The organism is Allorhizobium paknamense (assembly GCF_030815125.1).
In the GTDB taxonomy this organism is placed as follows: domain Bacteria; phylum Pseudomonadota; class Alphaproteobacteria; order Rhizobiales; family Rhizobiaceae; genus Allorhizobium; species Allorhizobium paknamense.
Window position 1 is genome coordinate 57,672 of the sequence record NZ_JAUSWH010000011.1, and the last position, 111,109, is coordinate 168,780.

The 111,109-nt window shown below is 58.9% G+C and carries 107 protein-coding genes and 2 tRNA genes (1 of these 109 running past the window's edge); 78 read left to right on the forward strand and 31 right to left on the reverse strand.

Annotated features, from left to right (window positions below):
• Window positions 1-132, reverse strand: partial view of a transporter substrate-binding domain-containing protein gene (locus QO005_RS16210; RefSeq protein ID WP_307159105.1) — the start only. 564 nt of this gene lie to the left of the window's left edge; only the first 132 of its 696 coding nucleotides appear in the window; it begins with the start codon at window positions 130-132; its stop codon lies off the left edge, out of view.
• A 349-nt stretch (window positions 133-481) separates the two neighbouring features.
• Here QO005_RS16210 and QO005_RS16215 point away from each other — a divergent pair, with 349 nt between their 5' ends.
• Window positions 482-2,383, forward strand: a complete 1,902-nt coding sequence (locus QO005_RS16215) for a diguanylate cyclase (RefSeq protein WP_307159106.1) — start codon at window positions 482-484, stop codon at window positions 2,381-2,383.
• Window positions 2,384-2,586: 203 nt separating this feature from the next.
• Window positions 2,587-4,281 carry a GH32 C-terminal domain-containing protein gene (locus QO005_RS16220; protein WP_307159209.1) on the forward strand — a complete coding sequence of 565 codons (1,695 nt, stop codon included), beginning with the start codon at window positions 2,587-2,589 and terminating at the stop codon, window positions 4,279-4,281.
• Between the two features lie 48 nt (window positions 4,282-4,329).
• On the opposite strand, the gene QO005_RS16225 is transcribed toward QO005_RS16220, so the two are convergent.
• The 8 genes from QO005_RS16225 to QO005_RS16260 all read right to left on the reverse strand — a co-directional run bounded on the left by QO005_RS16225 (window position 4,330) and on the right by QO005_RS16260 (window position 15,417).
• The gene (locus tag QO005_RS16225; protein WP_307159107.1) at window positions 4,330-5,733 is read right to left on the reverse strand and encodes a serine/threonine protein kinase; all 1,404 of its coding nucleotides are present in this window, start codon (window positions 5,731-5,733) and stop codon (window positions 4,330-4,332) included.
• Window positions 5,734-5,735: 2 nt separating this feature from the next.
• The gene (locus QO005_RS16230) at window positions 5,736-6,500 is read right to left on the reverse strand and encodes a metallophosphoesterase family protein (protein WP_307159108.1); all 765 of its coding nucleotides are present in this window, start codon (window positions 6,498-6,500) and stop codon (window positions 5,736-5,738) included.
• Between the two features lie 245 nt (window positions 6,501-6,745).
• Entirely contained in the window at window positions 6,746-7,183 is a 438-nt protein-coding gene (locus QO005_RS16235; protein ID WP_307159109.1) for an FKBP-type peptidyl-prolyl cis-trans isomerase, read from the reverse strand.
• 273 nt (window positions 7,184-7,456) lie between these two features.
• On the reverse strand, window positions 7,457-8,299 hold the full coding sequence (locus QO005_RS16240) for an ABC transporter permease (RefSeq protein ID WP_307159110.1): 843 nt from the start codon (window positions 8,297-8,299) through the stop codon (window positions 7,457-7,459).
• Window positions 8,300-8,302: 3 nt separating this feature from the next.
• Entirely contained in the window at window positions 8,303-9,181 is an 879-nt protein-coding gene (locus QO005_RS16245) for an ABC transporter permease (protein ID WP_307159112.1), read from the reverse strand.
• Window positions 9,178-10,287, reverse strand: coding sequence for an ABC transporter ATP-binding protein (locus tag QO005_RS16250; RefSeq protein ID WP_307159113.1), 1,110 nt, complete (start codon window positions 10,285-10,287; stop codon window positions 9,178-9,180). Before QO005_RS16250 ends, QO005_RS16245 begins: the two co-directional genes overlap by 4 nt.
• Window positions 10,288-10,523: 236 nt before the next feature.
• Complete coding sequence (locus QO005_RS16255; protein WP_307159114.1) at window positions 10,524-11,699, reverse strand: extracellular solute-binding protein; 1,176 nt, start codon at window positions 11,697-11,699, stop codon at window positions 10,524-10,526.
• 208 nt (window positions 11,700-11,907) lie between these two features.
• A complete protein-coding gene (locus QO005_RS16260; protein WP_307159115.1) occupies window positions 11,908-15,417 on the reverse strand; it encodes a PAS domain-containing hybrid sensor histidine kinase/response regulator in 3,510 nt (1,169 codons plus the stop codon).
• A 211-nt stretch (window positions 15,418-15,628) separates the two neighbouring features.
• On the opposite strand from QO005_RS16260, the gene mscL reads away from it, so the two are divergent.
• The 8 genes from mscL (at window position 15,629) to QO005_RS16300 (ending at window position 24,465) form a co-directional block, all read left to right on the forward strand.
• Window positions 15,629-16,069 carry a large conductance mechanosensitive channel protein MscL gene (gene mscL, locus QO005_RS16265; RefSeq protein ID WP_307159116.1) on the forward strand — a complete coding sequence of 147 codons (441 nt, stop codon included), beginning with the start codon at window positions 15,629-15,631 and terminating at the stop codon, window positions 16,067-16,069.
• Between the two features lie 100 nt (window positions 16,070-16,169).
• Window positions 16,170-17,339: a pyridoxal phosphate-dependent aminotransferase gene (locus QO005_RS16270; RefSeq protein ID WP_307159117.1), complete on the forward strand. Its 1,170-nt coding sequence runs from the start codon at window positions 16,170-16,172 to the stop codon at window positions 17,337-17,339.
• Window positions 17,340-17,630: 291 nt separating this feature from the next.
• Window positions 17,631-18,668: a UDP-glucose 4-epimerase GalE gene (galE, locus tag QO005_RS16275; protein ID WP_307159118.1), complete on the forward strand. Its 1,038-nt coding sequence runs from the start codon at window positions 17,631-17,633 to the stop codon at window positions 18,666-18,668.
• Window positions 18,669-19,230: 562 nt separating this feature from the next.
• On the forward strand, window positions 19,231-20,001 hold the full coding sequence (gene rfbF / locus QO005_RS16280; RefSeq protein ID WP_307159119.1) for a glucose-1-phosphate cytidylyltransferase: 771 nt from the start codon (window positions 19,231-19,233) through the stop codon (window positions 19,999-20,001).
• Window positions 20,001-21,083 carry a CDP-glucose 4,6-dehydratase gene (gene rfbG, locus QO005_RS16285; RefSeq protein WP_307159120.1) on the forward strand — a complete coding sequence of 361 codons (1,083 nt, stop codon included), beginning with the start codon at window positions 20,001-20,003 and terminating at the stop codon, window positions 21,081-21,083. Before rfbF ends, rfbG begins: the two co-directional genes overlap by 1 nt.
• A complete protein-coding gene (locus tag QO005_RS16290) occupies window positions 21,080-21,643 on the forward strand; it encodes a dTDP-4-dehydrorhamnose 3,5-epimerase family protein (protein ID WP_307159121.1) in 564 nt (187 codons plus the stop codon). Before rfbG ends, QO005_RS16290 begins: the two co-directional genes overlap by 4 nt.
• A complete protein-coding gene (locus QO005_RS16295) occupies window positions 21,640-22,872 on the forward strand; it encodes a class I SAM-dependent methyltransferase (protein ID WP_307159122.1) in 1,233 nt (410 codons plus the stop codon). The genes QO005_RS16290 and QO005_RS16295 overlap by 4 nt, the downstream gene beginning before the upstream one ends.
• Window positions 22,873-23,133: 261 nt before the next feature.
• Window positions 23,134-24,465, forward strand: coding sequence for a glycosyltransferase family 2 protein (locus tag QO005_RS16300; protein ID WP_307159123.1), 1,332 nt, complete (start codon window positions 23,134-23,136; stop codon window positions 24,463-24,465).
• A 280-nt stretch (window positions 24,466-24,745) separates the two neighbouring features.
• Here QO005_RS16300 and QO005_RS16305 read toward each other — a convergent pair whose 3' ends face one another.
• The gene (locus QO005_RS16305; protein WP_307159124.1) at window positions 24,746-25,558 is read right to left on the reverse strand and encodes a cephalosporin hydroxylase family protein; all 813 of its coding nucleotides are present in this window, start codon (window positions 25,556-25,558) and stop codon (window positions 24,746-24,748) included.
• Between the two features lie 250 nt (window positions 25,559-25,808).
• Between QO005_RS16305 and QO005_RS16310 the strand changes: the two genes are divergently transcribed.
• Complete coding sequence (locus tag QO005_RS16310; RefSeq protein ID WP_307159125.1) at window positions 25,809-26,651, forward strand: NAD-dependent epimerase/dehydratase family protein; 843 nt, start codon at window positions 25,809-25,811, stop codon at window positions 26,649-26,651.
• A gap of 8 nt (window positions 26,652-26,659) precedes the next feature.
• On the opposite strand, the gene QO005_RS16315 is transcribed toward QO005_RS16310, so the two are convergent.
• Window positions 26,660-27,787 carry a glycosyltransferase family protein gene (locus tag QO005_RS16315; protein ID WP_307159126.1) on the reverse strand — a complete coding sequence of 376 codons (1,128 nt, stop codon included), beginning with the start codon at window positions 27,785-27,787 and terminating at the stop codon, window positions 26,660-26,662.
• Between the two features lie 181 nt (window positions 27,788-27,968).
• Here QO005_RS16315 and rfbC point away from each other — a divergent pair, with 181 nt between their 5' ends.
• The 4 genes from rfbC (at window position 27,969) to rfbA (ending at window position 31,462) form a co-directional block, all read left to right on the forward strand.
• Window positions 27,969-28,532: a dTDP-4-dehydrorhamnose 3,5-epimerase gene (gene rfbC, locus QO005_RS16320; RefSeq protein ID WP_307159127.1), complete on the forward strand. Its 564-nt coding sequence runs from the start codon at window positions 27,969-27,971 to the stop codon at window positions 28,530-28,532.
• Between the two features lie 26 nt (window positions 28,533-28,558).
• Window positions 28,559-29,620: a dTDP-glucose 4,6-dehydratase gene (rfbB, locus tag QO005_RS16325; RefSeq protein WP_307159128.1), complete on the forward strand. Its 1,062-nt coding sequence runs from the start codon at window positions 28,559-28,561 to the stop codon at window positions 29,618-29,620.
• The gene (rfbD, locus tag QO005_RS16330) at window positions 29,617-30,510 is read left to right on the forward strand and encodes a dTDP-4-dehydrorhamnose reductase (protein ID WP_307159129.1); all 894 of its coding nucleotides are present in this window, start codon (window positions 29,617-29,619) and stop codon (window positions 30,508-30,510) included. The genes rfbB and rfbD overlap by 4 nt, the downstream gene beginning before the upstream one ends.
• Before the next feature lie 82 nt (window positions 30,511-30,592).
• Entirely contained in the window at window positions 30,593-31,462 is an 870-nt protein-coding gene (rfbA, locus tag QO005_RS16335; protein WP_307159130.1) for a glucose-1-phosphate thymidylyltransferase RfbA, read from the forward strand.
• Between the two features lie 173 nt (window positions 31,463-31,635).
• On the opposite strand, the gene QO005_RS16340 is transcribed toward rfbA, so the two are convergent.
• Window positions 31,636-31,710: transfer RNA gene (locus QO005_RS16340), tRNA-Thr, on the reverse strand.
• Between the two features lie 139 nt (window positions 31,711-31,849).
• Between QO005_RS16340 and QO005_RS16345 the strand changes: the two genes are divergently transcribed.
• The 15 genes from QO005_RS16345 to QO005_RS16415 all read left to right on the forward strand — a co-directional run bounded on the left by QO005_RS16345 (window position 31,850) and on the right by QO005_RS16415 (window position 42,868).
• Entirely contained in the window at window positions 31,850-32,053 is a 204-nt protein-coding gene (locus tag QO005_RS16345; protein WP_307159131.1) for a hypothetical protein, read from the forward strand.
• 119 nt (window positions 32,054-32,172) lie between these two features.
• Window positions 32,173-33,465 (forward strand): UDP-N-acetylglucosamine 1-carboxyvinyltransferase, encoded by a 1,293-nt coding sequence (gene murA / locus QO005_RS16350; protein ID WP_307159132.1) that lies wholly within the window; start codon window positions 32,173-32,175, stop codon window positions 33,463-33,465.
• 83 nt (window positions 33,466-33,548) lie between these two features.
• A complete protein-coding gene (locus QO005_RS16355) occupies window positions 33,549-33,986 on the forward strand; it encodes a DUF2948 family protein (protein WP_307159133.1) in 438 nt (145 codons plus the stop codon).
• A 78-nt stretch (window positions 33,987-34,064) separates the two neighbouring features.
• On the forward strand, window positions 34,065-35,363 hold the full coding sequence (gene hisD / locus QO005_RS16360) for a histidinol dehydrogenase (protein WP_307159134.1): 1,299 nt from the start codon (window positions 34,065-34,067) through the stop codon (window positions 35,361-35,363).
• Window positions 35,364-35,366: 3 nt separating this feature from the next.
• Window positions 35,367-35,840, forward strand: coding sequence for a UPF0262 family protein (locus QO005_RS16365; RefSeq protein ID WP_307159135.1), 474 nt, complete (start codon window positions 35,367-35,369; stop codon window positions 35,838-35,840).
• A 10-nt stretch (window positions 35,841-35,850) separates the two neighbouring features.
• On the forward strand, window positions 35,851-36,336 hold the full coding sequence (locus QO005_RS16370) for an arsenate-mycothiol transferase ArsC (protein ID WP_307159136.1): 486 nt from the start codon (window positions 35,851-35,853) through the stop codon (window positions 36,334-36,336).
• A gap of 120 nt (window positions 36,337-36,456) precedes the next feature.
• The gene (infA, locus tag QO005_RS16375) at window positions 36,457-36,675 is read left to right on the forward strand and encodes a translation initiation factor IF-1 (RefSeq protein WP_007759621.1); all 219 of its coding nucleotides are present in this window, start codon (window positions 36,457-36,459) and stop codon (window positions 36,673-36,675) included.
• Between the two features lie 16 nt (window positions 36,676-36,691).
• Complete coding sequence (locus QO005_RS16380) at window positions 36,692-37,312, forward strand: Maf-like protein (protein ID WP_307159137.1); 621 nt, start codon at window positions 36,692-36,694, stop codon at window positions 37,310-37,312.
• A 2-nt stretch (window positions 37,313-37,314) separates the two neighbouring features.
• Window positions 37,315-37,539, forward strand: a complete 225-nt coding sequence (gene yacG / locus QO005_RS16385) for a DNA gyrase inhibitor YacG (protein ID WP_307159138.1) — start codon at window positions 37,315-37,317, stop codon at window positions 37,537-37,539.
• A 237-nt stretch (window positions 37,540-37,776) separates the two neighbouring features.
• Window positions 37,777-37,852, forward strand: a tRNA-Phe gene (locus QO005_RS16390).
• Between the two features lie 191 nt (window positions 37,853-38,043).
• Window positions 38,044-39,360, forward strand: a complete 1,317-nt coding sequence (locus QO005_RS16395; protein WP_307159139.1) for a tyrosine-type recombinase/integrase — start codon at window positions 38,044-38,046, stop codon at window positions 39,358-39,360.
• 165 nt (window positions 39,361-39,525) lie between these two features.
• Window positions 39,526-40,167 carry a hypothetical protein gene (locus QO005_RS16400; RefSeq protein WP_307159140.1) on the forward strand — a complete coding sequence of 214 codons (642 nt, stop codon included), beginning with the start codon at window positions 39,526-39,528 and terminating at the stop codon, window positions 40,165-40,167.
• Window positions 40,168-40,171: 4 nt separating this feature from the next.
• Window positions 40,172-41,227, forward strand: coding sequence for a helix-turn-helix domain-containing protein (locus tag QO005_RS16405; RefSeq protein ID WP_234633305.1), 1,056 nt, complete (start codon window positions 40,172-40,174; stop codon window positions 41,225-41,227).
• Between the two features lie 91 nt (window positions 41,228-41,318).
• Window positions 41,319-41,765 carry a hypothetical protein gene (locus QO005_RS16410; protein WP_307159141.1) on the forward strand — a complete coding sequence of 149 codons (447 nt, stop codon included), beginning with the start codon at window positions 41,319-41,321 and terminating at the stop codon, window positions 41,763-41,765.
• Window positions 41,766-42,106: 341 nt separating this feature from the next.
• The gene (locus QO005_RS16415; RefSeq protein ID WP_307159142.1) at window positions 42,107-42,868 is read left to right on the forward strand and encodes a DUF2958 domain-containing protein; all 762 of its coding nucleotides are present in this window, start codon (window positions 42,107-42,109) and stop codon (window positions 42,866-42,868) included.
• Between the two features lie 3 nt (window positions 42,869-42,871).
• Here the strand turns inward: QO005_RS16415 and QO005_RS16420 are convergent, their stop codons facing one another.
• From QO005_RS16420 to QO005_RS16435, 4 genes are all read right to left on the reverse strand, one after another.
• Window positions 42,872-43,537, reverse strand: a complete 666-nt coding sequence (locus QO005_RS16420) for an AAA family ATPase (RefSeq protein ID WP_307159143.1) — start codon at window positions 43,535-43,537, stop codon at window positions 42,872-42,874.
• 65 nt (window positions 43,538-43,602) lie between these two features.
• Window positions 43,603-44,358: a hypothetical protein gene (locus tag QO005_RS16425; RefSeq protein ID WP_307159144.1), complete on the reverse strand. Its 756-nt coding sequence runs from the start codon at window positions 44,356-44,358 to the stop codon at window positions 43,603-43,605.
• 79 nt (window positions 44,359-44,437) lie between these two features.
• The gene (locus QO005_RS16430; RefSeq protein ID WP_307159145.1) at window positions 44,438-45,421 is read right to left on the reverse strand and encodes a hypothetical protein; all 984 of its coding nucleotides are present in this window, start codon (window positions 45,419-45,421) and stop codon (window positions 44,438-44,440) included.
• A gap of 357 nt (window positions 45,422-45,778) precedes the next feature.
• The gene (locus tag QO005_RS16435) at window positions 45,779-46,246 is read right to left on the reverse strand and encodes a hypothetical protein (RefSeq protein ID WP_307159146.1); all 468 of its coding nucleotides are present in this window, start codon (window positions 46,244-46,246) and stop codon (window positions 45,779-45,781) included.
• Window positions 46,247-46,364: 118 nt separating this feature from the next.
• Here QO005_RS16435 and QO005_RS16440 point away from each other — a divergent pair, with 118 nt between their 5' ends.
• The gene (locus tag QO005_RS16440) at window positions 46,365-46,796 is read left to right on the forward strand and encodes a DUF6626 family protein (RefSeq protein ID WP_307159148.1); all 432 of its coding nucleotides are present in this window, start codon (window positions 46,365-46,367) and stop codon (window positions 46,794-46,796) included.
• Here the strand turns inward: QO005_RS16440 and QO005_RS16445 are convergent.
• The 8 genes from QO005_RS16445 to QO005_RS16480 all read right to left on the reverse strand — a co-directional run bounded on the left by QO005_RS16445 (window position 46,734) and on the right by QO005_RS16480 (window position 58,296).
• On the reverse strand, window positions 46,734-47,570 hold the full coding sequence (locus QO005_RS16445; RefSeq protein ID WP_307159149.1) for a hypothetical protein: 837 nt from the start codon (window positions 47,568-47,570) through the stop codon (window positions 46,734-46,736). The two genes, QO005_RS16440 and QO005_RS16445, sit on opposite strands and share 63 nt — an antisense overlap.
• A gap of 8 nt (window positions 47,571-47,578) precedes the next feature.
• Window positions 47,579-48,148 (reverse strand): tyrosine-type recombinase/integrase, encoded by a 570-nt coding sequence (locus QO005_RS16450; protein ID WP_307159150.1) that lies wholly within the window; start codon window positions 48,146-48,148, stop codon window positions 47,579-47,581.
• 205 nt (window positions 48,149-48,353) lie between these two features.
• Window positions 48,354-48,953 (reverse strand): hypothetical protein, encoded by a 600-nt coding sequence (locus QO005_RS16455; protein ID WP_307159151.1) that lies wholly within the window; start codon window positions 48,951-48,953, stop codon window positions 48,354-48,356.
• Window positions 48,954-49,059: 106 nt separating this feature from the next.
• Window positions 49,060-50,646 (reverse strand): DUF6119 family protein, encoded by a 1,587-nt coding sequence (locus QO005_RS16460; protein ID WP_307159152.1) that lies wholly within the window; start codon window positions 50,644-50,646, stop codon window positions 49,060-49,062.
• 377 nt (window positions 50,647-51,023) lie between these two features.
• Window positions 51,024-52,760, reverse strand: coding sequence for an ADP-ribosylglycohydrolase family protein (locus QO005_RS16465; RefSeq protein ID WP_307159153.1), 1,737 nt, complete (start codon window positions 52,758-52,760; stop codon window positions 51,024-51,026).
• The gene (locus QO005_RS16470; protein ID WP_307159154.1) at window positions 52,761-53,465 is read right to left on the reverse strand and encodes a DarT ssDNA thymidine ADP-ribosyltransferase family protein; all 705 of its coding nucleotides are present in this window, start codon (window positions 53,463-53,465) and stop codon (window positions 52,761-52,763) included.
• Window positions 53,462-54,853: a 3'-5' exonuclease gene (locus QO005_RS16475; RefSeq protein ID WP_307159155.1), complete on the reverse strand. Its 1,392-nt coding sequence runs from the start codon at window positions 54,851-54,853 to the stop codon at window positions 53,462-53,464. The genes QO005_RS16470 and QO005_RS16475 overlap by 4 nt, the downstream gene beginning before the upstream one ends.
• 1,463 nt (window positions 54,854-56,316) lie before the next feature.
• Window positions 56,317-58,296: a methyl-accepting chemotaxis protein gene (locus QO005_RS16480; protein ID WP_307159156.1), complete on the reverse strand. Its 1,980-nt coding sequence runs from the start codon at window positions 58,294-58,296 to the stop codon at window positions 56,317-56,319.
• Between the two features lie 242 nt (window positions 58,297-58,538).
• On the opposite strand from QO005_RS16480, the gene QO005_RS16485 reads away from it, so the two are divergent.
• The gene (locus QO005_RS16485; RefSeq protein ID WP_307159157.1) at window positions 58,539-59,384 is read left to right on the forward strand and encodes a DUF6030 family protein; all 846 of its coding nucleotides are present in this window, start codon (window positions 58,539-58,541) and stop codon (window positions 59,382-59,384) included.
• 192 nt (window positions 59,385-59,576) lie between these two features.
• Here QO005_RS16485 and QO005_RS16490 read toward each other — a convergent pair whose 3' ends face one another.
• From QO005_RS16490 to motA, 6 genes are all read right to left on the reverse strand, one after another.
• Window positions 59,577-60,020, reverse strand: coding sequence for a BspJ family T4SS effector nucleomodulin (locus tag QO005_RS16490; protein ID WP_307159158.1), 444 nt, complete (start codon window positions 60,018-60,020; stop codon window positions 59,577-59,579).
• A gap of 5 nt (window positions 60,021-60,025) precedes the next feature.
• Window positions 60,026-61,117 carry a flagellar biosynthesis protein FlhB gene (gene flhB / locus QO005_RS16495; RefSeq protein ID WP_307159159.1) on the reverse strand — a complete coding sequence of 364 codons (1,092 nt, stop codon included), beginning with the start codon at window positions 61,115-61,117 and terminating at the stop codon, window positions 60,026-60,028.
• A gap of 217 nt (window positions 61,118-61,334) precedes the next feature.
• Window positions 61,335-62,393: a flagellar motor switch protein FliG gene (fliG, locus tag QO005_RS16500; RefSeq protein WP_307159160.1), complete on the reverse strand. Its 1,059-nt coding sequence runs from the start codon at window positions 62,391-62,393 to the stop codon at window positions 61,335-61,337.
• A gap of 28 nt (window positions 62,394-62,421) precedes the next feature.
• A complete protein-coding gene (gene fliN, locus QO005_RS16505) occupies window positions 62,422-63,072 on the reverse strand; it encodes a flagellar motor switch protein FliN (RefSeq protein WP_307159210.1) in 651 nt (216 codons plus the stop codon).
• Between the two features lie 63 nt (window positions 63,073-63,135).
• Window positions 63,136-64,083 (reverse strand): FliM/FliN family flagellar motor switch protein, encoded by a 948-nt coding sequence (locus tag QO005_RS16510; protein WP_307159161.1) that lies wholly within the window; start codon window positions 64,081-64,083, stop codon window positions 63,136-63,138.
• 2 nt (window positions 64,084-64,085) lie between these two features.
• Window positions 64,086-64,961 (reverse strand): flagellar motor stator protein MotA, encoded by an 876-nt coding sequence (gene motA, locus QO005_RS16515; protein ID WP_307159162.1) that lies wholly within the window; start codon window positions 64,959-64,961, stop codon window positions 64,086-64,088.
• A gap of 293 nt (window positions 64,962-65,254) precedes the next feature.
• On the opposite strand from motA, the gene flgF reads away from it, so the two are divergent.
• The 38 genes from flgF to QO005_RS16705 all read left to right on the forward strand — a co-directional run bounded on the left by flgF (window position 65,255) and on the right by QO005_RS16705 (window position 99,898).
• The gene (flgF, locus tag QO005_RS16520) at window positions 65,255-65,989 is read left to right on the forward strand and encodes a flagellar basal-body rod protein FlgF (protein ID WP_307159163.1); all 735 of its coding nucleotides are present in this window, start codon (window positions 65,255-65,257) and stop codon (window positions 65,987-65,989) included.
• 60 nt (window positions 65,990-66,049) lie between these two features.
• A complete protein-coding gene (gene fliI / locus QO005_RS16525; RefSeq protein ID WP_307159164.1) occupies window positions 66,050-67,444 on the forward strand; it encodes a flagellar protein export ATPase FliI in 1,395 nt (464 codons plus the stop codon).
• Window positions 67,425-67,997 carry a flagellar protein gene (locus QO005_RS16530; protein ID WP_307159165.1) on the forward strand — a complete coding sequence of 191 codons (573 nt, stop codon included), beginning with the start codon at window positions 67,425-67,427 and terminating at the stop codon, window positions 67,995-67,997. The genes fliI and QO005_RS16530 overlap by 20 nt, the downstream gene beginning before the upstream one ends.
• A 216-nt stretch (window positions 67,998-68,213) precedes the next feature.
• Window positions 68,214-68,606: a flagellar basal body rod protein FlgB gene (flgB, locus tag QO005_RS16535; protein WP_307159166.1), complete on the forward strand. Its 393-nt coding sequence runs from the start codon at window positions 68,214-68,216 to the stop codon at window positions 68,604-68,606.
• Between the two features lie 4 nt (window positions 68,607-68,610).
• Window positions 68,611-69,048: a flagellar basal body rod protein FlgC gene (flgC, locus tag QO005_RS16540; RefSeq protein WP_307159167.1), complete on the forward strand. Its 438-nt coding sequence runs from the start codon at window positions 68,611-68,613 to the stop codon at window positions 69,046-69,048.
• Window positions 69,045-69,404 carry a flagellar hook-basal body complex protein FliE gene (gene fliE, locus QO005_RS16545; protein ID WP_307159168.1) on the forward strand — a complete coding sequence of 120 codons (360 nt, stop codon included), beginning with the start codon at window positions 69,045-69,047 and terminating at the stop codon, window positions 69,402-69,404. The genes flgC and fliE overlap by 4 nt, the downstream gene beginning before the upstream one ends.
• Window positions 69,405-69,518: 114 nt before the next feature.
• A complete protein-coding gene (gene flgG / locus QO005_RS16550; RefSeq protein ID WP_307159169.1) occupies window positions 69,519-70,310 on the forward strand; it encodes a flagellar basal-body rod protein FlgG in 792 nt (263 codons plus the stop codon).
• Window positions 70,311-70,326: 16 nt separating this feature from the next.
• Window positions 70,327-70,806 (forward strand): flagellar basal body P-ring formation chaperone FlgA, encoded by a 480-nt coding sequence (flgA, locus tag QO005_RS16555; protein WP_307159170.1) that lies wholly within the window; start codon window positions 70,327-70,329, stop codon window positions 70,804-70,806.
• A complete protein-coding gene (locus QO005_RS16560) occupies window positions 70,803-71,918 on the forward strand; it encodes a flagellar basal body P-ring protein FlgI (RefSeq protein ID WP_307159171.1) in 1,116 nt (371 codons plus the stop codon). Before flgA ends, QO005_RS16560 begins: the two co-directional genes overlap by 4 nt.
• A gap of 62 nt (window positions 71,919-71,980) precedes the next feature.
• On the forward strand, window positions 71,981-72,442 hold the full coding sequence (locus QO005_RS16565) for a MotE family protein (protein ID WP_370878091.1): 462 nt from the start codon (window positions 71,981-71,983) through the stop codon (window positions 72,440-72,442).
• Window positions 72,439-73,152: a flagellar basal body L-ring protein FlgH gene (flgH, locus tag QO005_RS16570; protein WP_307159173.1), complete on the forward strand. Its 714-nt coding sequence runs from the start codon at window positions 72,439-72,441 to the stop codon at window positions 73,150-73,152. The genes QO005_RS16565 and flgH overlap by 4 nt, the downstream gene beginning before the upstream one ends.
• Window positions 73,153-73,370: 218 nt before the next feature.
• The gene (locus QO005_RS16575) at window positions 73,371-73,892 is read left to right on the forward strand and encodes a flagellar basal body-associated FliL family protein (RefSeq protein WP_307159174.1); all 522 of its coding nucleotides are present in this window, start codon (window positions 73,371-73,373) and stop codon (window positions 73,890-73,892) included.
• Window positions 73,889-74,626 carry a flagellar type III secretion system pore protein FliP gene (gene fliP, locus QO005_RS16580; RefSeq protein WP_307159175.1) on the forward strand — a complete coding sequence of 246 codons (738 nt, stop codon included), beginning with the start codon at window positions 73,889-73,891 and terminating at the stop codon, window positions 74,624-74,626. Before QO005_RS16575 ends, fliP begins: the two co-directional genes overlap by 4 nt.
• 264 nt (window positions 74,627-74,890) lie before the next feature.
• Window positions 74,891-75,850: a flagellin N-terminal helical domain-containing protein gene (locus tag QO005_RS16585; protein WP_307159176.1), complete on the forward strand. Its 960-nt coding sequence runs from the start codon at window positions 74,891-74,893 to the stop codon at window positions 75,848-75,850.
• Between the two features lie 369 nt (window positions 75,851-76,219).
• Window positions 76,220-77,182 carry a flagellin N-terminal helical domain-containing protein gene (locus QO005_RS16590; RefSeq protein WP_307159177.1) on the forward strand — a complete coding sequence of 321 codons (963 nt, stop codon included), beginning with the start codon at window positions 76,220-76,222 and terminating at the stop codon, window positions 77,180-77,182.
• 368 nt (window positions 77,183-77,550) lie between these two features.
• A complete protein-coding gene (locus tag QO005_RS16595) occupies window positions 77,551-78,516 on the forward strand; it encodes a flagellin N-terminal helical domain-containing protein (protein ID WP_307159178.1) in 966 nt (321 codons plus the stop codon).
• Between the two features lie 286 nt (window positions 78,517-78,802).
• Window positions 78,803-79,765, forward strand: coding sequence for a flagellin N-terminal helical domain-containing protein (locus QO005_RS16600; protein WP_307159179.1), 963 nt, complete (start codon window positions 78,803-78,805; stop codon window positions 79,763-79,765).
• A gap of 595 nt (window positions 79,766-80,360) precedes the next feature.
• Window positions 80,361-81,008, forward strand: a complete 648-nt coding sequence (locus QO005_RS16605) for a hypothetical protein (RefSeq protein WP_307159180.1) — start codon at window positions 80,361-80,363, stop codon at window positions 81,006-81,008.
• Window positions 81,005-82,366, forward strand: coding sequence for a MotB family protein (locus tag QO005_RS16610; protein WP_307159181.1), 1,362 nt, complete (start codon window positions 81,005-81,007; stop codon window positions 82,364-82,366). Before QO005_RS16605 ends, QO005_RS16610 begins: the two co-directional genes overlap by 4 nt.
• Before the next feature lie 3 nt (window positions 82,367-82,369).
• On the forward strand, window positions 82,370-83,674 hold the full coding sequence (motC, locus tag QO005_RS16615; RefSeq protein ID WP_307159182.1) for a chemotaxis protein MotC: 1,305 nt from the start codon (window positions 82,370-82,372) through the stop codon (window positions 83,672-83,674).
• On the forward strand, window positions 83,674-85,362 hold the full coding sequence (gene fliK, locus QO005_RS16620; RefSeq protein WP_307159183.1) for a flagellar hook-length control protein FliK: 1,689 nt from the start codon (window positions 83,674-83,676) through the stop codon (window positions 85,360-85,362). Before motC ends, fliK begins: the two co-directional genes overlap by 1 nt.
• Window positions 85,289-85,873 (forward strand): transglycosylase SLT domain-containing protein, encoded by a 585-nt coding sequence (locus QO005_RS16625; RefSeq protein WP_307159184.1) that lies wholly within the window; start codon window positions 85,289-85,291, stop codon window positions 85,871-85,873. The genes fliK and QO005_RS16625 overlap by 74 nt, the downstream gene beginning before the upstream one ends.
• Before the next feature lie 283 nt (window positions 85,874-86,156).
• Window positions 86,157-86,828, forward strand: coding sequence for a transcriptional activator Rem (gene rem / locus QO005_RS16630; RefSeq protein WP_307159185.1), 672 nt, complete (start codon window positions 86,157-86,159; stop codon window positions 86,826-86,828).
• 262 nt (window positions 86,829-87,090) lie between these two features.
• A complete protein-coding gene (locus QO005_RS16635; protein ID WP_307159186.1) occupies window positions 87,091-88,338 on the forward strand; it encodes a flagellar hook protein FlgE in 1,248 nt (415 codons plus the stop codon).
• Window positions 88,339-88,362: 24 nt separating this feature from the next.
• On the forward strand, window positions 88,363-89,817 hold the full coding sequence (gene flgK, locus QO005_RS16640; protein ID WP_307159187.1) for a flagellar hook-associated protein FlgK: 1,455 nt from the start codon (window positions 88,363-88,365) through the stop codon (window positions 89,815-89,817).
• Between the two features lie 4 nt (window positions 89,818-89,821).
• A complete protein-coding gene (locus QO005_RS16645) occupies window positions 89,822-90,889 on the forward strand; it encodes a flagellar hook-associated family protein (RefSeq protein WP_307159188.1) in 1,068 nt (355 codons plus the stop codon).
• A gap of 34 nt (window positions 90,890-90,923) precedes the next feature.
• The gene (gene flaF / locus QO005_RS16650; RefSeq protein ID WP_307159189.1) at window positions 90,924-91,271 is read left to right on the forward strand and encodes a flagellar biosynthesis regulator FlaF; all 348 of its coding nucleotides are present in this window, start codon (window positions 90,924-90,926) and stop codon (window positions 91,269-91,271) included.
• Window positions 91,268-91,717, forward strand: coding sequence for a flagellar biosynthesis repressor FlbT (gene flbT, locus QO005_RS16655; protein ID WP_307159190.1), 450 nt, complete (start codon window positions 91,268-91,270; stop codon window positions 91,715-91,717). Before flaF ends, flbT begins: the two co-directional genes overlap by 4 nt.
• Window positions 91,708-92,136 carry a flagellar hook assembly protein FlgD gene (gene flgD / locus QO005_RS16660; RefSeq protein WP_307159191.1) on the forward strand — a complete coding sequence of 143 codons (429 nt, stop codon included), beginning with the start codon at window positions 91,708-91,710 and terminating at the stop codon, window positions 92,134-92,136. Before flbT ends, flgD begins: the two co-directional genes overlap by 10 nt.
• A gap of 209 nt (window positions 92,137-92,345) precedes the next feature.
• On the forward strand, window positions 92,346-92,612 hold the full coding sequence (fliQ, locus tag QO005_RS16665) for a flagellar biosynthesis protein FliQ (protein ID WP_307159192.1): 267 nt from the start codon (window positions 92,346-92,348) through the stop codon (window positions 92,610-92,612).
• A gap of 112 nt (window positions 92,613-92,724) precedes the next feature.
• On the forward strand, window positions 92,725-94,812 hold the full coding sequence (gene flhA / locus QO005_RS16670) for a flagellar biosynthesis protein FlhA (protein WP_307159193.1): 2,088 nt from the start codon (window positions 92,725-92,727) through the stop codon (window positions 94,810-94,812).
• Window positions 94,809-95,561 carry a flagellar biosynthetic protein FliR gene (locus QO005_RS16675; RefSeq protein ID WP_307159194.1) on the forward strand — a complete coding sequence of 251 codons (753 nt, stop codon included), beginning with the start codon at window positions 94,809-94,811 and terminating at the stop codon, window positions 95,559-95,561. Before flhA ends, QO005_RS16675 begins: the two co-directional genes overlap by 4 nt.
• 3 nt (window positions 95,562-95,564) lie before the next feature.
• Window positions 95,565-95,978 carry a hypothetical protein gene (locus QO005_RS16680; protein WP_307159195.1) on the forward strand — a complete coding sequence of 138 codons (414 nt, stop codon included), beginning with the start codon at window positions 95,565-95,567 and terminating at the stop codon, window positions 95,976-95,978.
• A 28-nt stretch (window positions 95,979-96,006) separates the two neighbouring features.
• Window positions 96,007-96,582, forward strand: coding sequence for a rod-binding protein (locus QO005_RS16685; protein ID WP_307159211.1), 576 nt, complete (start codon window positions 96,007-96,009; stop codon window positions 96,580-96,582).
• 129 nt (window positions 96,583-96,711) lie between these two features.
• Complete coding sequence (locus QO005_RS16690; RefSeq protein ID WP_307159212.1) at window positions 96,712-97,077, forward strand: hypothetical protein; 366 nt, start codon at window positions 96,712-96,714, stop codon at window positions 97,075-97,077.
• The gene (locus QO005_RS16695) at window positions 97,077-97,610 is read left to right on the forward strand and encodes a hypothetical protein (RefSeq protein ID WP_307159196.1); all 534 of its coding nucleotides are present in this window, start codon (window positions 97,077-97,079) and stop codon (window positions 97,608-97,610) included. The genes QO005_RS16690 and QO005_RS16695 overlap by 1 nt, the downstream gene beginning before the upstream one ends.
• A gap of 190 nt (window positions 97,611-97,800) precedes the next feature.
• Window positions 97,801-98,724 carry a WecB/TagA/CpsF family glycosyltransferase gene (locus QO005_RS16700; protein WP_307159197.1) on the forward strand — a complete coding sequence of 308 codons (924 nt, stop codon included), beginning with the start codon at window positions 97,801-97,803 and terminating at the stop codon, window positions 98,722-98,724.
• Window positions 98,725-98,998: 274 nt separating this feature from the next.
• Window positions 98,999-99,898, forward strand: a complete 900-nt coding sequence (locus tag QO005_RS16705; RefSeq protein ID WP_307159213.1) for a bifunctional methylenetetrahydrofolate dehydrogenase/methenyltetrahydrofolate cyclohydrolase — start codon at window positions 98,999-99,001, stop codon at window positions 99,896-99,898.
• A 412-nt stretch (window positions 99,899-100,310) separates the two neighbouring features.
• Here QO005_RS16705 and QO005_RS16710 read toward each other — a convergent pair whose 3' ends face one another.
• Window positions 100,311-101,336, reverse strand: a complete 1,026-nt coding sequence (locus QO005_RS16710; protein ID WP_307159198.1) for a LacI family DNA-binding transcriptional regulator — start codon at window positions 101,334-101,336, stop codon at window positions 100,311-100,313.
• Window positions 101,337-101,959: 623 nt separating this feature from the next.
• Here QO005_RS16710 and QO005_RS16715 point away from each other — a divergent pair.
• The 8 genes from QO005_RS16715 (at window position 101,960) to QO005_RS16750 (ending at window position 111,000) form a co-directional block, all read left to right on the forward strand.
• The gene (locus QO005_RS16715) at window positions 101,960-103,318 is read left to right on the forward strand and encodes an ABC transporter substrate-binding protein (protein WP_307159199.1); all 1,359 of its coding nucleotides are present in this window, start codon (window positions 101,960-101,962) and stop codon (window positions 103,316-103,318) included.
• A gap of 67 nt (window positions 103,319-103,385) precedes the next feature.
• Window positions 103,386-104,396, forward strand: a complete 1,011-nt coding sequence (locus tag QO005_RS16720; protein ID WP_307159200.1) for a carbohydrate ABC transporter permease — start codon at window positions 103,386-103,388, stop codon at window positions 104,394-104,396.
• Window positions 104,396-105,541, forward strand: coding sequence for a carbohydrate ABC transporter permease (locus QO005_RS16725; protein WP_307159201.1), 1,146 nt, complete (start codon window positions 104,396-104,398; stop codon window positions 105,539-105,541). Before QO005_RS16720 ends, QO005_RS16725 begins: the two co-directional genes overlap by 1 nt.
• 90 nt (window positions 105,542-105,631) lie before the next feature.
• On the forward strand, window positions 105,632-107,287 hold the full coding sequence (bglA, locus tag QO005_RS16730) for a beta-galactosidase BglA (protein WP_307159202.1): 1,656 nt from the start codon (window positions 105,632-105,634) through the stop codon (window positions 107,285-107,287).
• 213 nt (window positions 107,288-107,500) lie between these two features.
• Window positions 107,501-108,601 (forward strand): ABC transporter ATP-binding protein, encoded by a 1,101-nt coding sequence (locus QO005_RS16735; RefSeq protein WP_307159203.1) that lies wholly within the window; start codon window positions 107,501-107,503, stop codon window positions 108,599-108,601.
• A 266-nt stretch (window positions 108,602-108,867) separates the two neighbouring features.
• Window positions 108,868-109,275 (forward strand): hypothetical protein, encoded by a 408-nt coding sequence (locus QO005_RS16740; protein ID WP_307159204.1) that lies wholly within the window; start codon window positions 108,868-108,870, stop codon window positions 109,273-109,275.
• A 107-nt stretch (window positions 109,276-109,382) separates the two neighbouring features.
• Window positions 109,383-109,553: a hypothetical protein gene (locus QO005_RS16745; RefSeq protein WP_307159205.1), complete on the forward strand. Its 171-nt coding sequence runs from the start codon at window positions 109,383-109,385 to the stop codon at window positions 109,551-109,553.
• Window positions 109,554-109,680: 127 nt separating this feature from the next.
• A complete protein-coding gene (locus QO005_RS16750) occupies window positions 109,681-111,000 on the forward strand; it encodes a DUF2778 domain-containing protein (protein WP_307159206.1) in 1,320 nt (439 codons plus the stop codon).
• Window positions 111,001-111,109: the final 109 nt, after the last annotated feature.

Sequence of the window (111,109 nt, forward strand, 5' to 3'; positions counted from 1 at the left end):
TTTTTCCGCCAGCGCCTTGGTCATGGCAATGTCGGCCCCGGTCAGCTCGCCATCCGCGCCCTTGTAGCTGAAGGGTTTGTAATCGCCGGTCGTGCCGATCCTGAGCACGCCTGCCTGCTTGATGTCACTCAAAGTGTCCGCGGCGGCGATGGTGGTTGAACAGGCAAGCCCGGCGAGGAGGCTGAGTGCAAAGCATTTCCAGGAAAAGTGGGAACCGGTTTTCCGTTCGGGAATGCGTGAAAATGAAGAGCCAGAACGTTGGGAGGTCGATGCCGTCATGGAAAATCCGCCGGTTGGAGTGAGAAGACGGCAGGACTGTCTTCGAGAATGGCGGAGGATGCAAGGTCCACCGGTTTCATCTGTTTTTACGCGTTTAAGATGCAAATTTTTTTATTGACCGATATGGATGAGTGCGGCGTTTCGAATATTTAACCGGTATCCATTAGGCTTCTGACAGACAGGTCGCAAAAGAGAGGCATTCATGTCCCATATCTCAGCGTCGCTTCTCTCCAATGCGGCTCTGATCGTGCTGTTTGCCGTGCTGTGGAGCCGGGCGGAGCAGTGGCTGGAGCGGCATGCGCTGCCTTTCAAGCCCTATGGGCTGGGCCTTTTGGCTGGTTTTACCTCCATTGCGGCCATGCTGTTTCCCTTGCAGGTGGCGCCGGGCGTCTTCATCGATATGCGCACGCTGGTGCTGGCGCTGTCGGCCATGGTTGGCGGGCCGCTGGCGGGGCTGACGGCGGGGTTTTGCGCGGCGCTGTTTCGCCTGTGGGTCGGCGGGGCTGGCACGGGGGCAGGCCTTTTCAGCATTACACTGGCGGCGGCGCTGGGCAGTTTTGTCGGCTTGCGCCACGAGCAGGCCTTGTTTCGCAATTCTTGCCTTGGCATTCTGGCCATCGGCGCGGCGCTGGCGCCGCTTTGCGGGGTGTTTCTGCTGCCGAATGACCTATGGCCCATGGCGCTGGAGAAAATGATCTGGCTGGCGCCCGCGCAGTGTCTGGCCACGCTCATGGTCGGCCTGCTGATCCGCTCGGAAGCGCGCCGCCGGGCGGAAATCGATCTCGCTTTTTTCTATAAAGTCGTGGCTGAAACCCTGCCGGAGGCGCTGAACGCCAAGGACCGTCAGGGCCGCTTCATCGTCGCCAATCCCGCCACGGCGCGCGCCATGCGGGTGGCCCATCCCGATCAGGTGATCGGCAAGACGGACGCGGATTTTCATCCCCCCGAAATCGCGGCCCGCTATCGTGCGGATGAGGAGCAGGTCTATGAAAAGGGCGAGGCCCTGCATATCGAGCAGCCATTCCAGTCGAGCGATGGGCGAAAGGGCTGGTTCTCGACGCTGAAAAACCCGATTCGCGACCCGAAGAGCGGGGAGATTGTCGGTCTCGTCACCCATAACCGTGACATTACCGAGCAGAAGGAGTTGGAGCGCCAACTTCAGGAAAGCCGCCAGCAGCTTTCCGATGCGCTTTCCAACATGGCGGATGGGCTGGCCATGTTCGACCGCGAAGGCCGGCTGGTCTTCTGCAACGGGCGCTATCAGGGGCTGTTTTCCAAAACGGCGGATCTGCGTCATCCAGGTGCGCTGCTCAGCGATATCATCGCCGCTTCCAAGGCGGCAGGCGAGGAAATCACAGCCGAGGGTGAGCCGGGGTTGGAGGAAGCCTATCTGCCGCTGCCGAGGCCCGGCACACGGGAGCTTCGCCTGTGGGATGGACGCGTTCTGGAGGCCAAGACCCGCAGTGTCGGCGGCGGCGGCGTCATCACCGTCTTCAGCGATGTGACGCGCATGCGTCAGGCGGAGGAATTGCTGCGCGATGTCAACCGCACCCTCGAAAAGGCCGCCTTCACCGATGCCCTGACCGGCCTTTTCAACCGCCGCGCCTTCGATGACCGGCTGACGGTGGAATTTGCCCGCGCGCGCCGGGCCCGCGAGCCGCTCAGCCTGCTGATGGTCGATATCGATCATTTCAAGCAGTTCAACGACCATTATGGCCATCAGCGCGGCGATGACTGCCTGCGCGCCGTGGCAGGGGCGCTCGGCGTTGCCGCGCGTCGCGGCACCGATATCGCCGCCCGCTATGGCGGTGAGGAAATGGCGCTGGTGCTGCCGGGCACCGATGCCGCTGGCGCAAACGAAGTGGCTGAACGCTATTGCCGGGCGGTCAGGGCGCTCGGTCTCGACCATGCGGCCAGCCCCAGGGGCATGGTGACTGTCAGCGTCGGCGTGGCGGTCATCCTTCCTGAGGCGGGCGACCGTCCCGATGACCTGATTGCCGCAGCCGACAGCGCTCTTTACCGTGCCAAGCATGCGGGCCGCGATTGCGTGCGCTGTGCCGACACCGAGCGGAAAGGCAGGGTTCCGAGGGGACGCCGGGCCTGACGGTTGGAAGCCTCTGGAATAATCGTTAAGCGGGGCTATGTTTTTCAGGGAGTTGCGGACCGGGTGGACCGGCGCTGACATGTCGTGCCCTTCCGGGACGGCCTTCGGGATCGCCTGTCAGCCTCAGACCATGCGGGCCGTCGTGATGCTGAAACTGCTCCAGGACGATGATGACAGAACCCGTTCAAGACCATTCCGCCCCCATGTCCGTGGCAACGGATCACAAGGTGATCGTGGCTGAGCTTCCGGTCAATGTCACCTTTCACATCTGGCTGAAGGCGCGCCGCGTCGGCGAGCCGGGGGCGATTTCGCTGATCAGCCCGAATGGCAAGTTTGGCGAAGTGCTCTCCCACAATCTCGATGAATATGATTTCCGCATTTATCATGTCTTTGGCGGCGGGCCGATCGAGCTGCATTACGATGCCGAGCGCACCGTCATCTCGGTGATCTACTGGTTTACCGCCGTGGATGTGCTGGAGGCGGGCATAACCGTGCTGCACACCAACGGGCTGAATGCGCCGCCCGACCTGCCGGACAGCTATCATTTCCGCCCGCCTTTCGGCTGGATGAACGATCCGAACGGCTTTGGCCGCTTCGACGGTCGTCCGCATCTCTTCTATCAGCATTACTCGCACGGCCTTTCCTGGAACACCATGCATTGGGGCCATGCGGTCTCTTCGGATTATCTGCGCTGGCGGCATCTGCCGATCTTCCTCTTTCCTTCGGAAGAGCTGTCGGCCTGGCCCGACAAGCGCGGCGGGGCTTTTTCCGGCTCGGCCATTGCCCTGCCCAATGCGCCGGGCATCCGGGTCTTCTATACCGACCAGTTGAAGGATCGTCAGCCGGAGGAGCAGATCCAGATGACCGCCACCTCGGCGGACCTGTTCAGCGCCGGCAAGGCCGAGGTGATCCTGCCGCATCGGCCTGACGGCGAGGGGCTGACGCTGGATTTCCGCGATCCCTACGTCTTCAAGGGACCGGACGGGCTTTGGAAGATGCTGCTGGGCAGCCAGAGTGCCGAGGGCGGCGTGATCCTGCTTTATGACACCGAGGACAGGGCGGCAGCGGAGGGTTGGACCTACCGGGGCAAGCTGCTGGTGGAACACCGCCATCGCACCACAGCCATCGAATGCCCGTGCCTTTTGCCGCTGGATGGGCCTGCCACCCATCCCGCCACCCATTGGGTGCTGATTTACGGGCTGATGAATTCCGAGGATGCCGAAAGCCGGCGCAAAAACCTGACCATGGCCGAAATCGGCTGGTTCGATGGCCAGCGCTTCGTCAAGGATTTCGAGCAGGAGCTGGATTTCGGCACCGACAATTATGCCTTCCAGGCCTTTCTCGATGGCGATATGCCGGTGGGTATCGGCTGGCTTGCCAATTGGGCGGATGCCAATGCCGCCACGATTTTTCCAACCGCCATGACGCTGCCGCGCACGCTGAAGCTTCAGGACGGTCATCTGCTGACCCCGCCGATCGGGGCCGCCGAGAGCCTGCGCCACCGCGTGCTGGACCGGGTGAGGCTGGCGTCTGGCGGCGAAGTGGTTTTTCCCAATGGTGCGGTGGAAATCCTGTTCGAAATGGCCGAACCCGGCCTGCCCTTCACCTTGAATTTGGACCATCCCGCCTTGCGGCTTGCCATCTCTTCCGACGAGGAGGGGTTGGAACTCATTCATGGCAAGCCGGGCGAGGACAATGCGCCACGCTATTTGAGGCCCGGCGCGCGCATCAAGCGGCTGAGGGTGTTTCTCGATTACGGCTCCATCGAGATCTTTGCCGACCACGGCCGCCATGTCGCGACCAAGCGCCTGGACGGATTCGACCCCATCCAGAGTGCCCGGCTGGTGGCAGAACCGGGAAGCGTGGCCTGGGCAACCGTGTGGAGCCTGCGATTGTAAGCGTTGGATTGTCCGGAAATGCTCTGGAAATGCTTCAGCCTTCAGCCTTCAGCCTTCAGCCTCCCGCCGCACCCGCACCACTGTCACCGTACAGGGGGCTTTTGAGGCAACCTCGCCTGCGACACTGCCGAGAAGCGCGCGCCGCTGCGCACCGGTTCTTGCGCCCATGACGATATGGTCCACGTCATTGTCACGGGCATAATCCAGAATGGCGCTGGCGGGAGAGGTGCTTTCCAGAACGTGGCAGGTGGTCTGGCCTTCATATTGCAGCGGGGCTGCCCAGCTTTTGAGGGCGCCCAGCCGCACTGCATGCTTGTTATGGCCCTGTTCGTCCAGATCGCTGTCCAGTCCGATGCGGGCGATTTTCAGGATATTCAGGCAGGCGAGCCGCGCGCCCGGTGAACGGGCCATGATCCGGCCCACCGTCAGCCGCATGGCATCGGCCACCTCCCCGGATGTGGCCTCAAGGTCGAGCGCCACGAGAATGATCGGGGCGTTGGCAAGCGCGGCGGTGGCGGCGCCCGGCTTGAGAAGCTCGATCGGGTCGGGGTTGAGGCGGCGCTTCGTCACCTCCGCCCAGCCATCCTGCCTGCGTTTTTCGGCCCGCGCTGTGAGCTGGACGGCGGAGAGATCGGAGAGATCCAGCGCCAGTTGCGCGGCGGCCGGGTAGCGCCGCGCCGGATTGACTTCCAGACAGCGCAGGATCACCTCCTGAAGCGGTGGCGGCAGATCGGGCCGCAGGGCGCAAGGCGGCGGCGGGTCGCGCCAGAGCCGCTTCTTCAGCCCCTTCATCCGTTGCGGATCGCCAAAGGGGCGCTTGCCGGTCGAGAAAAAATAGAGCAGCACGCCGAGCGCAAAAATATCGGAGCGGAAATCGCTGCGCACGCCCAGGATCTGCTCCGGCGCCATATAGGGCGCGGTGCCATAGGGCAGGCGAAACTCCTCCTGCATCAGATCCGGCAGGTCGAGATGGCGGGCAAGGCCAAAGTCGATCAGCACCGCCTCGCCGCTGTCGCGCAGCAGGATGTTCGAGGGCTTGATGTCGAGATGCACCACATGCTGGCGATGCAGATCGGCAAGTGCTGTGGCGATGCGCTGGCCAAGCGAGATCACCTCCTCGGCAGGCAGCGGCAGTTTTTCCAGCAGCGGATAGAGCGAGCGGCTCGGCAGCCGCTCGAAGACGATATAGGGCTGGCGGGAAAAATCGCCATTTGCCACGAAGCGCGGCACATGCCGCCCGGAAATGCGCGGCAGGATCATCTGCTCCATCTCGAAGCCCACGATCATTGCCGGGTCGGTCCCGGCGCTCATATCCGGCACTTTCATCAGCAGCGGAAAATAATAATCGGGATGGGTGACGGAATAGAGCCGCGCCATGCCGCCCTTATGCGCCTCTTCGATCACGGTGAAACCGTCTATGAGGCTGCCGGGCTTGAGTTTGCTGAGCGGCATGGTCATTTCCCCCGGTAAAGACGGGTGGCGAGGGTTTCCGGCAGGCCTGCAGCGCGGATCGCCTGAGCGGCGGCATCGACATCATAGGGCGCGCGCAGAAAGGAGAGCGCGCCGCTTGCGGTATCGTAGAGGCCGAAGGCAGCGGCAGGATCGCCATCGCGCGGCTGGCCGACCGAGCCCATGACGCTCAGCCAGCGCCGCTGCGGCAAAAGCGGAATGGCGGTGGCGGAATGGGGGGTGAAGGAAATGATCCGCCCACCGGGACCCAGCGCATAAAGGGCGGGCCGGTGCACATGCCCGCAAAAGCTCAAGCGGCTGTCGCAGGCGGAAAAATGCTGGTCCGCCGCGTCCACATCGGTCACGTAATGAAAGCGTTCCGGCGCGGCGGCATCGCCATGCACATAGAGCCGCTCCTCGTCGCGGGCGCGGATCGGCAGGCCGGTCAAAAAGGAAATCTGCTCCGAGGTGAGCGCGGAACGGGTCCAGTGCAGGGCGGCACGGGCCTGTTCGTTCAGCGAGATATGCGGATCGGTGAGCGCCTGATCGTGATTGCCGCGCACGGCAAGGGCGCCTTTTTCAACCAGTTGCCGGGTCTTTTCCAGACACCAGGCCGGATCTCCGCCATAACCGACAACATCGCCGAGAATGACGATACGTTCGGCACCCGCATGATCTGCGGCCTGCAGAACAGCCTCATAGGCCTGACGATTGCCGTGAATATCCGAAAACAGCGCAATCCGCATCAGCCCTCCCGGCGCTTGCATCATGCTGTTGTTCTAACGCTTCGGAAGGGAGACCGCTATTGGCGAATAGTTTCGAGTCATAATCGAGTTCCGAGGAAGCATCCGGTGACAGAACTGTCACCGGATGTTGAATGTTTCCGCCCTATACCAAGGCATCGAAGATGCATACGCATCCTCGCCTTGAAAGAATTTCGAATATCTCAAATGCATCAGGGGCTTGAGATATTCGAAAAGGGAATACGAACGGTCATTTTCAATGACCGTTCGTATTAGGCCGCCTGAACGATATCGACCAGTTCGACATCGAAGATCAGATCCTGGCCCGCCAGCGGGTGATTGGCATCGATGGTCACGACATCCGGGGCGACATCGGTGACGGTCACGACCAGTGGCGCGCCATTGCCGCTCTGGGCCTGCAACCGTGTGCCGGGCACGAGATTGATATTGGCCGGGATCAGCGAGCGGGCGACCTGCTGAACCTTTTCCGGATCATGCGGGCCATAGGCCTGCTCGGCGGGCACGGTCACGCGCTGGCTTTCGCCGACATTCATGCCGTCCACCTGCTGTTCCAGCCCCGGAATGATCTGGCCTGCGCCGATTTCGAACTGCAGCGGCTCGCGTTCACGCGAGGTATCGAACTGGCTGCCATCCGTCAGAAGGCCTGTATAGTGGATGCGGACGGTATCGCCGTTTTTTGCCTGGGTCATGGAGAAGTCCTTTCCTGATCGGGCATGGCCTTTGCTATGGCCCGCCTCTCTGGGTTCGGCGGTCAGGCTGACTGCCGCCATCGGAGCGCATGACAAGTGGGGGCATGCGATCAGCATGCCGTGCGCGTCATGGTAACTATCGGCGAAAACGGTCGGTTCCACGGCTAGAACAAGAAAATTTCGTGACCCGGCGAAGAAACGGACAGGATCATGTCCTGGCTGATACGAACGGTCATTGAAGAAAATGACCGTTCGTATTCGATTTCGAATATCTCAAGCCGCCGGTTGCTGTTTGGCGCGGGCGACGATTTGCGTCGGGCTGACGAATTGCAGCGCGATGACCAGCCAGAACAGGGTCGTGACCATATAGACCACGGCCATGGCGTCGATGGACTGGGCGGCGCGCACGCCGGAGGCGAAGACGGCGTAATAGAGCGAGACGACGAGTGTCTGCGTCGTCGGCCCTGCAATCAGGAAGGTCAGCTCGAACATGGCGATGGTGCGCACCAGCACCAGCAGCAGGGCCGCCAGCATGCCGGGCAGCAGCAGCGGAAACAGGATGCGGATGAACAGGCTCCAGGTGCCGGCGCCGAACACCCGGGCGGCGGCTTCGATCCGCGGATCGATCTGCTCGATGAAAGGGATCATCACCAGAATGACGAAGGGCAGCGACGGGACAAGATTGATCAGCACCACGCCCCAGAAGGTGCCGCCCAGACCGAGCTTGTAGAGAAGCGTGGCCAGCGGAATGCCATAGGTGAGCGGCGGCACCAGAAGCGGCAGCAGGAAGGTGAGGATGACCAGCCGCTTGCCCGGAAAATCCCGCCGCGCCAGCGCATAGGCGGTGACGACGCCCAGCAGGCCGGAGACCAGCACCACGGCAAAAGTGATCTGGAAGGTGACGGTGATGACATCGGCCAGCTGGAATTCCGACCAGGCATCGGAATACCAGCGCGTCGTCCAGCCGGCGGGCAGCCATGTGCCCAGCCAGCGCCGGGCAAAGGAGTTGATCACCACCGAAGCGATGACGGCGGCGAGATTGAGAATGAAGAGGCCCGTCAGCGCCCAGACGGCGAAGCGCCAGAGTTTCGAGGCAAGTCCCTGATCGCGGATCATGGCTTATCCTTTCGTGCCGGCCACGGGGCCGCGATAGAAGAAGGCGCGCAGTGCCAGCACGGCAAGCACGATGACGAGTTCCACCACGCCCATGATGATGGCGATGGCCGAGCCCAGCGAGTGGTCATATTGCTCGAAGGCGGCCTGGTAGGCGGCAATGGAGATGACGCGCGTCGGCCCCGCCGGTGCGCCGAGCAGCACGGCAGAGGGAAAGACCGCGAAAGCCTGCACGAAGGACAGGCAGAAGGTCACCACCAGCCCCGGCACCAGAAGCGGCAGGAAGACGCGCAGGAAGCGCTTGCGGGCATTGGCGCCCAATGTTGCCGCCGCCTGCTCGATGGCCGGATCGATGCCGGTCACGTAGGAGAGCGTCAGCAGAAAGGCGAAGGGAAAGCCCGAGATCAGCAGCGAAGCGAAGACGCCCCAGTAATTGTTGGTGAGCTTGACCGGATGGTCGAGCAGGCCAATCAGGATGAGGCTGCGGTTGAACCAGCCCTGCGGCCCGAGAAAGGTCAAAAGACCATCGGCAATGAAGACGGTACCGAGCGTGACCGGCAGCACGAGAATGGTGGTGAGCAGCCTTTGCCGCCGCATCAGCCGCACGCGAAAGGCAATGGGCAGCGCCAGACCGAGATTGATGATGGTCACCGGCAGCGCCAGCCAGAGCGTGGCGGCGATGGTGCCATACTGGAAAGGATCGCTGAAGAAGGTCTTGTAATTCTGATACCAGGGGCCGGCCATCGGCATCAGAGAATCGATGATGCCGTAGACGAAGGGGTAGATGAACAGCGCCAGGATCACCAGAAAGCCCGGCAGCACCAGGAGCGTGGTGCCGTCAATGCCCCTGGCGGCAAGGCTGAGACGGAGGGAAGGCGTGTTCATGCCGCGCTCCCTGTCCGGGCTGCCTTGAAGATCAGGGCACGGCCTTCCGCAGGGCGAACGCTGGTTCTGGCGCCGCGCGGCAGCGCCTGATCGGCGCGGAAATAGAGGTCGCTGCCATCCGCCGTCTTGCCGGAGCCGAAAAAGGCGCGTCCGCGATATTCCATGGTGGTCACGGTCACCGGAATGCCGCTGCCGTCTTCCACCGCCACCAGATCTTCGGGCCGGACGCTGAGAATGGCGCTATCGCCGGGGTTGAGCGTATCGCGGGTCATCCCCGTCACCCTTGCTCCTGCGGCCTCGATTTCGGCGCTGCCGCCGGAGGTGGCGGTAATGCGGCCCGGAATGCGCGTGCGAAAACCCATGAAATCGGCCACGTCCACATGGTTGGGGCGCTGGTAGAGATCTTCCGGCGTGCCGATCTGCATGATGTGGCCCTGGCTCATCACCACGATGCGGTCGGCCATGGACAGCGCCTCGTCCTGGTCATGGGTGACATAGATGGTGGTGGAGCCGATCTGGTCGTGAATGGCGCGGATATCGGCGCGCATTTCCAGGCGCAGCTTGGCATCGAGGTTGGAGAGCGGTTCATCCATCAGCACCACCGGCGGACGGATGACGATGGCGCGGGCAATGGCCACGCGCTGCTGCTGGCCGCCGGAAAGCTGTCCGGGCAGTTTGTTGGCTTGTGCGCCGAGCCGCACCAGATCGAGCGCCGCATCGATCCGCTTTTCCGCTTCCGGTCCCTTGATACCGCGCATGCTGAGCCCGAAGCCGACATTGCGGCGCACATTCATGTGCGGAAACAGCGCATAGCTTTGGAAAACCATGCCGAAGCCGCGTTTTTCCGGCTCCAGCTGATCGATACGCTCGCCCCCAACCCGGATTTCACCGCCCGTCAGCGGCAAGAGACCGGCAATGCAGTTGAGTGCGGTGGATTTGCCGCAGCCGGAAGGCCCAAGCAGGGCAATGAACTCGCCCGGCTCGATGGAGAGATCGATACCGTCCAGCGCCGTATAAGCGCCAAAGGCACGGCGAAGGCCGACAAGCTCCAGCCGCGCGCCCTGCTTGGGAGACGGCTGCCGGGAAGCGGGAAGGGGGGACGACATCACGGCAAACTCCTGTTTGCGATGTTAAAAATACAAAAAACCGGTCCAGCCGGTGAAACCGGCTGGCTTATCCTGTCGATGTGGGGCGCTGACCTTCGTGTGAACGTAGTCCGGCGGCCGTTGTTTGAGAGCATTGTCCCGAGAAAAGTGTAGTCGCGGTTTTCCGTCCGGAAATGCGTAAAACAATAGCTTAGAGCACGTCCGGTGGACCCGTGTTCACCGGACGTGCTCTAGGGTCAGCCCTTGGCCGCGCCGATCTTCTCGTCCCAGATGCGGAAGGCATCGACGATTTTTGCCGGATCAAGCGGCACTTCCAGCGGATTGTTGGCAATCCAGTCGTCATAGTCCTTGCGGCCGAATTCGGCGATGGCGTCCTGGCTCTTCTTCGGCGCCATGTCGATGGTGACATCCTTTACCGCCGGGCCGGGATAGAAATAGCCGTCATCGAAGGCGATCGCCTGCTGCTTGGGCTGCAGGATGAAGTTGATGACATCGAGAAGAACCGTCAGCTTTTCCTCGGAAACGCCCTTGGGGATCGCGGCGTAATGGGCATCCGTCACCCAGTGGAAGCCCTTGAGCGTCGCGACCTTCGCCTCTTCCGGCACGATGCCCAGCACGCGCGGATTGATGTCCCAGCCGGTGGTGGTCACCACGATGTCGCGGGTGCCTTCGCCCAGCTCCTTCATCACCTGCGTGGTGCCGGTGCCGTAATATTCGATATTTTCGCCCAGCGCCTTCAGATAGTCCCAGGTCTTGGCCCAGCCATTGACCGGGTCCTTCGGATCCTTGTCGCCGAGCAGATAGGGCAGGCCCATCAGGAAGGTGCGGCCCGGGCCGGAATTGGCGGGGCGGGCGTACATGAAGCGCTTCGGGTTGGCCTTGGTCCAGGCCAGCAGTTCCTCCGCCGTGGACGGCACCTGCTTGACGCGGTCCGGCATGTATTCGATCAGCGGGCCGGAGGGGTAATAGGTGACGACCACGCCCTGGTCCTTGGCAAGGCCCTGCATCTTGTAGGCCTGTGGCAGCAGGATGTTCTGAAGATCCGGCAGGTCGGTCTTATGGGCGGAGAGATCGGTCCAGAGGTTCTGCGCCAGACCGGCGGCCAGTGCATCGGTGCCGGTCAGGACGAGATCGATATCGATCTTGCCGGCGGCCTGCTGTGCCTTGATCTTGGCGGGCAGTTCCGGGGCCGGGGCCTTGGTGAAGGCGAAGCGGGATACCCATTGCGGCTTGGCGGCCGCATAGGCTTCGAACATGCCCTGCGTCAGCGCCAGATTGCCGGCCACATCGGCAATCGTGATGGTCACCGGGCTCGCCGGCGCCTTCAGGGCCGCCAGGCTGAAACGCGGTATCATGGCCATGCCCGCCACACCGGCGGCTGTGCCCATCAGGCCTCTTCTGCTGATTTTCATTGCTCAATCCTCCCAATTTACCGGGGTGTCCCGGCACTCCCGCGAAAGTAATATGCTAGTATGCGAAGGTCTGTCAATCATATCCTAAAAAGCCGGGTCTGCGTCTTTGGAAGCATGCGTGGAGGTGTTCCCTTGATATACGGGGGGGCACGCATGGCCGCCGCCCGCGGAGGCGGGCGCCTGCCGGAGCATCGGTTGGGAAAGAGGATTATTCTGCCGCGACGCGGCGTGGGGCGGCTGTCTGGGTCAGATAAGCGCGCAACGCCGCCGGTTTGACGGGCTTGTGCTGCAACGCGATTGCCTGCCGCTCGGCTTCCGTGCGCACTTCGGCACTTCGGTCGGCGGTGATCAGCAGGCCGGGCACGGCCTCGCCGTAGAGCGCCCTGAGCCGCAGGATTGCCCCGATGCCGCTGCCGTCATCGAGATGATAATCGGCCACCACCGCATGCGGCGGCTCCGGATGGGCGGCGATCGCGGCATCGAGTTCGGCCACGGATGCCACGGCCATGACCTCGCAGCCCCAGCCGGAAAGCAGGAGCCGCATGCCCTCGAGAATATCCGGCTCATTATCGATGCACAGCACCCTGACCCCGAGCAGCGCGCCTGCCGAAGGTCCCGGTTGCGGGCCGGGGGCGGTCCTGGCCTGCACCGGCAGGCGGCGCTCCAGCGGCACGGTCACCCGGAAACTCGTGCCCCGGTCCGGCTGCGACCTGAGATCGACGGGATGTTTCAGCACGCGGGCGATGCGATCGACGATGGAAAGGCCAAGGCCAAGCCCGGAGGCCGTGCGCATGCCCGCCTCCAGCCGCGCGAATTCCTTGAAGACCGTGCGGAATTTCGACGGCGGAATGCCGATGCCGGTATCCATCACCTGAATGACCACCTGATCGCCATGGCGGCGCGCGCCCACCAGCACCCGGCCCGAGGGCGTGTATTTGATGGCGTTGGAAACGAGGTTCTGGACCAGCCGGCGCAGCAGGTTCGGATCGCTGCGCACCGCAAGCGAGGTGGGCATGACGGTCAGCTCCAGATGTTTCTCCCGCGCCATTGGCTCGAAATCTGTACGGATGCGGGTCAGCAGGTCCTGAAGCGGCACGGTGGCAAGGCGGGGCTTCATTGCCCCGGTGTCGAGACGGGACAGATCCAGCACCGCCCCCAATATGCTTTCCACGGATTCAAGTGCTGAATCGATATTGTGCACCAGCAGCGCATCGGGGGATTGGCCAAGCCGCTCCACCAGCGTCGAGGTATAGAGCCGGGCGGCATTCAGCGGCTGCAGGATATCGTGACCGGCGGCGGCGAAGAAGCGCGTCTTGCCGATATTGGCCTCGTCGGCAGCGGCGCGGGCCTCGGCCAGTGCCTGATTGACGCGGGTCAGTTCCGCTGTCCGTTCGCTCACCCGCTGTTCCAGTGTTTCATTGGCCTGTTTCAGCGCCCGGTCGGCGGCAACCTTTTGCGAAATATCGGTGAAGGTTGCCACCAGCCCCTTGTCGGGCAGGGCATTGCAGCGCACTTCGATGATGCGCTCGCCCTCCTGCAACATCAGTTGGAAGGGTTCGTCCAGATGGTGAAAATCGGCCATCACCTCGGCCTCGCGCTCGGCTTCGATATCGCCGCGCTCGGTGAGCTGGCGGACGATGTCCGATAGCGGCACACCCACCTGTCCCATCTGTTCCGGCAGGTCGAGCAGGGTGCGGAAGCGGCGGTTCCAGATGGTCAGCCGCCCGCTGCTGTCGAAGACGGCAATGCCCTGATCCATCTGCGACAGCGCGGTTTGCAGCATGTCCTGGTTATATTGCAGGGCCTCGCTGGCCTGATCCAGCAGCCAGGCGGTGTCGGCGGAGGTATCCTCGGCCTTTTGCAGGATCAGCGACAGCACCAGCCGCGCCGAGGCCGAACCGATGGCGCTGCCCAGCAATTGCTCGGTAAAATGAATGAAGGCCATGTCGGCGGGGCTCTCATCCTCCAGCCTCCTGCCGATGCCGCGCTCATAGCTCATCAGCGAGCGCTCCATGCGCTCCTGCCCGAGATAACGGGCGATGGCGGCTTTCAGGTCGCCGATGCTGACCCGGGTTTTCCAGCCACGCGTTGCAAACTGTGCGCGGGCATGGCGGCGCACGAAAATGCCGGACTGAATGCGCTCCACCGGGCGCGGATTGCGGCTGAGGCTGCCCAGAACGAAGGCCAGCGTGTTGATGAGCAGGCTCAGCACCGTCGCCGTCAGCAGCGGATCGGCATTGACTGCCGTAAACGCGCTGACGCCGGGAAAGAGAAAGGCCAGCACGTCGCGCGCCAGTTCCTTGTGGGCATCCAGCCCGAAGCTCGGCAAAAGCAGCGTGTAGATCCAGGTGAGAAAGCCAAGGCTGAGGCCAAGGATCGCGCCCCGTGCATTGGCGCGGCGCCAGATCAGCCCGCCAAACAGCGAAGGCGCGATCTGGGCGATGGCGGCAAAGGCGAGTAGACCGATGGAGGACAGGCCCCGGCTGTCATCGGCCAGCCGGAAATAGGCATAGGCCAGGAGCAGAACCAGGAAGATCGCGACGCGGCGAATGATCAGCACGGTCTTGGCGGCGCTTGCGGTGGGGGACCGGCGCTGGGTGAGATTGCGCCGCAGCAGGACGGGCAGCACGATATCATTGGAAATCATGATGGCGAGCGCCACCGTTTCGACGATCACCATGGCGGTTGCGGCGGAAAAGCCGCCGATGAAGGTGACGAGCGTGACCCAGGGCAGATCGTGCACCAGCGGCAGGGTGAGCACGTAAAGATCGGCATTGCCGTCGCCGCCGAAGGTGATGATGCCGCCGATGGCTGCGGGCAGCACGAAGAGGTTGATGGCGATCAGATAGGCCGGCAGCAGAATGCCTGCCCATTTCAACTCCCGGCGGGTGCGGTTTTCCACCACCGTCACATGAAATTGCCGGGGCAGCATCAGGATGGCGAAGGCCGAGAGCGCCGTCAGAAGCAGCCAGCGGCTGATCGGAGTTTCATAGGTCAGCGCCTGCATGACGCGTTCATTATTGGCGGCTGCCTTCGCAATGTCGCCCGGACCGTCGAACAGCACGTAAACCACGGTCAGTCCGAGGGTACAGAAGGCCAGCAGCTTGACCAGGGATTCCATGGAAACGGCGAGAATCAGTCCGTCCTGATGTTCGGTGGCGTCGGTATGGCGCGTGCCGAAGATCGCCGAGAAGCAGGCGAGTGTCAGCGTGACGATCAGCGCGAGATCGAGAAAATAAAGATTTCCGGTGCCGATGCCGAAGGAGCCGGGATTGACCAGGCTGGCGACCGAATTGGAAACTGCCTTCAATTGCAGCGCGATATAGGGAATGGCACCCGCCAGCGAAATCACCGTGACGAGCAGTCCGACCAGCGGGTTCTTGCCGTAGCGGGCGGCGACGAAATCGGCGCTGGAGGTGAGCCGTTCGGCCTTGGCGATGTCCACCATGCGGCGGATGACGGGCATGCCGAGCGTCAGCATCAGGATGGGACCGATATAGATGCCGAAGAATTCCAGCCCCCGGTCCGCCGCAAGCCCGACGCCGCCGAAATAGGTCCAGGAGGTGCAGTAGACGGCAAGCGAGAGGCCATAAACCAGCGGTCTGCCGCCTGCGGGCACGCCGCGCGCGCGGCTCTGCCGGTCGCCATAGCTTGCCACCGCGAACAGCAGCAGCAGATAGGCGATGGCCGCAGCCATGATCAACCAGGCCGGAAGCATGCGTCACCCTCCCATTTGCGCCTATCTTACGCCAGGCAAGCACGTTTTGAAATCGCCACGCTCTTGTCCAAAAGTCGAAACTCTTTGGCTTTTCGCGCATTTGCGCTTACGGAACCTTGCAAGACCGGGCCAGCCCTCGAAGGTCACATCTTGTAACGCTCCTCAAGCTGCGGCTAAATCTATTATGGTCAAGGGGAAACAGGAGAGACGCATGTTGAACGAATTCAAGTCATTCATCGCGCGCGGCAATGTCATGGATCTTGCCGTCGGCGTGATCATCGGCGGCGCCTTCGGGCTGATCGTCAGTTCGCTGGTCAACGATATCGTGATGCCGCTGGTGGGCGTGGTGTTCGGCGGTTTTGATTTCTCCAATTATTTCTTGCCGTTAAGCTCCGCCGTCACCGCCGACACGCTGGCGGAGGCGCGCAAGCAGGGGGCGGTGTTTGCCTATGGCAACTTCCTCACCGTCGTCATCAATTTCCTGATTCTCGCCTGGATCATCTTCCTGATGGTCAAGGGCGTGAACACGCTGCGCAAGCAAATGGAGCATCAGGAAAAGGCCGGCAAGCCTGCCGCTGCGCCGCCTGCGGATGTGCAACTGCTGACCGAGATCCGTGATCTTCTGAAGGCGCGCCACCAGGAAGGCCCCTGATCGCGCGTCATCACGGGAATCGATCGGTGCCTCAAGCATTGTCATGGGATTTTTGCGGCGGCTTGCGGTAAAACCGCCGCACGATCCACGGGAGCCCTCCATGCCCTTGCTTGAAAGCTTAAGCCGCCGCGCCCTTTCCGCTCCGGAAAGCGGCATTGTCGAAATCGTCAACTATGCGCGCGGGCGCGACAATCTCCTGCCGCTCTGGGCAGGAGAGGGCGATCTGCCGACGCCGGATTTCATCAGCAGGGCAGCCTCCGATGCGCTTCTGGCCGGGGAGACTTTCTATACCTGGCAGCGCGGCGTGCCCGAGTTGCGCCAGGCGCTTTCCAGCTATTACCAGCGGCATTTTGCGGTCAACCTTACGCCTGAGCACTTCTACGTCACCGGGTCCGGCATGCAGGCGATTGCGCTTGCCGTTCAGGCCCTGACGGAGCCCGGTGACGAGATGATCTATCTCTCCCCCTGCTGGCCAAATATCGTCTCGGCCATCGAGCTTGGCGGGGCGCGCTCGGTAGGGGTGGAGATCGATTACCGCGAGGGCGGCTGGTCCCTCGATCTCGGCAAGCTGGAAAAGGCGATCACGCCAAAGACGCGGGCGCTCTTCATCAACACCCCCTCCAATCCCACGGGCTGGACTGCCAGCCTGGACGATCTGAAGGCGGTGCTGGCACTGGCGCGCAAACATGGTCTGTGGATTCTCGCCGACGAGATTTATGCGCTCTATTATTTCGCCGCCCCCGGCCGTGCCCCCTCCTTCCTCGATGTGATGGAGCCGGAGGACCGGGTGATCTTCGCCAATTCCTTCTCGAAAAACTGGTCCATGACCGGCTGGCGCGTCGGTTGGCTGGTGGCGCCGCCGGAAATCGGTCAGGTGCTGGAAAACCTCATTCAATATTCCACCTCCGGCGTTGCCCAGTTCATGCAGCGCGGCGCGGTGGTGGCGCTGAACGAGGGGGAAGATTTTCTGGCGGCAAACATCGCCCGGGCGCGCGCCGGGCGCGATATCCTGCTCGATGCGCTGATCGCCACCAATCGTGTCCGCTCGGTCAAGCCGGATGGGGCGCTCTATGCCTTCCTGCAGATCGACGGGATTACCGATAGCCGGGCTGCTGCCCTCGACATCGTGGACAAGACGGGCGTGGGGCTGGCGCCGGGTTCGGCCTTCAGCGCGGGCGGCGAACATTTCCTGCGCGCCTGCTTCCTTCGGGATCCCGGGCAGATGCAGGAGGCTGCCGAGCGGCTGAGCGGTTACATCAAGAGTCTGTAACCGAATTCGATAAAATGCGAGCAATCTCGTTAAGTCGAATTTAGCTCTCTGCGATGAAACAGGCCGCCCTGTTCCCCTCTGGCGGCCTCTGTTAACCGGATGGAAAAAGCCTTGGCGCCTACCATCGCCGCAAAGACCCCGGCCTTTCCGCCGAGGTCGGGAAGATGATCTTCCCGGGTGGCACGGCTCTGGCGTTTTATCGGAACAAGCGGAACTGCTGTTTCGAAGAGCAAGCATAATAGGGAACTCCAGAGCCCGATATGTCACCGCTTCAGAATAAAGGGGTGAGGTATGGCAATCTTGGTCACGGGCGGTGCCGGTTATATCGGCAGCCATATGGTATGGGCGCTGCTCGATGCCGGCCATGAGGTCGTGGTCATCGATCGGCTCTCCACCGGGTTCCGCAGCGCCGTGGCGCCCGCTGCCCGCTTTTATCTCGGCGATATTGCCGAGCGGGCCGTGCTTCAGCAGATTTTTCTGGAAAACCGGGTGGAGGCGGTGCTGCATTTCGCCGGTTCGGCGGTGGTGCCGGATTCCATCCGCGATCCGCTCGGCTATTATCGCAACAATACGCTTGCCTCGCAGGTGCTGATCGAGGAAACGGTGAGGGCAGGCATTGGCCGCTTCATCTTCTCCTCCACCGCTGCCGTTTACGGCACGCCGCAAACCGATCAGCCTGTGAAGGAAACGGCGGAGGCGCGGCCTGAAAATCCCTATGGCCGCTCCAAGCTGATGACGGAAGCCATTCTGGCCGACACGGCGCGGGCGCAATCCGGTTTTCGTTTTGTGGCCCTGCGTTATTTCAACGTGGCCGGTGCCGAGCGGTTGGGCCGGGTGGGACAATCCACCCGCAGCGCCACCCACCTTATCAAGGTGGCCTGCGAGGCCGCCCTTGGCAAACGCTCCGAAATTTCCGTCTTCGGCCAGGATTTCCCCACGCCAGATGGCACGGGCGTGCGCGATTACATCCATGTCGACGATCTCGTCCAGGCCCATCTCAAGGCCTTGCACTATCTGGTGGCGGGTGGCGAAAGTCTGACCGTCAATTGCGGCTATGGCCGCGGCGCCAGCGTGCTGGAGGTGTTGCAGGCGGTGGAGCGGGTGGCGCAGGTGCGTTTGCCGGTCACCTTTGCGCCGCGCCGTCCCGGCGATGCCGCCTCGGTGGTGGCGGATACGGCGCTGGCCCGCGCCGTTCTCGGCTGGTCGCCTCCCCATCCGGGGCTCGAGGCGATCATTCTGAGCGCTTTCGATTGGGAACGCCGCTTCCTGCGTGACCGCGACAGCGACATCGATGCGCTGCAGCAGAGGCTGGCGGCCAGCGGGTTCTAGGGTCAAAACTCAATCAGGATGGGTGTTCTGCAAGGCGTATTTTGTGTCTGAGTAGGAGGAAAGGTGAAGGAAATGCCGAACATTTTCAAACCTTTCCGACGCCCGCAGGCGCAAAATACGCCTTGCCCGAAGGGTTGAACGGGATGGGCCGCCTGATTGCGAACAATGCTCGACAAGGCCTCAGGGCCTTGCCTTGCGCTTGTTCGCGGCCATTCAATCCCATCCCGTTCAACAGAACACCCATCCTGATTGAGTTTTGACCCTAGAGCATTTCCAGGAAAAGTGGGAACCGGTTTTCCGTCCGGAAATGCTCTATCCAGTTTGACGACAGCTTGACTTTCTATTCTGCGCCTGTCGCGTGTATCGGGCGCTCTCATGCTGCCTGCCTCGCGGCTATGCTTATACGAGGTGGGGCAGATATGATGTCGGGTGTTGTGAGCCTTGTGGCTGGAGCGTTTCCGTGTTTCACGGACGGGTTGATACGCTCTACCTCTTTCATTTTACGCATGTCCGGACGAAAAACCGCTGCGCACTTTTTGACCGGAATGGGGAGGCGCGGACGATGAAGGCCGTCATTCTGGCCGGGGGCATGGGCACCCGTATTTCCGAGGAAACCCATCTGAAGCCGAAGCCGATGATCGAGGTCGGCGGACGTCCGATCCTCTGGCACATCATGAAGCTCTATCATGGGCACGGCATTTCCGATTTCATCGTCTGCTGCGGCTTCAAAGGCTATGTGATCAAGGAATATTTCGCCAATTACGGCCTGCACATGTCGGATATCACCTTCGACCTTGCGGAAAACCGGCTGCAGTTTCACAGGAAAAGCGCCGAAAACTGGCGGGTGACGCTGGTGGATACCGGCGAAAATTCGATGACCGGCGGACGCCTGCGGCGGGTGGCCCCCTATCTCCAGGGAGAAGACGCCTTCTGCTTCACCTATGGCGATGGCCTGTCCGATGTCGATATCGCCGACACGATCCGTTTTCATCGCGAGCATGGAAAGCTCGCCACCGTCACCGCCGTGCAGCCGCCTGCCCGCTATGGAGCGCTCAGCATGGATGGCACCATGGTGCGCGGTTTCGTGGAGAAGCCGGTGGGTGAAGCAGGGCACATCAATGGTGGCTTCTTCGTGCTGTCGCCAAAGGTCATCGACCGCATTGAGGGTGACGACATGCCCTGGGAATCCGACCCTTTGATGGGGCTTGCCGCCGATGGCGAGCTTTGCGCCTATGTCCATAACGGCTTCTGGCAGCCCATGGATACGCTGCGCGACAAGAACCACCTGGAAAGCCTCTGGGCCAGCGGCAGCCCTCCCTGGAAAAACTGGTGATGATGATCGATCCCACGTTCTGGCGCGGCAGACGCGTACTGCTCACGGGGCATACCGGCTTCAAGGGAAGCTGGCTGTCGCTCTGGCTGCGCGACATGGGCGCGGTCGTCACCGGCCTTGCCCTGCCGCCGGAGAGCAGGCCCAACCTGCATGGCCTGCTGGGTGAATCCCTTCCTGATACCGAGATCTGCGATCTGCGTGACCGGCTGGCGGTCACTGCAGCGGTGCTGCGTGCCGAGCCGGAGATCGTGCTGCATCTGGCCGCCCAGCCGCTGGTGCGGGCGGGATACCGCGATCCCGTCGGCACCTTCGAAACCAATGTGCAGGGCACGGTGCATGTGCTCGATGTGCTGCGGGCCGTAGAGACGGTGAAGGCCATCGTCGTCGTCACCACCGACAAGGTCTATGAAAACCCCGAAACGGCGCGGCCCTTCGTGGAAAGCGATCCGCTCGGCGGCCATGATCCCTACAGCGCCAGCAAGGCGGCGGCGGAAATCGTCGCGGCCAGCTATCGCGCCTCCTTCTTCGCGCCGCGCGGTGTGGGGCTCGCAACAGCGCGGGCTGGAAATGTCATCGGTGGCGGTGATTGGGCGCAAGACCGGATCGTGCCAGATGCCGTGCGCGCCTGGTCTCTCCAGCGTGCCATCGAGGTACGGCGCCCGGCGGCGGTGCGACCCTGGCAGCATGTGCTGGAACCGCTGGCAGGCTATCTGGCGCTGGCCGAGCGGCTTTATGCCGGCGGGCTTGCCCATGCCGCCTTCAACTTTGGGCCAGATCCGGACAATGCCGCGACGGTGGCCGATCTTCTCGCCGTTGCCTCCCGGGCTTTCGGCGGCGGCGAGGTGAGCCTCGGCACGGAGGCGGGGCCGCATGAGGCCGGCTATCTGCTGCTGGACAGCAGCCGGGCGAGGGACCATCTCGGTTACCGGCCGCTCTGGAATTTCGAGGAGACGGTGGTTCGCACCATGGGCTGGTACCGCCGTCTGGCAGCAGGCGAGGCGGCAATCGATCTCTGCCGCGCCGATATTGCCGATTATCTGACGCAGATGGCGGAAACTCCGAGCCAAAGGGGTGCGGCATGAGCGGCCGGTTCATCGCGGAAAAACTGGCCATCGATGGTCCTGTGCTTTTGACCCGCCGTCGTCTTGGCGATGAGCGCGGCCATCTCAGCCGGCTGTTTTGCGGCGAAGAGCTTCTGGATCATGGTTGGCCGGGGCCGGTGATGCAGGTCAATGAAACAGGCACTGGGCAGGCGGGTACGGTGCGCGGCCTGCATTTCCAGCACGCACCCTTTGGAGAATGGAAGCTGGTCACCTCCCTGCAAGGGGCGATCTTCGATGTCGCGGTCGATCTGCGCTCCGGCTCGCCCACTTTCCTGCAGCATGTCGGCGTCGAGCTTTCCGCGGAGAACGCCCGCTCGCTGCTCATTCCCGCAGGCTTTGCCCATGGCTTTCAGGCGCTGACCGATGCCGTGCGCATGGTCTATGTCCATTCCGCCCCCTATCGCGCCGAGGCTGAAGGCGGGCTTTCGCCGCTGGATGCCGCCCTTGGCATCGCCTGGCCGCAGCCTGTCAGCCTGATGTCGGATCGGGACCGCTCGCATCCACCGATCACGCCGGAATTTGAAGGACTGACACCATGAAATGCCGCCATTGTGGCTCCCGCAACCTGCGTCCCTTTCTGGATCTCGGCACGGCGCCCCCCTCCAATTCCTATGTGGCGGAGGCCGGTCTGGCGCGGCCCGAACTGTGGTATCCGCTGGTGATCCGGGTCTGCGGCGAATGCTTTCTGGTCCAGACAGAGGATTTTGCCGAGCGCGAGACCTTTTTTTCCGAAAACTATGCCTATTTCTCGTCCTTCTCCTCCTCCTGGCTCACGCATGCCAAGGCCTATGTGAAGGCGATGACTGAGCGCTTTGGCCTCGGTCCCTCGGCGCGGGTCGTGGAGGTGGCCGCCAATGACGGTTATCTCCTGCAATATGTGAAGGAGAAGGGCCTTGCCTGCCTCGGTGTCGAACCCACCGCCAGCACGGCCCAGGCGGCGCGCGACAAGGGCATCGATATCTGCCAGGAATTTTTCGGCGAAGAACTGGCTGGCCGGCTTGTGGCGGAAGGCTGGCAGGCCGACCTGACGGCGGCCAACAATGTGCTGGCGCATGTGCCCGACATCAATGATTTCCTGCGCGGTTTTGCGCGGCTGTTGAAGCCTGAGGGCGTGGCGACCTTCGAGTTTCCGCATGTGATGAACATGATGGCGGAGAGCCAGTTCGACACGGCCTATCACGAACATTATTCCTATCTGTCGCTTTTGGCGGTGCAACGGATCTTCGATCAGAACGGTCTGACGGTGTTCGATGTGGAGACAACCCCCTGGCATGGCGGCAGCCTGCGCATTTTCGCCTGCCGCAGTGACCACGCCGCCCATGCCGTGACGGAACGGGTGGCGGCCATGCGGATAAGGGAGGAAGAAGCCGGTCTTGCCGATGTTGCGACCTATGCCGCCTTCCAGGCCAGGGCAGAGCGTGTGCGTGACGATTTTCTGGAATTCCTGATTGCCTGCCACCGGCAGGGTCTGAAAGTCGCGGCTTACGGAGCCGCCGCCAAGGGCAATACGCTGTTGAATTTCGCCGGCATCAAGGCCGGGCAGATCGCCTTCGTTGTCGACAAGAATCCGGCAAAGCAAGGCATGTTTCTTCCGGGCAGCCGCATTCCCGTTGTGCCGGAGGAGGTTCTGAAACGCGAAAAACCGGACAGGGTGGTCATATTTCCATGGAATCTGACAGACGAGATCAAACAACAGCTTTCGTATATTACCGACTGGGGTGGGAAATTCGTGACGGCGGTGCCGAGCCTGATCGTTCACCCGGAATGACAGAGGCGCAGGTGATGCCAGCGGATACGCCGCGACACCCGCCGGCGCTTGCCCGGACATCGCCCTTGCCCGTGAAGTGATATCAAGGTCATTGAAAATGACCTGATATGTCTTTTTCGAATCTCTCATGCCCTGCCACAGGTGAGATGTTCGAAACCCGTTCAAGGCGAGGATGCGTAAGCATTTTCGCGCCTTGGCATAACGAGGCTTGCTGCCATCGGCAGCAAGCAGTGTTGAGAGCCCGCCGATAGGAGAGATCGGATGACCCACCAGCCTGGCCTGACCATTTGCGTTCCGTCGCGAAATCGTCAGTTCTATTTCCAGAAGACGATCGAAGGCCTTCTGAAAAATGAAAGGCCGGATGTGCAATTCGTCTTTGCCGACAATTCGGACGATCCGGCCATCATGAATGATTTCATGGCGGCGCTCCTGCCGAAGGATCCACGGATCGTCTATCTGCCGTCCACAGGCACCGTCCTTTCCATGCTCGACAACTGGGAGCGGACCATCAAGGCGGCAACGGGCGAGTGGGTGAGCTTTATCGGCGACGATGACTTCATCGATCCCGATGTGATGGGATTGATCGACCGTGTGGCAGCGGTCAATCCCGATATCGAGGCTTTCTCCTGGGGCACACTCAGCTATTCCTGGCCGGTGGAGGGAGAGCCGGTGGGCACGGTCAGGATACCTTTTGACCGCGCGGTGATCCGGCTGCCGAAAAGCGAGCCCTTCCGGCGCATGTTCGGCTGGTATGAGCCGAACGCGGTGCCGACATCCGGCTATTCGATCTACCATTCCGCCATCAGGCGGCGGCTGTTGCAACGGATCCATGATAAATACGGCCAATGCTATTTCGGGCATGCGGTGGTCGATTACGACATGGCGATGAAGGTCATCTGCGAGGCCCAGGGCTTTGCATTTACCCAGCGGCCTTTTTCGATCTTCGGCGCCTGCCCGGCAAGCAACTCCTTCTCCATCGGACGTCTGGAGGATACCAAGAAAAAGGCCGAGATCTTCCTGGCGGAGTTCGGCAGCAATTTCGAGGCGGATCCTGCCCTGCGCGATTTTCCCTTCAGCTCCCTGCTGGGGGTGACGGCCACCATCGGCCTGACGCAGCACGTTTTCCGCAAGCAATACGGTATCGAGGTCGAGGGTTGGGAAAAGGGCTTCGCCAAGGCTTGCGCCCTGAACACCGAAGCCTATCGAGACAAGCAGGCCTTCGAGACGATCAAGGCGGGCTATGACATGGCGTTCCGCAACTGGAAGGGCGGGCGTTTTCTGAAACATTATAATCCGGTCTGGCTGGGCGATATTCCTCTGCTCACGGTCACCGGCTTTACGGAGAGCGCTTTGATCATCCGGTCCGATATTGGCGGCGCCGACACACCTGCAGCGCTATGGGAGGTGATAAAGGGCATGATCGTACCGGCAGACGATATCGTCGTTCATCCAGACGGGCTGCGGTCTCTGGTGGAGGAAGGCGTTGCCTCCGAACAGGTTCTGCGCCTCGCCGGAAAGACGGTTGTCAAACCCACGGCTCAAAGCAAGGCGTCGGAAAATCTGCGGCGGTTGAGGGGCGCTAAAAGACGGTAAAAAGAGCCCGACGGTTCCGGATAAACCGGGCCTCTGCTGTCACGGGGGATGTTTTCGCCGGGGTTGACGTGATCAGCAGGACAAGAAAGAGCCGATCTGATGAGAATCAGATCGGCTCTTCTTTTTCGCGTGGTTTTGAAAGCTGGCTGAAAGAAGCGCTCTAAATCTTAGTTTTACGCATTTCCGGACGGAAAACCGGAGTCCACTTTTCCTGGAAATGCTCCAGTTTTACGCATTTCCGGACGGAAAACCGCGACGGCAATTCTCTCGGGACAATGCTCTACGAGCGCTTCAGGAAGCCGCCCCTGGACACTGTAAGAGCGATCTTGTGTTCGAGCGTCTTGTCATAATCGAGGTTCAATGCCGCGCCATCGGCAGCGGCCCGGCCTTCGTCCTGCAGGCGTCGCAAATATTCCCTGACCGCAGTGCGTGGATTGTCACCGGGGCCCCAGGGGCGATCCGGATACATATCCGCCGGCATGTCTTCGATCAGCGTGTCCCAGACGACGCAATAGGAGCCCTTGGAGACGAGGGGCGCGTAGAGTTCCAGCTCGTCCAGCACATGCTGATGGGTGTGATTGGAATCGAGGAACACCATCACGGTCTCGTGCCGGGCGGCATGGGCCCGGACCTGTTCGATAATCTCGGCTCCGACCGAAGACCCCTCGATCATGTCGATCTTGTGGCTCATCGGATGCGCCTCGATGGCGGCCCGGTTATGGGCGCGGATATCGATATCGATGCCGAGCACCCGGCGATTGCTGGCCTTCGGGTCCAGCGATCTGCCTGCTTCGACGGCCTCGCAATAATCGATCATCGCCAGCATGGAGGCGCTGAGAATAAGCGAACCGCCATGGGCAATACCGGTCTCGATGACGAGGTCCGGCTTGACCCTCCAGATCATTTCCTGGATCGCATAGCTATCCTGCGGGATCTGGATGATGGGACGGCCCAACCAGCTGAAATTGTACATGTAGTGGAGATTGACGCATTTCTGCATCATCAGATTGGCCAGATCGAGAAATTCGCCGTTCTTGCCAATGGCTTCGATATTGCGGCTTACGGAAGCCTCGAACTCTTCAATTGCGCTCATTGCCCACCTGATCACGGCTCCGGTCACTCAAGGCAGGCTCGAAAGCGCCGTCCCGTGAACGGAAGCAAGAAAAGAACACATGTCCTTTTTGAAAGTGGACATGGTTCGGGTTCTCACCAGCGATAGCGAAATTGGCCTGTGTGAAACTGACCTTTGCCGAGTGCCCTCCATTGCACAGGTCTTTCGGTGCTTTACCATTGCGATGTCATCAAAGCCCTTTCGGCGGGGCACTGCAAGGGATTGTCTTTCCGTGGCCAAACGCATCCTGCTCACCGGCGCGACGGGTTTCGTCGGACGTCAGATACACCTTTCGCTCATTGAAGCCGGTCACGAGGTCGTGGCGCCCTTGCGGCTGGGCGGCATCGATCGGCTGAAGGAGGCGGGCACCCCGGCACATATTATTGCAACGGATGATCTTTTCGACCTGTCGCCGCAGATCTGGGCCGAGCACTGCCAGGGCATCGATGCCGTCATTCACGCAGCCTGGTATGTCAATCCGGTCGATTATCTCGATTCGCCGGAAAATTTCCGTTGCGTGGCCGGCACCATGGCGCTGGCGGAAGGGGCTGCCCGGGCCGGGGTCGCGCATTTCATCGGGGTTGGGACCTGTGCGGAATATCGCTGGCCATCGGAGCGTCTGACCGTCGATGATCCGCTGGAGCCGCGCACCCTCTATGCTGCCGCCAAGATTGGCTGCTTCCACATGCTGCAGCAGTTTTTCAAGGCAAAGGCCCTGCCCTTTTCCTGGTGCCGCATCTTTTATCTGTTTGGCGAGGGCGAGCACCCCCGGCGTCTCGTGCCTTATGTGCGGCAGAAACTGCAGGCAGGCGAGGTCGCCAAATTATCGAAAGGAACGCAGTTGCGGGACTTTCTGGATGTGCGTGAGGCCGGATCGATGATTGCCGGGGTGGTGGACACCGGACAGGAGGGCGCCATCAATATCTGCTCGGGTCAAGCCATCACCATCCGGGCCTTCGTGGAGAAGATCGCCGACGAATATGGACGGCGCGATCTTCTCGAATTCGGAACCGCCGATATTCACCCCTCCGACCCGCTTGCTGTGGTTGGCGTGTGCAATGTGGCAAGAGCGTAGCGCAAAGCCTACCGAACGAGTTTCACATCCGCTTTCGTCATGAGGCTGACGGGTGTGAGAACGGCGCGCATGACGCTGAAGAAATCCTGCGCCGTCACGGCTCTGCCAATGAAGCGGTCCACCAGAAGCACGGTGCCGTGCAGTCCGCGCCGTTTGTCTTCCGGCGGATGCGGATTGTAAGGCGGCTGGAAGGCGGCGATGAAGGCATGCCCTCCTGGAAGGGCCGCCAAGGCCTGACGATAGGCTTCGAACTTGATGGTAAAGCGGGCCTTGTCGTGCTCCAGGGCGCAATCATACATGCAGGCGCGCACGAAGTCTTCGCCGAAACCATTCCACTGGCTGCCCAATTCCGCGAGAACCCGGGCCTGCACCTCGGCAATGGCCGCTGTCAGGCCGATGCCGGAATGCAGCGGAAAGCCTTTGAGTGCCGACGGCACGGCCTGGGGCTTGAAGGGCCGGACGCTGACGGCTGATAGCGGGCGGTTGGAAAAGGCCAGCGCGTTGGCGAAAATCAGCACCCTTGCCGCCCACTCATAGTGCGGCGTCAGCGTCAGCCAGCTGATGTCACCGCAATTGGAAAGGATCGTCTCCAGCAGGCTGCGCTTGATGGCGCCGTGAAACAGGCCGAAGGGCATTTTTGGCACCTGCTGGGCACCCTTCCAGTGGAAGAAGGCTTCCAGCATCGCCTCCTTTTCGAAGGGCGTCACATTGTGCAACACAGGAACGGCCACGGTTGTCTTGATGTTGCGTGGTGCGTCCGGGGCGATCTGGAAGGGAGACCAGCCCAGCGCGTCGGCGGTCGGGATCGTGCTTTCCACATGCGCCAGAAGTGCCGGCAGATCGGGCTCGATCATGTCCTCCGCACAGACCAGCGATACCCAGTCCCCCCGGGCCGCAGCCACGGTGCCGATCCACAATTGTGCTGTCGAGAGATGGTCCGGCGCCGGCGGCAAGAGCTTGATGCGGCCATCGCGCTCCGCCAGGGTCCTGATTTCATCACTTTCCGCCAGCCTGTTTCCAAAGGACGAGAGGATGATTTCGAGATCGGCCGCCTCGTTGTTCAGCAGGCTGTCGATCAGTGGCAGCGGCAAGGCATGGCCCGGTTCGACGGGAATGCAGAGAGACAGCTTCGGCATCGATATCTCCAATGACGGCTTCGGCGTTTGGGTAAGGACAGGACAACTCCAGCCTGCGCTTTTCCTCGCATTTCAAGCTGGCGCGAGGCTTGGATGACCGGTGAGGAGTGAAATTCAGCCTTGCTGCCGGGGTAAGCTTATGCTTGAAGCATTCGAAAGCTGGTATTTTACAGGAATGATCATGCAATTTGAGCGAATGGCGATCCCAGAGGTCGTGCTGATCACCCCGAAGCGCTTTGGCGATTCGCGCGGCTATTTCATGGAAACCTTCAAGGCCTCGCTGTTTCAGTCCGAGATCGGCGATTTTACCTTTGTGCAGGACAATCGTTCCTTTTCCGCAGAGACCGGTACGGTGCGCGGCCTGCATTTCCAGCTCAACCCGCGTGCCCAGGGCAAGCTCGTCTCGTGTACGGCGGGCGCCCTTCTGGATGTTGCGGTGGATATCCGCAGCGGTTCGCCCACCTATGGGCAGGCCGTCTCTGCGGAATTGACGGCGGAAAATGGCCGTCAGCTCTGGGTGCCGCCGGGCTTTGCCCATGGCTTCTGCACGCTCGCCCCCGATACGGTGATCAGCTACAAGGTGACGGATTATTACAGCCCCGACCATGACAGGGGCCTGTTGTGGAACGATCCTGCGCTTGGCATCATCTGGCCGGTTGAAGAGGGCAAGGCCGTTTTGTCCGACAAGGATCAAAAGCAGCCGCGTCTTGCCGAATTGCAGGCTCATTTTACCTATACGGCGTAAGCCTAATCGATTGAGGGCGAAAGACTATGCGCGTACTCGTTACCGGTGGAGCAGGCTTTATCGGGTCTGCCGTGGTTCGGCATCTGGTGTTGGACAAGAAATACGACGTGCTGAACGTCGACAAACTGACCTATGCAGGCACGCTGACCTCGCTGAAGGCTGTCGAAGGCAATCCGCTCTATCGTTTCCTGAAGGCCGATATCTGCGACGGTGCCGCCATGGCCGAGGCCATGCGCAGTTTCAGGCCGGACCGCATCATGCATCTGGCAGCGGAAAGCCATGTGGACCGCTCCATCACCGGTGCGCGGGATTTCGTGGAAACCAATGTGCTGGGCTCCTTCACCATGCTGGAGGCAGCGCGCGGCTATTGGCAGGGACTGACGGGCGAGGAAAAGGAACGCTTCCGCTTCCTGCATGTCTCGACGGACGAGGTCTATGGGTCGCTGGGCGAAGACGGTCTTTTCATGGAAACGACGCCTTATGATCCGAGCTCGCCCTATTCGGCTTCGAAGGCTGCCTCCGATCATCTCGCCAAGGCCTGGGCGCGCACCTATGGCATGCCGGTGGTGGTTTCCAATTGCTCGAACAATTACGGGCCGTTCCATTTCCCGGAAAAGCTCATTCCGCTGATGATCCTCAATGCCATGGAAGGCAAGCCGCTGCCGGTCTACGGCAATGGCGCCAATATTCGCGACTGGCTCTATGTCGAGGATCATGCCCGGGCGCTGGACATCATTGCCGAACGCGGACGGATCGGCGAGACCTATAATGTCGGTGGGCGCAATGAACGGCGCAATATCGATGTGGTCAAGCGCGTCTGCGCGCTGATGGATGACTTGAATCCGGCGGGCGGGCCGCATGAACGGCTGATCCAGTATGTGACGGACCGTCCCGGCCATGATGCGCGCTATGCCATCGACGCCACCAAGCTGGAAACGGAACTGGGCTGGAAGGCCCAGGAAAATTTTGAGAGCGGCATTGAGAAAACCGTGCGTTGGTATCTTGCCAATGAGTGGTGGTGGGCGCCGCTGCGACAGGGCTATGACGGCAGCCGGCTCGGCCTTTTGAAAACGGGAACGGCGGGATGAGCATGCGCCGCCGCTATCTTGTCACCGGCCTCCAGGGTCAGGTGGTGCAATCGCTTGTGGAACGGGCCGCAGCGCGCCAGGATGTCGAAATCCTGGCCGTCGGGCGTCCGCAGATCGATCTCGCCGCGCCGGACGGCATCGTGGACGCCGTCCTGGCGCTCAAGCCGGATATCGTCATTTCCGCCGCCGCCTATACGGCCGTCGATCAGGCGGAAAGCGATGAGGCTGCTGCCTTGACGGTGAACGGGCAGGGGCCTGCAGCGCTGGCGAAGGCGGCTGCCATGCTCGATATTCCGGTGCTGCAGATTTCGACGGATTATGTTTTCGACGGGTCGAAGCCTGCGCCTTATCTGGAAAGCGATCCGGTCGCGCCGCTCGGAGTCTATGGCCGCAGCAAGCTGGAAGGTGAGCGTGCCGTGGCGGCGGCCACCGATAATCATGCCATTCTGCGCACGGCCTGGGTTTACAGCCCCTTCGGCAAGAATTTCCTCAAAACCATGCTGAAGCTTGCCGAAACGCGGGACGAGCTGAATGTGGTTGACGATCAGCGCGGCAATCCCACCTCGGCCCTGGACATTGCCGATGCGGTTCTGGCGGTGGCGAGCAATCTGATTGCATCCCGCGATGCCGCTTTGCGCGGCGTGTTTCACATGACGGGTTCGGGAGAGGCAAGCTGGGCCGAATTTGCCGCGGAGATTTTCCGCATCTCCGCCGAAAGGGGCGGGCCGTCCGCAAAGGTCAATCCCATTCCCTCCAGCGCCTATCCAACACCTGCCAAGCGCCCGGCCAATTCGCGGCTGGACTGCGGCAAGCTCACCGCCGTGCATGGCGTGACCCTGCCATCGTGGCAGGCCTCGACGGCCGAGGTGGTGGCGCGGATGCTGTCCTGAGTTACCTGATGACAGACGGTGGCCGGACTGTTTTGCTCCGCCGCCGTTTTCCAATCCAGCTTTTGAAGGCAAGGAGCTTTTCATGAAAGGCATCATTCTCGCTGGCGGCAGCGGCACGAGGCTTCACCCGATGACGCTGGTGACCTCGAAGCAGCTCATGCCGGTCTATGACAAGCCGATGATCTACTATCCGCTGTCGACGCTGATGCTGGCGGGCATTCGGGAGATCCTGATCATTTCGACACCGAAGGATCTGCCGAATTTCCAGGCGCTGCTGGGCGATGGCTCGAAATGGGGTATTTCGCTGAGCTATGCCGAGCAGCCTTCGCCAGACGGTCTGGCGCAGGCCTATATCATCGGCGCAGATTTCGTCGGTTCCGATCCGTCCTGCCTGATCCTCGGCGACAATATCTTCTACGGTCATGGCATCAACGATCTCTTCCGCAATGCGGTGCGCCGGGAAGAGGGGGCAACCGTCTTCGCCTATCACGTCAACGACCCGCACCGCTATGGCGTGGTGGAATTCGACCGCGAGATGAAGGCCGTTTCCATTGAGGAAAAGCCGCTGGAGCCCCGGTCCAACTGGGCCGTGACCGGGCTTTATTTCTACGACAAGGATGTGGTGGATATTGCCGCCAATCTGAAGCCTTCGCCGCGCGGCGAGCTGGAAATCACCGATGTGAACCGCGTCTATCTGGAGCGCGGCAAGCTCAGCGTTGAGAAAATGGGCCGTGGTTATGCCTGGCTCGATACCGGCACGCCCGACAGCCTGCTGGAGGCCTCCGAATTCGTGGCGACGCTGGAACGGCGCCAGGGCTTCAAGATCAACTGCCCGGAAGAAATCGCCTTCCGCCTGGGTTTCATTGATGCCAATCAGTTGAACGTGCTTGCACAGCAATATGGCAAAAGCACCTATGGCCAATATCTGCAAAGGCTGTTGAAGGGGCTTTGAGAAAAGCCCCATCCTCGCCTGACGGCAATTTAAGCTTTCCTTGAAAATGCTTTAAAGCCCGTAGCCGACCTGAAAAGCGGCATACGGGCTTTTGTCTTTTATGGTTCATGCCAAACAACGGCGCAAAAAATGGCACGTCTCTAGACGATGAATCTATTGAAAATTTTGGAAAATGGTGCTGCGAAAGAGGATTGAACTCTCGACCTCTCCCTTACCAAGGGAGTGCTCTACCACTGAGCTACCGCAGCATCTTGACCGGCTTCGCAACCGTGTCGGAACGAGGGGCCTATTGCCACAGCTTGAATCGGAGCGCAAGCGCCAAAACGACTTTCCTGTCATAAAATGTGGAACTTCCGCTTTTTCCCCAGTTGCGCTATCACCCTTTGCATGAGTGACGAGACCGACCCTTCAAAGCCCTCCGGCCCGCGTGCCAAGCCTGCCACGGCGGCGGATCTGCGCCGCCAACGCGCGGCGCAGAAACTGCGTGAAAACCTGATGCGGCGAAAGACGCAGGCGCGAGCGCGCCGGGCGGGCGGCGCCGATGAGGGCGAGGGCCTGCCTGCCGCAAATTCGCCTGAAGGCGATGTGTAATAACCTGTCGTCCGGGTTTATTTTCAAATCAAAAGACACTAAAGCAACCGTTTCAAGCCGCACGCGGCAGGCTTCTCTTAAACCAAGGAAAGGCGGGGTTCGCCCCGTAATCAGCACGGATGGATCGCATCAGGATTGTCGGCGGCAACGCCTTGAACGGTATCATTCCCATTTCAGGCGCAAAAAATGCCGCCCTGCCGCTGATGATCGCCTCGCTGCTGACCAGTGATACGCTGACGCTGGAAAACGTGCCGCATCTGGCCGATGTCGAGCTTCTCTTACGCATTCTCGGCAATCACGGCGTCGATGTCGCCGTCAATGGCCGCCGTGAGCGTCAGTCGGGAAGCTATGCCCGCACCGTGCATTTCACCTGCCGCACCATTGTCGATACCACCGCGCCCTATGACCTCGTTTCGAAAATGCGGGCGAGCTTCTGGGTGATCGGCCCGCTTCTGGCGCGTGAAGGCAAGGCGCGGGTCTCCTTGCCGGGCGGCTGCGCCATCGGCACACGGCCTGTCGATCTCTTCATCGAGGGGCTGGCGGCGCTTGGCGCGACCATGGAGATCGATGGCGGCTATATCGAAGCCACGGCGCCGAAGGGCGGCCTGATCGGCGCAAGCTACACCTTCCCCAAGGTTTCGGTCGGCGCGACGCATGTGATGATGATGGCCGCCTCGCTGGCGCGTGGCGTTACCACCATCCACAATGCCGCCCGTGAGCCGGAAGTGGTCGATCTCGCCAATTGCCTCAATGCCATGGGCGCGAAAATCTCCGGCGCGGGCACGCAGACCATCACCATTGAAGGCGTGACCAGCCTTTCGGGCGCGCGCCACCGCGTGCTGCCGGACCGCATCGAAACCGGCACCTATGCCATGGCCGTGGCGATGGCTGGCGGCGATGTGACGCTGGAAGATACCGATATCGCCCTGCTCGACACCGCCATCGAGGCACTGCGCCGCTCTGGCGCCGAGATTTCCGCCGTGGATGGCGGCATTCGCGTGATCGGCCATGGCGATGCTATCCGCCCCGTGGATATCGTCACCGAGCCCTTCCCGGGCTTCCCCACGGATTTGCAGGCGCAGTTCATGGGTCTGATGACCCGGGCACAGGGCGTGGCGCATGTGACGGAGACCATTTTTGAAAACCGCTTCATGCATGTGCAGGAACTGGCTCGCCTTGGCGCAAAGATCACCCTGAACGGGCAGACGGCCCGTATCGACGGCGTGCAGCGCCTGCGTGGCGCTCCGGTCATGGCCACGGATCTGCGCGCCTCGGTGTCGCTCGTCATTGCAGGGCTTGCTGCGGAAGGTGAAACGCTGGTCAACCGCGTCTATCATCTCGACCGTGGTTTCGAGCGGCTTGAGGAAAAGCTGACCCGCTGCGGCGCGATCGTCGAACGAATCAGCGGCTGATCGTCACGGTTTTTCGTCGCGCCGTTGCCAAGCGGCGGCGCAATGACTATTTCCAAGGCAATATTCCTCCATGGACATTGCTCATGACCGACCTCAAGCTTCTGGCACTCGATAAGGACGATCTCACCATCGTGTCTGCCCATATGCAGGATGCCGTCTTCAAGCTGGCTGATGTGGAGTATACGGCGCGCAACGGCATTTTCACCCTCAAGGCCAATCGCTTCGTCTGGGAAGAGAACCAGCGCAAAAAGCGCGGCTTCGAGCGTCGCCGGGCAGCCCTCAGCATCAAACGCGTGCGCGCCGTGCGTTCGGTGGGCATTGATCGCGAAGATCGTGAAAAAGTGCTGAGCCTCCTGGCCGTTGCCTTCCGTCAGACGGGGGAGGGGCCGGAAGGCGTGATCGAACTGACCTGCGCGGCAGGGGCAACCATTGCGCTTGATGTTGAATGTATCGAAGTTCAGCTTGCAGATGTCGGCGGCGCGTGGGAAACGAAGGCAAAGCCTGATCACAGCCTGGCCTGAGGAGAGGCCGCCCCTGGCGGCCCATCGGGCAGGGAAGGCAGGCAGCAGACTGCGAGACTTCAATAAGGATGCGTTTCAGTGGCACTCTGGCTTGAACAGGCATCGGCGGATTTCGAGAGCCGCTTTGCCGCCTTCCTGACGACGAAGCGGGAAGTTTCCGAGGACGTGAACACCGTCGTCAAGGCAATCATCGAGGATGTCAGGGCGCGGGGCGATGCAGCACTCGCCGATTATTCCCGGAAATTCGACGGTCTCGATTTCACCGTAACGCCCATGCGGGTGAGCGAAGCCGAGATCGAAGCTGCCACCGCTGCCGTTTCATCGACGGTTATCGATGCGTTGAAGCTTGCCGCCGAGCGGATCGAGCGGCATCACGCCCGGCAATTGCCGAAGGATGATATCTATGAAGATGCCATCGGTGTGGGCCTCGGTTCACGCTGGACGGCCATCGATGCGGTCGGCCTTTATGTTCCGGGCGGCACGGCGAGCTATCCCAGTTCCGTGCTGATGAATGCCGTACCCGCCAAGGTCGCCGGTGTGCCGCGCGTGGTCATGGTGGTGCCGGCCTCCGGTGGTGCGATCAATCCCACGGTGCTGGCTGCCGCCAAGATCGCCGGTGTCAATGAAATCTACCGGATCGGCGGCGCGCAGGCCGTGGCGGCTCTGGCCTATGGCACCGGGAGCATCGTCCCTGTCGCCAAGATCGTCGGTCCCGGCAATGCCTATGTGGCGGCTGCCAAGCGGCAGGTGTTCGGCACAGTCGGCATCGACATGATCGCCGGACCCTCCGAGGTGCTGGTGATCGCCGACAAGGACAATGATCCCGATTGGCTGGCCGCCGATCTTCTGGCCCAGGCCGAGCATGATCGCGGCGCGCAGTCCATTCTGATCACCGATGATCCGGCCCTGGCGAAGGCGGTGGAAAGCGCTGTTGAGCGGCAGTTGAAACTGCTGAGCCGGTCCGAGACCGCCGAGGCCAGCTGGCGGGATTTCGGAGCGCTGATCATCGTGAAGGATTTGCAGGACGCCGTGCCGCTGGCCAATCGCATTGCCGCCGAGCATCTGGAACTGGCCGTGGCCGAACCCGATGCGCTGATGGCTGGCATTCGCAATGCGGGCGCCATCTTCGTCGGCCGGCATACGCCGGAGGTGATCGGCGATTATGTCGGCGGCTCCAACCATGTGCTGCCCACCGCGCGGTCCGCGCGCTTTTCCTCCGGGCTATCGGTGCTGGATTTCGTCAAGCGCACCTCGATCCTGCGGCTTGGGCCGGAGCAGTTGCGCAAGCTTGCCCCGGCTGCCATCGCGCTGGCCGAAAGCGAAGGGCTGGATGCGCATGCCCGCTCGGTGGCGATCCGCGTCAATCTGGCGGGATGAGCCATGGCAAAGGGCGACTACAGGCTCTCGGATGTCGTGCTGGATGAGACGATCGGGCGTTCGACGCCGGATGTCGAGCATGAGCGGGCCGTCGCCATTTTCGATCTGATCGAGGAGAACCGGTTCGAGCCCGTCGGCCATCCCGGCGGGCCTTACCATTTGCTGCTGTCGCTGGTGGATTCCAAGCTGGTCTTTTCGATCAAGACCGAGAGCGGTGAGGATGTTGCCACCCACATCCTGTCGCTGACGCCGCTTCGTCGGATCATCAAGGATTACTTCATGATCTGCGAAAGCTATTACGAGGCGATCCGCTCGGCAACGCCCAGCCAGATCGAAGCCATCGACATGGGCCGCCGCGGCATTCACAATGACGGCTCGCAGACGCTGATGGACCGGCTGAAGGGCAAGATCGACCTCGATTTCGACAGTGCCAGACGGCTTTTCACCCTCGTCTGCGTGCTTTACTGGCGCGGCTGAAGGGGGCGGGATGAGTGCAACCCCGAGAGACATGCCGGAAAAAGCGGGAGAAAGGCCTCGGTCGGTCCTGTTTCTCTGTGGCATGAATGCCATTCGCTCACCCATGGCGGAGGCCATTGCAAGGCGGCTTTTGCCATCCGGCATCTACATCGCCTCCGCCGGGGTGCGGCATGGCGAGCGTGACGGCTTCGTGGATGCGGTGCTGGACGAGATCGGCCTGTCGCTCGGCAAGCGCCAGCCGCAGACCCTGGAAGATCTGGAGGATGCCTATTTCGACCTGATCGTGACGCTGGCGCCGGAGGCGCATCATGCAGCACTGGAATTGACCCGATCCTCCTCCGTCGAGGTGGATTACTGGCCGACCCCCGACCCGACCGTGGAGACCGGAAGCCGCGATCAGCGCCTGGAGGCCTATCGCGATGTGCGTGACAGGTTGACAAAGCTCATAGAAGAGCGCTTCAAGAGACCCGGAACGCAGCCGCTGGGCGGCGATTGAAACAGGGTGAGAAATGGTGATCGGCGTGGTTCACAAAACCGCGTCGATTGTGTAGTTTCCGCGCACATTTGACCGGCGCTGCTCTTTGCGCGCCAAAAGACACAGAAAGACAACCCCTCGATGGCAAAAGAAGAAGTTCTCGAATTTCCCGGTATCGTTACGGAATTGCTGCCCAATGCGACGTTCCGGGTCAAGCTGGAAAATGAACACGAGATCATTGCCCACACCGCAGGCCGCATGCGCAAGAACCGTATCCGCGTTCTCGCCGGCGACAAGGTGCTGGTGGAAATGACCCCTTACGACCTGACCAAGGGCCGCATCACCTATCGCTTCAAGTAAGAGCGGAGGTTTCGCCATGGCGGCACCACGCAAGCTGATCCTGGCCTCCGGCTCGCCACGCCGCGTGGAACTGCTGAGGCAGGTGGGGATCGAGGCGGACCGGCTGATGCCGATGGATCTCGACGAAACGCCGGAAAAGAACGAGCAGCCGCGCTCGCTGGCCAGACGTCTGGCAACCGACAAGGCAAAGGCTGCGCTGCAAAGCCTTGCCGACGAGCCCGAATGGCAGGGAAGCTTCATTCTGGCCGCCGATACCGTGGTGGCGGTCGGGCGGCGGGTTCTGCCCAAGACCGAATTTTCCGATGAAGCGCTTGCGGCGCTCAACCTCTTGTCGGGTCGCGGCCATTGGGTTTTTACCGGCGTGTGCCTGGTGACGCCGGATCGCAAGCTGCGCCAGCGCGTGGTGGAAACCAAGGTGCGCTTCAAGCGTTTGTCATCCCATGAAATCGATGCCTATCTCGCCTCCGGCGAGTGGCGCGGCAAGGCGGGCGCCTATGCCATCCAGGGCATTGCCGGAAGCTTCGTGCAGAGGCTGGTGGGCTCCTACAGCAATGTTGTCGGCCTGCCGCTGCATGAAACGGTGCAACTTCTGACCGGCGAGGGCATGGACGTGGCGGCCCGCTGGCTGGAAGGGTAACCATGACGGAAAAACCACAGACAAGCGCTGCTGCTGCCAGCGCGAAAGTCGAGCCACTGCGCAAGCCGCGCCCTTGCCCGGAATGCGGAAAGCCCTCTAGCCGGGAAAACTACCCCTTCTGCTCGGATCGCTGCCGCAATCTCGATCTCTCCCGCTGGCTCAAAGGCTCCTATGCCATTCCAGTAACGGAAGATGAAAGCAAGGCGGGCGACGGAGGCGAAGAGTAAGCTTAGTTTTTCTGCATTTCCGAACGGAAAACCGGGTTCCACGTTTCTCGGGACAATGCTCTGGTAGCCTCAAAAAGCATGTTCGTTCAGGGGCTTGACGGGTTTTTGCGAGGGCGTTCAAAAAAGTGACATTTGCGGCTGGACAGCGGCGAATTAGATGCTATAACCGCCCTCGCTTCCGGGGGAAACACTTCCCCCTCCGGTGAAACATCACCGTAGCGGCCAAAAGGCCAGGATGCCCGGATAGCTCAGTTGGTAGAGCAGCGGATTGAAAATCCGCGTGTCGGTGGTTCAAATCCGCCTCCGGGCACCATTAAGCCTTTAAATTAATTGGTTTTTTTAAAAAATCTTTGATCCTGCTTTTGCTGGAAATACGCTAGCGCACGTCTAGCACACCCCGCGAAATTGCTCTTTCCGATCAAGGCTTGCCGTGCCTACTCACGCACGGATTTGCGCAGCTTTAACGCAGGCGTGCTAGCAACGTAACCGATTTCGGAGAGCGTCATGTTGCAGCGCGCGAAGCAGACCAACCAGCCCTTTACCCTCTTTCAGCGCCCTGGTGGCGTTATCTGGTCTGTGCGGTTTTCAGCCGGAGGCAAGCAGATCAGGAAGAGCCTTGAGACCGACAATTACGATGAGGCACATCATCGGGCCTACCAGATATGGAGCGAGGCGAACTACCGGGTGAAGAATGGGTTCACCGCAGTCGTTCGGCCGTTTGCGGAAGTGGCCGAGGAGTTCATCAAGCTTGTTGTTGTCGAGAGCGAGCGTAACGACCGCAGCGAATATCATTCCCGCGACTGGCCGCCGGTTATTCGTCGCTATCTTGTCGGCTTCTTCGGTAACAAGCCCATCGACACGATCCGTGAACCGGATATCGAGCGCTATGTAGAATGGCGTCGTAATTATTGGGTTTCTGGCCCAGGTAAGGAGATCGATTTCATTCGCTATGAGCGCGGCGGAAAAGTCCTGCGCCGTTCAGCTCGCCACGAGGTGCCGACGTTAAGTCGGCAGCGTGGGGAATTGACTATCGTGCGGGCGTTATTTCAGCAGGCGCTGAAGTGGGGGTATTGCGGCAAGCTCGATATCCCAGATATCAAAGTCCGAAAGCGCGTTGATAATAGTCGCCCGAGCTTCACCCCGGAAGAATTCGAAACGCTTATCAGCGCCAGTTTGCAACGCATCTATCCCGATCACAGTGGGCAGGGAAAATTGATTCGTGGCAAAGATGGTAGGGTATGGCGACAATTCCGGCAGAACCTGCATGTCATCTCCGACAGGTTGAAACTGCACGCTCATATCGAAATCGCATCTGGCACCGGCATGCGCCCAACGGAGCTCAAAAACCTCAACTGGGGCCATGTTGTGGGCTTTCGCTCCGCACGACAAGGTAAGCTGGAAGATCAGGATGTTCGCTTTCAAGTGCAGGGCAAAGGCAAGCACGGCGCAGTTGTCCCGCAACTGTCCGTCATTCCCTGGCTTCATGCGCTCTGGGATGCTTTCGAGCGGGAAGTCGGGCGCGAACCGCGTGACGATGATCCTGTTTTCGCTGACCATCAGGGCCAGCGCATTCAGAGCTTCAAGAAAGGCTTCGCCGAATTACTGAAGGTCTGCAATTTGCAAAAGGATTTTCGCGGCGTGGCCCGCACGACCTATTCCCTACGGCACTATTACATCTCGGAGATGATCGCTCGGGGCGTCGATGTCTATGACATTGCTCGAAATACGAGGACGTCGATCGCAATGATCGACAAGCATTATGGTCAGGTCAGCACCGAACGTCGGAAGGATCAGTTGAGGCCCGATCACAAGGAGTGGTGATTGATACTTGCGGCTCAAGTGGCCGCAGAAGCGGAGCGCTCACGCTTGTCAGTGCCAATGTTGCTGGGGCTTGACGGTTGTTTTTAGAGTGAATTTTGGCTTACTCCATTGACGGCGATAATTTTTTCGAGCACAAATGAGGTCGAGAAAATTATCGAGGGTCATATGGTCGCCACCCATCTTTACGTCGACGAAATTGAAATCAACACGCGCCTGTCGGCATTTGATGCCAGCCGCGAGGAGTTGATCAACGTCGTCAGGGAAGTTGTTGGTGCTCGTGCAGACGCCGTTGATGATGACCCGATAACCGCCGCCGGTCTGTTTGCCTACATTCATGGCACTCGCAACACTCGCGCTCTTTTCCGCTCCAAAGGCTGGCGGCATGAGCGGAGAGAAAACATCGAAGCGGTTCGACACCCCGATCGCAATCTCAAAGTGATCTATCAGAGCGTTGATGTTGCGTGTGACGAGAAGCACGTGCCGCAGGCAATTTCGGGGAAAGGCAGTGGGGCAGAGCGGGCCATTGATCAGGCTCAAGGGAGCCTTTTTGCTGACGGTGAGCTTGACGCAGTGACATTCGAGCCTGTAACGGCTCCGCCGTCCGGCGTTTGGTTTCTCTGCGTGTCCGTCAACGGTGAAGATGTGCGTGCAGAGCTTTCAAAAGCTGCTGGGGTTTCGAACGGAAATTTCCGGCAGTTTGAAGAACGTATTTTCATCATCCGCCAGGGTGAGTGGGAAAATGTTCGTGTGAAGGGAGACATTGAGCCGGACGGTGTTGAGTTCGAACCCGTAATCCGCCGCAAGTAGGAAAATGTTCAATTTCACAAGGTTGGAACTTGCTAGACAACGACGGCGAGTGACAGCGAAGGCGTTGGCAGAATTGGCTGGCATCGCACCTGTCACTTTGTCTCGCATTGTCAATGCTCAGCAAACGCCTGACGATAGCACCATAGATGCGCTAGCAAGGGCGTTGAAATATCCCCGTGATTTCTTCTTTCTCGATGATGTGAACCCGATTGATGTTCAGGCTGCGAGTTTTCGCAGCTTGACGTCAATGAGCGCGAGGGAAAGGGACGCTGCGCTTTCAGCAGGTGTGTTGGCGTTTGCCGTTTTAGAATGGGTCAAGCAAAGATACGATTTGCCGCCCATCGATCTTATTGATCTCAGTCATGAGCGAGACCCTGGCAAAGCTGCACGACTTTTGAGACAGCACTGGGCGATCGGCGAGAAACCAATCGGCAATATGATCAAGTTGCTTGAGACTAAAGGCGTCAGGGTCTTTTCGCTTGCCGAGGAAACAAAGAAAGTTGATGCGTTTTCCTGTTGGCGGGACAACGAAGCCTTCGTGTTCTTGAACACATTCAAATCGGCAGAACGAAGCCGCTTTGACGCCGCTCATGAGCTTGGGCATCTCGTAATGCACAAGCACGGAGGGCCGCAGGGGCGTGAGGCCGAAAATGAGGCGAACGCCTTCGCGTCAGCTTTTCTCATGCCTCATGACGACTTGGTGTCTCATATTCCCTATGTCAGCAGTGTCGAGCAGATAATAAGAGCTAAAAAGCGTTGGGGAGTTGCAGCGGTTGCACTTGCTTATCGGCTCAACAAGCTGGGGCGGTTGACGGAGTGGCAGTATGTCCAAATCAATCGCCGTTATCGCTCTGCTGAGCCTGATGGTTTGCCACACGAAAAATCTGCGGTGTGGGAAATGGTACTTAAAGATCTCTGGAAGCAAGGCGTATCAAAAAATCATATCGCGCGTGATCTTTTCATACCTGCTGAAGAAATTGAGGATCTGCTGTTCGGCCTCACAGTCGATCCATCACCACCATTACGCAACGACAGTAAAGAACGTTTACGCTTGCTTTAATTCGCGTATCGGCGGCGAAACTCTTTGCTCGCCCTTCTGGTAGACGGCTGTATCCAGGAAACACGTTTAACGGTTTCAGAAAGGACACAGCATGTCGCATCTCAAGGCTCTCAAGCTTGCCTCCGCAGTTCCGGTTCGCGCGACCGTTGATCCGGTGCAGCGTGCGCGGGAGAAAATGATCGCAACGCTGGTAGAGCAGAAGCAAATGGCCGAAGCGAAGATCGCCGGTCAGGCTTTTACTCCGATGCATATCGTTCGTCGCAAGAATACCGAAGGGCAGCGCGTTGAGGTGGAAACGCTGAAGCGTGTCCGGCAGGGCTGGTTCTGCGATGCTAGCGGCAAGGTATTTTTTGCTACCCGCTACGCCGGGAAGCCCATCGAGTTCGCGAAGGATAAGAACGCAGTTGAGGTAGGCGATATGGCGGCGCTGCCAAAGGTCATTGACACGCTCGTGGAAGCCGTTCGGGCTGGCGAACTTGATGCGCAGCTTACGGCCGCTGCCGTAGAACGCGGCCAGATGCTGCGCAAGGCGAAGTAAGCAGCGCGATCTTTTGAGGCATACTGCCGAACCCCATGAGATGGTATCCATCTCATGGGGTTCGTGTTTCTGCCTCCCGCTCCAATGGAGCGTCAACGGCTAGCGTTTCGGTTGGAACGTTGCACAGCAGCACTTCCACCCTTGGTCGCGCTCCTTGATATGTCTGCGTGTCTGTACGACAGCACCCGGTGCACGCGCCTGCTCATCCGACTTTCGTCATCACGATCGAATACTGGCCACGCCACGCCGACACATGAGCTTTGCCTTTACCCCCACCAGGTCATCGCTTGCCCTCTGCGCGATCTGGAAGTTTGTTTCCGCCGCAGCCAAGCGGAGACCAGATGCAGAACCGTTTAAGCAATGATCAGAGCAAGGAGCCTACGCAGGCGCAAATCGATCTCGCCCTGCTGTTCAAAACCGAGCTGCATGTCGGGAGCTTGCCCTTCTATAAGCAGAGTGCAAAGCGATCCGCGCTCAACCTCACTTACGAGATTGACAGGGTGGTTCATAGCCGGAGCTTTATGTCGCCGTTGTCATGGCGGGCGATCATGTTGTTTGCGTTGAGTGAGGGCAAGACAGTCAACGTTCAGCGAATGGATAGGCCGGGCCGATATCAACACGTCTTTCCAAGAACCTTGATGCGCCGCCTGTATTGGCACGCGCGACCGAACGCTGATTTCCCCCCGGTTGCCCGCCTCTACGATCCCAACGGGCAATCCGTCATGCTGCTGACCCGCAGCCGATTTTGCGGTCACGCCGTGGATGCTCTGCACAACCTTGCAGACGGCATGCCTGTGTTCCAGCCGTTATGGATTGCTGACATCATGGCCTTACGCCCGATGCTTGGCATCGACCTTGTGCACGACGAGACATTTACAGCGGCATTCCCGATCACCGCGTATATCAAGGCCGCGGCAAAGACAGGGCGAATTGTCGAAGAGCTTGAGCTCTTCAGCCTGCCTCTCGTAGGCAACGTGCCACGGCTCGCAATCCCGCCATCTTCGGAGATCATTCGCCGGATCTTTGAGCAAGAGTGCCGGGAAAACCCGGCACTATCTAATCTGCGAGATCGCTCAATTTATGGGGACTATTCCCCCACATGAAGATCACGGCATGCTTCTGCGTGTGATGATATCTTCGATGACACCCCACATATCACGGAACGTAGCGAGGCCACTGCTATCCTTAGTCAGCGCGGTGCGGAGGTCCTCGAAAGCGTAGGCAATACCTTCACCATCAAGAACGCGGCAAGCCATCGGCAATACGTCGTCCACAGTTGTCGCGGGAACTTCGAGGATAAGGCAGCGGTCGCGGACAGGATCGCTTATTCCACTCAGGTGGTTCGTCGTCAGGATGAAGAACACCCCCTTGTCCAATGATGGGAACTTGGTCATCAGCCCCTTGAGCGAAGCCATCGCCTGTGCAGTGAATTCGTGGGCCTCATCTAATATCACCACGCGCAGGTTCTGCGAATTGCGTGCGAATGTGTGCACGGTCTGGCCGATGCTCTTGATCGCCTTGGCACTTGGGTCTTCCGCTGCATCGACAAAACGAATGTCATAGGGCGTCATATCAGGGATAACCTCGGCGGCGAGCAACTTGGCAAGCTGCGTCTTGCCGCTGCCAGCGGGACCGACCAGCAACAACGGACGCGTAAGCGTACCCTGGGGATAGCCGTGAATGACGGTCAACGTCTTGAGGTTGAATGTCGTGTAGTCGGCAAGCTTCTTGGGCTCGTACTTCGACATGAGCGAAGACAAGGTGATTGTCATGGTAAAATTCCTCAATGTACGGGAATGGGCTCGATGGTGGTTGAAAGCCACCATCGCGTCTCAGCTCACTCGGACTTGCCGGCGAGACGATCCTTGGCTGCGTCCTGTTCGTCGGTGTTCGGCGTCGTTGGCCTCAAGATAACCGTGAAGTCCTTGACGTTTATCGGGTTTGACAGCGCTTCACCGACACGCTTGGTCATTGCGTCGATAGCACCCTTTCCGGTCTGAACCGCAACCACTTCGAAGTCGCCGTTGGCGCGTTCGGCTACAAACCAAACAGCCTTTTTGGAGTTGGAATGCACCGGAAGCGCCCATGCACTCTCCTTCGGTCGAGGAATGATGAAGGCATCATTGTGCTCGCCCGCCATGGCCTTGTTCGCCTTGGCGATGGCCGCGGCCTTGTCGGTCTTGTTCTGCTTGCTGAGTTCTTCGTAGTCAGCACGCCGAATGGCCTCGACGCCGTGGCTGTCCTCAATCCACTTGGCGAAATCATCCACGCTAATCTTCAACGCCGCACCCTTGATCATCACTGCACTGTACGCGCTGGCCTTGGACGTATCAGCATTGCGGAACACCAACTTGGCGGCCGCAAGCTCACCCGTCGCAAGCGTTTGCAACTTGATGCCGACTTCCTTTGCGGCCTTGTGCAGAGCAACCTTGTCGTGGGACTGGCTCAGACGGTAAGCGTCCTGTATCGCCACATAGAGCGACTTGTTCGCCTTACGCAGGTTGTCCAAATAGGTCTGAACGTGTTTGTCCGCCTCAGTAAGGGCGGTCTTGATCGCCTTGCTGGTGATCTTGTCGAGGGTGATTATAGCCATGGGAAACTCCTTGTGTCTGGCGTGAATTACAAGGACATTTTTAGGCTGGCAGCGGGGAATTAGCCGTTCGATTGGACAGCTATAAAAGACTTGAAATCAATATGTTACGGGATTTCCGGGAAGTCGTCTCTGACCAGATCTTGCTTTTTATGGCCCGTTTCTTGGCCAATTCGTATTTCCCGAAGGCTGTGAGCGCGTTCATGGCGACTTGCGGGCGCGCTTCATGCTTCGCGCTGCCGTTAGAGACTTGTTCGGCCGTGGTGACGGCCACGGCGAGCCAAGCACTTTCCCTGCGTGTCACCGCCACGCTTCGCGTTTCCGGCAATTCATCGCGAGCGTAACGCGTTTGCAGAATATCGAGGTCCTTGTCGCGACGATTGGGCGGCAAAGCAATCTGCTCATCGATCCAATCAGCAATATCCTCGATCATCGCACATGCGGCTACAAGATGATCACGCCGCCACCGTGTGCGATAGCGTATCAACCGAGTGTGGTTCGGATCGCCATCTTCTAATAGACCCTCGTCGTAATCCTTAAAGAACTTAGCTCTCTTCACCCGTGTGAGATGCGCATTATGTTCCAGGGTCTCTGCGCTGATGGGGAAGTCAAAGCGGTTCTTCTCGAAGGAGGACAAGCTTTCGTACCGGCGGCGCTCGGATGGCAAGAGGCCGTCGCGTTTCAACCCTTCCGCATCTGTGTGCGTAAGCTTGCGGAGGGCATCGCGCTCTGCGGTAGTGAGGCGAACACCGCGTCCATAGGCCGCTGCATTCTCACGCAACTTTGCTTCGTCGAAATCCGGTGTGAGAAGTTTGAACCAAACAAGGGTCATTGTCTCCAACGAGTGCTGGCGCCTAATCTCGGCGGGGTCCGTTTCGAAGGGGTCCGGAACGAAAATATCAAGAAAATATCCGCTGTCGTCGTTCTTTAAACTGCGGATAGGCCAAAGCCGTTCGTGAAATTCAGCCGTGTTCTCAGAGATTTCTGAGCTAGTGTCTATACGGAATGCCCGACGCACGAGGCGAGCACGTCGAACCATATCGAAGATGGAAGGTGTTGCGTTCATCACATCAGGCTTTGCTAATTTTTCGTGTTACACGGAGAAATCGCTGTCAACGTTACGTGCTACCCCGCTAACACCAAGTTAGAGCCGAGCTGCGAGGTCATTTAATTTGGGGGAAGTTTCGATCCGGATGGATCATTGGGAGGGATTTTCGAATGTATTGATGTTTGAGCAACTGCCGTCTTCAAACATGCCATGCTCGATATCTTCGTTAGAAGTTATTTTCGGTTCCATTGAACCTTATCATCTGTTGGTAGAATTCCATTTGCCGCTCGTTTGAAGCAGCAGGAACGTTAGAGATATGCAATGCGCGCAAATGCAACGTAGGCGTGGCCACACGGGTTTACGCGTATCTATAATTCAATGGCTTATAAACTGGCTGGCAACGACGACCTGATCGCCGTCGAACGAAAAGTTCGCCATTTCCTTGGTGCAATAGCCAGCGACGCCAGCAGCATCGTAGATCGGCTTAAAATCTGTGGTGCCCGCCTTCGTCAAAATATTCCATTTACGTGCAGTCAGGACCGGAAGGTCAACCGTCGGGCTGTCTGGAAACCTAAGCAACCCGTGAGCATGAATGTTCGTCTTCGTGTGCTCAATTACAAAAATTCCGTTGGTCCTTTTATCGGCAGAGTATGTATGGAACTTGTGTCCGCAGATTTCGCGATCCATCATGCCGCAAAACTTGCCAATGAGCCGCGTCATCTCCGGTATTTCACCGGTGTCGTTCGTCGCCAGGGTGACGTATGCATTTGGCTCGATCTGCTTAGCCAGCGTAATATATGCGTCTCGCAGTTGTTGACGCCGTTCCCAATTGTTCTGTATCATGCCACCTCCGTGCTGCTGTTCCAGCAGCAAATTTTGATAAATAACTCAGTTATTTATGTCTCAGCAGCACGATGCCGCGCGCTGGGATTAAAGTTTTTCTTCTGGAGCGGAGGACGTCATGGGATTGAATATCGAGTTGCTTGAGACACTGTATCAGCGGCTATCGGAGGCGGGATTGGTGCAGAGCAAGGTGGAGTTCTCCACCCAGCTTTTAGGTAAAGGTCCAAGTTATCTGACGTCTATGAGTGCGCGGGAGCGTCATGTGCCGGAGGCTGTATTCCATGCGCTGCTGGAACGTCTTGAACTTGATCAGGAGTCGGCAGACCATCGCATTAAGGAGCTTGAGGCAGAGCATCTGCGATGCCGTGCTCAGCAATATCAACGGAAGCTGGTTGCTCAGTTGATGCACGAACGGCTGTCGGCGGACAAACCAACGCAGGGAATTTGTGCTCGTGCTTGGCTGTCCACGTTCCGGCCCATGCTGAACTCAATCCGCCTTTGTCGCGTTCGAAACGCGGCATCTCCGGAACTTCCAGACCGAGCTGTCTGATACAAATTTTACGGCTTTTCCCACCGCTACAATCGTCTCGCTAAAACCGTTCGGCTGGTACGCGGGATAGGCATCAACTTTTATCGACTGATCCTTGTCGTTAACGCAATTGAACTGGATGTTTTTGAGCGGCACCTGATCGCTGTTGGTAACGTAGAAATCAGTTCTGCCATCTTTGGTATTGCGTTCAAAGCGAAGCTCAAGTTTGAAGGGCAATGGCTTGACGAAGGTGGCATCGGTTGCCCAACACTGCATCAGGTTCGGGTCGCTGCGGTTCTGTCTGAAATCCGATGGTGTCACCACAAGCGTGGTAGCGCCATACCCAGTGTCCAGTTGCGCCAACCTGCCAAAGCCGCCGGTGAATAACTTGGCCACCGGCTCCCGGTTATCATAAAAAATGCGACAGGCCACGCCAGCGGCAAGCATCGGGTCTTTGCCCATGTTCGTGATGCGAACAGAGCCGGTCACCTGTCCTTCGTTGCGTAAGATTTCCACCCTGATCGGGACGTTTTCGGTAAGCTTGTATGTGGGAAGGTCGAGCGCCCAGAAACGGAAGGTTGCTCCGAAAACATACGAGAACCCGATTAGCGCACAGAAGATCAGCCAGGAATACGCGCCAAGTCCCGCCCACACCGAAACACGGATCGCGACGACGCCAATGGCTACGATCACCACGAGGATAACGATATAAAAAGAGCCGAACATGTGGGAGTACGAGCCACCGCCTACCCACGTGGACAAAACGACCAATATGAAAGCGATCAAATGAAGCATGTTCGACCTCACAGCAAATCGACGGCGGCTTTCATCATGTCGTCCCGCACATCGATATAGCGTTGAGTGGTGGTCAGGTTCCGATGGCCGGCGAGCGTCATGATGACCTTTGGGCTTACGCCGGAGTGTGCAAGTCGCGTAATGAACCACCGGCGACCGCTATGTGACGTCGCCCCTTCAAGCCCGGCCAGCTTGTAAATCTGCCCCATCAACTGGCAGAGCGTGTTTGCGGAAAACGGCGAACGCTTCTGCGTCAGGAGCAGCGGTGCGTCAGCGCCTTGAACTTCGGGCCGATCCAGTCCGTAACGCTCGATCTCGCGGCGCAGCCTTTCATTTAGAAAGACAGTGCGAGCTTGGCCGCCTTTGGTGATTTCCGCACGAAGCCGCAATTGCTCGCGAACCTGACCTTCGCCGTCAAACACATCGCGGGCGGTCAGGGCGGCGATTTCCCCCACCCGTAGCCCGGCGAAATGCGAAAGCATCAGCGCCAGCCGATTACGCCCCGCATGCTTCATCTGCGCCACCACGGCCAGCAGCCGCTTGAATTCTGCATCCGTCAAAACCCGAGCCTGTTTCATCCAAACCCCACAAAAGGCATTGTTTCCATGCCATTCCTTATGTTGCCGATGAGCAGAAAGGGCGAGCGCTGGTTCAGGCGGGAAAATTGTTCTGCGGGATCAAGGCGTCAGCACCTTTGAGGCCGCAAAACTCAGAAAATTTGTATTTTGTGATGTCCCATCTGAGGCAAGGAACTGAACCGGAAAAGCCGCTTGTAAAGCTGGGCTACTGCTTTTGCGTGCGAAGCAATAGGAGGTCCAAATCATTGAGGCAGTCAGGAAATACGTCGATGGTTGATGGTTCGGTCCGGTCGATAGGAAAGAAATCCATCTGCGCTCGATTACCAGGCAAGAGCCGAACGAATACAGGCCGCGTCAAGTCGATCGTCAAGTCCATCAGAGTGCCGAAATGGAATGTCGTTGGATTTTCCAGTCCGACGCCATGGATTATAGTACCTCCGGCCAATATCTCGACATTTCGCGCGATGAACGGAACCCAGCCATCTCTCTCAAAGCTCGTCGGCAAGGTTCGCAATCTAGGCTTGCCTGATGCCGTATATGGCGAATACTGCGGAGGGATGTTTGTGCAAGGATGCTTTGGCCACGGTGGGCCAAAGGCGTCAAAATAAGCGCCACCACCGGCTTTAAAAGGAATATAGAAAACAGCTTTGCGACACTCTGGACAAGAAGCATTCGGGCCGTTGAAGTAACTTCGTATGGACTGAGCTTTCCAGCCTTTCCAAACAAAATTTTTGCTTGTGGCGCGCCCACCTTTTCCGAAGTTGCATTGGCAATCATCAGCGTGGTTGTTCCCATTGCAGGCCATACCCTTAGTCCCTTCCTGAAGGTCTCAGCATCTCAATATGGCTTAAAGCCACCACTGTTTTTCTCGATTTGCGTGAATGGATTGTTTGCAGCTTCATGTCGCCGCATCACATCGCCATTACAGGCCCGATCCAAGACAATGCCACACGGTAGTTCATGCGTCGCAGCTGCTTGCTGATAGTCGAAAGAGCGACTTTGCTGAAAAACGGCAACGTGGCGTTACCTTCATGAAGTAAGGCATAAACAACCCGATATTGTCCTGGGTCCGGGCGTTCTGCGGGAACTAGCAGCCCAACATCCGGCATTGCGGCACGTATCTGATCGCGCAGGGCAGGATAGTCGAGAAACGCTTCAGCCGAGACGTGCCCTTGCATGAAGAGGTGACTGAGGGTCTGCGACCTACTTCTCCGTTTGACGTGGATCAGGTCTCTGTTCGCGGCAAGCAAATCGCAGAACTCGACCCGACCACGTTCCCCCTCGAACGCCACAAGGTTTTTATCGTAAAGGAATAGATCATTTCTACCTTCGACGGCGCGCTCATTGTAATCACCTTCTCTTTCACCCGGAACATAGGCTGGCAGGCCTATGTCGATGGCTGGAATAGCGGCAATAGCTTCGTTAATATCGGCAACGAAGTCGTCACGCACCGCGTACCATTCATCTGCTGCGAGGATGTAAAGGATCCCGTCGATGTGGATTTCAGCGGATAGGCATTTGAAGACTGTCCAGCGATCAAAGAACTGCCCCTCGTCGGATGCAACCCTGACTTTGTCGCCCTTCAAATGAGTGAGGGTAAGTGGACGCTCGTTGCTAAACAGGCTCAGATAGTCCCCAAGGCGCAGTTCATCATGCCCGTCGCCCCGACCAGACCCCGAAAACTTGAAACGATCGATGTTTTGGTAGTCAACGATCTCGGGGGGTGCCATGTGAATGCCATCAATCAAGCCAGCATTCAAACGAGCTAGCAACACATTTTCGAGCTGCCCTATACGAGCATTGTCTCTAATCGGCGTAATCTTCCCGTACCAGGGGAACGCCTCCTCGAATGCGTTTTCCCCGTAGGACGTTACTATCTGTAGAGCTTTGTCGTCGATTTGGTGATAGCTCGTGTCGCAGCTTAATTTCAGCCCATCGGCTCCCGTAAGGGTTCCGCCGAAATCCTCTTCTCCCGACTTTCCGGTAATGGCCTGGAGAATGATCCGGTTCATTTCGATCCCGAAATCGAAGATCTCGCCCGCGCGGCTACTTTGGGAGCGCGTCTGTATAGTCGCGTCCTCCGGCCGTCTGGTATCTACACTCTTGATGCGCTCCCTGCCCAATCTGTTTAGGGCGACCCTAAGGCCGAACTGGCTTTCAAGCGCTTCAGGTCGAAGGTCTTGAAAGCCCATTCCAAAGCACAACGCTAGCCAACGGGTTTCTGGCGCCTGATTACCATTTATCGGCAATTCGACATGCACAAAGAGAACCGCCGCAGCCTGCCCCCCAAATAATCCATTGAAATGCGCACGGTCAGGTTCTGCAAAGAAACTAATCCATCCTGGCGGCGCGCTATAGGCCTGGCCGGCAAAAAGGCGCTTGTTTGCGGGAGCGTCGTTTAGCTGCTTCTCCTGAAGCTTGTTATTCTCTTTCAATGCATCGGCTGGATCGACAATGTGCTGCTTTAACAGCCGAAACGAGTACGCCTTCTTTGCCATCTCCACCCTCTCCTGCAAGCCAAGGTAGCGGATAGATTAACTTATCAACCAGAAAACCTTCATGGAAATTTCTGCGCCAAAGGCAAATTCCCCAAGAATTTGGCTCGAAAGACGCAATAAACCTTCGGCTTAATCACAATAGAGGTAGATGACGCGCAGGCGAATTCGGTTTTATGTAGGAAGCGCACCAAAGTGGACGCATTGCCGTTCACCTTTGCGGGATTGCTTGCAGGGCGATGTGCCGTAGCTGCGGGCGACCTGCGCTAAGCGCGTCCCTACAATCCGCCAGTCTCAGGGTAAGTTCTATCGGCAGTTTCGACAAAACATCAAAAAATGTGCATTTCCTTAGGTTCGCCATCTAAAAGGGTTTGTGAGCTTTAAAAACGTTGAAAAACTTCAACAGTTCGTCCATCGGGGTCTAGACAAGTAAGAGACCTTCTACTCCCATTTATCTCTATTTCCGAAGGCATAAGACCTGCACTTCTTAGGACTTTGAAGCAGTTCCCTAAATCGCTAACTTGGATGTAAACCAGCGTCCCAGATCCACCTTTTTCTTTATTGGGGCTGGGTCTAAGGACCAAATGTTCACCCAATTGGATCATCTTCGACGTTTGTCGAACCACTGGCAGACCCAGAAGGCGATGATAAAAGTTTACCGATTGAGCAATATCACTAGCGTACAATCCGATTCCAGCGAAAGTTGCCTCCCACGAAGGAGAATTAGGTTCTTCGCTTTTGAAGGCGAACGCTTCCTGATCTTTTTCAGAAGCCGTTTCACGTTTAGCGCGGATCAGCTTTTTGATGACTATTGTCTGAAAATGAGGTTCCTGCAAGATCCATGACCGGGCCCTCAAGTTTTGACTATTAGTCGTGACCAGATCCACCTCACGCGCCACGGAGGGGAAACCGGGTGGCATTTGAATGGGGCGTCCTTTGTCCAGATCCGTCAGTATACTGTCAATATAACGATTATCTACCCACTTATACCGCAATTCATTCGGTGCAGCACGTCGCATGCTACGAGCCATGTCAGCTATAAATTCATAGTCTTGAACCTCACGTCCCAGTGAGCCCAACCATTCGACGCCATTAATTGCTCCCAACAAGGCTCCCGTCATCGATGCGATCGTGTCGGTATCTGCGCCGCGAGCAAATGCGGCAGCTGTGACGCCTTCCATGGGGCCGGCAGCATAGCGAGACGCCAGATAGATCGCAGCACTGGCGGCAACTGTCCCTGCACCCAGAATTCTTTTGTCAAAGCATCCGAGGGCCTCCAAGGTGCTTTGGTCCAAGCTCAACGCACCCGCCTCCAGACTTTCCGTCGCCACCTCAATTTGCGATGCAAAGCTGTCTACTGTTTCCGCCCATGAAGCTTCGAACCCGTAATCGTTGGCAATCGGTAGCCAATTTGGCCAAACGGCGCTGACCGAGCGCCACACCCCCCAAAGCCCAACGTTTTCTCGAACTGCCCGCAACAAATGACCGTATTCCAGCGTCTGGCTATTATGGATGGCGGTCCACAACGCAAACCCGTAGGCGAGGGCACCAATGATCGCGTGCGGATGCCCATGCGTAACAACGCTGTCTAGAACAATGTCTTCAGCGACCTTATCGAAGGGTTTTCCAAGATTGCTCAAAATATGGGGCGCGATCCTCATTGCTGCGCCGTTTCCGCCCGCCTGAAAATAACGTTCGCGTTCTGAAGGTCCACTTTCCCAAGGTGGGATGCCCTTGAGCCAGCTACGTGCGGCCCGAAGCGTTGCGCCCCCGCCGCCACGTTCGTAAGTCAACCAAAGTGGCAATTCAACGGTGGCGAAGTAGTGCCACCAGTCCGATGAGGTAGTCTTTGCTCGAGAAACCGCTAAAATTAGCTGAGTGTCGTCACTGTAGCTTCCCGCAGGTATGAGTTCCTCGTGCGGTTGAAATCTGCCGCCTGATCTCTTTACCCAATCACTAAAGCGGAGGGTTCCACCGGCCTTAGATGAGGAATTCCGGGCGCGATTTTCGTATGGCCACCCCAACGCGTCGCCAAGGGCAGCGCCAAGGAACACGCCCACTAGCCTCGCATCACTAACTTCTGTCGAAGGGGTACTCAATCTCTTGTCCTTCGTCATCTACAGCACTGGAGGCGAATATAGCAATTCGCTCTCGGCTGTGCCTCGGGTTATGACCTCGCTTAAGGCGTACTTATTAAACATTTGGGGTGCGATCACAAACCGGAACTGATCTGGGTTCACACCATTCGTCCGCAAACGCACCCGCTCTGTACGAGCCTGATCCTCGCTAACTACCGCCACACCAATTATGTCCCTCAAAAGCACGCGATCCTTGATCAGCACTTCCGCTTGTTGATCGGTCGGGCAGCTCGAGAGATGGCTTGCACTCCTGATGTAGGTCGCGTTCCTCGTCCCAGTCACGCGCTCAGCGAACATAGTGTTGAACCCCTCAAATCCGCTGGTGATGTGCCGCCCATAGTTAGCAGCGGCGTTACGCGGGCAAAACAGGGTGTCTTCTTCAGCGAGATAATGCGGCGATATCAGCAGCACCACCCAGTCTAGGAATAGCTTCTCGTTGGCTCTAGCGCGGTCAAAATACCAGGCGTTGGGGTATTCGATAGAGCAGCAGATATGGGTTGTCTTTTGATCGAGACGTTCTAAGTCTGTCGCCGTATACGCTGCTCGCTCCTGTTCTTTTAGGCTAGAAGTACTTAGAATGCCGATCTCTCCACCTGCTATGTGCTGGAGATTGCGGCTGGGAGTGAAGTGGCATAGTCGCCGTATCCCTCTTCCGAATACAGCGTCCGCAATACTCTGGTTCATCTTGTAATCTCTGTATAGAGCGAGTTGTTAGGTGGCAGGAGGCTTGAACGCTCACCCTGGAATGTGATGATGAGGTCGGTTTTTGCACGCGTAACGCCCACATAGAGTAGGCGGCCATCGTTGGCGTCTGCTTCATCTTTTCCGAAATCTGCAACCTGAGCGGGATCTGGAAACAAACTATCAGAAAGATAAGGAAGCAGGACAGCGTCGAATTCTAGCCCCTTAGCAGAGTGGTAAGTTCCCAGATAAAGAGCTGGGCCATCGATCCAGCTGTTGCCATCTTCTCGTAGGTTGATAGTGGTCCGTGGTAGTGCTTGCCTAAGCCCGTTTTGCTGATTGACAGTTCGCACTAAAACGGCGACTGACCGTTGTTTTGCCATCGTCTTGGCTAGCTCGGCGACTAGCTTTGTTTCGTCGGTTTCCGTCTTTACTTTAACAAGAGTAGGCTTTGCGCCTGCCGCTTTGGGGGCAGTTGGTGCAACCATATCGGCGACATCGCGATAGTAATCCATCTTTGCAACTGCGAGGCCGAGCGCTGCAATTTCGCGAGTATTACGATAATTCTCGTTGAATTCCCATATCTTCGGAGGGCGTAGTCCGGCAGCTCGCCATGATACGCGCTGCCCATATATCTGCTGAGCAACATCTCCGAAAAAAGTGATGGTTCCATCGTCTGGGATTGCGCTTGCCAATGAGCGCAGCATTTGTGGAGACAGATCCTGGCCTTCGTCGATCACAATATGTTTGTACAAACGAGGGCGATTATCCTTCCGTAGCTCTTCTGTGACCGTAATGCTGATGTCGTCCCAGTCGTAGTGGAAGCCGCGGGCGCTGCGTTTCTCTATGTAGTGATCTCTGACTTGCCAGACGATCTTTCTGAAGCTTTCGCCGAGTGCCTCGCCGCGGCCTATCCGCTCTGCTTTGAAATACGTGTCTGCATCAGTTATTCCGTTTTTCGCTATCCAGCCGACTTCGGTATCGAAGAAATTACTGGTCCGCTCGAAAAATGGGTGGGGCTTATATCGAGCCTTCACCTCAGTTACCGCTTGCGCGATTAGTGAACGACGCACCGTGGGACTGACAATGGCATTGTAACTCATCAAGCCTCGTGAATTGAGATAGCCGCGAGCAAACAAATGGTAGTGTTCGACTTTTACGTTCCGCAGCCTCCCTTCGGAGATCTTCCGGATGTATCCGCCGAGCGCTTTGTTAAACGTGAGAAGCAGCACCGGCCCATGTTCGGGCAATTCGGGGTCGGCCAATTGCGCTGCGCGCAAAATCGCCATTGTTGTTTTGCCACTTCCGGCTGTCCCTAAAATGACTTGGTGGCCTTTGGCTGCTAGGCAAACGACTTCACGTTGTCGCTCAACGGGTGTGGGAAACGGCACGGCTGTTCAAGACCTCGATACTTTATTTTAAGGCAGGTTCACCGGAATACTGGCCACCGTCAAGCGAGTGATAAGATATATCCACTAGATATGGTTGTGCTGAAGCTTGTGGCTCGCGCAGGACCTTTTTTCAGTTTCTTCGGGGGAGTAAGAGAGGCTCAGGTAGGGCATCCCAGCGCATTGAGATTTCCGATCACTTTTTACAATGTTTTAACGAAGTCACTTTTTATTTAAAAATTCGTAAGCGAGTTCGCGTTATTGAAGCAATGTCATGCCGTCTTTCCAGTCTCCACGAACCGTTCTAATTTGGCAACGTTGTCAGCATGTAATCGGATAAGACGCAGCGTACCACTGGGAAGAATTAGATGATGTTGTTCCATGCCTCCTTGTATGCTCAACCAATCGATTTCCTCCGACCCTTTAGTCATTATGGAACACTTGCCCGGCAGCGCTCGATAGATTGTTCGCCCAGAATAAAGCAGATCGACTTATCCAGTCTGCATGGGTGTATGGTGCGCGGTTCGACGTTTCAAATTTTATCGACGTTGGAGATGTGGGTTGGCCAGGTATTTCGGCAGTCGCAATTATGCTCCATGACTATTTTAAGAAAATCGGTGATGCTGCCGCGTCAGAGGCTGCATGGAAAAGTGTAACCAGCGAGGCGAGAGAAGCCATACGAGCTGTCAAGGATGCCGGAAGTTAATGCAGTTCGTACGACCTAATAATGCTAAGGAAAAAAGGTGAGCATCACGAAAAACTGATTGCTAAAAAGCTTACGGGCTTAATGCAAGAGAGAGGTATAGCTGGTATCTCATATAAAAATGATGTCGAAGATGCTGGCAAGACGTCTTATATTCCATCATTCCCAGTAAAGCCGACTTTATCGATCAGAATGGACGCTGGTCTAACCAGAGAAGAGGTGGCGGCTAATATTGGGGACGGACTTAACTCTAACGTTTAAGGGGGCGGTTCGTAGCAGGCGCAGCGGCCGCTTTGGCAGGCAGAGAAAGTCGGCGTGAATTGCTCCTCGCCCGCTGCAAAATCATTGCTGAGTAAAAATGGCCATGGGTCGGACACTAGCGCAGTTCTAGCGCACAGTGATGTATACGGCCTTTATAACAATGGGTTATCGCATACTTCGGCCAATTGAAAATCCGCGTGTCGGTGGTTCAAATCCGCCTCCGGGCACCATTTCGTTTTCAAAGTTTATGATCGGTTTAGCCGAAACTCGCCGTTAGGTCGCATTGGTGGCTGAGGCATGGTTTGCAAGGCTCTCAAGCATGTCGCGCAAAAGTGTGCAGCGGTTTTCCGTTCGGAAATGCGGAAAAACAAAAGCTTAAAGCACGTGGCATGATGCTGATAAGCCGCAACATGTTTTCGCATCCCGTTACTGTGCTTGCCAAGCACATGAAAAGCCCGCGGATTGCTCCGCGGGCTGAAGGCGTTCAAGAGCTGCGCGGTTCTCAGAACTCTTCCCACTCCTCGCCCTTGGCGGCGGCGTTGATGCCGAGGGCTTTGGCCACCTGGCCGACCATGCGGCGGGCCGGGGAGGCAACCGGCTTGGAGCCGGTGGCGGCGGAGGCGGGTTTTCTGGCCGGTTCGGTTGCGGAGCTGGCGCGGGCCGGGGAGCTGCTGGGCGTGCTGACGGCGCGGCCTTCCAGCTTGAACTGGCTGACCAGTTCGCGCAGGCGGGTGGCTTCGGAAGCGAGGCTGGCGCTGGCGGCCGTGGTTTCTTCCACCATCGCGGCGTTCTGCTGGGTGGTCTGGTCCATCTGGTTGACGGCGGTGTTGACTTCCGCAAGACCGGTGGCCTGTTCGCGGGCCGAGGTGGCGATGGCGTCCAGCTGCGTGTTGATCGAAACCACATGGCTCTCGATCACCTTGAGCGCCTCGCCCGTTGCCGTCACCAGCTTGACGCCGCTTTCCACTTCCTCTGCCGAGTTGCGAATGAGGTCCTTGATCTCCTTCGCGGCCTGGGCGGAGCGCTGGGCAAGTTCGCGCACTTCCTGGGCCACGACCGCGAAACCTTTACCGGCTTCACCGGCACGGGCCGCTTCCACGCCGGCATTCAGCGCCAGCAGGTTGGTCTGGAAGGCGATCTCGTCAATCACACCAATGATGTTGGAGATCTGGTTGGAAGACTGCTCGATGCGCTGCATGGCGTTGACGGCATTTGCCACCACTTCGCCGGACTGGCGGGCCGACTGGTTGGCCTGTACGGCCACCGAACGAGCCTCTTCCGTCCGCTTGGAGGAGTTCGAGACATTGGTGGTGATCTGATCCAGCGCGGCAGCCGTCTCTTCCAGCGCCGCAGCCTGCTGCTCGGTCCGCTTGGAAAGATCGTTGGCGCTGGAGCTGATTTCACGCGAGCCGCCATCGATGGAGCCGGTGGCCAGGGCAACGGCGCTCATGGTTTCGGAAAGCTGTTCCACGGTGGCGTTGAAGTCCGAGCGCAGACCTTCGAATTCCGAGGCGAACGACTTGGAGAGCCGGACCGTCAGATCGCCCTGCGAGAGAAGCTTCAGGCCCTGGGCAAGACCGCTGGTGGCTTCCGCCATGGCTTCGGCGCGCTGACGATCCATTTCCGCCACGCGAGCCCGTTCGGCTTCGCTCAGATTGCGCTGGTTTTCCGCCTCGCGTTCGAGTTCGCGTGCCTTCAGGCCGTTGTCCTTGAAGACCTGAACAGCACGCGCCATGCTGCCCACTTCATCGCGGCGCTCGGCGCCATCGACATTGGTATTGAGATCGCCGCCTGCCAGTCGTTCCATGGTTCCGGCAAGAGCACGGATCGGCATCACCAGCCAGGAGCGGATGGCGAAGAAGCCGATGGTCATGACCAGAATCATCCCGGCAATAACCCCAGCAACGGTGATCTGCTTCGTGGTGATGGCGTCGGCACTCAGCTCATCGCTGCGTTGGCTTGTTGTCTCAATCACTTCGGTAGTCGTATTGGTAAACCTAGGTGCAAGTGCGGAAAATCCCGGCTGGCACTCTTTCAAGAAAACTGCCTGGGATGCCGCGACATCTGCTTCCGTGGTTGCGTTTGTAGCAAGAGCGAAAGCGTTGGCGCAGGTGTCGTTCAGCAATTTCAGCCCGTCGGCCTTGAGGACGGGAATATTCGTGTTGGCCGGAAGGGCCTGGATGGCGGTGTCCATAAATTTGGCAAAATTATCGCGGGATGAGGTGTATTCCTTCATGGCCTTATCGTTTCCTTCCTGCGTTCGGGACATCAGCAGGTCACCGAGTGCAGCACGAGCACCCTGAAGGGAACGGTTTGAGCGGGCCATGAAAATAGAAGCCTTTGCTTCCTTATCCAGCAGATTGCTGTAGGCTTGGTCAATGTCGGTAATTTTCATGCTGGCGTAGCCGGCAACGCCGAGCGCAAACAGGCCGAACAGAGCCATAATCGACAGGAATTTGCCGATAATCGGGATATTCTTCATGTCTCTCTCCCATGAGGACGTAAATCTGTTGTCTGCTCCTGTATATGATGAAGCGCTTAATAAGATGTATATGCATTAGGTAACCTTGAATATTTATGGGATTTTGCAGTTGCAGTCTCGGCATGAGCAATCGCCAATCGCAAGTTGTTCGAGGTTCAGGCGCTTATCCGCCAGAGAATCCGGTTCCCCCTTTTGCCGAAAATGCTTTATGACAGGCCGTTTGCTGGAGTTGCCTTACAATCATGCTGCCTGATGCTGGACAGCCCAAGCCTGGGCCGGGAGACCCTCGGTCTGACCGTGGCAGCCGCCGTGGCGGCAGGGTGGTATTTGTCGCGCTGTTGCTGGTCATGCTTTTGGGACTGACGCTGACGGTGCTGCTGGCCAACGATCAGCGGCATTTGAAGGCCTTGCTGGCTTATCTCCCTCTCTCTTTCTCGGCCCCTCAGGTGGAGGATGAGCCGGTTGCTTTGCGCGGCCGCCGGTTGCCGCCGCTCTCGGTGCGGGTGCCTGCGGGCATTTTCAAACCGCCGCCGCTTCTTGAGCGGGCGGTGTTCCTGCGGCGCTTCAGGCTGCGGGGGGCGGATTTCTGCGCGGATATGCAGGCGGTGGGCCTTGCCAATGGTGGCTGGAACCGAAGCGCTTTCGAGCAGGGCGCTTTTGAATGCATCAGCGAAAAAACCGAGGCGGCACCGCGGCCAGATGCCGATCCACCCTCCTTCTTCATGGTGGTCCGGGGTGATTCGTCAGGACAGATCGTGCAGATCCGCCTGAAGATCGTGGAGCCCGGCGAAAGCGGCGAGGTGCGCAGGCGTTTCGATGCTGCGCTGGATCTGATGTTGAAAAAGACCGGCTGGCTGGATTTTGCCGATACGGTGGCCCGCATGCGGCGGCTCGATCCGGTGGAGGTCAATCACTTTGGCATTGGTTTCAAGATGACCAAGGAGTTCATGGGGCCGCACCGCTACAATATATCGATGATGCTGGAGGACGATGGCGAACTGGATCGCCGCACCCGCGCCATTCTCCAGGCCAGACCCACGCTTGCGCCGCCGCACCGTGAAACCTCGCTCTGGCCGTTGCGGCCCTGAATTTTTCAAGGAAGCCTACTGCATAATTCCTTAAATCGGAATCGATTTAAGGATAAAATTATGCAGCAGATGTAAAGCGTTACAGCGAACCTTTGTGCGCCATGTATGGCGCACGGCGCTGTAGAGACACGAAAACGGCGGCACAGGGCCGCCGTTTTTCAAGATCGTGAGCGGTTTCACCGCAAAGCGTGATCAAGCCGCAAGGCTGGGCTGGGAACGGCTGGGCACAAAACGTGCCTCCGCGAGACTTCTTTCGAGAAACGCCGTGTTTTCCTCTGGATCTTCCGAGGGATTGAGGAAGGAGATATGGTTGATCTCCAGTCCTGCGTAGTCATTGGTCAGCGTCAACTGGGCGTAGACGGTGACATCCCTCGGCTTTATTTCCAGATCCAGCACGACTTCCGGAACGTCGCCCCACTCCAGCTTATAGTTTCCGCCGGAGCCGAAATTCACGGTGCCCGGATGGAAGTATAACTCTGCTGCGGAAGAGACAAGATCGGAGAGATTGCCGAAAAACTCGAACCGGATAAGCGAAATCAGGTCGGCCGCATCAAGCAGCCGCAACTCAGAGGCGACAGGACTAATAGCTTCGGCAACAATCTTTTCGCGGGCTGTTGTATATTCGCATTTTCTCATGTCTTTTAGCGTATCCGCCTCTTTTTCTTGGCCTCCGCAGCGTAAAGTCTCTGCACCAGTTCTGCGACGGCCTTGTAAAATACTGGTGGAATGACACTATCCACCGAGACTTGCGCAAACATGGAGCGGGCCAGGGGCGGATCCTCAAAAATCGGGATATTGTTTTCCTGGGCAATTTCGCGGATTTTCAGGGCAATCAGGTCCTGGCCCTTGGCGATCACCATCGGCGCCTGCATTTCCTCACGCACATAGCGCAGCGCCACGGCATAGTGCGTGGGGTTGGTAATGACCAGCGTGGCGCGCGGCACGTTCTGGATCATGCGCCGGCGGGCGCGGTCGCGCTGGGCGGAGCGCTGGCGGGACTTGATGATCGGGTCGCCCTGGGTCTGCTTGTTTTCCTCCTTCACTTCCTGCTTGGTCATGCGCATCTGCTGATACCAGTGGTATCGCTGCCAGAGAATGTCGACCGCCGCCAGAAGCCCGGTGGAAAGAAGGAGAATGATCACCATCTCGCGGATGATGGCTGACAGTTTGACGAAAATGACCTGCGGATCGGAAAACATCGCGTCCAGCGCGCCGAAATATTGTCCGCGCATCGACAGGAACATGATGACCGAGACGGCAATGATCTTGAAGAGCGATTTGCCGAACTCCACCATGCCCGGCACGGAAAACATCCGTCCCAGGCCCTTCACCAGACTGATTCGCTCGAATTTCGGCTGGATGCGGTCCAGCACAAAGCCCGGCAGATGCTGGGCGAAGGATTGCGTGAGGCCAAAGCCCATCAGAAGCAACAGGATCGGCGCCAGGACGGCGGCCATCTTCCAGCCGAGATAGGTGAACAAGGAAAGCACGTCGGTGGGGGTGGTCAGCCGCCACTGGTCCGGCTGCTCGAAGAGATCCTTGAGGGTCGCCGCCATGGAGGCGGCCGCCTGCGGCAGGAAGAACACGACATAGATGTAGAAGGCCAGCATGGCCGCAAACAGCGGCGCTTCGCGCGAAATCGGGATATTGCCCTTTTCCGCCGCGTCCCGAAGTTTTTTCTCTGTCGGGTTTTCTGTTTTACTGTCCTGGTCGTCGTCGCCGTCTTCCGCCATGGCGGGTCTCGCTCTCTTTGCGCTGGAGCGTTCCGTTCGTTACGGCATGATCCTCAAATCGATCCCGGTCTGGGTATCATGCCGGAGGTGGAGCGCCACCTTCCGACCAACATATCCAATACAAGAAGGCCGGGAGAGGGTAGCCTTCCTCTTCCCGGCCTTCAATCTTCAAAGTTTATCAGGCGGGCCTTATCAACAAGCCGCCAGCATCCCGCAATCAGGCTGCCGCCGTGCCGCTATCGCCATCCTTCTTTTCGGCTTCCGGATCCTTGAGCTGGATCTGACCGGCATTGGCAAGGCGAATGGCTTCCTGCGCCACGGCACGCCGCGCCATGGCAATCTCGCGCGGGTTGATGCCGGTGGTGCCGGATTGCAGATCCGACTCGATCATGCGGCGCGAACGCGGGCTGATGGCGGAAAGCACGCATTCGCGGATGTCCACCGAGGCGCCACGCAGCGCCATGGTGATGATATCGCCGGAAATGTCGTTGAGCAGCATGACGCGGCTGCGCTGCGGCATGGCCAGCAGGTCTTCGAACAGGAAGATCTTCGGGCGAACCTTGGTGGCGGATTCCTTGCTGATCGATTCGAGCGATTCGAGCAACGTATCCACCTGCGGCTTTTCCAGCTCGTTCATCAGTTCGGCCACCTTGGCGGTGCCGGTGGAATTGCGCTCGGCGTCGATTTCGTTGATCAGTTCGATCACGCGGTTTTCGATGATCTGGGCAGCCTGCGGGCTGACATTCTTCAGGTTGACCGTACGGTTCATGATGTCGGCGCGGCGGCTGTCCGGCAGCTTGATCAACACCTTGGCGCCGAAGGAAGACGGCAGCATGGAGAGGATATAGGCCACTGTCTGCGGATGTTCGCGCATCAGGAACTTGGCGATGAAGTCCGGATCGGCATCCTGCAGGCGGTCCCAGATGGAGGTTTCATAGGACTGGAAGGCGGTGCGGCGGCCAAGCAGCCCGTCCACCTCTTCCGGCGTCAGGCCTTCCTCGAGGATTTCCTCGATGGCCTTGGCATTGTCCATCAGGCCCGTTCCTTCGGTGAACAGGTCCTCGAATTCATTGACGAGTTCGGCGAGTTCATCCGGCGGAATGGTTCTCAGCGTCTGGGCCGAGGCGATGATGGTCTGCAATTCCGCCTGGGTGAAATATTTCAGCAATTTTCCGGCCACGCCCTTGCCCATGGCCAGCAGCACGGCCGCCGCCTTGTCCGCCTGGCTCAAGGGCTTGCCCGCCAGCGGGCCGCCGAAATCGTCAAAGTCCATCATGGTCTTTCCTCTCTGGCCCAGAATAGGGTCAGGACGCCTTGCTGCCCAATACTTCGATCAGCTTCACGCCGAATCGCGTGTCGTCATTTTCTAAAACAGTAATCTCACCACGGGCAATCCGTCGACCATTTACCATGATCTCCACAGGTTCGCCGATCTTTTTGTCAAGCGCGATGGTTGCGCCTTCCTCGAGATTCATCAATGCCGCCACCGGCATACGGCTGGAGCCGAGCACGATCTGGACATCGATCGGGATATCCATGATGAGGTCGAGATTGGCATTGAGCGCGCTGCCCGGCGCCTGGTGGTTTTCCTGCCCGCCGAAGGATGAGGTGCCGCCGAAATCGGAGCCACCGAAATCCGAACCGCCCAGATCCGATCCGCCCAGATCCGAACCGCCAAGATCGGCGCCACCGAAATCGGAGCCGCCGAAATCACTGCCGCCAAAATCGGAACCACCGAGATCGGCCGCGCCCGCGCCACCGCCGAAGTCGCTTTCGAAATCGGACAGCCCGCCGCCGGCGGCATCGCTGCCGAAATCGCCGAAATCGCCGAGCGTTCCGTCACTATCGCTTTTCAGGACGCCGCGCAGATCATCGATCGCCTGATCGAGATCATTTTCGCCCACCGGCATCGCCAGTGCGTCATCTTCCGTTTGAGGTGTCTTTTTCGGTGCCATGAAATCATTATTCCCTTTGAAACTTGCCTCAACCTGCACTTCTAAAAAGGCAGGGCATGCGCGTCAGGTCATCAGGTGACGCAGAATATCATCGTCGGAACTGTGGGTGGACTTCACCCGGACCGTGTATCGGTCGCCCGCCCGGCCGAATTCGCAGGTGTAAAGCTCCTTGCCATGGGCGCTGACATCGACGCTGACATCCCCCTTCTCCAGGAAGGGAATGACATCGCCCACGGCGAGCTTCGAAATCGTCTCCAGCGCCAGCGACTGCAGGCGGATGCGTGCCTCCAGCGTCACCTGCGACTTGCGCACCTGTTCGGCGAGCTGTTCGGCCCATTCCTTGCGGGCGCGCGAGGTCTGGTTCTTCGACTTCGGCGCGGTGACCTGGGTTTTCAGCAGGGCCTTTTGCGGAATGACCAGTGCGAAATCCGAAACGACCTTGCCGAGCTTGATGCTCATATGGATCAGGGCGCCGAATTCATCGACATGGTCGGCCTCGGGTTTCTTACGATCTTCCCAGTTATAGGGCCGTTCGAAAATCGGTTCGAAACCACCGGCGGCATTGACGCCGGAGCGCAGCACATTGGCAATGCGCTCGAAAACCATCACGGCCAGATCCAGCTCGATATCCGAGAGAGGGCGCTTGATCGGCTCCTGGATGAAATCCGGGAGCGCCCCCAGCAGGTTTTCCATCAGCGTGATGATGAAGCCGTTGCCGCAGGCCATGACGAAATTCGGCGACCAGTTGCGCAAAGACGTATCCGCCAGAACGAAATTGTCGCCAAGCCCGGTGACGAGATCGGTGATCAGCCCGGATTTGTGGTCCAGATAACCGACCTCGATGGTGAGGTTGGTTTCGCTATGAAAGACGTCCGGCAGGAATTCGCTGTAGAGATGCCCGAAATCCTGGCACAGCTTCTCCACCGTCTTGGCGTCGCCGAGGCCGCCGGTCAGCCGCGCCAGCAGGGCGTGGTCCATGGCAGGGTGAGAGGACGAGGTTTGCGCGTTCATGATCAGGCCGCCTTTTCGTTGCCGCCGCCTGGATTCATCATTTCCTGCTCGACCGCATCGATGGAGGGCCGTTCATAGGAGGAAATGGTCTTGCGGCCATATTCCAGCGCCACCTGCGGAACCGAACCATTCATATAGGCCAGAAGCGTCTGCTTGACGATGATATAGAGGCGATGCTGCTTGGTGCGGACGATCTTGATCTGCGAGGTGAGCGGGTTGCAAAGGCAGTAGGACAGGAAGATACCGAGCATGGTGCCGACGAGAGCGGCGCCGATGAGGCCGCCCAGAACCTCCGGCGATTCGTTGATCTTCGCCATGGCCTTGATAACCCCGAGAACGGCGGCGATGATACCGATGGCCGGGAAGCTGTCGCCGATGGCCAGGATGGAGTTGTAGGGTTTCATCTTGTCATGGAGGATGGTGTTGATTTCCTCATCCATGAGCGCTTCGATTTCGTGGCTGCGGGCATTGCCGATGATGATCAGGCGGACATAGTCGCAGATGAAGGCGGTCAATTCCTTGTTTTTCAGAACTGACGGCGCAACCTGGAAGATCGAGGACTCCTCCGGGTTGTCGATATGGGCTTCGATCTCGTTGCGCGACTTGGTGCGCAGGTCACGCATCAGCGAATAGAGAACGCCAAGCACGTCGAGATAGGCGCGCTCCTTGGGAATGGCGTTCTTGAACGCCTCCCCGATGGCCTTGCCGGAATCCTTCACCACCTTCATCGGGTTGCCCATGATGAAAGCGCCGACGCCGGCACCGCCGATGATCACAAGTTCGAACGGTTGGACAAGGACCTCGATGTGGCCGCCCATGGCCATGAAGCCGCCAAGCACACAGCCAACGGTAATGATGAATCCGATGATGATGTTCATGTTGCGCCTTCATTCGCACGTTTCTTATCACTGCAACCGATAGGCAGCCTGCCTTGCGTGAGGCTGATGAACGGGTGATTCAGCAGGCCGTCATGCACGGCCAGTTTCGCACAAGCATTTTCCGGCAAGAAGAAAAAAGACGAACGGTCATCCACGTTCCATGATGGAGGCGAGCAACCGTGACGGCTTCAATGTGCAGGCGCAAGGCAAGGCAGGATGAACCCTGCGGGCAGCGGCTGCCGGAAGCGTCAGGCCCTGCTGGTCTTGGTAAGCTGAGGCTTGGAGGTAAAGACATGCAATCGGGAATGTACGTATCCCTGTCGGCGCAGCGCGCCCTCGACAAGCGCCTGACGACCATTGCCGACAATATGGCCAATATCAACACGGTCGGCTTTCGCGGCACGGAAGTGAAATTCGACGAGGTGCTGAGCAAGACCGGCAATGATCTCAATGCCAAGGTCGCCTTCGTTTCCCAAGGCAATGACTATCTCTCCGAGCGCAACGGCGAATTGCAGCGTACCGGCAACGATCTCGACTTCGCCGTCAAGGGCGATGCCTGGTTCAGCCTGGAAACGCCGGCTGGCCGGGTGCTGACGCGCGATGGCCGCTTTACCCTCACCGATACCGGCGAACTGGTCTCCGTGCGCGGCTACCGCGTGCTCGATACCGGTGGCGCGCCGATCCAGCTCGACCGCACCGGCGGTGAAGTCCATGTCGGCCGCGACGGCACCATCGTCCAGAATGGCCGGCAGATTTCCCAGATCGGGCTTTTCCAGGCCGATGTTTCCAAAGGCTATCTGCGCTACGACAACAGCGCCATCACCACCACGCAGCAGCCGCAGCCTGTAGTGGACAATCCCTCCGTCGGCGTCCTTCAGGGCTATATCGAGCAATCCAACGTCAATGGCGTGCAGGAGATGACGCAGCTCATCCAGGTGAGCCGCGCCTTCGAAAGCGTTTCCTCCGTGATGGGCCAGACCGAAAACAGCCTGGCGGAAACCATCAAGGCGCTCGGTGGCAGCAAGTAATCAACCGGAAGCGCGGCGCAAACAGGTTGGCGTTGCAAGATTTTACGATGAAGGGCATCCGTGACCGTGGACTTCGACCCCCAGATTCCCCAGAATCGCAAGCTTGCGGCCCTTGCAGCCCTTGCGGGCCGCTATGCATCGCCGGAACATTCGGTGACCCATGGCGGCCACGTGCGCACCATCGCGGCGGGGCATTACACGGTGTCCGGTCTGTCCAAACATTTGCATCTCGGTGATTTCGTCGCCCATCGCAGCCCCAAGGGCATTCATCTCGGCGAAGTGGTGCGGGTCGAGCCCGACCTTGCCTATGTCTGCCCCATCGAACCGGGGGAACCGATCGCCATCGGCGATACGGTGATCCGCAAGGGTGCCTTCCGCGTCGCCGCCCAGGATGGCTGGTGCGGACGCACCATCAATGCCCTGGGCGACCCCATCGACGGGCTCGGTCCGATCATGCCCGGGCTGGAACGGCGGCCCATCGCCAATACCGCGCCGCCTTCCATGGGCCGGCAGCGGGTGGAGCAGGGCTTTCGCACCGGGGTGAAGGCCATCGATATCTTTTCGCCGCTATGCCTCGGTCAGCGTCTGGGCATTTTTGCAGGCTCCGGCGTCGGCAAATCCACGCTTTTGTCGATGCTGGCGCGCGCCGATGCCTTCGACAAGGTGGTGATTGCGCTGGTCGGCGAGCGTGGCCGCGAAGTGCGCGAATTCATCGAGGACACGCTGGCTGGCAATATGGCCAAGACCGTGGCCGTGGTGGCAACCAGCGATGAGAGCCCGATGCTGCGCAAGATGGCGCCGCTGACCGCCATGACCATTGCCGAGCATTTCCGCGATCAGGGCGAAAACGTCCTGTTCATCGCCGACAGCATTACCCGTTTTGCCCATGCAATCCGCGAGGTGGCGACGGCTGCGGGCGAGGCGCCGATTGCCCGAGGCTTTCCAGCCTCCGTCTTCACCGAACTGCCGAAGCTTCTGGAGCGGGCAGGGCCGGGCGAAGAAGGCAAGGGCACGATCACGGCGATCATCTCCATCCTCGTCGATGGCGACAATCACAACGACCCCATTGCCGACTCCACCCGTGGTATTCTGGATGGGCACATCGTGCTGGACCGCAGCCTGGCGGATGAGGGGCGCTATCCGCCGATCAATCCGCTGTCTTCCATTTCCCGTCTGGCCCGCAAGGCCTGGACGTCCGATCAGGAAAAACTGGTGGCGCGGCTCAAGACCCTTATCCACCGCTTCGAGGAAACCCGCGACCTCCGGTTGATCGGCGGCTATCGCCCAGGCAGCGATCCTGATCTCGACATGGCGATCAAGCAGGTTCCCATCCTCTACGAGGTCTTGAAGCAGACCCCCTCCGACCGACCCACCCCGGATGCCTATGCGGATCTTGCGCATGCGCTAAAGGCGGCAAACACCTCTGGAAACGGCAATGCAAGAGTACGAGGCTGATCTCAACGAATTCGACGCCGACGAGCCTGTCAGGCCCGCCAAGGCCAAGTCGCGGCAGAGCGTGCTGACGGATCGCGTGCTGGCGGCCACCGGTGTGATGCTGGCCTGCAGCGCGGCGATGTTTCCCTGGTATGTCTTTTTCAATCCGGAAAAATTCGGCCTGCGTGTCAAGCCCATGGATCATACCCGCGACCTGCCGGAAACCGAGGCGCGCAATGTCTTCAGCGTCTCGCCGCTGGCGCTCGTCGCGCGGGAGGACCATCAGCAGAAGGTTCCCGATACTCTCGATCCGCTGGCAACCGCCACGGTTTCTGAAACCGGCCGTGACGTGAGCAACCGCAAGCCCATGGAGGAACAGCAGCCCTTTCCGGGCAATGCCTTCCGCCTGCTGCATGTGGCCAATGGCCGGGCGCTGATTGAGGATTCCAGCGGCATGTTCATGGTGCAGATCGGCTCGATCCTGCCCGACAACAGCCGCGTCGCCACGCTGGAAATGCGCAACGGCAAGTGGGTGATCGTCACCACGACGGGTCAGATCTACGAGAACCGCTGACAGGTCTGTCCACCTCGGCAAACAGGCTTCACGTCCCTTTTTCCGAAAGCAGGCCGCGCGGGTGCGCGGCCTTTTGCTCTGTTTAAAAAAATCAAATTTTATCAAACACATATTTTATTCCTTAATAAAAATTCGCCATCGTCTCAGAACGGTTTTTCCGTAAGTCCCACGCAAGATTACCGGCCTAGTCTCCAGAGCGTAGATTGGAGAACGCCCATGCAACCTATTCAGCTTTTTGACTTGGCATCCCGGCAGGCCGAATGGCTTTCGCTGCGTCAGGAAGTCGTTGCTGGCAACATCGCCAACGCCAACACGCCAAAATATACCTCGAAGGACATTACGCCCTTCAACGCCATGCTCGCCGGCCAGTCCATGGCCATGGCGCGCACCAACCCGAAGCATTTCGCCTCCAACGAACTCAACAGCGATCTCGATGTCGAAGTCCGGGACGCGCCGCTCAATGGTGAGATCGGCGTCCAGGTCTCCGGCAACTCGGTGTCCCTGTCTGACGAGATGTCCAAGATGGGCGAAATTCAGCGGCAGCACCAGCTCAACACGAACCTGGTGAACAGCTTTAATCGCATGATGCTGATGACAGTGAAGAGGTAAGCCGATGGATTCCGTGACAGCCACAGATCCCCTTTCGTCCGCCCTGAAGATTGCCGGCAGCGGCCTGGAAGCCCAGGCCACCCGCCTCAGGATCGTTTCGGAAAACATTGCCAACGCCCAGAGCACCGGCGATACGCCCGGCGCAGACCCCTATCGCCGCAAGACGATTACCTTCGGCTCGGAAGTGGACCGGCTGACGGGTGCCCAGGTGGTGAAGGTAGAGAAGCTGGGTTTCGACCAGTCGAAATTCGTCGAGGAATACGATCCCGGCAATCCGGCCGCCGATGCCAAGGGCTATGTGAAAATGCCCAATGTCAACGTGCTGATCGAAATGGGTGACATGCGCGAAGCCAACCGGACCTATGAAGCCAATCTTCAGTCCGTCAAGCAGACCCGAGACCTGATCACCTCCACCCTCGACCTTCTGAAGAGCTCACAATGATCGATTCCATCAGCAAAATCAGTGGGCTTTCCACGTCTGAAACCGGCAGCAGCACCGCCACGGGCATGACCGCATCGCTCGGCATGTCCTCCTCCAGCGGCATCACCGCCGAAAACAGCACGCCCGGCACTACGACCGGTCTCGGCTTCGGCGAAGTGCTGGGCAACATGATGACCACGGCCGCCGACAGCCTGAAGGCTGCCGAAAGCGCTTCGCTCGGCGGCATGGCCGGCAAGGTGTCCACCCGTCAGGTGGTGGATGCGGTGATGCAGGCCGACCAGTCGCTGCAGACGGCGATTGCGCTGCGCGACAAGCTGGTCTCGGCCTATCTCGATATTACCAAAATGCAGATCTGAACCCTTTGAAAGCGGCGTGACGCAGGGCCCGGTTCCAACCTGCGACAAAGGACAGTGACAGAGCAGCCGGCCTTCAAAGGCCACGGTACTCAAGACCCCAGGAAAGAGCAGCAAATGAGAGCCCTTGCAATTGCAGCCACCGGCATGGATGCCCAGCAGACCAATCTGGAGGTCATTGCCCACAACATCGCCAACATCAACACCACCGGCTTCAAGAAGTCGCGCGCCGAGTTTTCCGACCTTCTCTACCAGAGCGAAAAGGCCGTGGGCGTGGCCAACCGCGCCAACCAGTCCGCCGTGCCGGAAGGCGCCAATATCGGTCTCGGCGTGCAGACGGCGGCCATCCGCACCCTGCATTCGCAGGGTGAATTGACCCAGACCGATAACGAGCTGGACGTGGCCATTGTCGGGCGCGGCTATCTGCAAGTGCAGAGCGCCGATGGCAACACCACCTATTACACCCGCGCCGGCGCGCTCAACAAGGATGCCGACGGCAATCTGGTGACGACGGAAGGCTACAAGATCCTGCCGAACATCACCATTCCCTCCGATGCCACCGAGGTGAAGATCAGCGAATCGGGCGAGGTTTCGGTGCTCCAGGGCTCTAGCACCACCTATACGACGCTTGGCCAGCTCGAACTCTCCGCCTTCGTCAACGAGGCAGGCCTGAAGGCCATCGGCGACAACCTCTTCCAGGAAACGCCATCCTCCGGCCAGCCGATCAACGGCGTGCCCGGCGACACCGGCTATGGCTACCTGAAACAGAATTACCTGGAATCCTCCAACGTCGATTCCGTAACCGAAATCACCAATCTGATTTCGGCGCAGCGCGCCTATGAAATGAACTCGAAAGTGATCACGACGGCTGACGAAATGTCGAAGGTGGTCAGCCAAAACCTGAAGTAACGGCTGGAGGGCAAACATGATGTTTCGCCGGATGATGGGAATGGGACTGTGCGGGGCGGCCGTTGCCGCCATGCTTGGTCTTGGCATGCCGGATGCGGCTATCGCCAAGGATCGCCTGGCCGTGGTGCCAACGGATACGATCTATCCCGGCGAGGTGATTGCGCCCAGCAAGCTCGATACGGTGAAAGTCACCAATCCCAATCTTGTCGGTGGTTATGCGGCCGATCCCTCGCAGGTGATCGGCATGCTGTCCACCAAGACCCTGCTGGCGGGCCGCACCATTCCGCTGGCCGCCTTGAAAAAACCCTATGCCGTGACGCGCGGCGACCGGTTGAGGCTGGTTTTCAATATCGGCAGCCTGACCATTTCCGCAACCGGAAGCCCGATGGACGACGCCAATATCGGCGATGTCATCCGCGTCCGTAATCTCGATTCCGGCCAGATCGTCACGGGGACGGTCATGGCCGACGGCACAGTGCAGGTGATGGCAAAATGACGTTCCGCCTTCCTTCCCTCGCAATCGTGATGGCCCTGGTGCTGGCATGCGCCGGTCCGGCCCTGTCACAAGGATCGCGGATCAAGGACATCGCCTCCCTGCAATCGGGCCGCGACAACCAGTTGATCGGTTACGGCCTCGTCGTCGGTCTCCAGGGCACGGGCGATAGCCTGCGCTCCTCGCCCTTTACCGAACAATCCATGCGGGCCATGCTGCAAAACCTGGGCATTTCCACCCAGGGCGGCCAGTCCGCAGCCAAGAACGTCGCCGCCGTCATGGTGACGGCCAACCTGCCGCCCTTTGCCAGCCCTGGCAGCCGTATCGACGCCACCGTCAGCTCGCTGGGTGATTCCACCTCGCTGCGCGGCGGCACGCTGGTCATGACTTCGCTGTCCGGTGCCGACGGTCAGATCTATGCGGTGGCGCAGGGCTCCGTGGTGGTCTCCGGCTTTACCGCGCAGGGCCAGGCCGCAACGGTGCAGGAAGGTGTCACCACTTCCGGCCGCGTGCCGAACGGCGCGATCATCGAGCGGGAACTGCCCTCCAAGTTCAAGGATACGGCCAATCTGGTGCTGCAATTGCGCAATCCGGATTTTTCGACCGCTCTTGGCATGGCAAAACGCATCAATGCCTATTCGCAGACCGCTTTCGGCACCCGTATCGCCGAAGCACGCGACAGCCAGGAAGTCGTGGTTCAGAAACCCGGCCCCGCCGATCTCACCCAACTGATGGCCGATATCGAAAACCTTATCGTTGAAACCGATACGCCTGCCAAGGTGGTGATCAACGAGCGCACCGGCACCATCGTCATCGGCGCGGATGTGCGCGTCTCCAAAGTGGCCGTCAGCTATGGCACGCTCACCGTGCAGGTCAACGAGACGCCGCAGGTGGTGCAGCCGCAGGCCTTTTCCAATGGCCGCACTGCCGTGCAGCCGCAGACCGATATCGTTGCCAGCAAGGATGGCGGTACGGTTGCCACCCTTGAAGGTCCGGATCTGCGCACCCTCGTGTCCGGTCTCAACAGCATCGGCGTGAAGCCCGATGGCATCATTGCCATCCTCCAGGGCATCAAGTCGGCCGGCGCCCTGCAAGCGGAGCTCGTCCTGCAATGATCCTGAACCGGTTTTCCTTCCGTTCCAGCCTGAGCCGGCTTTGCGGCGCCGCCGCCCTTCTGATGGTGACCGGGCTGGCAAGCAGCGCTCAGGAAGCGCTGCCGGGCTCCAATGCCAGCATGGACGAGATCCAGCGCTTCTGCACCAATATTGCCGATCCCGCGCGTGACCAGCGTTATCTCTTGCAGAAGCAGGATCTGGAAAAGTTGCAGGGCGAGGTCAATGACCGCATCGCCATTCTGGAAAAGCGCAAGGCCGAGTATCAGGACTGGCTGTCGCGCCGCGACGCCTTCATGCAGCAGGCACAGCTGGGTCTGGTGGATATCTACAAGAACATGAAGGCGGATGCCGCCGCTCCGCAACTGGAGAAGGTCGATGTGATGCTGGCGGCTGCCATCATCATGAAGCTTCCGCCCAAGCAGTCCAGTCTCATTCTCAGCGAAATGAGCCCCGATCAGGCCGCGCAGGTCGCCGCCATCATGTCGAGCGCCGCTGACCCCAATACCTCGAAGGACCCCTCATGACCAAACGCAGCGCTGTTCTGTTTCTCAGCGTCATCCTGACCGGCTGTGGAAACCAGACCCTCAAGGAAATCGGCAATGCGCCGGCCATGAGCCCGATTGGCAGCGGCCTGACCTACAGCCAGACCCCGCAGCTTTCCTCCTATCCGAAACAGGCCAAGACCGTCAGCAACGGCTATTCGCTGTGGAGCGACAATCAGGCGGCGCTGTTCAAGGATTCGCGCGCCCTGCATGTCGGTGACCTTCTGACCGTCAACATCTCGATTGCCGACAAGGCCAAGTTCTCGAACGACACCAAGCGGGAGCGGACCAATTCCACCTCGCTGAAATGGTCTTCGGTCATCAATCTGTTCGGCATCACGCCACCGGACGCCGATGGTGACATGAGCACCGACTCCTCGACCTCCACCGATGGCAAGGGCTCGATCAACCGCTCCGAAAGCCTGACGCTGAAGGTGGCGGCGGTGGTGACCGGCATTCTGGAAAATGGCAATCTGTTGATCAGCGGTTCTCAGGAAGTGCGCGTCAATCACGAAATCCGCATTCTGAACGTGGCGGGTATCGTCAGGCCGCAGGATGTCGATTCCAGCAACACCATCTCCTACGAAAAGATCGCCGAAGCCCGCATCTCCTACGGTGGCCGTGGCCGCCTGACGGAAATCCAGCAGCCGCCGGTGGGTCAGCAGGTGGTGGATATGTTCTCGCCCTTCTAACGCTTGGGCGCCGGATATTTGCACTGCGGACAAGTCCCCTGGGGGCTTGTTCGTTCGGAAACACTCTAAAGCATGTCGCGCAAAAGTGTGCAGCGGTTTTGCAATAGCGACATGCGTTAAAACAAGAACTTAAAGCACGTTGAGGCTCATCAGCCGCAATGTGCTTTAAAGGCCAGGTTCCGCCACTTGGCGGACCTTTTCCTCGAATGGAATTCACGATGGCAGACGTACCCGCCCTTGAAGGCCCGCAGAAGAAGGCCTCCCCCCTGCTGCTGATTGCCGCCCTTGCCGGATTGACGGTTGTTGGCGGCGGCGGCGGTTGGCTGGTGGGCACCATGGTGGCGCCCAAGGTCAAGCAGGCCCAGGAAGAGCAGAAGGCGGCCGAGGAAAAGAAGGCCGAGCACGGCGGCAAGGGGGAGAAGGGGGCCGAAGGCCTGCCGAAAATGCCGGGTGCTGCCGCAGGCGTCGTGCAACTCGATCCGATCACCACCAATCTGGCCTATCCTTCAGAAAACTGGATCCGGCTGGAAGTGGCGCTGGTCTTCAAGGGACCGGTGGATACGGCGCTGGCTGAAAGCATCCACCAGGATATCGTCGCCTATATGCGCACCGTGTCGCTCCAGCAGATTCAGGGCCCGCGCGGCTTCGAATATTTACGGGAAGATCTTCAGGAGCGAGTTGACGTGCGTTCCGAAGGACGGGTATCGAAGATCATGTTCAGGACGTTTGTCATCGAATGATTCGATACCTTATCCTTCTGGCCGCCATGATCGCGGTTCCGGAGATTGCCCAGGCGCAGCAATTTCCGTCAAACTTCCTGAACGCGCCGGTCGACGGGTCGGTTGCTGCCTGGATTATCCGGACCTTCGGGCTTTTGACCATATTGTCGGTCGCGCCCGGCATCCTGATCATGGTCACCAGCTTTCCACGCTTTGTGATTGCCTTTTCCATCCTTCGCTCAGGCATGGGGCTTTCGACGACACCGTCGAACATGATCCTCACCAGCCTTGCGCTGTTCATGACCTTTTATGTCATGACGCCGACCATGGATCAGGCCTGGCGGGAAGGGGTGCGCCCGCTCCTGGACAATCAGTTGAGCGAAGCGGATGCCGCGCAGCGGATCGCAGAACCCTTTCGCACCTTCATGACCCGCAACACCCGCGACAAGGACCTGAAGCTCTTCGTGGACCTTGCCAATGAGCGCGGGCAGACGCCTGTCGTGGAAGGCAAGGTGGATTACCGGGTGCTGGTGCCCGCCTTCATGCTGTCGGAAATCCGGCGCGGCTTCGAGATCGGCTTCCTGATCATCCTGCCTTTCCTCGTCATCGACATGATCGTCTCGACCATCACCATGGCCATGGGAATGATGATGCTGCCGCCAACCTCGATTTCCCTGCCGTTCAAGATCCTGTTCTTCGTGTTGATCGATGGCTGGAATCTGCTGGTGGGCAGCCTTGTGCGCTCTTTTTCGTAAAATTCTCGAAAACCTTTCGCGGCTTAAGTCTTCGTAAACCATAGAGGTGCTTGAGTGCGCTTCCGTCATGGTTAAGGCCGCTTTTGCGGTCGATTCACCGTCGATTCACTATGTCTTTTGAAGCTAACTTAAGGCGCCCGTGGTTTTTTGGGTGTCAGAGACGAGTTAATTTCTACATCAGTTAATTGACATGACGTCGATCGTCTCTGCCGGTATGGAACCCGGCATGTCCCTCTTTTGTATCGTGTATCAAGGGACAGACCCATGACCAGCATCAATACCAATACTTCGGCTATCGCCGCCCTCAAGACCCTGCGTTCCATCAGCGACCAGCTCGACACCACCCAGGGCCGCATCTCTTCCGGCTACAAGGTCGAGAATGCTTCCGATAACGCTGCCTACTGGTCGATCGCGACCACCATGCGTTCCGACACCAAGGCCATGTCCGCTGTCGAAGACGCCCTCGGCATGGGCGCTGCCAAGACCGACACCGCCTATACCGGCATGGAAGCCGCTATCGACGTCGTTTCCGACATCAAGGCCAAGCTGGTTGCTGCTCGCGAACCGGGCGTTGACAAGGACAAGATCAACAAGGAACTGACCGAGCTGAAGAACCAGCTGACGTCGATTTCCAAGTCGGCTTCCTTCAACGGTGAAAACTGGCTCTATGACGACAGCAACACCTCTGGCACCACGCAGGAAATGGTTGGCTCCTTCGTTCGTGGCGCAGATGGCAATGTTTCGGTCAAGACGATCAGCTTCGATACGTCCGACTCGATGCTCATTAACGACGCAGACGCTTCTGGTGGCCTGTTGACGGCTGGTACATCTGCCACCTACACCAGCGGCACGACGACGACGACCGGGACCTACTACTTGATCTCCTCGGCCGCAGGCAGCGGTTCCGGTACGGAAGTATCTCTGTCTTCTACCACCACCGATAACGATATCGACGGCATGATTGCTTCGGTCGACAAGATGCTGTCGAATATGACCGATGCTGGTGCAACGATCGGCGCGACCAAGAGCCGTATCGAAAGTCAGTCGAGCTTCGCCAAGGACCTCAGCGATACGCTGACGGAAGGCGTTGGCAAGCTTGTCGATGCCGACATGAACGAGGAATCGACCAAGCTCAAGGCGCTGCAGACGCAGCAGCAGCTCGGCATTCAGGCGTTGTCCATCGCCAATTCCAATTCGGAAAATGTACTGTCGCTGTTCCGCTAAGCGAGAACATCACAAGGCATAAAAATGGCCGGGGCTCGTCCCCGGCCATTCCCGTTTTGGGCTTGCCATTTGTTAGAGCGCCGATCTGATTGGATCAGATCCGCGCTCTAACATTTTCTTTTTGAAGCATAATCTTGGCCGTCCTCGTCTCACTCCGGTCTGATTATGCTTTAGTTGCATCACAAAACAAAAAAATAAATTTGGAGTTTTAGCAAATATTAACCCTAACGGTGTTGAATGAAATCATCAAGACGGCGGGTTAACTAGTATTAAGTAAAAGTTAATCGCATGAAGCTCGCTGCCGTCTGCCGGGTAAATTCAGAGTCCTGGCATGTCCCTTTCGTTTTCTGTCAATAAGGGGCAGTACCTATGACAAGCATTATCACCAACAACGCTGCAATTTCTGCACTCAATACTCTGCGTTCGATCAGCTCCGATATGAACACCACGCAGAACCGTATCTCTTCCGGCTACAAGGTTGAGAACGCTTCCGACAACGCTGCGTACTGGTCGATCGCGACCACCATGCGCTCCGACAACAAGGCGCTCGGCGCTGTCCAGGACGCCATCGGTCTCGGTGCAGCCAAGACGGATACGGCCTATACCGGTCTGGAATCGGCCATCGACGTTGTCTCCGACATCAAGGCCAAGCTGGTTGCTGCTCGCGAACCGGGCGTTGACAAGGAAAAGATCAACAAGGAACTGACCGAGCTGAAGAACCAGCTGACGTCGATTTCCAAGTCGGCTTCCTTCAACGGTGAAAACTGGCTCTATGACGACAGCAACACCTCTGGCACCACGCAGGAAATGGTTGGCTCCTTCGTTCGTGGCGCAGATGGCAATGTTTCCGTCAAGACGATCACGTTCGATACGTCCGACTCGATGCTCATTAACGACGCGGACGCTTCTGGTGGCCTGTTGACGGCTGGTACATCTGCTACCTACACCAGCGGCACGACGACAACGACCGGAACCTACTACCTGATCTCCTCGGCCGCAGGCAGCGGTACAGGTACGGAAGTCACCCTGTCTTCCACCACCACCGATAATGATATCGACGGCATGGTTTCCGCGGTTGACAAGATGCTGACAAGCATGACCGATGCTGCTGCAACGATCGGCGCCACCACCTCGCGCCTGAAGATGCAGGACGCTTTCGTGGCCGACCTGAGCGATACCATCGATACTGGTGTGGGCCGACTGGTGGATGCGGACATGAACGAGGAATCGACCAAGCTGAAGGCACTGCAGACGCAGCAGCAGCTCGGTATCCAGTCTCTGTCGATCGCCAATTCCAACTCCTCTTCGATCCTGTCGCTCTTCCAGGGTTAATGATAGGCGCTCTGTGCCACTTGGCCGCAATCTGTCGGCGAAGCGGTTCAGGCACGTCGAAGATCTGTTTCTATTTTCTACCGAAGTGGAGACTTCGCTCTATCTTGAACATAAAGGCCGCGATTTTGTCGCGGCCTTTTGCTTTGAAGGGCTTGTCTCTGCCGTTCCGCGTCATTTGATTGGTATTTGAATTTTATGGTTAATTTTTTTAGACGGCGTTTAATCTTCGTTAACCATGATGGTGTTTTCTGAGCTCACCAAAGCGTTGGGCCGAGCAAAGGGAAAAGACTCGGCGGGCATGAAGCTGACCAATGTTGCCGGTTCAATCCGGCCTGTCCCGGCTATTCAAAGACCTTAAGGGGCACCCTATGACGAGCTTGCTGACCAATAACGCAGCCATTGCAGCCTTGAACACCCTGCGCAGCATCGCAGATGAAATGAATACGACGCAGAGCCGCATCTCTTCCGGCTACAAGGTTGAAAAGGCTTCCGACAACGCGGCTTACTGGTCGATTGCCACCACCATGCGTTCGGACAACAAGGCGCTCGGCGCCGTTCAGGACGCGATAGGTCTCGGCTCCGCAAAAACAGACACGGCTTATACCGGGATGGAATCGGCCATCGACGTCGTATCCGACATCAAGGCCAAGCTGGTTGCCGCTCGCGAACCGGGCGTTGACAAGGAAAAGATCAACAAGGAACTGACCGAGTTGAAGAATCAGCTCTCTTCGATTTCCAAGTCGGCTTCCTTCAACGGTGAAAACTGGCTCTATGACGACAGCGTCGGCTCCGGCACCACGCAGGAAATGGTTGGCTCCTTCGTGCGTGGCTCGGATGGCAACGTTTCCGTCAAGACGATCTCGTTCGACACAAGCAGCTCGATCCTCGTGAATGACGCAGCAGCGTCCGGTGGTCTGTTGACGGCTGGTACATCTGCCACCTACTCCAGCGGCACGACGACAACAACCGGGACCTATTACCTGATCTCTTCGACCGCAGGCACGGGTACCGGTACGGAAGTCACCCTGTCTTCCACCACTACCGATAATGATATCGACGGCATGATTGCGTCGGTCGACAAGATGCTGCAAAACATGACCGATGCCGCGTCTACCCTCGGCGCCACCACGTCGCGCCTGAAGATGCAGGACGCCTTCGTGGCCGACCTGAGCGATGCCATCGACACCGGCGTGGGCCGCCTGGTGGATGCCGACATGAACGAGGAATCGACCAAGCTCAAGGCGCTGCAGACGCAGCAGCAGCTGGGTATCCAGTCTCTGTCGATCGCCAACTCCAACTCGCAGTCGATCCTGTCGCTCTTCCAGGGCGGCTAAGGCTTCCACTTCCTATCTTTCAAGAGCTTCGAAAGGCCGCAGCGGATGCTGCGGCTTTTTCCGTTTCTCTACACGCGACGCTTGAAAAAATTCATGTTTGGTTTACAGAGTTTAAAAAGTTCCTAACGGCGTTAACGATTTGTTAACCACTCCGGTTTAGGTTAACGTAAAGTAAACGCTGGGCTGGCCGCCAGGGCAAGAATGTGGCCGGACTGCATGAAGCAAACCAGCGTTGCCGGTTCTCCTTATCAATCCGGCATGTCCCGTAACCTAGATGGGGCATCTAATGACCAGTATCATGACCAACACCGCCGCAATGGCGGCGCTTCAGACCCTCCGTTCGATCGACCAGAACATGCAAACCACCCAGGCCCGTATCTCATCGGGCTACAAGGTGGAGACCGCAGCCGATAACGCCGCCTACTGGTCGATTGCCACCACGATGCGCTCCGACAACAAGGCGCTTCAGACCGTTCAGGACGCCTTGGGCCTCGGTGCCTCCAAGGCCGATACGGCCTATACGGGTCTCGAATCGGCGGTCGACGTGGTCAGCGACATCAAGAGCAAGCTGGTCGCTGCCCGTGAACCTGGTGTTGACAAGGAAAAGATCAATCAGGAACTCTCGGAGCTGAAGAACCAGCTCAAATCCATTTCCGAATCAGCGTCCTTCTCCGGCGAAAACTGGCTCTATAATGCCTCGACCACTGCGCCCGGCGTCAAGGAAATGGTCGGCTCCTTCAACCGCGCCAGCGACGGATCCGTTTCAGTGACCACGCTGAAATTTGATACCAGCGAATCGGTCCTGATCGATACCGACGATGCAAACCGGGGCATTTTGACGCGCGATACCGCGGTTACCTATGCATCCGGTACGACGACGACCACCGGCACCTATTATCTTCTCAACGCCGATTCCACCACCACGGCATCCGGCACGGAAATCGCCCTGACCACTTCGATGAGCGACAGCGAGCTGGATGGCATGATCTCGGCCGTCGACACCATGCTCCAGACGCTGACCGATTCGGCATCGACGCTCGGCGCCATCAGCAGCCGTATTGAAATGCAGAACAACTTCGTGGCCGATCTCAGCGACACTATCGAGAAGGGCGTCGGCCGTCTGGTGGATGCGGACATGAACGAAGAGTCGACCAAGATCAAGGCGCTGCAGACGCAGCAGCAGCTCGGTATCCAGTCGCTGTCCATCGCCAATACCAACGCCGAAAGCATTCTCAAGCTCTTCCAGTAAGGCTTTGCTTTCAAGGCTTCCGGCTGGAGTTTGTCAGGGAAAACCGGAATTTTCCCTGGAAGACAAACGAAAGCAGAAATCTGGCCGGGGGCCGCTTTTATGGGGCAGACAGACGCATCCTGCAGCAGATCTAATGTGTTTCAGCGTCCTTTGTGTGTTTGATAAAACGCACGGCGCTGTAATGCGGCGGAATGCGCAGCAAATACGGCAAGTTTCATTTGGAAATTCTGCCATGCCGCCGGTCATCGGCATCTGGTGGAACTGTTGGACCGCGCAACTGCCCTGGCGCGGTCCAACGCTTTTTCGGCAAATGGTTTAGGTTTGCGACCCGTTTTGGCGCAAGGCTCCTTTCGACACGGTCTGCTGTCTTCTCGGAAAATTTACGGCTTTCAAATCATCCTCGCGCAAGTTTGCGTGCCTAGTTTCGGAGACTGCCATCCTTGGAAGGGCGCTTTCTGCGCCGTCCCGGCCAATGGCAAGATTCGGTGGGGGTGAATGCGGCGGTGAGCCATGCTTCCCGATACCGGAGAGGTAACGTGATCAATCTGGGCGCCATAACTTCGTCTGAGCCGCCTTTTGACAGGGAAATCCCGCGATGAGCATGACGCTTGCCCGCTATCTGAAGGATTTTTCAGCCCCGGAACCGCCGGCGCTCGTCCTGGATGACCTGGCGTTTGAGCCGTCCGGGCTCGATGATGACATGCCGATGCTGGGATTGCCGGAGCCGGATCCTGTCGATATCGAGCAGGAACGCCGTCAGGCCTATGAAGAGGGCTATGGGGCGGCGAGGCAGGAATTGATTGAAGCCCATGCGCGCGAAAGCGAAGCGATGGAGACGGCGCACCGTGAGGCCATGGCAGCGCTGGAGGAGCGGTACAATCAGATGCTGTCGCAGGCGATCCAGGCGGGCCTCACGAAAATTGCGTCCGCGCTGGCCGCTTCGGTGGGTGAGCAGGCGGTCGCTGCCCTGGCGCCGGTGGTGTCCGATCTGTTGACGGAAAAGGCGGTGGTGGATCTCGCCGCGCTCATCCGGTCAGCCATCCTCGAAGGGGAGGCCGGTCACGTCACCGTGCGCGGCCCGCGCCGTCTCTTCGAAATCCTGCAAGGCCTCCTGCCGGAGCAACAGGCGCTGCTGCGTCACATCGAAACCGAAGATCTCGATCTGTCGGTGGATATTGAAGAGACAGCGCTCGTCACCCGCATTTCCGCATGGACGGCCAGCCTGAAGAAAGTTCTGGAATGAGCGACGCCGAAAACCATCATCACGGCAAGAATGAGATCATCATCAAGCGGCATGCCGGCGGCGATCACGATGGCCATCACGGCGGCGCGTGGAAGATCGCCTATGCCGACTTCATGACGGCCATGATGGCGTTCTTTCTCGTCATGTGGCTGGTCAATGCCGCCAACGAACAGACCAAGGCGTCGGTGGCGAGCTATTTCAACCCGATCAAGCTTGCGGATGAAAAACCAACGGCCAAGGGCGTGAAAAAGCCAGTGGACCAGGCCGAGGGCGAAGAGCAGAAGGAACGCTCCAAGATCAAGGAGCAGGACGAGACCGTGGGCAAGGCCGCCGCGACCGGCGAGGACATGACCTCGACATCGGGCGACAAGCCGCTTTATTCCGAAGCCGATCTCTTTGAAAATCCCTATTCGGTTCTGGCGGAAATTGCCCAGGAGGTCGGTCAGCAGGCCAATGTCAGCGCCAAGGGCGAGGGCGGAGCAAACGATTCCGGTCCTTCAACCGGCGCTTCCGGCGGGGAAGCCTATCGAGACCCCTTCGATCCGGATTTCTGGAGCAAGCAGGTCAAGGCCCCGCAAAGCCAGCAGGCAAAGCAGCAGGACAATTCCGAGCCTGTGGCTGGTGCCGAGCAGCAGTCTCCGCCGCCATCTCCTTTCGAATTCAAGGCGGATGGCACGGTGCAGCGGGCAGAGACCGCCGAACCGCCGGTGCCCAGCGAGCAGCAGGTGGCTATGGCCGTGCCGAAACCGAGGCCCGATACCCCGGCCTCGGCCAAGACGCAGGATAATCAGAGTGACGCCAAGGTCATGGATGCCAAGGCCACTGACGGGAGGGCCACCGACGGGAAGGCCACAGATGGCAAGTCTGAGGATGCAAGCCAGCAGCAGGCGACCCAGAAACAGGCGGATGCCCTGAAGAGCGAGATCGAGGCCAGCATTTCCGGCGTTGCCGGCAAGCTGGCGGAAGGGCTGATCGTAACCCCCGCCGAAGGCGGTTTGCTGGTGACGCTGACGGATCAGAGCAACCAGCCGATGTTCGATATCGGATCGGCATTGCCGCGTCGCGAAATGGTGCTGACCATGGAAAAGATCGGCAAGTTGCTGGCCGAACGCAAGGGTGCGGTGATCATTCGCGGTCACACCGATGGCAGGCCCTATCGCGGTGCGGACAAGGACAATTGGGGCCTGTCGATGTCGCGCGCCCATGCCGCCTATTACATGCTGGTGCGGGGCGGGCTGGACGAAAGCCGGATCAAGCAGGTCTCCGGTTTTGCCGATCGCAGGCTGCTGAAGCCTGAAGATCCGCTGGCCGACGCCAATCGCCGTATTGAAATCCTCATACAGGGCGGCGAAGGATAAGCCATGCGTTCTGGCCGTGATCTCATTCATCGGGCTTTGCTGTTGCTGGCGCTTGCCGGCACGGCCTCTGTTGCCGAGGCGCAGGAAGATGAGCGCCTGCCGCCCTACCTGATGATGCGTTCGCTTGAATATGTGCAGGATCTGGTGGTGCAGGGCGATCATTCCGCCAGCGAAATGCAGCGCTTCGTGCTGTCGCGGCTGGACAAGCGGCTGCGCAATGCCACCGCCGATACCTTCGAGGACCCGCGCAATGTCGATGCGGCCTTGCTCTATGCCATGAGCGGCGGCAATCCCGCCACGCTGGACTATCTGGTGGCGCGCGACATCAATGGTCATTTCGACAACCGTGTCACCGATGTGCTGCGCAAATATCTCGCCGGCAAGGGCGTGCTGATGATGGGCTCCATCGCCGATCTGTTGCCGGTGTATAAAAACAGCCGTCTTGCTCCCTATCTGGCGCTGGTGGCGGGCAATGTCACCATTGCCAAGGATCCGGCCAAGGCGTTGAACTATTACGATTGGGCACGGCTGACGGCGCCCGGCACCATTGTCGAGGAGGCGGCGCTGCGCCGTTCGCTGTCGATTGCGCTGGATACCGGCAAGATCGAACCTGCGCTGGGCTATGCCAACCGCTATGCGCGCCGCTTTCTCTATTCGCCCTATGCCAGCCAGTTCGTAGACCTCTTTGTCCAGCTCGTCGTCGATCATGACGACAAGCTGGACCAGACGGCCGTACTGGAAACCGTTGCCGCCATGGATTCGGCCCGGCAAAAGGAAGTCTATCTGCGGATCGCCCGCAAGGCCGCAATTGGCGGTAAGGTTGCATTGGCGGCCCAGGCGGCGGACCGTGCCAATCAGTTGAGCGGCCTGCCGGGTGGAGGAGATCCGCAGGCTCTGCTCTATGGCGGCGTGGCAAGGCTGCCCACCGAGGACGTTCAAAACGCCCTGAACAGCATGGCGAGCCTTCCTGAGGATCAATTGAACCAGTCCGACCGGGCCTTGCTGAACGCGGCACGCGCCATTGCGCAGGAAATCGTGCGCCTGCCCACCGCACCACCCGTTGCCGCCAATGAAGCGCCGCCGCCCACCATGGCCGTGACGCCATCCGACAGCCTGCAGCAACAGGATCCGGCCGGCAAAGCTGTCTCCGCGCCTGTTCAGCCCGTAGCACCGGCCTCGCAGCAGGCCGCTGAGGCGATGCCGCAAAAGACCGATCCCAGCGATGCCGCCTTCAGCGGCTTCGTCAGTGACGGCAGGGCAAAGCTTGAGGCAATCGATAAACTTCTGAAAGGGGAGGGGGTAAACTGATGGGGAATGCAATTTCGATCGGCTCTGCGTCCAGTCTTGCGGCGGCCACTTATGCCGCCTCCCGCAACCCTGATAAAACCACAGAGGATGACGGTTTTCTGTCGGCCCTGCGCCAGTCGCAAACGGCAAGCGACCGCACTCATGAAACCGATGACGACGATCCGAAGAGCGTGCGCGCCGAGACCGACGACGACAGCGGCGACAGTGATGACGCCCAGGCCACCGCTTCGGATCGGGATGTCGCGCCCACGAAGAGCGACACCGGCAAGGTAAGCCGGAAAGACGACGATACGACGGATAGCAACGACCAGAACGGCTCGGCCAGCACTGAGGATGATCAGGCCGATACCGCCGCATCGGCGTCCGCCTCCGATACCACCGGGACGGCTTCGGGCACGGATTCCGTCGAGGTCGTGCAAAAACTGATTACCCGGGCAGCCATCGCCGACGATCTGCTCCAGAAGGATCTGGCCAGCCAGGATGGGGTTCAGACGGAGCAGCCGGCTGGCGCTCAGACCGTGGCCGTGCCGCAGCAGACAGGCGCTGAGGATTCCACCCAGAACATTGCCAAGACCCAGGCCAGCCAGTTGGCGACCTTGACCAATGCCATCGCGGCGCCTCAGGTTGGAGCGGAAGCAACGACCGCGACAGTGCAGCAGACCGTAACGGCTGCCAGTGGCGATCTCGCCGGTGTTGGAGACAAGGACAAGGCGGCGGCGACGCAGGATGATGCAGCGACGGCCACCTCGGCGAATACCCAGGATGCACTTTCGCTTCTGACAGAGCTTTCGGCGCCTCCGCAGGCGCTAGCCGCCCAGACGGCCAATAGCCAGACCGTCACGGTGCAGGCAAATCAGACACTGCCAAACCAGACCCTGGCCACGGTCTCCAAGGTCGCGCAGACAACGACGGCAGGGACTGAGACCGATGCTGCATCCACAACGGAGAGCGCATCGGGCGACAGCGCCGCGGATGCGCTGAGCCTTGTGTCAGCGTCAAAGACCAGCACCCTGGATGCGGCAACGGATAGTTCCACCACCAGCCTCAGCGACACCACGCTGCTGGATGACGGCTCATCCTCCATCAATCTCGCCGTCTTGAGCTCACAGCGGCTGATTGCGCCTGAAAATACCAGCAATGGCGCACGGATTGCCGCCGCATTGCTGGGGGATAGCCACCAGACGTCCACCGCCAGAACGGATGCCACCCATGCCCTGGCCTCCGAGACGGCTACGGACCGCACCTTGAACACGCTGAAGATCAAGATGACCCCGGAAAGCCTCGGCACGGTCACAGCCACGATGAAGCTGACGGGGGGCCAGTTGAGCGTCAGCCTCGTGGTGGAAACGGCAGCCGCCTATCGTCAATTGCACGAGGATCAGAGCGATATCGTCAACACGCTGAAATCCCAGGGCTTCTCGGTGGATCAGGTGCAGATCAGCCTGGCGCCTGTGGATCGCAGCAGTGACAGCAGCCAGACCAACAACCAGAATCAGAATCAAAACCAGTCAAGCGGCCAGCAGACCATGCAGGGCGGCTCTTCGGGGCAGAATGGCAGCCGCAATGCCCAGCAGCAGGGCGCGGCCTATGATTGGACAACGGGAGGAAGGCTGGATGACGTTGTCTCCGGTGAGACGGGCAGCGCGAGCGGCAGCAGCACTGGCATCTCTTCTGATCTTTACCTGTGAGAGGGCTGAGGCCTCTGCCCCTGCGGGCAGCTGCGAGCGTGAAATCCGCATCGCAGCCGCCAAATATGGCATTCCGGAAGGCATTCTCTACTCTGTCGGCCTGACGGAAACCGGGCGAAAGGGATCGCTGCAGCCCTTCGCGCTCAATGTCGAGGGCAAGGCGCTGTTTGCCGATAATATGGGCGAGGCCATGCAGCTCTTCCAGAAGGCGAAGCAGGGCGGGGCAAAGCTCATCGATGTCGGCTGCATGCAGATCAATCACTATTTCCATGGCGAGGCCTTTCAGAGCGTGGAGGATATGTTCGAGCCGCATCGCAATGTCGACTACGCCGCACGCTTCCTGCTGGCACTGCACCAGCGTCATGAAACCTGGACCATGGCGGTCGCCAGATACCATGCCGGGCCCAATAACAATCCGGCCCAGAAGCAATATGTCTGCCGGGTGATCGCCAATCTGGTGGCGACAGGCTATGGAAACTGGACGCCGACCGCCTGGAATTTCTGTCAATAAATACAACCTATAGTTTATTTACCGCCGCGCTATCGCCCGATTTAGAATGTGCGCAACATCGGATCCGTAGCGGCGAAGGCAAGACGTGACCTCGCCTTGCGTTAACTTTTTCCACGGAAAATTTGTGGGTCTTTCGGGCTGTGAACACTATATCTAGTGCAAATCAGCTCATCATGGTTAATCAACTATTAATACCTATCATTAACTTTCAGTAGTTGTCGCTGACTCCTCCGATTCGTACCCATGGGTTGTTGAAACACCACACTGATTCGGAGGCGGACGAATGATCGTAGTGGTTGATGAGCGCGAGCTCGTTAAAGATGGGTACACGTCCTTGTTTGGACGCGAAGGCATACCTTCGACCGGGTTCGACCCGGCCGAATTCGGAGAATGGGTCGCTTCGGCGGCCGAACAGGACATTGCGGCGGTCGAGGCTTTCCTGCTGGGGCAGGGAGATCGGAACGGGGACCTGCCGCGCGCAATCCGGGACCGCACGACGGCCCCGGTGATTGCCGTGTCCGACCAGCCGTCGCTTGAGGCGACGCTGGCGCTGTTCGACAGCGGCGTGGATGATGTGGTGCGCAAGCCCGTACATCCGCGGGAAATCCTGGCGCGGGCAGCGGCCATCCGCCGTCGCCTGAAGGCCATTGCCAACTATACCGAGATCGGCCCCATCCGGGTTTTCTCCGATGGCCGGGATCCGGAAATCAACGGTGACGTCTTCCCGCTGCCGCGCCGCGAGCGCCGCATTCTGGAATATCTCGTCGCCAACCGTGGACGGCGCGTGTCGAAGACCCAGATCTTCAACGCGATCTACGGCATCTTCGACGAGGAAGTCGAAGAGAATGTGGTGGAAAGCCACATCAGCAAGCTCAGGAAGAAACTGCGCAAGAAGCTGGGCTTCGACCCGGTCGATTCCAAGCGCTTCCTCGGCTACTGCATCGACTGGAACTAACGACGAATTGCCATGGGCCTGAAGGATTTTCAGGCCCTTTGCGTCTCCGGTCGGCCCGCAGGCCCATGAACCTGAAAGCGTTGAGAAGACGTAAAGGTTTAAAGCCCCGGGCCGCGGAAAGCGGTGAGGCAGTCGCTCTGGTGCTGCCTGGTGATGAAAAAGCTGCCGCGTGAGGCACATTTCTTTCAGGCTTGCTTATGAGCCAGCTTCACGCAAGGCCCACCCCCTAATCTCCAAAGAACGAATTACAAGAGGACATGTTATGAGCCTTACTGGTAGCATGAATGCGGCCGTGTCTGGTCTGAAGGCCCAATCCGCGAAATTGAGTTCGGTGAGCGATAACGTCTCCAACTCTTCGACGACCGGCTATAAGCGCAGCGAAACCGAATTTTCCAGCATGGTTACGGCCGGTGAAGGCAGTGGTGTTTCCTCTACCACGACCTATACGATTTCCGAGGAAGGCTCCTACGAATCGACCTCTTCCGATACCGATCTGGCCATCAATGGCGACGGCTTCTTCGTGGTGCAGGACGAGTCCGGCAACGTCTTCCTGACCCGCGCCGGTGATTTCACCGTCGACGAGAATGGCTATCTGGTGAACTCCGCCGGCTATACGCTGCTGGGTTATTCCTACGAGAATGGCGAGCCCGCCTCGGTCATCAACGGCTTCGATGGTCTTGAACCCGTGAAGGTCACGGATACTTCGGTCTCGGCATCGGCCAGTACCTCTGGCGAACTCACGGGTAACCTCGATTCCGGCGCCACGGCCGTCACCGGCGACACGGCGAGTGCGAACTCCGCGACGAGCGAATACACCTACAAGACCTCCATCATTGCCTATGACAATGCTGGTAACTCCATTCAGTACGACATCTACTTTACGAAGACCTCCGACAACGAGTGGGAAGTCTCCGCCTACCGGACCGATGAAGCGACGGACGAGACGAGCTTCCCCTATTCCGGCGGCCTGCTGGGTTCGACGACCATTACCTTCGATTCGAGCACCAACGAACTCGATTCGTCCAGCTCCACGACCCTGTCCTTCACCGACAGCTCCGTCGATCCGACGCTGTCGCTCGATCTCGATCTGTCGTCGCTGACGCAAACCGGTGCGGATTCCTCCATCGGCGGCGATGTGAACGGTGCGGCTGCCGCCTCGGTGTCCAGCGTCGATATCGATTCGGATGGCAATATCGTCGCGACCTACAGCGATGGCAGCACCAGCAATCTCTACAAGATCGCGCTCGCCACCGTTCCGAGCCCGGATAACCTGACCACGGTGGACGGCACGGCCTACCAGGTGAATGCTGCATCCGGCACGGTCGTCGTCGGCTTTGCCAATACCGGCAGTTTCGGCTCGATCGAAACCAACACGCTGGAATCCTCCAACGTCGATCTGGCCGACGAACTCACGCAGATGATCGTGGCGCAGCGGTCCTACACGGCAAACTCCAAGGTCTTCCAGACCGCATCGGAAATGCTCGATACGCTGACCGAACTGAAGCGCTGATCCAATTGAAGTAGGGGCCTAGTCATGTCGCTTTCGTCGACCCTCAATACGGCAAAGAATGCCTTGAGCAACACCAGCATGCAGTCGCAGGTGCTGTCCAAGAACATTGCCAACTCTCAGACGGAGGGTTACGTCCGGCGAGATGCCTCTACGGTGACAAGCAGCACGGGCGCGACGATTCTTTCGACGTCGCGCTCGACAGACAGCGTCATGCAGAAGCAGATGCTGTCTGCCCAGTCCCAGGCCGAAGGCCAGGATACGCTGAATACGGGACTGACCAATCTCAAGGCGCTTCTCGGCGGCAATGATTACGAACTTGCGCCCTCTACCTACCTGACGAAACTGCGGGATTCGCTGCAATCCTACGCCACGAAGCCGGGCGAACTCTCTCTTGGCCAGACGGCGGTCAGCAATGCCCAGGATCTCGCCAACTCGCTCAACACCACGTCTGAAGGTGTACAGGCGGTGCGCGCGCAGGCCGACGCCAACATCAAGACGGATGTGGCGAAGCTGAACGACCTGCTTTCGCAGTTCAAGACCGTCAACGATGCGGTCGTCCAGGCAACGGTAACGGGCGCCAATGCCAATGATGCGCTGGACCAGCGCGACAAACTGCTGTCGGATATTTCCAAGATCGTCGGCATTTCCACGACGACGCGCGACAACAACGACATGGCCGTCTATACCAGTGACGGCACGGTTCTCTTCGAAACGCAGCCGCGCAGCGTCACCTTCACCGCCACCAGCGGCTACGGTGCCACGAGCACCGGAAATCCCGTCTATATCGACGGGGTCCCGCTCAAGGCCGGCTCCGGCGGCAATACGAGCGCGCAAGGCTCGCTGCAGGCCAATCTGCAGATCCGCGACGTTGTCGCGCCGAAGATGCAGGATCAGCTTGATGAAACGGCGCGCTCGCTGATCAGCATGTTTTCCGAGACCACGGATAGTTCCGGCAGCGATCCGGCGCCGGGCCTGTTTGTCTGGAGCGATACGGTCACCCCGGATGACGGTGTGCTGCAGCCGGGCATTGCCGAGACCATTTCGGTGAATACCGCCTATGTCACCTCGGAAGGCGGCACGCCGACCTTGCTGCGCGACGGCGGCTATAACGGCTCCTCTTACAAGTGGAACACCAATGATGACAGCGGCTATTCGACGCTGCTGCAATCCTATGTCGATAAGTTCGACGACAAGATGAATTACGACAGCGCGGCTGATCTGGGCGACAGCTCGACGGTGCTGGATTACGCTTCGGCTTCGAACGGCTGGCTGGAAGCCTACCGCTCCACCTCGGACTCGGCCAATGAGAACAAGGCCGCGCTTTCCCAGCGCGCCACGGAAGCCTACCAGAACAAGACCGGCGTCAATCTGGACGAGGAACTGTCGCGGCTTCTGGATATCGAGCAGTCCTACAAGGCCTCGACGAAACTGATCACGGCAGTGGACGACATGCTGAAGTCATTGATGGACGCGGTGTAAGACCATGAAAACATCCAATATCTCCAGTCTCACCATTCAGAATGCGATGCGCCTGACCATCTCGGACGCGCAGAGCCAGATGGTGGAAGCGCAGAAGGAAGTCACCACTGGCCAATATGCCGATGTCGGCACGGCCATTGGCGGCCAGGCGTCCAGCGCCATCAACCTGAACCGGGATTCGCTCAGGCTGCAATCGCTCATGGACACCAATTCGCTGGTAACGCAGCGGCTGGATTCCTCGCAGAACGCCCTGGACCAGATTGCATCTGCTGCCCAGACATTGCAGGAAACCTTCGTGGCGCTCGGCAACAATACCGATGCCACCACGCTGACCACGGCAAAGCAGACGGCAACGAGCGCGCTGGATACCTTCACCGACATGGCGAACACCTCGTCCAACGGCGAATATCTCTTCTCGGGCATCAATACCGATGTGCAGCCGCTGACGTCCTATACGGCATTGGACAGCAATGGCGATGCGTCTGCCGCCAAGCAGGCCTTCGACGCCGCCTTCCAGTCCCGTTTCGGGATGTCGCCCAGCGATGACGCGGTCAGCACCATCAGCGCCGATGACATTACGGATTTTCTGGAGAATACTCTGGAACCGATGTATACTGGGAGCGATTGGCAGGACAACTGGTCCAAGGCTACCGACGATACGATGACGAGCCGGATCAGCAAGAGCGAAGTGATCCAGAGTTCATCCAGCGCCAATGCCGATGGCTTCCGGTACATGGCGCTGGCATCGGTTATCGGTGTCGAGCTGATCAACGCCAATTTTTCGACCGAAGCCAGAACTGCTCTGACCAGCAAGGCGATCGAATACACAGGCAAGGCGATTTCGGGCATCAATGACGAGCGCACCCAGCTGGGTCTGTCGCAGGAACGGGTGACCAACGCGAATGATTCATTGTCGGCGCAGAAGGACATTATCGAGACGCAGTTGAACGATCTGGTGGGCGTGGATGCCTATGAGGCATCGACCCGTCTCAACAATCTGCAGTCTCTGGTCGAGACGTCTTATACGCTGACTTCACGGCTCCAGAAATTGAGCCTCGTAGATTACCTTTGATGATCAAGGGTTTGTGGGAGTGAAGGAAATCTAGATGTACCAGTTTTCCTACAATGAGATCATGGAGGACGGCGTCGCAGACGCCAAGGAGCGCGAGCGCCAGGTCCTCGATCGATCAATCGACCTTCTGATGCGGGCACGCGATGCCGAGCGCTATGGGAGGGACGCCATTGAGGCTATCTATTACACACGGCGGGTGTGGGTCCGCTTCATCGAGGACCTCAAGCAGCCCGACAACCAGCTCGGGGACGAGCTGCGCGCCAATCTCATCTCAATCGCCATCTGGATCCTGAAGGAATGCGACCGCATCCGAAAGCGGCAATCCGACAACTTCCAGGGCATTATCGACGTAACCACCATCATCAGGGATGGACTTAAATGAAGAGCACCTTGCGAATCTCGCTCAAATCCGGGGAAAGAATCTTTATCAATGGCGCGGTTCTGCGTGTTGACCGGAAGGTTGCCCTTGAATTCCTGAATGACGTGACCTTCCTTCTGGAAAACCATGTTCTTCAGCCGGAAGACGCCAATACGCCGCTGAAGCAGCTCTACTTCATCGCGCAGATGATCCTCATCAATCCGGAGGGCAAGGAACAGACGCTTGCCATGTTCCGCAAGTCGATCGTCATGCTGCTCAATTGCTTCCAGAACGAGGAAGTGCTGGCCGAGCTGAAGCGGATCGACGGCATGGTGGTGTCCGGCCGCGCCTTCGACGCGCTGAAGGCCATCCGGGCACTGTATCCGGTCGAGGACCGTATTCTCAACAGCCAGGAGATCGAGCCTGCGATGATCGAGCAGATCCGCAAGGAAATCGCGCCATGGCGGTAGACAGCGTTTCAAGTTCGACCTCGACGACCTACACCAATCCCTGGGCGAACGCGTCTTCCTCCTCGGATTCCTCCGATGCATCCATGGATTACGACAGCTTCCTGCAGTTGCTGATCGCGCAGATGCAGAACCAGGATCCGACCGATCCCATGGACGCCTCCGAGCAGGTGGCGCAGTTGGCGACCTTCTCGCAGGTCGAACAGGCGATCCAGACCAACACGCTTCTGAAGAGCATGCTGGTTTCGGAAGCGCTGACCAAGGCAGGCGATCTCGTCGGCACCAGCGTCACCAGTTCCGATGGCGAGACCACCGGCACGGTCTCTTCGGTCCAGGTCAACGACGATTCCGTGGTGCTGACGACCAGCGATGGCAACACTGTCGATCTGCAGACCGGCGTGGAGTTCTCAAGCGGCTCATAAGGCCCGCTTTGAAAAAGCACGGTCTTTGGGTTAAGAGTTTGCCAAGAACGGCGGCGGTGATTCACCGCCCCGTTTGTCTTTTTGGTGAAGCCGGTTCCTACTTTTCGGTCCGATGCTCCAGCTCTTTTTTTATGTGCTTCCGAACGGAAAACCGGACTCCATTTTTCCTGGAAGCACCCTAAAGCGGCATGAGGCCGCCGAGGTGTGCCATGAATGAAGCCGATGCTCTGGATATCATGCGGGCCGCCGTCTGGACGATCCTGATGGCCTCCGGTCCTGCGGTTCTGGCCGCCATGATCGTCGGCCTGACCATCGCGCTCATCCAGGCGTTGACGCAGGTGCAGGAAATGACCCTCACCTTCGTGCCAAAAATCGTGGCGATCATGATCGCTGTCGGCATCAGCGCCCCTTTCGTCGGCGCGCAGATCTCCATCTTCGCCAATCTCGTCTTTTCCCGTGTGCAGTCGGGGTTCTGACCTCCTGTGCTTTCCCAAATCCAACTTCACGCAAGCTTGGAAGCTTAAGGCTGTGCTGAACTAGGCTGAGGATTTTCTCAGCCTCCCTTCTCATGAAGAGATGGAACGGCACATGGCGCAGGCACCGACAACACCGATCCCGACAATGGCGAATCGCGGCCGCGATGTCGGCTTTGCCCTTGGCATTGTCGTCATCCTCTGCATTCTCTTCCTGCCAATCCCGCCCTTCATGATCGACATGGGGCTGGCCTTTTCCATCGCCTTCTCCGTGCTGATCCTGATGGTGGCGCTGTGGATCCAGCGGCCGCTGGATTTCTCATCCTTCCCGACCATTCTGCTGATTTCCACCATGGTGCGATTGTCGCTGAACATTGCGACGACGCGCGTCATCCTCTCCCATGGCCATCAGGGTCATGATGCGGCAGGCGGGGTTATTGCCGGTTTTGCCGGTCTGGTCATGTCGGGCGATTTCGTGATCGGTCTGATCGTCTTCGCGATCCTGGTCACCGTCAACTTCATCGTCATCACCAAGGGCGCCACGCGTATCGCCGAAGTCGGCGCCCGCTTCACCCTGGATGCCATTCCCGGCAAGCAGATGGCCATCGACGCCGATCTGTCCGCCGGCAGCATCGACGAGGCGGAGGCCCGCCGCCGCCGCACCGAACTGGAGCAGGAAAGCTCCTTCTTCGGCGCCATGGACGGTGCTTCGAAATTCGTGCGTGGTGACGCCATTGCCGGTCTGATCATCACGGCCATCAACATTTTCGGCGGCATCATCATCGGTTACTTCCGCCACGGCATGTCGATTGGCGAAGCAGCGGACGTTTTCGTCAAGCTTTCCGTCGGTGACGGTCTGGTTTCGCAGATTCCGGCGCTGATCGTCTCCCTGGCCGCCGGTCTTCTCGTCTCGCGCGGCGGCAATTCCGGTTCGGCCGACAAGGCGGTGATCGACCAGTTGAGCGGCTATCCGCGCGCGCTGTCCGTTGCCGCCGGTCTGATGATGCTGCTGGCGCTGGTGCCCGGCCTGCCCATGCTGCCCTTCCTGGCGCTGGGCAGCGTCATGGCCTTCGGCAGCTGGTTCATTCCGCGCCAGATGGCCGCCGAGTCGCTGGCGCGCCAGCAGCTTGCGGAAAGCCAGGTGACCCAGACCAAGGAAGCCGAAAAGGATTCCGTCAAGAACGTTCTCAAGACCTCGGAAATCGAACTGGCGCTCGGCAAGCTCGTCTCCACCCGGCTTCTGGGTGCGCATCAGGAGTTGGCCTTCCGGGTGGGCAAGATGCGGCGTAAATTCGCCAGCCAGTACGGTTTCGTCGTACCGGAAATCAAGGTCACGGACGATATCTCCATTCCAGACAAGGCCTATCATATCCGCATTCACGGCACGACCATCGCCTCCAATTCGCTCAGGGTCGGCGAAGTGCTGGTGGTGACCGGCAATGGCCGCAAACCGCGCATTCCCGGTGACGAGATCCGCGAGCCCGCCTTCGGCATGCCGGCGGTTTCGATCATGGAGACCTTCGCGGAAGATCTGAAGCGCGAAGGCTTCCACCCGATCGACAACGTCTCGGTGGTGCTCACGCATCTTTCGGAAGTCATCCGCAACAACCTGCCGCAGCTTCTGTCCTACAAGGACGTGAAGATCCTGATCGACCGGCTCGATCCGGAATACAAGAAGCTGGCGGATGAAATCTGCTCCTCGCACATGTCTTATTCCGGCCTGCAGGCGGTGCTGAAGCTGCTTCTGGCCGAGCGCGTTTCCATCCGCAACCTGCATCTCATCCTGGAAGCGGTGGCCGAGCTTGCGCCGCATGTCCGCAAGACCGAACAGATCGTCGAGCATGTGCGCGTGCGCATGGCGCAGCAGCTTTGCGGCGACCTGACGGATAACGGCGTGCTCAGGGTTCTGCGGCTGGGCAGCAAGTGGGACCTCGTCTTCCACCAGGCGCTGAAGCGCGACAACAAGGGCGAAGTGATCGAATTCGACATCGATCCGCGCTCGCTCGAAGAGTTCAGCGAACAGGCCAGCAAAGTAATCCGTGAATTCATGGATCGCGGCCTGCCTTTCGTGCTTGTCACGTCGCCGGAAACACGGTCCTATGTGCGCATGATCATCGAACGACTGTTTGCGACCCTGCCCGTGCTCTCCCATGTGGAACTGGCCAAGGGCATCGAGATAAAGATCCTGGGCTCCATCTCATGATCACCGACCCACAGGGAACGGTGCTGGCGCTGTTCCTGATCTTTTGCCGCATGGGCGGCTGTTTCATGGCCTTGCCCGGCTTTGCAACGGCGCGCGTCCCGGTGCAGATCAGGCTTTTTGCGGCGGTGGCGGTCTCTGTCGCCTGTCTGCCCATCCTGTGGGACACGGTCTATCCCAAGGTTTCGCAGGGCGGGGCGGTGTTTATCGCGATGATCGCCACGGAAACGCTGATCGGCACGGTTTTCGGGCTCATCGCCCGAATTTTCACGCTGGGACTGCAATTTGCCGGCTCCATCGTCACCATGATGATCGGCTTCAACTCGACGCCGATGCCGGACGTGCTGGAAGACAGCAGCGAAAACCAGATGACCAACATGATCAGCTTTTGCGGGCTGATGATGTTGTTCATGATGGATTTTCACCACATCGTCTTTCGGGCGCTGATCGAAAGCTATGCGGTCATGCCGATGGGCGGTCTGCCGAACAGCCAGAAAATGCTGATCACCATGACGGATACGGCGGCCCAGACCTATGTGCTGATGCTTCGGCTGGCGAGCCCCTTCATCCTCTATGGCATCATGTTCAATTTCGGCGTTGGCCTCGTCAACAAGCTCGCGCCGCAAATTCCGGTCTATTACATCTCCACGCCCTATCTCATCACCGGCGGGCTTCTGCTCGTCTACTGGTCGATCGGCGCCATGGTGCGGCAGTTCGCCGATAGCTTCATTCCCATTTTTCTCGGAAGGTGACGCATGGCGCCGGCGAAAAAATCGCAGAAGCTCAAGCGCCTCGTCGCCGTGCAGCGGCACCTTGAAAAAATCGCCGACATGAAACTGGCCGAAACCATCCGCCGCCGCGAGGAAATCGCCGCGGGGCTTGACCGCGTGGTCGAAGCGCTCGGATCGATGGACCCGGTGCACCGGCAATTCGCGCAGAATTATGCGGAACGCTTTTCCCGCCTGACCCAGGACGACAAGCGCATGGCCGATGTGCAGCGCGTCGAGGAAAACCAGGTGCTGCGCGAGCGCACCAAGGCGGAGCGGCTCGAAGAGAAGATGAAGCAGGCCCGCACCCATGAGGATGAGGAAACCGCCGAGATCCAGTTGATGGAGCTTCTCGACATCAAGTTCGCCACGCCAGCCTCCAGCAAGCTTCAAGAGAGATAGTCATTTCCACATTGATTTTCAGGGGATGATGACAGTGGCAATTTCTCCTCCCAGCGATCTCGTTCTCGATGTCGTGCGAGCAGCAGATCCGTCTGCGATGGCTGATGCGCAGCAGAAGCTTCAATCGGCGCGGGCCGCCGTCAAGGCTGCCAGCCTCAACGAAAAGAGCGCCGGCTTCGACGTGGCCATGAACACCATGAACAGCGCCGCCTCCAGGGCCGGGCTCGGTAATGCGACGTCGCATATCAAGACCGAGGATATTCCCAAGCCCTACCGGCAATATGAGGGCGTGATTCTGCAGAATTTTGTGCAGTCCATGCTGCCGAAGGATAGCGAAGCCGTGTTCGGCAAGGGCAATGCCGGTGCGATCTGGAAGAGCATGATGGCCGAGCAGATCGGCAATACCATTGCCGAGCGCGGCGGTATCGGCATCGCCAAGCAGATGTATTCGGAACAGTTGTCGAAGATGCGCGACAAGGGCACGCAGAACGTCGTGGCCGATGCGGATGCCAACAAGATGGCCGAGATGCAGTTGCACCAGATCGAGCGTGATGCGCTGGGTCTGCTCCAGACCGATCAGTCGACCACGACGCAGACGGCCTGATCTACATTTTTTGAAATCGGATGCCGCATGAGGCGGCAACAGACATGGGTATCAGGGCCGGCGGTGGGGCTGGCCTGGATGGCCGGGCGGTTTTACGCCTTCCTGCAAGACCTCAAGGAAAAGACTTTTATGGAACATGTGTCCAACGATTACCGGATCAAGACCGTTCTCGGCCGTCTTGAGATGATCGTCGATAATGAGAATGCCCGGATCGGCAAGGATCCGGAATTCGACCTCAAGCTGTCGAACGCCCATAAAAGCCGCTGCCTTTATGAATTGACCATGCTGTTTCGGGAAACCGATCCGCAGGAACTGGCCGTCAACCATGTCGAGCAGATGCACAGCGTCAAGAAGAAACTGGCGCTGAACGCGCGCCGCGTGGAGGCGCATCTGCATGCCGTACGCGCCGTGGCGGATATCCTGCGCACCGCCGTTCAGGAGGCCGATGGAGACGGCACCTACACCCAGGAACAGTTTCTCTATAGAGAAAATTGATGGTCAAGATCGTCATCGCTGGCATTTGGGCCTGTATCGTCACGCTGGTTGCGGTGTATTTTTCCGTGCAGCTTGCCACAAGGCCAGCCCCCGTCGAGGAATCCAAGGCGCCGCCCACGGATGTCATCCGTGGTGAGCCGGTGACCGTGCCCTATGTGGACGATAGCGGCGTCAAGGGCTATTTCCTTGGCCGCTTTACCTTCGTCGTCGACAAGGAAAAGGCCAAGACCATCAATATTCCCATGACGGAATTGATGACCGACCAGCTCTTCACCGTGCTGGTGGGCAATAAAATCATCGATTTGACCAGCGGTAAAAAACTGGATGTCGAACAGTTCCGCCAGACCATTCTTACAGGCGTGAACAAGCGCCTGGGCGATGATGTGGTGAAAAGCGTGATGATCGAGCAACTGGATTTCCTGGCCAAGGAAGATCTGCGCGAGACCGGCGGCAAGCCCAAGCTGAAGCCTGCTGTGAAGATCGTCGAGGGCGAAGCCCCGCCCGCTGCCGCCGCCGCTCCCGCCCAGCATTGACGGGCTGTGCTTGTGTGTTTCCGGACGGAAAGCTGGTTCCCACTTTTCCTGGAAATGCTCTGGCAGGGCCGCGCAAACAGGGTAACCATAGCTTAAAGAAACACGTGCAAATTTTAGCCCGAAGCTTAAACCGGATTTGAGCCTTGGCCGTTACGCTTGCCTGATCTCAAAGGATGTGATCGGGGCATTCATGCGCACGGCCTATCGAACGGCAAGAACGACCACCGGAGAAACGGGCGATCCCATGCGGACGGCCCGGTTGATCCATCGAATCCGGCAGGATTTGGCAGATCAGGCCTTGCACATGGACATTCTCGACCAGAACATCGATCGTTTTACCCTGGATGGAGAGGCTGCCAGCCACACCCTGCCACGGCGCCGGCTGTTCGGCCAGCCCGTGCTGGACGTGCCGTGGATGACGGCGCTCGGCTTTCTCGATTATCTCGCCTCCAAGCCGGGCTCGCACGTCAAGATCGCCTTTCTCAACGCCCACAACGCCAATATGATGATCCAGGACGAGGAGTACCGGACCATCCTCAAGGATCAGATCGTCCTGCCGGACGGCGTCGGCGTGGATCTGGCCGCAACGCTGATCGACGGCAAGCCGTTTGCGGCCAATCTGAACGGCACCGATCTGGTGCCGGCCCTGCTCACCTTCATTGCCACGCCGCGCCGTGTCGGGTTGATCGGCGGCAGGCCGGGGGTTCTGGCGGGCGCTGTCGCCAATTTCCGCCGCCATGCGCCCTGGCATGAGTTCGTGCCGGTCGCCGATGGCTTCTTCGATGACGAGGAGCTGCCGATCATTCTCGAACGTCTGGCCGAGGCGAAGATCGATATTTTGCTGGTGGGCATGGGCACGCCGCTTCAGGAAAAATGGGTGGCGCGGCATATCACCTCCCGCCATGCCCGCGTGGTGCTCACCGTCGGGGCGCTGTTCGATTTCGTGTCCGGCAGTGTCGCTCGCGCCCCCGGCTGGATGCGCCGCATCCGGTTCGAATGGCTCTATCGTCTGCTGCTGGAGCCGGGCCGGCTCTGGCGGCGCTATCTCGTCGGCATTCCGCTCTTCATCCTGCACACCTTGAAGTACAGGCGGCAGTCGCGCCGCAAGCCCTGATTTTCCACTTTTGCTGCAAATGCCGGTTCTTCGGTGTTTCGCATTTGCACACGCAAAACCGCGTTCCACTTTTGCTGCAAATGCTGGCTCTTCGATGTTTCGCATTTGCACACGCAAAACCGGTTTCCACTTTTGCTGCAAATGCTGGCTCTTCGATGTTTCGCATTTGCACACGCAAAACCGGTTTCCACTTTTGCTGCAAATGCTCTATAGCGGCTTGGGTTTGCGTAAAGGTGGCGCATCGGCCGCCTGCCCGGAAGCAGGAATGACAGGCGTGGTCACGATTATCGATGGAAAAGAGGTTGCCGCCTCGGTTATCGAAGCGGTGAAGGCAAGTGCTGAAGGCTACACGGCAAAGACGGGCGGCAAGGTCGGTCTCGCTGTGGTGATCGTCGGCAACGATCCGGCCAGCCATGCCTATGTCGGCGCCAAGGGCCGCATGGCCAAGGAATGCGGCTTCAATTCCATCCAGCATACCCTACCGGAAGACACCTCGCAGCAGGACCTCTTGGCCCTGGTCAACACGCTGAACGCCGATCCTTCGATCCATGGCATTCTGGTGCAACTGCCTTTGCCGAAGCATTTCAATTCGGAAGAGATTATCCAGTCCATCCTGCCGGAAAAGGATGTGGACGGGCTGCATGTGGTCAATGCCGGCAAGCTCGCCACCGGCGATCTGGCCAGCGGGCTGATCTCCTGCACGCCGGCAGGCGCGATGCTGCTGGTGCGCAAGATCCATGGCAAGGATCTTTCCGGCCTCAATGCGCTGGTGATCGGCCGCTCGAACCTGTTCGGCAAACCTATGGGGCAATTGCTGCTCAATGCCAATGCCACCGTGACCATGGCCCATTCCCGCAGCCGGGATTTGCCGGGCCTTTGCCGCACGGCGGATATTCTGGTGGCCGCCGTTGGCCGTGCCGAAATGGTCAAGGCCGATTGGGTCAAGGATGGCGCAACCGTCATCGATGTCGGCATCAATCGTGTTCCCGCCCCTGAAAAGGGTGAGGGCAAGACCAAACTGGTCGGCGATGTCGATTTTGCCGCCTGCAAGGACAAGGCCGCTGCGATCACGCCGGTTCCCGGCGGCGTCGGCCCCATGACCATCGCCATGCTGATGGCCAATACGGTGATTGCCGCCCACCGCACCGCGGGCCTTGAAGTGCCTGTATTTTAGGGTGTGTGGACATTCGCCCTTGAGCGGGCTGCAAACGGCAATTTCCTGCGCTTCCGGTGCTCATGTACTCAAGTACACTCCGCTCCGGTTCTCGAAAATCAGCGTTTTCGCCACGCCCAAAGCCGAATGTCCACACACCCTAGAGCGCTTTTCGATCTGATTGAATCAGATCGGCGCTCTAACATTTTATTTTGGAAGCATAATCTTGTCGATCCTCGTTTCACTCCGGTCGGATTATGCTCTACTGCATAATTCCTTAAATCGGAATCGATTTAAGGTAAAAATTATGCAGCAGATTTAAAGTGTTACAGCGTCCTTTGTGCGTTTGATAAAACGCACGGCGCTGTAAAAGTCAGCTCGTTTTTACGCATTTCCGAACGGAAAACCGGATTCCACTTTTCTCGGGACAGCTCTATCCGGGTGCGGGTCCGGTCGAGGCGCGCACCACCAGTTCCGCCTGCCAGACCTCCTGCAGCGGCGGTCCATGCTGCGGGTCGGTGATCTCGGCAATCAGCCGTTCGGCCACGCGCCGCCCGGCATTGCGCAGCGAGGACATGGTGGTGGTGAGCGGCACGGTGAAATTCTGCGGCTTGAGAAGCGGCAGATCGTCGTCATGAGCGATCAGCGAAAGATCGCGGCCCAGCACAAGCCCCGCCTCGTCCAGCGCCCGGACCGCGCCCAGCGCCAGAACAGTACTGGCGCAGAGAATGGCGGTGGGCCGCTCGGGCAGGCCAAGCAGGTGTTTCATGTGGCGATAGCCCCATTCATCGCTCATCGGGCCGTTGGTGATGGCATTTTCAGACAATGTCAGTCCGGCGCTCGTCAGCGCCTGATCGACGCCCAGCCTGCGCCTTTGCGCGAAATCCAGCTCCACCGGACCGTTCAGCAGCCCGAAGCGGCGGTGTCCAAGCCCGATCAGCAGATCGGTCGCCTCGCGAAAGGCGCCCTCGTTATCGACATCGAGAAACGGATAATCGGTCTTCAGCCCCAGCGAACGGCCATGCACCACGAAGGGAACGGGCAGGGATTTGGCCATGGCGATGCGCGGGTCCTTCTCGCGCATATAGGCGAGATAATAGGCGTCCACCGCGCCGCTGGAGACCAGGCCGCGAATGGCCTGCTGCTCTTCCTTCGGCTGGGAAGGGATGATGACGAAATGAAATTCGTGCCTCAGGCAGACCTCGGCCAGCCCGCTTTGAAACTCGGCGAAATGAATATCGGAGGACTGTTCGGGGGAAATCGGCATGACCAGCCCCAGCGATCCCGCCTTGCCCGTCGCCAGCCGTTGCGCGGCGCGGTTCGGGCGATAGCCGGTTTCGCGGGCAGCCTTCATCACCCGCTGCCGGGTTTCCTCACCCACTTCCGGATAGCCGTTCAAGGCCCGGCTGATCGTGGTTTGCGACAGGCCGAGCAGTTCCGATAGCTGTTTCAGGTTCACGTCAGGCTGGTCTCCTCCCGGGCCTCTCCCGGCCTACTGCATAATTCCTGAAATCGGAATCGATTTATACGAAGAGTCATTGAAAATGACTCTTCGTATTCCTCTTTCGAATATCTCAAGCCCTTGATGCATTTGAGATATTCGAAATTCTTTCAAGGCGAGGATGCGTTAGCATCTTTGAGCCTTGGTATTAAGGAGAAAATTTTGCAGCAGATGTAAAGCGATTTGAAAGTTTAAAACGCCTGCTATGCCGTGAAAAGCATTTTCGCTGCCATACAGCGCCGTGCGTTCTATCAAACGCACAAAGGACGCTGTAAGTCTTTCAATATACTGCATAATTCCTTAAATCGATTTTGATTTAAGGAATTATGCAGTAGCCATCAATAGGGCTTAAAACAGGCTTCCCCACGGCGTGAATTTCCCGGTGCAGGGGGCTTGACTCTGCCCCGGCCTCCATGGCTCTTTATCATTCAAAGCGCTTTGAAAGCGATCATGCGGGGGTAAGGGGTCGCATGATGGTGATCTCCTTCTTGTCAGGGGAAGGAAGCGCGCCACATTCAGATTTAAAATACAGGCGGGCGGCGAGGGCGCTTTTCCGGGCCTGTCCTTGAGGGAGGAAAAACATGCGACACTATCTGCTGTGCGGTCTTGCGGCGCTTTCGCTGGTGGCGGGCTCCGCCACGGCGGCGGACTTGAAGTTCAAGCCCGGCGAAGACAAGAAATTCAACTGGAAGAGCTATGAGGATTTCTCCAAGGCGCATCCACTGAAAGGTCAGACCCTGACGATCTTCGGTCCCTGGCGCGGCGAGGACCAGGTGCTGTTCGAAAGCGTGCTTGACTATTTCCGTCAGGCGACCGGCGCGGATGTCAAATATTCCTCCTCTGAAAATTACGAGCAGCAGATCGTCATCGATACGCAGGCTGGCAGCCCGCCCAATGTTGCAATCCTCGCCCAGCCGGGTCTGATCGGCGATCTGGCCGCCAAGGGTGCGCTGACGCCGCTGGGCGAAGACAACCGCGAATGGCTCAAGGATAATTTTGCCGCCGGTCAGTCCTGGGTGGATCTCGCCACCTTCAAGGGCAAGGACGGCAAGCCGATGATCTACGGCATGCCTTACAAGATCGATATCAAGTCGCTGATCTGGTACGTGCCGGAAAACTTCGAGGATGCCGGTTACGAAGTGCCGAAAAGCATGGAGGAACTGAAAAAGCTGACGGAAAAGATCGCTGCCGATGGCGGCGTGCCGTGGTGCATCGGTCTGGGCTCGGGTGGGGCCACCGGCTGGCCGGCCACCGACTGGGTGGAAGACCTGATGCTGCGGCTCTACCCCGCCGATGTCTATGACAAGTGGGTCAGCAACGAGATCAAGTTCAACGATCCGAAGGTGATTGCCGCCATCGAGGAATATGGCTGGTTCTCGCGCAATCCGAAATTCGTCGATGGCGGCACGGCGGGTGTGGCCTCCACCGACTTCCGCGACAGTCCGAAGGGTCTCTTCACCTCGCCGCCGAAGTGCTATCTGCACCATCAGGCCTCCTTCATTCCCTCCTTCTTCCCCGAAGGCACCAAGGTGGGGCAGGATGTCGATTTCTTCCCGACGCCGAACTATGCCAGCAAGCCTGAAGTGGGCAATCCGGTGGAGGGCGCCGGTACGCTGGCAATGATCACCAAGGATTCGCCCGCCGCCCGCGCCTTCATCGATTTCCTGAAGACGCCGATCGCCCATGAAGTGTGGATGGCGCAATCCAGCTTCCTGACCGCCTATAAGGCCGCCAATCAGGATGTCTATCCCAGCGCGCCGGTGAAGAAGCAGGGCGATATTCTCATGAAGGCCACCACCTTCCGCTTCGATGGTTCCGACCTGATGCCGGGCAAGATCGGCGCCGGTGCCTTCTGGACGGCCATGGTCGATTACGCTGGCGGCAAATCCGCCGATGACGTCGCCAAGGGTATCCAGCAGGCCTGGGACGGCCTGAAGTAAAAAGGCGTGCGGCTCGGCCTGATCGGGCCGCAGCCGCTGCCGCAACGGGCGTCGGGGGAGGAACTCCATGGCACAGCTTGTCTACGCGCTGATCACCATCGTCATCGGCGTTCTGGGAGCGCTTGCATATTTCTTCGGCTCCAACTGGCTGTTGGACCGGATTTTTCCAGCCAATCACCCCGATCTCGCCCAGGCCTCGCGCAACATGCGCCGGGCCGGCCTGATCCGGCCCTGGCTGTTTCTTGGGCCAGCGCTTTTGTCGCTCGGCATCTATCTGGTCTATCCGCTGTTTTCATCAATCCTCTATTCCTTCTACGATCGCACCGGAAGCCAATTCATCGGGCTCGGCAATTACCTCTGGATGCTGCATGACGGCGAATTCCGGGAATCGATCTTCAACAATATCCTCTGGCTGATCGTGGTGCCCACCGCCGCCACGCTGCTTGGGCTGATCATCGCGGCGCTGACCGACCGCATCTGGTGGGGCAATATCGCCAAGTCGCTGATCTTCATGCCGATGGCGATTTCCTTCGTCGGTGCCTCGGTGATCTGGAAATTCGTCTATGACTATCGCGAGGCGGGCGCCGAGCAGATCGGCCTTCTCAACGCCGTCGTCGTGGCGCTGGGCGGCCAGCCGCAGGTGTGGATCTCGCTGCCCTTCTGGAACAACTTCTTCCTGATGGTCATCCTGATCTGGGTTCAGACCGGCTTTGCCATGGTGCTGCTTTCGGCGGCGCTGCGCGGCATTCCGGAGGAAACCGTCGAGGCGGCGGTGATCGATGGCGCCAATCCCTGGCAGATCTTCTTCAAGATCAAGGTGCCGCAGATCTGGGGCACCATTGCCGTGGTCTGGACCACCATCACCATCCTCGTGCTGAAGGTGTTCGACATCGTTCTCGCCATGACCAACGGCCAATGGCAGACACAGGTTCTGGCCAATCTCATGTTCGACTGGATGTTCCGGGGCGGCGGCGATTTCGGGCGCGGCGCGGTGATTGCCGTGGTCATCATGCTGATGGTGGTGCCGATCATGATCTGGAATATCCGCAATGCCCGGCGCGAGATGGAGGGACGCTGATGCGCACACGAGCACTTTCGCCGCTTTCCATTGCCGTTCATCTCTCCGTTCTGGTGCTGGTGGTGCTGTGGACCGTGCCCACGGCCGGCCTTCTGATCTCCTCGCTGCGCGACAAGGAGCAGATTTCCGCCTCCGGCTGGTGGACGGCGCTGACCAGCGCCAGCCGCAAGGACATTTTTCGGGCGCCCGGCCCCGAGGCGCAGAAGCAGGAGGGCGCCGAATGGGTTATCTCCGGTAATATCTTCAATGGCGGCTCGGGCCATGTCAGCGCTTTCGGCACCTCCAGCCTGAAGCCGGAGGAATTCACGCCTGGCGCAACGGCGGAATTGAAGGACGGGCAGAAGCTGACGGTGAGCGAAACCGGCGATTTCCGCCTGACCTCGCCGCAAAGCTTCGAAGGCTCTCGGGGCCAGCGCATTTTCTACACCGCGCTGACGCCGCCGCGCTTTTCCTTCGACAATTACCGAACCGTGCTGACAGCGGAGGGGATCGGCCAGTCCTTCCTGAATTCGCTGACAGTCGCGGTACCGTCCACCATCATCCCCATTCTGGTCGCGGCCTTTGCGGCCTATGCACTGGCGTGGATGAAGTTTCCGGGACGCTCTCTGCTGATTGCCGCCATCGTTGGCCTGCTGGTCGTGCCGCTGCAGATGTCGCTGATCCCGCTGTTGAAGATGTATAACGGTGTGGGCGCCTTTTTCGGCGTGCCCTCCAAGACCTATCTCGGCATATGGCTTGCCCATATGGGCTTCGGCCTGCCGCTCGCCATCTATCTGCTGCGCAATTACATTGCCGGCCTGCCGAAGGAGATCATGGAATCGGCCCGCGTCGATGGCGCCACCGATTTCGAGATCTTCGTGAAGATCGTGCTGCCGCTCTCTTATCCTGCGCTTGCCTCCTTCGCGATCTTCCAGTTTCTCTGGACCTGGAACGACCTGCTGGTGGCCATGGTCTTCCTCGGCACCGGCAATGAGGAACTGGTGCTGACCGGGCGGCTGGTCAATCTTCTCGGTTCACGCGGCGCCAATTGGGAAATCCTCACCGCCTCGGCCTTCATCACCATCATCGTGCCGCTTCTCGTTTTCTTCACCCTGCAGCGCTACCTCGTCAGAGGCCTGCTGGCGGGCTCGGTGAAGGGCGGCTGATGGTTCTCGCGGGGATTTTTTGCCCCATCCTCCCCACCCGGGTGCCCGTCGCCCGGGGAACTTTCTCTCCCAAGACCTCAGGAAAGACCCATGACCCCTGCAGCAGCAAGCCCAGCGACGCCGGACAAGGACTGGTGGCGCGGTGCCGTGATCTACCAGATCTATCCGCGTTCCTATCAGGATTCCAACGGTGACGGCATCGGTGACCTGAAGGGCATTACCGCCCGCTTGCCCTATATCGCCCGGCTCGGGGCCGATGCGATCTGGATTTCGCCGTTCTTCACCTCGCCGATGAAGGATTTCGGCTACGACGTCTCCAATTATGTCGATGTCGATCCGATGTTCGGCACGCTGTCGGATTTCGACGCAATGATTGCCGAGGCCCATCGTCTCGGTATCAAGGTGATGATCGATCTCGTCATTTCCCATACCTCCGACCAGCATGCCTGGTTCGTCGAAAGCCGCTCCAGCCGGATCAACGCCAAGTCGGACTGGTATGTCTGGTCCGATCCGAAGCCGGACGGCACGCCGCCCAACAACTGGCTGTCGATTTTCGGCGGCTCGGCCTGGGCCTGGGATGCCACCCGCATGCAGTATTATCTGCATAACTTCCTGACCTCGCAGCCGGATCTCAACATGCACAATCCGCATGTGCAGGATGCGGTGCTGGATTCGGCCCGTTTCTGGCTGAAGCGCGGCGTGGATGGTTTCCGGCTGGATACGATCAATTTCTATTTCCATGACCGGCATTTGCGGGACAATCCGCCGCTGGCCCCGGAGCGGCGCAACGCCTCCACCGCACCCGCCGTCAACCCCTACAATTTCCAGGATCACCTCTACGACAAGAACCAGCCTGAAAACCTGGAGTTCCTGAAGCGTTTCCGCGCCATGCTGGAGGAGTTTCCGGCCATTGCCGCCGTGGGCGAGGTGGGCGACAGCCAGTATGGCCTGGAGATTGCCGGGCAATATACCTCCGGCGCCGACAAGATGCAGATGTGCTATGCCTTTGAATTCCTGGCGCCGGAACCGCTGACGCCGGAACTGGTGGCCGCCACCCAGGCCGCTTTCGAGAAGGCGGCTCCGGAAGGCTGGGCCTGCTGGGCCTTTTCCAATCATGATGTCGTGCGTCACGTGTCCCGCTGGGGTGCGGAGGTGGTGGACCGGCAGGCCTTCGCCAAGCTGCTGGCGTCGGTGCTGCTGACCCAGCGTGGTTCCGTCTGTATCTATCAGGGCGAGGAACTGGGCCTGACCGAGGCCGATATCGCCTATGAGGACCTGCAGGATCCCTATGGCAAGGAATTCTGGCCGGAGTTCAAGGGCCGTGACGGCTGCCGCACGCCGATGGTCTGGGATACGTTGGCCCATCACGCCGGCTTCAGTACCGCGGAAAAGACCTGGCTTCCCATTCCCGTCGAGCATACTCTGACGGCGGTGAGCGTGCAGGACGGCCATGAGGAGAGCGTGCTGGAACACTACCGCCGCTTTCTGCATTTCCGGCGGCAGTTTCCGGCCCTCGTCAAGGGCAAGATCGCCTTCCATGCCTCCGCGGATGGGCAATTGGCCTATACGCGGCAGTGGGAAGGCGAGGAAATCCTTTGCGCCTTCAATATGACGGCGGAGGAAAGGCGGCTGACCCTGCCGGAAGGCAATTGGGAGGAGATGAGCGGCCACGGTTTCACCAGCCAGCGAGATGGCGGCGAGGTCTTGCTGCCAGCCTGGGGTGCGTGCTTCGCCCGCAAGGCGTGAGACATGAACCCCGGCGCGTGGCACCGGGTTGCTAGAGCATTTTCAGGAAAAGTGGAAACCGGTTTTCCGTCCGGAAATGCGTAGAAACAAAGAGTTAGAGCGTTTCAATGTTTCCGTGAAACAATGAAACGCTCTCGGAAAATGCCAGAGCGGTTCAGCTTTCCGGATATCGCGAAACGCTCTGGACCAACAACAAGACGGAAGGGGAGGACCATGGCAGGTCTGGTTTTGAAGGATGTGCGCAAGGCCTATGGAGAGGTCAAGGTTCTCCACGGCATCGATCTCACCATTGAAAAGGGGGAGTTCGTGGTGTTTGTCGGCCCGTCCGGCTGTGGCAAATCCACCCTTCTGCGCATGATCGCCGGGCTGGAGGATATCACCAGCGGCGAACTCAGCATCGAGGGGCGGCTGGTCAATGACGTGCCGCCCTCCAAGCGTGGCATTGCCATGGTCTTCCAGTCCTACGCGCTTTATCCGCATATGTCGGTCTATGACAACATGGCCTTCGGGATGCGGATTGCGGGTGAAAGCAAGGAAGAGATCGACCGACGGGTCCGGTCTGCCGCCGGTATCCTGCAATTGGAACCCTATCTGGATCGCCTGCCCAAGGCGCTCTCCGGTGGCCAGCGCCAGCGCGTCGCCATTGGCCGCGCCATCTGCCGCGATCCCAAGGTCTTCCTGTTCGACGAGCCGCTGTCCAATCTCGATGCCGCGCTTCGGGTTGCCACCCGCATCGAGATCGCCAAGCTGCACGAGCAGATGTCCGATACCACGATGATCTATGTGACGCACGATCAGGTCGAGGCCATGACGCTGGCCGACCGCATCGTCGTCCTGTCCGCCGGGCGGATCGAGCAGGTAGGCGCGCCGCTGGAACTCTATGAGCGCCCGGCCAATCTGTTCGTGGCCCGCTTCATCGGCTCGCCGGCCATGAACATCCTGCCGGCGACGCTGGCCGAAACCGGCAAGGCCACGCGGATCCTTCTGGGCGGTCAGCGCCCGGTGGACGTGCCCATCGAGACGCCCATGGGCGCGTCCGGCGCATCGGCAAGCCTCGGCGTACGTCCCGAAGACCTGACGATTGCGACCGGCGAGGAGTTTCTCTTCGAAGGCACGGTCACGCTGGTGGAGGCGCTGGGGGAGGTCACGCTGCTTTATGTCGAGGGGCCGCTGGAAGGTGAACCTGTCGTCGTGAAACTGCCGGGCATCGCCGATGTGCAAAAGGGCGCGCGCCTGCGTTTTGCCGCAGCAGCCGGGAAGCTGCATCTCTTCGATGGCGAGGGACGCAGCTACCGGTTTCTGGCGGGAGCATGAGAGGGAGCATCACGCTTTTATCCATGTCTTAACCAAAGCAAAGAGAGCATGAATTACCCCTGTATAAGGGTGGGAAATCCTCACCATCTGTTAAGTCCGTCGCCTTAGCCTTGGCATTATCAACGGTGCGCAAGGGGGTGCTTGCAGCCGTTAGAGTGTTATCCTGAGAAAAGTCGGAATCGGTTTTCCGTCCGGAAACACGTAAAAACGCAAAGGAATGGTTCGGGGCGAGTGCTCTCCGGATGGTGGACGACGGGGGTTGTATCATGGCATTGGCAACAGGCGGTTCGCATTTTCTGAAGAAAGAGGAATCCTTCATGTATGACCGGGAAATCCGGTTTCGCATGGAAGATACGATGAATGCCGGCCGTATCGAATATACGGAAAAGGGCATGACCCACATGGCCTCACGCCGGTGCGACATCATCCGCATTTCCCAGAGTGGCGCCATCATCGCGCTGTTGACCCAGTATAACCTGCCCAAGCAGTTCTACCTGGATATTCCCGATGCCCGCATCACCAAGGTGGGCAGCCTGCTGATGAAGACCTTTTCCAACAACACCGCAGAGGTGCGTTTTCTGAGGCTTCTGACGCAGAAGGAACTGGACCGGATTTTCGTTTTCTCTACCCATCCCGCCCATAAGGACCGCGTTCTGGATGTTCGCTCCTGGTGAAAGCCTTGCTCGCAGAACCCGGAAAGGTCTGCTGGACATAAGAAAATTCGAAAATATCTATCTTTAACGGGGCGCTTGGCGCCCCTTTTTGTTTTATTGCGACAAAAATGCCGCATTTCCTGCTATTGCTGCGGGAATGTGATCGGGATGAGTCGATTCCGACGCAACTTGTAAACCCTTTGGTTACCAAGTTTCTTCATTCTTTAGCGGTGATCGACACAATGGCGCCGGGCTTTGCCCTGCTGCCCGGATCGATCACATTGGATGACGGCGGCTGAAGGCGCGCCGATCCCTTTGCTGTTTGGCTGGAGCGGACCGATCCTCTCCATCTGTGTGTGTTGACCGCATTTTGCGATGCCGGGCAGGGATGCCGCTTGCGCAAAATGCCAATTGGCGAGTTGAAGTATGGCGTTCGCGAGCGTTTCTCTCCCGGCATCTGATGTTCATCGCACGAAAACCTCCGTTCTGCCCCGGCTGATGTCCGGTGCGGCTCTGGTGGGCGGCGGGGTTGCCGCAAGCCTGTGGCTTGCCGTGACCTTTGGCGCCCTGCATGGGCTGTCCATGGGCCCTGCGGGGGAAACGGGCATGTTTGGGCGTGGCAAGGTCGATGCGCTGCGGGCAAGCCTGCTTCTGCCATCGGTGCCTGCGCAAACAGTGGCCCCCATGCCATCGGCCAAGGAGCGCGAGGCAAAGTACGCCGCCCTGCGCGCCAAGGCGCTCAAGGAAGCGCAGATACGCATTGCCGAACGCGAGATCATGCGTGCACCGGTTTCGCGCCCGCTGGATCAGGCAGGCCGGGCCATTCTGGAGCAGGCGCTTGCCGCCTCCATTGCCGAACGGGCGATTGCCCAGCGCTGGCAGGACGCAATTACCCCGGAAAAAGCGCAGTTGATGGCGGATGCCGAGCGGGAAGCCGTGGCCGCAGAGGCCCAGGAAATGGCCGAGGCCGTGCTGGCCGATGCGCCGCCGCTGGCGCAGGTTCAAGGCGTTCCCGGCGAACTCGCCGCCAGCATGCAGGCGGCTGTCTCCCCGAAGCCGGATGCAGCAGCAAAGACGCAGGAACTGGCCATGCTGCCGGATGAAGTTCCGGCACCGATGCGCCGTCCCAAGGCCGATCCCTTCAGCGAGGTGATGGCCGAGCAGACCGCCGCCCAAACCGCCAAGGCGGATGTTCCGGCGCCGAAAACCATTCCGCTCAAATCCGATCCGGGCAAGACCGCGCCCAAGACCTTGATGGCCTATGCCCGCTCGTCGGATGTGATGGATGACGATGACAGCCCCTCCATCTTCCGCCGCCGTGCTTCCCTGCCGGGCAAGGGCAGCGGGGTTGCCGTCTATGATATTTCCTCCGCGACCGTGCATATGCCGAACGGTGAAAAGCTGGTGGCCCATTCCGGGCGCGGCGAAAACCGTGACAATCCGCGCTCGGTCCATATCAAAAACCGGGGCGCCACGCCGCCGAACGTCTATCGCCTCTCCATGCGTGAAGCCCTGTTTCATGGCGTCGAAGCCCTGCGCATGACCCCTGTGGGCGATGGCAAAATGTATGGCCGCGATGGCTTCCTGACCCACACCTATCTGCTGCGCATTCGCGGCGATTCCAGCGGCTGCGTGGTCTTCGACCAGTATCCGCGCTTCCTGGCCGCCTATAAGCGCGGCGAGGTCAAGACCCTGATCGTGGTGCCGAGCATCAACGAACTGCCGAGATATATGGCGCAGTTGTAAAGCAGAGCAGACTTTTAGGCTGTAGTGACAAATTAATGGTTTGGGATTCCCTTTGAGGCGCAAATCAGATTCAACGCTAACTTTTGGAGGTTGGCGATGGATGGTGAGG

Excerpts from the sequence above, each read along its gene's own strand:
- QO005_RS16290 (WP_307159121.1), top strand. The coding sequence starts at position 21,080 with ATGAGCGGCCGGTTCATCGCGGAAAAACTGGCCATCGATGGTCCTGTG.
- QO005_RS16450 (WP_307159150.1), bottom strand. The coding sequence starts at position 48,148 with ATGAAACAGGCTCGGGTTTTGACGGATGCAGAATTCAAGCGGCTGCTG.
- rfbB (WP_307159128.1), top strand. The coding sequence starts at position 28,559 with ATGCGCGTACTCGTTACCGGTGGAGCAGGCTTTATCGGGTCTGCCGTG.
- fliG (WP_307159160.1), bottom strand. The coding sequence starts at position 62,393 with ATGATGGACTTTGACGATTTCGGCGGCCCGCTGGCGGGCAAGCCCTTG.
- flhB (WP_307159159.1), bottom strand. The coding sequence starts at position 61,117 with ATGGCGGAAGACGGCGACGACGACCAGGACAGTAAAACAGAAAACCCG.
- QO005_RS16750 (WP_307159206.1), top strand. The coding sequence starts at position 109,681 with ATGGCGTTCGCGAGCGTTTCTCTCCCGGCATCTGATGTTCATCGCACG.
- flgK (WP_307159187.1), top strand. The coding sequence starts at position 88,363 with ATGTCGCTTTCGTCGACCCTCAATACGGCAAAGAATGCCTTGAGCAAC.
- QO005_RS16470 (WP_307159154.1), bottom strand. The coding sequence starts at position 53,465 with ATGAACCAGAGTATTGCGGACGCTGTATTCGGAAGAGGGATACGGCGA.
- QO005_RS16600 (WP_307159179.1), top strand. The coding sequence starts at position 78,803 with ATGACCAGTATCATGACCAACACCGCCGCAATGGCGGCGCTTCAGACC.
- QO005_RS16255 (WP_307159114.1), bottom strand. The coding sequence starts at position 11,699 with ATGAAAATCAGCAGAAGAGGCCTGATGGGCACAGCCGCCGGTGTGGCG.
- QO005_RS16745 (WP_307159205.1), top strand. The coding sequence starts at position 109,383 with ATGCCGCATTTCCTGCTATTGCTGCGGGAATGTGATCGGGATGAGTCG.
- QO005_RS16690 (WP_307159212.1), top strand. The coding sequence starts at position 96,712 with ATGGAACATGTGTCCAACGATTACCGGATCAAGACCGTTCTCGGCCGT.
- QO005_RS16625 (WP_307159184.1), top strand. The coding sequence starts at position 85,289 with ATGACGTTGTCTCCGGTGAGACGGGCAGCGCGAGCGGCAGCAGCACTG.
- QO005_RS16465 (WP_307159153.1), bottom strand. The coding sequence starts at position 52,760 with ATGACGAAGGACAAGAGATTGAGTACCCCTTCGACAGAAGTTAGTGAT.
- infA (WP_007759621.1), top strand. The coding sequence starts at position 36,457 with ATGGCAAAAGAAGAAGTTCTCGAATTTCCCGGTATCGTTACGGAATTG.
- flgA (WP_307159170.1), top strand. The coding sequence starts at position 70,327 with ATGATGTTTCGCCGGATGATGGGAATGGGACTGTGCGGGGCGGCCGTT.
- QO005_RS16735 (WP_307159203.1), top strand. The coding sequence starts at position 107,501 with ATGGCAGGTCTGGTTTTGAAGGATGTGCGCAAGGCCTATGGAGAGGTC.
- flbT (WP_307159190.1), top strand. The coding sequence starts at position 91,268 with ATGAAGAGCACCTTGCGAATCTCGCTCAAATCCGGGGAAAGAATCTTT.
- flaF (WP_307159189.1), top strand. The coding sequence starts at position 90,924 with ATGTACCAGTTTTCCTACAATGAGATCATGGAGGACGGCGTCGCAGAC.
- QO005_RS16370 (WP_307159136.1), top strand. The coding sequence starts at position 35,851 with ATGAGTGCAACCCCGAGAGACATGCCGGAAAAAGCGGGAGAAAGGCCT.
- QO005_RS16220 (WP_307159209.1), top strand. The coding sequence starts at position 2,587 with ATGTCCGTGGCAACGGATCACAAGGTGATCGTGGCTGAGCTTCCGGTC.
- rfbA (WP_307159130.1), top strand. The coding sequence starts at position 30,593 with ATGAAAGGCATCATTCTCGCTGGCGGCAGCGGCACGAGGCTTCACCCG.
- fliP (WP_307159175.1), top strand. The coding sequence starts at position 73,889 with ATGATTCGATACCTTATCCTTCTGGCCGCCATGATCGCGGTTCCGGAG.
- QO005_RS16585 (WP_307159176.1), top strand. The coding sequence starts at position 74,891 with ATGACCAGCATCAATACCAATACTTCGGCTATCGCCGCCCTCAAGACC.
- QO005_RS16680 (WP_307159195.1), top strand. The coding sequence starts at position 95,565 with ATGGCGCCGGCGAAAAAATCGCAGAAGCTCAAGCGCCTCGTCGCCGTG.
- QO005_RS16250 (WP_307159113.1), bottom strand. The coding sequence starts at position 10,287 with ATGTCGTCCCCCCTTCCCGCTTCCCGGCAGCCGTCTCCCAAGCAGGGC.
- QO005_RS16455 (WP_307159151.1), bottom strand. The coding sequence starts at position 48,953 with ATGGCCTGCAATGGGAACAACCACGCTGATGATTGCCAATGCAACTTC.
- QO005_RS16595 (WP_307159178.1), top strand. The coding sequence starts at position 77,551 with ATGACGAGCTTGCTGACCAATAACGCAGCCATTGCAGCCTTGAACACC.
- QO005_RS16435 (WP_307159146.1), bottom strand. The coding sequence starts at position 46,246 with ATGATACAGAACAATTGGGAACGGCGTCAACAACTGCGAGACGCATAT.
- QO005_RS16560 (WP_307159171.1), top strand. The coding sequence starts at position 70,803 with ATGACGTTCCGCCTTCCTTCCCTCGCAATCGTGATGGCCCTGGTGCTG.
- QO005_RS16405 (WP_234633305.1), top strand. The coding sequence starts at position 40,172 with ATGTTCAATTTCACAAGGTTGGAACTTGCTAGACAACGACGGCGAGTG.
- yacG (WP_307159138.1), top strand. The coding sequence starts at position 37,315 with ATGACGGAAAAACCACAGACAAGCGCTGCTGCTGCCAGCGCGAAAGTC.
- QO005_RS16415 (WP_307159142.1), top strand. The coding sequence starts at position 42,107 with ATGCAGAACCGTTTAAGCAATGATCAGAGCAAGGAGCCTACGCAGGCG.
- QO005_RS16410 (WP_307159141.1), top strand. The coding sequence starts at position 41,319 with ATGTCGCATCTCAAGGCTCTCAAGCTTGCCTCCGCAGTTCCGGTTCGC.
- QO005_RS16490 (WP_307159158.1), bottom strand. The coding sequence starts at position 60,020 with ATGAGAAAATGCGAATATACAACAGCCCGCGAAAAGATTGTTGCCGAA.
- flgH (WP_307159173.1), top strand. The coding sequence starts at position 72,439 with ATGACCAAACGCAGCGCTGTTCTGTTTCTCAGCGTCATCCTGACCGGC.
- rfbC (WP_307159127.1), top strand. The coding sequence starts at position 27,969 with ATGCAATTTGAGCGAATGGCGATCCCAGAGGTCGTGCTGATCACCCCG.
- QO005_RS16345 (WP_307159131.1), top strand. The coding sequence starts at position 31,850 with ATGAGTGACGAGACCGACCCTTCAAAGCCCTCCGGCCCGCGTGCCAAG.
- QO005_RS16715 (WP_307159199.1), top strand. The coding sequence starts at position 101,960 with ATGCGACACTATCTGCTGTGCGGTCTTGCGGCGCTTTCGCTGGTGGCG.
- QO005_RS16400 (WP_307159140.1), top strand. The coding sequence starts at position 39,526 with ATGGTCGCCACCCATCTTTACGTCGACGAAATTGAAATCAACACGCGC.
- QO005_RS16395 (WP_307159139.1), top strand. The coding sequence starts at position 38,044 with ATGTTGCAGCGCGCGAAGCAGACCAACCAGCCCTTTACCCTCTTTCAG.
- QO005_RS16380 (WP_307159137.1), top strand. The coding sequence starts at position 36,692 with ATGGCGGCACCACGCAAGCTGATCCTGGCCTCCGGCTCGCCACGCCGC.
- QO005_RS16270 (WP_307159117.1), top strand. The coding sequence starts at position 16,170 with ATGCCCTTGCTTGAAAGCTTAAGCCGCCGCGCCCTTTCCGCTCCGGAA.
- QO005_RS16355 (WP_307159133.1), top strand. The coding sequence starts at position 33,549 with ATGACCGACCTCAAGCTTCTGGCACTCGATAAGGACGATCTCACCATC.
- mscL (WP_307159116.1), top strand. The coding sequence starts at position 15,629 with ATGTTGAACGAATTCAAGTCATTCATCGCGCGCGGCAATGTCATGGAT.
- QO005_RS16460 (WP_307159152.1), bottom strand. The coding sequence starts at position 50,646 with ATGGCAAAGAAGGCGTACTCGTTTCGGCTGTTAAAGCAGCACATTGTC.
- QO005_RS16725 (WP_307159201.1), top strand. The coding sequence starts at position 104,396 with ATGCGCACACGAGCACTTTCGCCGCTTTCCATTGCCGTTCATCTCTCC.
- flhA (WP_307159193.1), top strand. The coding sequence starts at position 92,725 with ATGGCGCAGGCACCGACAACACCGATCCCGACAATGGCGAATCGCGGC.
- QO005_RS16300 (WP_307159123.1), top strand. The coding sequence starts at position 23,134 with ATGACCCACCAGCCTGGCCTGACCATTTGCGTTCCGTCGCGAAATCGT.
- QO005_RS16695 (WP_307159196.1), top strand. The coding sequence starts at position 97,077 with ATGGTCAAGATCGTCATCGCTGGCATTTGGGCCTGTATCGTCACGCTG.
- fliQ (WP_307159192.1), top strand. The coding sequence starts at position 92,346 with ATGAATGAAGCCGATGCTCTGGATATCATGCGGGCCGCCGTCTGGACG.
- QO005_RS16315 (WP_307159126.1), bottom strand. The coding sequence starts at position 27,787 with ATGCCGAAGCTGTCTCTCTGCATTCCCGTCGAACCGGGCCATGCCTTG.
- rfbF (WP_307159119.1), top strand. The coding sequence starts at position 19,231 with ATGAAGGCCGTCATTCTGGCCGGGGGCATGGGCACCCGTATTTCCGAG.
- QO005_RS16720 (WP_307159200.1), top strand. The coding sequence starts at position 103,386 with ATGGCACAGCTTGTCTACGCGCTGATCACCATCGTCATCGGCGTTCTG.
- QO005_RS16365 (WP_307159135.1), top strand. The coding sequence starts at position 35,367 with ATGGCAAAGGGCGACTACAGGCTCTCGGATGTCGTGCTGGATGAGACG.
- QO005_RS16485 (WP_307159157.1), top strand. The coding sequence starts at position 58,539 with ATGCTGCCTGATGCTGGACAGCCCAAGCCTGGGCCGGGAGACCCTCGG.
- QO005_RS16305 (WP_307159124.1), bottom strand. The coding sequence starts at position 25,558 with ATGAGCGCAATTGAAGAGTTCGAGGCTTCCGTAAGCCGCAATATCGAA.
- QO005_RS16575 (WP_307159174.1), top strand. The coding sequence starts at position 73,371 with ATGGCAGACGTACCCGCCCTTGAAGGCCCGCAGAAGAAGGCCTCCCCC.
- QO005_RS16225 (WP_307159107.1), bottom strand. The coding sequence starts at position 5,733 with ATGCCGCTCAGCAAACTCAAGCCCGGCAGCCTCATAGACGGTTTCACC.
- fliK (WP_307159183.1), top strand. The coding sequence starts at position 83,674 with ATGGGGAATGCAATTTCGATCGGCTCTGCGTCCAGTCTTGCGGCGGCC.
- QO005_RS16610 (WP_307159181.1), top strand. The coding sequence starts at position 81,005 with ATGAGCGACGCCGAAAACCATCATCACGGCAAGAATGAGATCATCATC.
- QO005_RS16645 (WP_307159188.1), top strand. The coding sequence starts at position 89,822 with ATGAAAACATCCAATATCTCCAGTCTCACCATTCAGAATGCGATGCGC.
- QO005_RS16430 (WP_307159145.1), bottom strand. The coding sequence starts at position 45,421 with ATGAACGCAACACCTTCCATCTTCGATATGGTTCGACGTGCTCGCCTC.
- QO005_RS16245 (WP_307159112.1), bottom strand. The coding sequence starts at position 9,181 with ATGAACACGCCTTCCCTCCGTCTCAGCCTTGCCGCCAGGGGCATTGAC.
- QO005_RS16240 (WP_307159110.1), bottom strand. The coding sequence starts at position 8,299 with ATGATCCGCGATCAGGGACTTGCCTCGAAACTCTGGCGCTTCGCCGTC.
- QO005_RS16295 (WP_307159122.1), top strand. The coding sequence starts at position 21,640 with ATGAAATGCCGCCATTGTGGCTCCCGCAACCTGCGTCCCTTTCTGGAT.
- QO005_RS16420 (WP_307159143.1), bottom strand. The coding sequence starts at position 43,537 with ATGACAATCACCTTGTCTTCGCTCATGTCGAAGTACGAGCCCAAGAAG.
- flgD (WP_307159191.1), top strand. The coding sequence starts at position 91,708 with ATGGCGGTAGACAGCGTTTCAAGTTCGACCTCGACGACCTACACCAAT.
- murA (WP_307159132.1), top strand. The coding sequence starts at position 32,173 with ATGGATCGCATCAGGATTGTCGGCGGCAACGCCTTGAACGGTATCATT.
- QO005_RS16445 (WP_307159149.1), bottom strand. The coding sequence starts at position 47,570 with ATGCTTCATTTGATCGCTTTCATATTGGTCGTTTTGTCCACGTGGGTA.
- fliN (WP_307159210.1), bottom strand. The coding sequence starts at position 63,072 with ATGGCACCGAAAAAGACACCTCAAACGGAAGATGACGCACTGGCGATG.
- QO005_RS16425 (WP_307159144.1), bottom strand. The coding sequence starts at position 44,358 with ATGGCTATAATCACCCTCGACAAGATCACCAGCAAGGCGATCAAGACC.
- QO005_RS16700 (WP_307159197.1), top strand. The coding sequence starts at position 97,801 with ATGCGCACGGCCTATCGAACGGCAAGAACGACCACCGGAGAAACGGGC.
- QO005_RS16530 (WP_307159165.1), top strand. The coding sequence starts at position 67,425 with ATGCAAGAGTACGAGGCTGATCTCAACGAATTCGACGCCGACGAGCCT.
- QO005_RS16675 (WP_307159194.1), top strand. The coding sequence starts at position 94,809 with ATGATCACCGACCCACAGGGAACGGTGCTGGCGCTGTTCCTGATCTTT.
- QO005_RS16480 (WP_307159156.1), bottom strand. The coding sequence starts at position 58,296 with ATGAAGAATATCCCGATTATCGGCAAATTCCTGTCGATTATGGCTCTG.
- flgC (WP_307159167.1), top strand. The coding sequence starts at position 68,611 with ATGGATTCCGTGACAGCCACAGATCCCCTTTCGTCCGCCCTGAAGATT.
- flgF (WP_307159163.1), top strand. The coding sequence starts at position 65,255 with ATGCAATCGGGAATGTACGTATCCCTGTCGGCGCAGCGCGCCCTCGAC.
- QO005_RS16215 (WP_307159106.1), top strand. The coding sequence starts at position 482 with ATGTCCCATATCTCAGCGTCGCTTCTCTCCAATGCGGCTCTGATCGTG.
- bglA (WP_307159202.1), top strand. The coding sequence starts at position 105,632 with ATGACCCCTGCAGCAGCAAGCCCAGCGACGCCGGACAAGGACTGGTGG.
- QO005_RS16230 (WP_307159108.1), bottom strand. The coding sequence starts at position 6,500 with ATGATGCAAGCGCCGGGAGGGCTGATGCGGATTGCGCTGTTTTCGGAT.
- rem (WP_307159185.1), top strand. The coding sequence starts at position 86,157 with ATGATCGTAGTGGTTGATGAGCGCGAGCTCGTTAAAGATGGGTACACG.
- QO005_RS16260 (WP_307159115.1), bottom strand. The coding sequence starts at position 15,417 with ATGCTTCCGGCCTGGTTGATCATGGCTGCGGCCATCGCCTATCTGCTG.
- motC (WP_307159182.1), top strand. The coding sequence starts at position 82,370 with ATGCGTTCTGGCCGTGATCTCATTCATCGGGCTTTGCTGTTGCTGGCG.
- fliE (WP_307159168.1), top strand. The coding sequence starts at position 69,045 with ATGATCGATTCCATCAGCAAAATCAGTGGGCTTTCCACGTCTGAAACC.
- QO005_RS16565 (WP_370878091.1), top strand. The coding sequence starts at position 71,981 with ATGGTGACCGGGCTGGCAAGCAGCGCTCAGGAAGCGCTGCCGGGCTCC.
- QO005_RS16590 (WP_307159177.1), top strand. The coding sequence starts at position 76,220 with ATGACAAGCATTATCACCAACAACGCTGCAATTTCTGCACTCAATACT.
- QO005_RS16685 (WP_307159211.1), top strand. The coding sequence starts at position 96,007 with ATGACAGTGGCAATTTCTCCTCCCAGCGATCTCGTTCTCGATGTCGTG.
- QO005_RS16740 (WP_307159204.1), top strand. The coding sequence starts at position 108,868 with ATGGCATTGGCAACAGGCGGTTCGCATTTTCTGAAGAAAGAGGAATCC.
- QO005_RS16440 (WP_307159148.1), top strand. The coding sequence starts at position 46,365 with ATGGGATTGAATATCGAGTTGCTTGAGACACTGTATCAGCGGCTATCG.
- QO005_RS16605 (WP_307159180.1), top strand. The coding sequence starts at position 80,361 with ATGAGCATGACGCTTGCCCGCTATCTGAAGGATTTTTCAGCCCCGGAA.
- QO005_RS16635 (WP_307159186.1), top strand. The coding sequence starts at position 87,091 with ATGAGCCTTACTGGTAGCATGAATGCGGCCGTGTCTGGTCTGAAGGCC.
- QO005_RS16235 (WP_307159109.1), bottom strand. The coding sequence starts at position 7,183 with ATGACCCAGGCAAAAAACGGCGATACCGTCCGCATCCACTATACAGGC.
- motA (WP_307159162.1), bottom strand. The coding sequence starts at position 64,961 with ATGAACATCATCATCGGATTCATCATTACCGTTGGCTGTGTGCTTGGC.
- rfbG (WP_307159120.1), top strand. The coding sequence starts at position 20,001 with ATGATGATCGATCCCACGTTCTGGCGCGGCAGACGCGTACTGCTCACG.
- QO005_RS16510 (WP_307159161.1), bottom strand. The coding sequence starts at position 64,083 with ATGAACGCGCAAACCTCGTCCTCTCACCCTGCCATGGACCACGCCCTG.
- rfbD (WP_307159129.1), top strand. The coding sequence starts at position 29,617 with ATGAGCATGCGCCGCCGCTATCTTGTCACCGGCCTCCAGGGTCAGGTG.
- flgB (WP_307159166.1), top strand. The coding sequence starts at position 68,214 with ATGCAACCTATTCAGCTTTTTGACTTGGCATCCCGGCAGGCCGAATGG.
- galE (WP_307159118.1), top strand. The coding sequence starts at position 17,631 with ATGGCAATCTTGGTCACGGGCGGTGCCGGTTATATCGGCAGCCATATG.
- flgG (WP_307159169.1), top strand. The coding sequence starts at position 69,519 with ATGAGAGCCCTTGCAATTGCAGCCACCGGCATGGATGCCCAGCAGACC.